This is a genomic window from Streptomyces sp. NPDC006610 (genome assembly GCF_040611575.1).
Lineage (GTDB): Bacteria > Actinomycetota > Actinomycetes > Streptomycetales > Streptomycetaceae > Streptomyces.
The window spans coordinates 56,203-171,545 of sequence record NZ_JBEXOP010000009.1; the positions used below are offsets into that span (position 1 = coordinate 56,203).

A 115,343-nucleotide genomic window follows, 5' to 3' on the forward strand; every position below is an offset into this window, starting at 1 on the left:
GGGATCGGTCCGCTTCACCGGCTGACGGCCGACGGCTGGGCCGCACAGCGCCGGGCGGCGGTCCGGGCGCGCACGCGGTCCGGTCCCGGACGAACACCTGGCCCACGTGGATGCGCCCACGACAGCCGGACCCAGTGCCCGCGACCGGCTTCAGCGGTCGGCTCCGGCCTCGTCGAGGTGAGGAGGCCGGAGCGACGGCCTCTCCCGCGCACACCGGGACCCGCCCACGCCCCGACCGCAGGCCGACGGGGCGCTCAGCCGGTGGTGGCGATGCGGTCCAGCCACTCGGTGAGCAGGGCGCGTTCGGCGCTCGTCAGGGCACTGGTTCGCGGGAGGGCGGCGCGCAGGGCGACCGCGGGTCCGACCGGGCCGCCGTCCGGGAGCACGTGTCGCGGGGAGTCGGTGGTGACAGCGGCGATGACCGACTCCCGGGCGATGGTCGACAGGGACATGTCGCGTTCGTTCTCGGGCTGGGAGATCAGGGCGAGGGTCACACCGCGGCCGGTGGAGTGGATGAGGAAGGCGGCGCGGTCCTCGCTCATCCGCAGACGCCCCGCCTCGGCGATGCGGCGCACCATGCCGGCCAGGATCTCGGACGCCTCACGCGCGGCCGGGGGCTCCACGCCCGGCCGCTGATCTCCGTAGATCAGTGTGTAGAACGCGGGGTTGGCGAGGCCGAAGCCGATGTGGAGGTCCCATCCGCGGCGCAGGTCCGCCACCGGGTCGTCGGTCGGCCGGTTCGCGGTCTTGCTGCGCAGGTAGGTCGCGAAGCCGTGGCTCGCGACGGCGTCCAGCAGGCCCTGCTTGTCCCCGAAGACGCGGTAGATCGCCGGCGCCTGCACGCCGGCCGCGGCGCTGACCGCCCGCGTCGACACGGCGTCCCGGCCGCCCTCGGTGAGCAGGGCGGCGGCCGCCTCGATGATCCGGTCCCGGTTGTTCTTGACGTCCACGTTTCCAACGTTAACAGAGTGACGATATCGATATGTCGCTCCGTGGCGCCGCTGCTGCGTCGGCGATGACGTCTGTCCCCGGGTGCAGCGCGCCGGCGGTGTCGGACAGGCGGAGACCGGGACGCCCGTGCCGGAGCAGGAGGATCTCGGCGGCGATGGACACCGCCGTCTCCGCCGGGTCGGCGCCGCCGAGGTCGAGCCCCACGGGCGAGCTGAGCCGTGCCAGCCGGCCGTCCGGGAGCCCCGCGGCCCGCAGCGACGCCCTGCGCTGCTCGACGGTGCGCCGGGAGCCCATGGCGCCGACGTAGGCCAGGTCCATCCGCAGGGCCGCCTCCAGCAACGGCAGCTCGAACTTCGGGTCGTGCGTCAGCGAGACGACCGCGGTGCGGGCGTCGACACGCCGTGCCGCCGCTGCGGCGGCGAGGTGGCGGTGCGGCCAGGCCACGACGACCTCGTCGGCGTCCGGGAATCGGTCGGGGGTGGTGAACACGGGGCGGGCGTCGCAGACCGTGGTCCGGAAGCCGAGCAGGGCGGCTTGGCGGACCAGGGCCGAGGCGAACTCGTTGGCGCCGTAGACCAGCATGCGGGGCGGGGACGCCAGGCAGTTGACGAACACGCGCGGGCCGCTGCCGGCGTCCGGGCCGGCCGACGACAGGCGGACGGTGCCGGAGCGGCCCTGGGCCAGCAGCCGCCGGGCCGCCGCGGCCGCCTCACGGTCGAGGGCGGGGCTGCCGGTGCTTCCGGCCGTGCCGTCGGCCCAGCAGACCAGGTGGGCGCCCTGCCCCGATCGGTCGGGCTCGACGACGGTGGCCACGGCGACGGCGGTTGCGGAACGCAGGTGCGAGAGGAGGATGCCCAGTTCGGGAAAGGATTGCCGGTCGACCCGCTCGACCAGGACCTCCATGGTGCCGCCGCAGGTCAGGCCGATGGCGCCGGCGTCGTCATCGCTGACGCCGAACCGTTCGAGCACGGTGGTGCCGTCCTGGACGGCCTGTTGGGCCAGTTCGTGGACGGCGCCCTCGACGCAGCCTCCGGAGACGCTGCCGCTGACCGTGCCGTCCGGGGCGCAGATCATGATCGCTCCCGTGCGCAGCGGGGCCGAGCCGAAGGTGGAGACGACCGTGGCCAGCCCGCAGGGCGCGCCGGACTCCCACAGCCGGTGCAGGTGCTCCCACAGGGCGTTCATGGCGTGTTGGTCCTTCGGATCAGTTTGTCCGGGGTGATGGGCAGGTCGCGGATCCGGATCCCGGTGGCGTGGTGGATCGCGTTGCCGATCGCCGCCGTCATTCCGGTGCCCGGGGTCTCTCCGAAGCCGCGTGCCCCGAGTGCCTCGCTGGTCGGGTCGGGTTCGTCGATGAAGACGGTCTCGATGCGGGGGATGTCGGCGTTGACGGGAAGCAGGTAGCCGGAGAGGTTCGGGTTGACGATCCGAGCCCGGTGGGGGTCGACCAGGGTGTGCTCGGTGAGGGCGAATCCGACCGCGCAGACGGCGCCGCCGATGGCCTGGCTGCGGATGGTTCTGCGGTTGAGGACCCGGCCGGCGTCGTACGCCCCGAGCATCCGGGTCACCCGCACGCGGCCGACGCGGGGGTCGACGCGCACCTCGGCGAACTCCGCGCCGACGGAGTAGCCGTGGGGAATGGGCACGGGGTCGGTGGTGGCCTCGACCGGTTCGGCGTGCCGGGCGAGGACCGCACGGACGGCTTCGCGGCGCCGGGGCCTGCCGGTCTCGTACAGGATCCCGCCCTCCGCGCTCACCTCCTCGGCCGAGGCGCCGTACAAGGGGGAGAGGGGGTCGGCGACCGCGATGTCGATCACCGCCCGACGGGCCGTCGTGCAGGCCCGGTTGACCGCGGCGCCGACGCCGGGAACGGTGGCGGACGCGACGGACATGAAGGCGAAGGGGTAGTCGGTGTCACCGAGCCGGAACTCGACGTCGTCCAGATCCAGCCCCAGGGTCTGCGCGGCTATCTGGGACATCACCGTGTACGTGCCGGTGCCGATGTCATGGGTGCCGACCCGGATCACCGCCTTGCCCGCGGTGGAGATCACCACGTGGGCGCCCGCGCCCGGCCGGCCGCCCGTAGTGTGCGCCGCGGTGGCCATGCCCCAGCCGATCAGAGTGTCGCCGTCGCGCATCGACCCCGGGCGGGGATCGCGTTCGCTCCAGCGGAACCTGGCCGCGCCCTGGCGGTAGCACTCGATCAGGTTCTTGCTGCCGAACACGGCGCCCGCGGGGTCGGGTTTGACGGCGGTGTGGTTGCGCAGCCGGAGTTCGACCGGGTCCAGGTCCAGTGCGTAGCTCAGTTCGTCGAGGGCCGACTCGAGCCCGAAGGAACCGACGGACTCCGGTGGCCTCATGAAGCTCGGCGTCGGCAGGTCGAGCCGTACCGCCTGCTGGGCGACGTGCACGTTGGGGCAGGCGTACAGCATGGTGGTGGAGTGGCTGTGGGAGAACACGCCCTGCTCGGTGCGGCTGACCTGGTGGGTGCCGACGTGGTCGATGGCGGTGAGGACGCCGTCCCGCCCGGCCCCGATCCGCAGGCGCTGGTGGGCCTCGCCGCGATGCCCGTTGGAGGTGAAGGTCTGGGCGCGGGAGAGCACCAGCCTGACCGGACGCCCCAACTCGCGGGCGACGGCGGCCGTGAGCAGGGTGTGCGGCCACACCGGGCCCTTGGCCCCGAAGCCCCCGCCGAGGAACGGCGACAGCACACGCACGTTGTCGAGGGGGACGCGGAGTGCCTGGGAGAGGCAGATCCTGGTGGCGTGGCCGCCCTGGGCGGATTCGTACACCGTCACCCGCCCGCCGTCCCAGTCGGCGGTCGTCGTGGACGGCTCCAGGGGATTGTGGTGGTGCATGGGTGTGGTGTACGTGACGTCGATGCGGACGTCGGCCCGCGCCAGCCCCGCCGCCACGTCCCCGCGGGTGCTCTCGTTGGGACCTGCCAGGCCCGCCGGAGGCACGAAGGCCTCGTCCATCGCGTCGGCGACGGCCGCCCGGGGCCGGCGGACGTCGTCGTAGGAGACGTCGACCAGCGCCGCCGCGTGCCGGGCCTGCTCCAGCGTCTCGGCGACGACGTAGGCCACGGGCTGTCCGCTGTGGTGGACGTCCGGATCCTGCAGGGGCAGGTAGCCCTTCAGGAAGCTGATGTGCTGGGGGCGCGCGAGGCGCGGCATGTTCCGGTGGGTGAAGACGGCGACCACACCGGGCGAGCGCTCGGCGTCGCGGGCGCCGATGCCGGTGACGCGTCCGGAGGCGACGGTGCTCATCACCAGGAAGCCGTGCAGCGTCCCGCGGACCTCGGCGTCCGCGGCGTAGGCGGCCGCACCGGTGACCTTGGCACGCCCGTCGATCCGCGGAACGGGGCTGCCCACGATCGGGCTCATCGGTTGCCTTCCAGGTCCTCGAGGATGTCGGCGAGGGCGCGCTGCACCAACTCGACCTTGAACGCGTTGTGCTCGCGCGGCTTCGCGCCGCGCACCAGGGCCCGGCCCGCCGCGGCGATGGCGGCGTCGGTCAGCGGCCGGCCGCGCAGGGCGTCCTCGGCCGCGGCCGGGCGCCACGGGCGGGGCGCGATACCGCCGAAGGCGAGCCGGACGTCGGTCACCACCGAACCGCGCAGGGTCAGGGCGGCTGCCACGGAGACCACGGCGAACTCGAACGACGCCCGGTCGCGCAGCTTCAGATAGCGCGAGGTGCGGGCCACCGGGGACTCGGGGACCTCGACCCCGGTGATCATCTCGCCGTGCCGCAGCGCGGTCTCCCGGTGCGGGGTGGCGCCGGGCAGGAGATGGAAGTCCCTGAGCGCGATCGAGCGCCGCCCGTCCGGACCGAGGGTGTGCACGACGGCGTCCAGGGCGCTCAGCGCGACCGCCAGATCGGAGGGATGCACGGCGATGCAGTGATCGCTTCCTCCCAGGATCGCGTGCCGGCGGTTCTGTCCGTCGATGGCCGCGCAACCGGTGCCGGGCTCACGGCGGTTGCACGGACTGCCGACGTCGCGGTAGTACCAGCAGCGGGTGCGCTGCATGAGATTGCCACCGATCGTCGCCCGGTTGCGCACCTGTGGGGACGCCGACATCAGGAGGGCCTCGGAGATCACCGGGAACCGCTGGCGGACCACCGGATGATCCGCCACCTCCCGCATGCGGGCCGTGGCCCCGATGTGCAGTCGGCCGTCGCGCAGTTCGACGCCGGAGAAGGGGAGTGCGGCCACGTCCACGACCAGGTCGGGGGCGAGGACGCCGTCCTTCATCAGGTTCGTCAGCTCGGTCCCCCCGGCGACGAACGCGGCTTCGTCACGGGATGCGACCAGGCTGACGGCCTCGGACGGACGTGAAGCGCGGGTGTACTCGAACGGCTTCATCGCCCGGCTCCCTTCGCGGCGTCCCGCACCGCATCGACGATGTTCGGATAACAGCCGCAGCGGCAGAGGTTGCCGCTCATCCACTCGCGGATCTCCTCGTCCGAACGAGTGTGGCCCTCATCGATGCAGGCGACGGCCGACATGATCTGCCCCGGGGTGCAGAATCCGCACTGGAAGGCGTCCCGGCGGATGAACGCGTCCTGCACGGGATGAAGGTCGTCGCCGCGGGCCAGGCCCTCCACCGTGGTGATCTCCCGGCCGTCCTCCATGACCGCCAGGGTCAGGCACGACTTCACGCGCTCACCCTCGACGAGCACCGTGCAGGCGCCGCACTCGCCGCGGTCGCAGCCCTTCTTCGTGCCCGTGAGACCGAGACGCTCGCGCAGCGCGTCCAGCAGGGTGACCCGGGCCTCGACCGTGAGCGGATGGTTGCGGCCATTGACGCGGAGCCTGACCGCGACAGCCGACGCCGGGGGCGCCACGCCGTCCGCGGCGGCGGGACGAGCCGTGGCGGCCGTCGCTCCCGCCATGGTGACCAGCATGCCGGTGGTGGCGCCACCGGCTTTGAGGACGTTGCGGCGGCTGTGTCCGGCCGGCGGCGCCTGCTCGTTCTCTGACATGCCTCGCTGCCTCCTCGGCGGTTGACGGCTGACGGGATGACGCAGGGGGCGTTATCGGTGTTAACGAAACCACGTTATCGGCGTTCGCGCAACAATGGAAACGCAGATTTGTTATCGCCGATACCGTTTCGGTGGCCGCCGCGCTCGCCGACACGGACGGCGGCCGGCGACGGGCCGGACCGGCGCCCGCATCCATGCGGGTATGGAGGCTCTGCGGAGACCGTGAGTAACACCTCCCTCACGCAGTAGATTCGTCCCAGGTGCGGGCCGCACGGCCGCGCGCCGTCCGGCCCGACGCGAGGGGGAGGAATACGGTGCGTCCCGGAGACGAACTGGCTGGCCGTTATGTCGTGAAAGAGGTCATCGGTGTGGGGCGGGGCGGCGAGGTGTGGCTCGCCCACGACACCGTGGTGGGGCAGGACGTCGCACTGAAACCCGAGCGGATCGAGGCAGACCGCGAGACCGCGCTGCGGCTGCTGGGCGAGGCGCGGGCACTGGCCAAGTTCCGCGGCCATCCCCATGTCGTGACGCTGTTCGACGTGGTGACCGAGGCGCCGGAGCAGAACGCCGCCACGACGTACTGGTTCGTCATGGAGCACGTGCCCGGCGGCGGCCTGGACGGGAAGCCGTCCGTGCCGCCCCGGCAGGCGGCCCGCATCGGCGCCCAGCTCGCCGACGCGCTGGCCACGCTGCACGCGGCCGGGGTCGTCCACTGCGACGTCAAGCCCGCCAACATCGGCCTCACCCGGCACGGCACCGCCAAGCTGCTGGACTTCGGCGCCGCATACCGCGTCGGCGGCGCCGAGACCATCACGGCCAACGGCCCGTACAGCTTCACCCCCGACTACGCCGCTCCCGAACTGGCCCGCGGGAACATCCCCCTGCCCGCCTCCGACGTGTTCTGCCTGGCCGCCACGCTCCACGCACTCGTCACCGGCGCCCCACCACGGGGAGACGCGGCGCGACGGGCCGGCGGAGAGGACAGCGCCCGACTGGCGTACTGGAAGGCGGAACAGGGTGTCGTGGAGATCGACGCCCATGCCGTGGGGCCCCTGTACCCCGTGCTCTCGGCCATGCTGCGGCGCGATCCACAAGAACGCCCCGAGGCCGCCGAGGCTCGGCGGCTCCTGGCGGCCGTCGCCGACGGCAAGGTCCGGCGCCCCCGCCGGTGGTTACCCATCGCGGCGCTCGGTGCGAGCGCCGCGGTGGCGGTCGCCCTGCTCGCCCTCTCCGGCGACCGGGACGACCGGGGCGACGACGCCGCGGGAGGGACCGGGAGCGGTTCCGCCCAGCGGCAGCTTCCCGGGGACTCCTTGCACGGCGCGGCGCGGTCCCTGATCGGCGATCCGCACACCGCGGACGTGTGCGCCCTGGCCGATCCCGCGGCCTTCGACCGGTTCGGCGACAGCCGCGTGGACGTGGACTACGGCAACTTCGACCGCTGTGACGTGCTCGTCCAGACCGACGACGAAAACCGCATCGACGTGTCGTTCCAGCTGCGCGACGGCTCGCCGCCGGAGTTGACGGTCCCCTCCCGGACCATCGGGGGCGTCGCCGTCCGGGAGGAACCCCCGGCCGAGGACGAGTGCGCCCTGCTGCTGTCCCACGGGAAGCCGGGCGAGGCGGGCGACGTCGTCCGGATCCGCGTCGACGTCGACGACGAGGGCACGGTGGACGGCGGCACGGCCACGTTGTGCGCGGTCGCCGAAGCCGCCGCCCGCAGCGCCGCCGAGGTGCTCAACCGGGGCCCGCTGCCACGCCGTACGCCCGCCTACCCCGCCGAGTCCCTGGCCTGGGCGGACGCCTGCGCGCTGCTCGACGCCAAGGCCCTGTCCGCCGTGCCGGGCATCAAAGCCGACGCGCCCGAGGCGGGCGTCGCCCACTGGAGCTGCGAGTGGTTCAGCGACGTCGACGACCTGGAGACGCGGATCGCCTTCTTCCGCGACCAGCCGAAGTCCGCGCGCGACGGCGACCCCGTCCGGCTCGGCGGCCACGACGCCGTCGTCGTGCCGAAGGGCGACGGCGACGGAACCTGCACGGTCTTCGTCGTCCACCGCGAGTACGGCGGCCACGACGCCGAGACGGCCGCCGAGATGCTGCGTCTGTACGTCGGCGGCAGGCGGCCCCTCGGCGACCTCTGCGACATGGCCACCGACCTCGCGGCCTCCGCCGCCGCGAACCTGCCCGCCCTCTGAGAATGGTGCCCAGCACGTTCGGGAGGGGTCCCGAACAGGTTGGCGCAAACTGGCGGGCACGTCCGGCGGAGCCGGTCGCCCCGAGGCCCCGCCGTGTCGAACCACAGGCGTCCTCCGCCCTCCGCACCGAGGAGACCCGCGATGTCCTTCTCCACCAGCCTCGCGCGCGGTGTCGCGCCCACCGCGCCCGGCACCCTGCACGCGCGCACGGTCACCGGCGACCTCTGCGTCCCGCCCAGCCCCGGACGGACCGTCCGCTTCGGGCGGGGCGAGCGCCCCGACGTGGACCTGGAGGTCGGTATCGACGATCTCCGGGTGAGCCGCCGGCACGGGGAGCTGACGTTCCGCCAGGGCCACTGGTGGCTGCGCAACACCGGGCTTCAGCTCGTGCGGCTGCCGCGCGGCCGGATGATGCACAGCGCCACCGAGCCCCTGCCCCTGAGCACCGGATACACCCCTCTGTTCGTCAAGGGCTCCGGCTACCGCGAGCACCTGGTCGAGCTGTACGTCGCCGACCACGACGACCAGGGCCCCGTCTCCCGCCGGCGGGCCGACACCCTGCGGCCGCAGACCTGGGCCCTCAACGACGACGAACGGCTGCTTCTGGTCGTGCTCGGCCAGCGGTACCTGCTCTACGAGGAGGATCCGCGGCCCCTGACGTACTCCATGGCCGCCCGGCAGCTCGCCCATCTGCGCCCGGACGGCAACTGGAACGAGCGCAGGATCGAGCACCGGATAGAGGCCGTACGACGCCGGCTGCACGGCACCGGCTTCCGCTACGCGCTGATGCACGACAGGTCCGGGGAGCGGCCCTCCGACAACAGCCTGCTGCACAACCTGCTCAAGGGCCTGGTCGAGTCGACGACCCTCGTCCCGCCGGACCTGGACCTGATGGACGACGTCCCCGGCGGCCCGGACGGCGCGCCCGGGGGACAGCCGTAGTCACGCGCTCGACGCGCAGCCGGCGCCGCCCGGGCCCGCCGGGAGCGCCGGACCGCAGTACCCCGCGCGACGGTCAGGACCGGTGACGGGGGTCGGCCCGTCACCGGTCCTTTCGCCTGTCCTACGCGGCCCCGGGGCCGACGTCCACCGCGGTGAGCGGGGCCCGTGCGACCGTGGACGCCGACCGCTCGTCGGCGCCGACGTCGACGCCGCCGGAGCGGGCCTGGCCGTCCATGTCGTCGGTCACGAAGACGTGGCCGCCGGTGCCGGAGTCGATCGCCGGGCTTCCCGCGCCGATCCGGTAGAGCGAACCGTCCAGGGCGAGCAGCGGGTCGACCGCCCTGACGGAGCCGGCGGGCACGGACACGCCGAGGGTCGCCGATCCGGTCGGCCAGGCCACGTTCCCGGAGTAGGTCATGTTCAGGGGCTTCCTGACTTCGTTGATCAGCTTGCCCCGGCTGCCGGTGACGACGTTGTCGGCGATGACGGAGTCGACCGGGGGAAGGCTGTAGTTGGCGCCGATCTCGATGTTCGACACGTTGTTCACGAAGGTGTTGTTCACGACGGTCGCCCGGTAGACGCGCCAGTGTGCGTTCAGCGCGCCCGAGGTGTCCACGTCGCCGCCGTCGATCTGCAGCGCGGCGTCGTGGCCGGTGCCGGTCAGGCCCTCGAAGTAGTTGTTGTAGACCTTGTGGTCCTGGCCGTAGAGACGGATCCCGCCGGTCTCCGCCTTGCCCTCGCCGAGGAAGAAGTTGCCGTGGAAGACGCCCCGGTTCCCGTGCCGCTGGGACAGGACGCCCTGGGAGGCGCGGAAGGTGTTGTAGCGGACGACGTTGTCGTTGCTCTTCACGGAGACGATCTCCGGGTCACCGTCGCAGTTCTCGAAGAGGTTCGACTCGACGACGGTGAATCCGCTCGACCGGGAGATTCCGCTCCAGCCGACCCGGATGGCCTCCATCTCGTTGTCCGCGCGGGGGCCGATGTCGCGGAAGTGGTTGTGGTCGATGCGGTCGTGCTGTGACTGCTGGGTCTCGGATCCGTCGATGGTGATGAAGTTCCCGAGCTGGTGCTTCTCCTCGAACAGGTTGTGATCGATCCGGTTGTGGTGGCTGCCCGCACCCTGGATGATCACCCACTTCAGTGAGGACTCCTCGGTCAGCCGGAAGTGGTTGCGGGTCAGCCGCACATGGTTCGACCTGGTGATCTTCAGGGTGTCGCTGTTCGTGAACTTCAGGCCCTGGAAGGTGACGTAGGAGGAGTCCGCGACTTCCAGCTGCCCGTCGCCGATCACCGCCCTGCCGCGGTTCTCGGCGACCACGGTGATGGGTGCGGCGGCCGTTCCGTTCTTGCCGGTCATGCCGCCGATCGCGTACGTGCCGTCCGCGAGGACGATGCGGTCACCGGCCCGCGCGTCCCCGAACGCGCTCTCCAACGCGTCCGAGTCCGCCACACGGACCGTGCGGACAGGGGTCGGCTCCCCGTCGTCCCCGCCGCCGTCGTCTCCGCCGCCGTCGTCTCCGCCGCTGCTGTCGGCTCCGTAGATGTCCGTCTCGGTGATGCTGGTCCAGTCGTTGGTCGTGTTTCCGTGGCCGACGATCCGCACGTAGCGGGCCGGGGCGTCGGCGAAGTCGTACTTCTCCTGCTGAAGTGTGGCGCCGCTGCTGGTGGTTCGTGCCAGGACGGTCCTCCACGAGGCCCCGTCCTCGGACAGCTGGACGTCGAACGTGTTCGTTCTGCCGACTCCCTGGTGCCAGGCGACCGACGCCGACCCGACGGTCCGCGTCGAGCCCAGGTCATAGCGGATCCACGCCCCGTCGCCCTCGGACGACCAGCGGGTACTCAGGTCGTTGTCCAGGGTGTTGGCGGGGACGTTGCCGTCATCGGGACTCGCCGAGACGCCGACCACCCGGACCGGCAGGTCCTCGCCGGGATCGCCGGGATCGCCGCCGGCGGGCTCGATGTCGTACGTCCGGACCCAGTCGACCTCGAGCACGGCCGGGCGCAGCCCGCTGTCGCCGGTGAAGTTGTCGAGCTGGATGTTCAGATGCCCCGAGGGCATCGTCTGGATGTCCCCCCGGTCGGCGTCCGCGCCGCCCGACTCCCGGAACCACTCGACGCCGTCGACGTAGCCCACCAATGCGTCCGGCGTCCACTCGAAAGCGAAGTTGTGCCACTGCGTCATGTCCACCGGGCAGTGGTCGTTGCGTTCCTTCTTGTCCGTCGGGCTCTTCGGATAGTGCAGGAAAGCGGTGAGGCACTGGGCTTCGGGGTCGGACGTCTCGACCCAGTCGTACTCCCCGTTCTCGAGCCGGTTGCCCGCGGTGGGCCAGATCAGGTGCAGCACGTGGTAGAGCCCGCCGGCCGAGCCGGTGTTCCGTGAGCGCGAACGGATCTCCCACCGGCCGTACTGGGCGTCACGCCGCTGCCGCAGCCAGCCCGTGTCGCCGTTCGCCTCGCCGCGCATGGTGAGCATGCCGTTGGCGACGGTGCTGTTCTCGGCGCAGCGGCGGCCGTTCCCGGCGTGTCCTTCCCAGCATCCTTGCGTGCCGCCGACCTCGCCCGTCGGCACGGCCCATTTGGCGGGGTCGACCGCGCCGGTGTAGTCGAACTCGTCGGAGACCGGCAGCGGGGCGCCCCAGCCGTACCGCTCGGCGGCCTCGGTCGAGTCCCCGGAACCTCCGCCCGCGCCGTCGCCGTGTGTGACGTCGAGGCCGTAGATCTTGACCTCGCCGTAGTTGTCCGCGCTGCACGGATCCGCGTTGCCGCAGTTGGCCTGCGTGTACGCGCCGGCCTTGAAGTAGGCGCCGGAGTAGTCCCTCGACAGCGTGGTCTGCAACGCGCCGTTGTAGTAGACCCTCGTCTCGCCGTCCCTGACCTCGAACTTCGCCTGGAACCTCGTGCCCAGCCGGTAGGTGTCCGTCACCAGATGGTGATGCGACGTGTCGCCGTCGGTGATGTAGAGCCTGCTGCCTTCGAGGCGGAAGACGGTGACGTCGTCGGAGGCGTCGTGGATCTGCCCGGCGACGACGTACGGCCTCTCCTCGGGAACGGCCGTGATGGCCTGGTCGATCACCATGGTGTGGGTGCCGGACGTGGACGACCAACTTGCCTTGGCCGTACCGGAGTCCGTCATCTCCCGCAGCTCCGAGCGAGGGTAGCTGGAGCCGCTGGTGGTGACCCCGTTGACCGGTGCCCGGAACCGGACGGCCGAGCAGTCGTCGGCCGTGACGAACCACGGGTCGTGCCGGTACGTGGCGAGTTGCGGCTGGTAGACGTTGGTGGGGGACTCCTCGTCGCCCACCGGCAGCCCGATGTACCAGTTCGTCAGGTCCAGCACGTCCGCCGGGTACGCGCAGGAGCCGCCACCGTCGCCTCCGCCTCCGTCGGCTCCGTGGATGTCCGTCTCGGTGATGCTGGTCCAGTCGTTGGTCGTGTTCCCGTGGCCGACGATCCGCAGGTAGCGGGCCGGGGCGTCGGCGAAGTCGTGGCTCTGCTGCTCAAGAGTGCTGCCACCGCCGGCTTTCCGGTTCACGACGGTGGTCCACGACGATCCGTCCGCGGACAGTTGGACGTCGAAGGTGCTCTGCCTGCGGTCGCCCTGGTGCCAGGCGACCGACACCGACCCGACGGTCTGCACCGAGCCGAGGTCGTAGCGGATGGACACCCCGTCGCCCTCGGCGGACCAGCGGGTACTCAGGTCGTCGTCGAGGGTGTTGGCGGCGACGTTGCCGTCATCGGCGCTCGCCGTGACGCTCTTGACCTCCAGCGGAGGGGTGGCGGCGGCCGACGCGGCCGGGTGGAACCCACCCGGGACTCCGACGGCGACCGCACCCACTAGCAGCGCATGAATCATGCGTCTCATTGGGCCTCGCTTCCCTTGACAGCCCCGGTCGACCGAGACGGCCGTTTCGGGGCCGGACGGTTGTGGTCGATAACCGTGAAGGGGCGCACCCGAGGTGATGCCCCACATGCGGGGGCACGGTGTCAGAGGCATGACGGGACCCGTCCCGCGTCCTGTGGGACCGGGCCGAGGACCGCGTTCGGGCGACGAACGGGCCATGCGTTCACGCGAGGCGACACTCGGGCTCCCACCTGCCCGGCCATGGCCACCGACGACAAGACGGTCCGCCGACGTCGTCGGCGGACCGTCTCGAAAGACCGAGGCTGGAGCGGGACCCGAGTGACACTCGACCGGAGAACTCACACGGCGGGGGCGATCCGGGCGTGACGGCCCCAAGCCGCGCACAGCCCATGCCCGCTTCGCCCACGGCCCGCCGCGCTCCTGGCGGCGTACCCGTTCCCGCGGGCGGGAGCATCCTCCGGGGCGCGGGTCAGCCCTGGAGCCGGCGGTGGGCGCGGATGATGTCGGCGTAGCGGTGGCCGCTGGACTTGACGGTGCGGGCCTGCGTCGCGTAGTCGACGTGGACGAGGCCGAAGCGCTTGTCGTAGCCGTAGGCCCATTCGAAGTTGTCGAGAAGGGACCAGGCGTAGTAGCCGGCGAGGGGGGCGCCCTTGCGGACGGCGCGGGCGCAGGCGCTCACGTGCTGTTCCAGGTAGCGGGCCCGGTCGGGGTCGTCGACGGTGCCGTCGGGTGCGACGGTGTCGGGGAAGGCGGAGCCGTTCTCGGTGACGTACAGCTTGCGGACGCCGTAGTCGTCGGTCAGCCGCATCAGGAACGCCTCCAGGCCGTCGGCGTCGATCTGCCAGTCCATGCCGGTGCGGGGCACGCCGGGCAGGCGGATCTCGCGGGCGTACGGGACGGGGCCGGCCGGGTCGTCGGCGACCGTGACCGGGAAGTAGTAGTTGAGGCCGTGCCAGTCGAGCGGGACGGCGATCGTCTCCAGGTCGCCCGGGCGTTCCGGCAGTTCGACGCCGTAGAGCTCGCGCATGTCGGCGGGGAAGCCCCGGCCGTAGACGGGGTCGAGCCACCAGCGGTTGGTGTGGCCGTCCATGCGGGTGGCCGCGGCGATGTCCTCGGGCCGGGTGGAGGCGGCCTCCACGGTCGAGTGGTTGGTCACGAGCCCGACCTGGGCGCCCGGCACAGCCGCGCGGATCGCCTGCGCGGCCAGTCCGTGGCCGAGGAGCAGGTGGTACGAGGCGTGCACGGCGGCGGTCAGGTCGGTGAGGCCGGGGGCCATCCGGCCTTCGAGGTGACCGATCCATCCGGAGCACAGCGGCTCGTTGAGGGTGGCCCAGCGGGTGACCCGGTCGCCGAGCCGCCCGGCGACCGCGGAGGCGTAGGCGGCGAGGTGCTCGGCGGTCTCGCGGCTGGTCCAGCCGCCCCGGTCCTGGAGCGCCTGGGGAAGGTCCCAGTGGTAGAGGGTGATGTTGGGCGTGATGCCGGCGTCGAGGAGGCCGTCGACGAGGCGGTCGTAGAAGTCGAGGCCGGCCGCGTTGACGGGGCCGTCGCCGCCGGGGACGACGCGGGGCCAGGCGATGGACATCCGGTAGGCGCCGGCGCCCAGCTCCTTCATGAGGGCGATGTCCTCGGGCCAGCGGTGGTAGTGGTCGCAGGCCACGTCGCCGTGGTCGTCGTTGTCGATCTTCCCCGGGGTGTGGGAGAAGGTGTCCCAGATCGACGGGGCCCGGCCGTCCTCGGCGACGGCGCCCTCGATCTGGTAGGCGGATGTGGCCGTGCCCCACACGAAGTCGGGGGGGAAGGCGGCGAGGTCTATCGCTTCGGACACGGAGGGTGCCTCTCTGGGGTGACTGGGATGATCGGAGGGTCGGTGGGCGCAGGGAGCGCGGGCCGCTACTTGACGGCGCCGGCGGTCAGCCCGGTGACGAGGTAGCGCTGGAGGAGCAGGAAGCCGGCGACGACCGGAAGGCTTACGACCAGGGACGCGGCCATGATCTGATTCCAGTACACGTCGTTCTGGGTGGAGTAGCCCTGGAGGCCGACGGCGAGGGTGCGGGTGGTGTCGTTGGTCATCACGGAGGCGAAGAGGACCTCGCCCCATGCGGTCATGAACGCGTAGACGGCGACGGCGACGATGCCCGGGACCGCGGCGGGCACGATGACCCGGAAGAGGGCCCCGAGCGGTCCGCACCCGTCCACCTTGGCCGCCTCGTCGAGGTCTCTGGGGACCGAGTCGAAGTACCCGATCAGCATCCAGATGGAGAAGGGCAGCGAGAAGGTGAGATAGGTGAGGATCAGGCCGCCGCGGGAGCCGAAGAGGGCGATGCCGGTGACGTTGCCGATGTTGACGTAGATGAGGAACAGCGGCAGCAGGAAGAGGATGCCGGGGAACATCTGCGTCGAGAGCACCGTGACCGTGAAGACCCGCTTGCCGCGGAAGGTGTAGCGGCTGACCGCGTAGGCCGCGAACACGGCGATGGTGACGGAGCAGACGGTCGCCGCGCCGGCCACGATCAGCGAGTTCACGAAGTAGTCGGCCAGCGGGACGGTTTCCCAGATGTCGAAGTACGGGCGGACGGTGAGGCCCGTGGGGAACCACTGGAACTTGCCGGACACGTCCTCCAGCGGCTTGAGCGAGCTGGAGATCATCACGTACACCGGCAGCAGGACGAAGCCGGCGAGGAGCGTCAGGAAGATCCGCCGGCTCCACAGGAAGGACTGCGGGGCGGCCATGGGGGAGCGGGCCTGACGCCGGGACTGGCTAGGCATCGGAGGCCTTCCTTCCTCGGGACGTGAGCAGGAGGTAGACGCCTGTCACCACGAGCAGGAACAGCAGCAGCAGGACCGACATGGCGGAGCCGGCGCCGAAGTTCCAGGTCTGGAACGAGGACTGGTAGATGTGCAGGGAGATGAGGTCCGCGGCCTCGGGCGCCGCCTCGCCGAAGAGGACGAAGGGGGTGTTGAAGTCGTTGAACGTCCACAGGAACAGCACGAGGACGAGGACCTGGTTGACCGGACGCAGCGACGGCAGCGTGATGCGGCGGACCTGCTGCCAGACGCCGGCTCCGTCGAGGGCGGCGGCCTCGTAGATCTCCCGGGGGATGTTCTGCAGTCCGGCCATGATGATGAGGAAGGCGAAGGGCCAGCCCTTCCACACCGACACGACGAGCAGGGCGACGAAGCTGTTGTCGCCGATCAGCCAGAACGGCGGGCTGTCGGTGAGGCCGAGCTGGTCGTGCACGACGTGGTTGATCAGGCCGTTGTCCCGCTGGAACATGAACGCCCAGGTGATGACGGCGGCGTAGACGGGCAGCGCGTACGGGACGAGGAAGAGCGTGCGCAGGAAGCCGCGGCCGCGGAAGCTCTCCTGCATGAAGATGGCGGCGGCCGCCCCGAGCAGCCAGCACAGGCCGACCGACAGGACGGTGAACAGGCAGGTGGTGACGAAGGAGTTGAGCAGCGCCTCGCCCACGGGGGCGTCGAAGTCGACCGCGAGGGAGTAGTTGTCGAAGCCGGCCCAGGGCGCGGTGGTCCAGTCGCGGATGTAGAACTGGGTCAGCTCCTTGAAGCTGACGGCGATGCCGATCACCATCGGCACGAGGTGGACCAGCAGTTCGAGCAGGAGCGCGGGCAGGAGCAGGAGGTACGGCAGGCTGATGCGCCGCAGCCGCCCGGAGCGGCGCTTGCGCGGCGCTCCGGGGGAACTCTTGCGTGCCTTCCGCTCGCCTGTGTCAGGGGCAGCGGTGAGAGTCATCGTGGTGGTCCGCCACTCAGTTCTTGGGCATCTGCTGCTGGGCCTTCTCGAGCTTGGCCCGCACCGACTCGGTGGTCACCGGCCGTCCCGCGGCGGCGTCGGCGAACAGCTCCTTGACCGCGGTGCCGACGACGGTCTCGAACTGGGACTCCTCGGGCACCTGCGGGAGCGCGGTGGCGCTGCTCGCCAGGGTCTCGCGCAGCACGGCGAGCGCGGGGGTGTTGAAGGCCGGGTCCTCCTGCGCGGCCTTGACCGGCGGGATGGAGCCGTAGGCCTTGTTGAGGACGACCTGCTCTTCCTCGCTGGTCATGAAGTTGACGAACTTCTTGGCGCCGTCGATGTTCTTGGTGTTCTTGAAGACGGCCAGGTTGATGCCGGCGACCATGGAGTTGGTGGCCTCGCCCGGGCCGGGCTCGCCGGACAGCACGGGGGCGGGCGCCACTCCCCACTCGTCGTCGTTCATGCCCTGGGTCTTGAAGGTGGCGGACGCGGTCTGCCACAGCACCATGCCCGTCTTGTCCTTCGCGAAGTCGCTCAGGGACTGGTTCTGGGCGTACTCGGCGTTGCCCGGGGCGACGATCTTGTCCTTGGCCATCAGGTCGACGTAGTGCTTGACCGCGGCCACCGCGCCGGCGGAGGTGAAGTCCGGCTTGCCGTCGGCGGTGAAGAAGTCGGCGCCGTGCTGCTTGCCGAGGACGAACACCTGGTGGATGTTGTTCGACAGGTTGGAGCCCTCGGCGCCCAGACCGTTGTAACCCTTCGCGGTGAGCTTCTTGCCGGCCGCGACCAGCTCGGCCCAGGTGGCCGGCGGCTTCTCTATCCCGGCCTCGGCGAACAGCTTCTTGTTGTAGTAGAGCGCGTAGGCCATGGAGTACAGCGGCACGGCGGCGGGGTCCTGGCCCTGGGCGCCGGTGGAGCCGAGCGCGGACTCCACGAAGCGGTCCCGGCCGCCGATCGCCTTGAAGTTCTCGGCGTCCCAGGGCAGCAGGGCGCCGGTGGCCTGGAGGGAGGCGGACCAGGTGTTGCCGATGTTGAGGACGTCGGGGCCCTGGCCGGAGGTGGTGGCGGTGAGGATCCGGTTGAGCAGGTCGGACCAGGGCACGACCTCCAGCTTCACCTTGATGCCGGTCTGCTTCTCGAACTTGTCGAGTTCCGGCTGGAGGACCTTCTTGTCGACCTCCAGGTTGGCGCCCTGGTTCGAAGCCCAGTAGGTGAGCGTCTTCGGCTGGTCGTTGGAGCCCTCCGAGCCGGAGGAGCCCCCACCGCAGGCGGCCGCGGTGAGAACGAGGGAGAGGGTGACGACGCCGACGGCTGCGGCTCTGATTCTGCGCATGTCTTCAGGGGCCCTTCCGGGAGGGTTGACGGATTTCGTCTGCGGGGAGGGTGCGACACGAGTGACGTCCCGCGTTCGAGCCCTGAAGCACCCCGCCGCTTAATTCACGGTGTGAGTTAAACCTCAAGTGAAGGTCGCGTCAAGGCCCCGGCCCCATGTAAGTTGCGTGCAGGACATTGAGGACGAGGGGGCAGGGTGAAGATGCGCAGCGGCCGGACGGTGCGTGACCTGCGGCGCGAGAATCGCACTGCGGTGTTGCAACGGTTGTATTTCGACGGGCCCCTCAGCCGCTTCTCGCTCGGCCCGGTCACCGGGCTCAGCTCGGGCTCGGTGAGCAACGTGGTGTCCGAGCTGGTCGCCGAGGGCCTGGTGGAGGAGGCCGGCAGCGTGGACTCGGCCGGGGGCCGGCCCCGGACGCTCCTGCGCATCAGCGCGCACAGCGGCTACATGATCGGCGTGGACGTCGGCGAGACGCGGGTGCGGATCGAGCTGTTCGACCTGGCTCTGACCGAGCTCGCCCGCGTGGAGCGGCCGTTGGCCACCGACGCGGTGCGGCGCGTCGACCGCTACGACGTCGGTGTCGTGGTCGGTCACCTTCGCGAAGGCATCCCCGAGGTCCTGGACCGGGCCGGCATCCCGGCGGAGCGGCTGCTGGGCGTCGGCATCGGAGTGCCGGGCATCGTCGCCCGGAGCGCGCAGGACGGCGCCGTCGTGCACGGCCAGACCATCGGCTGGGACGCCGTCCCGCTGGAACGCCTGCTGCGCGAGTCCCGGCTGCTGCCCGAGGCCGTGCCGTACTACATCGACAACGGCGCCAAGACGCTCGGTCAGGCCGAGATGTGGTTCGGCGCCGGGCGCGGGGCGCAGAACGCGGTGGTGGTCCTCTTCGGCTCCGGCGTCGGCGCCTGCGTCGTCACCGACGACATGCGGTCCGGCCGGGCCCTGGAGTGGGGACATCTGACCGTACGGGTGCGGGGCCGGAACTGCCGCTGCGGCGCGACGGGCTGCCTGGAGGCGTACGCCGGCGCGGAGGCGCTGCTGGAACGGTGGGCGGAGGCGGGCGGGCGGCCACCGGCGGGCGCGGACGAGGAGACCGCGCTGACCGCGATGCTCGCCGCCGCGTACCCCGTCCCCGACGCCGAGGGCGCCACGGCGCCTGCCGACGCGACCGCCCTGGCCGTCCTGGAGGAGACCGCCGAGTTCCTCGGTGCGGGCTTCTCCGACCTGATCAACCTGTTCCAGCCCGAACGCATCCTCGTCGGCGGCTGGGCCGGGCTCCAGCTCGGCCGGCGCTTCCTCGACACCGTGCGGACGTACACCGCGTCGTACTCGCTGAAGTACCCCGGCGGGCGCGTCAGCATCGACCTGGGCACCCTCGGACCGGACGCCGTCACCGTCGGAGCCGCGATCCTGCCGCTCGCCGACTTCTTCGCCCGCGGTGGCCGCCGCGCCGAGTCGGCCCCGGAGCAGCAGGGCCCCGTGTGGCAGACGAGCCTGCGCGAACGGGCGGCGCAGTGAAGGGCCTCAGCCGCTGAACGCCCGCCGCTCGACCGTCAGGTCACCCTCCCAGCGCAGGTCCCCCGCCGACCTGCCCACCATGAGCCGGTACGGACCGGGCTCGGTGGACCAGGCGCGCTCCTCCGGCGACCAGTGACGCAGGGCGCGGGGCGCCACCTCCACCTCGGCGGTCACCGTCCGGCCCGGCTCCGCGCGGACCGCCGCGTATCCGGCGAACCAGCGTACGGGCCGCTCCACGGCCGACTCCGGCCGCGCGGCGTAGACCTGGACGACCTCCCGTCCGGCGCGGGCCCCCGTGTTGCGCAGGTGCACCCGCACGGTGAACGCCTCGCCCGCCGTGACCTTCGCCGGCGCCTCGACGGCCTCGTACTCCCAGCTGGTGTAGCCGAGCCCGTGGCCGAACCAGAAGGCGGGCGCTCGGCCGGCCCGCAGCCAGGCCCGGTGGCCGATGTGCAGACCCTCGGCGTAGTCGAGACGGCCCTGTGCGGGTCGCGTGCGCGTCACCGGCGTGTCCCTGAGAGACGCGCCCCAGGTCGTGGGGAGCCGCCCGCCGGGCTCTTCGAGGCCGAACAGTACGTCGGCGAGCCCCGCGCCGGCCTCCTGCCCGGGGAACCACGCGAGCAGCAGCGCGCCCACGTCCTGGCGCCACGGCATCTCGACCGGACCGCCGCTGTTGACGACGACGACCGTGCGCGGGTTGACCGCGGCCACGGCCCGCACGAGATCGTCCTGGTGCCCGCCGAGGGACAGGTGGCCTCGGTCGTACCCCTCGGTCTCGTCGTCTTCGGTGGTGCCGACGACCACGATCGCGGCGTCCGCCTGCCCGGCCGCCTCCACCGCGGCGGCCCTCGTGCGCTCGGCGTCGGGCTGCGGCGGCGTCGCGGTGACCACGGTGGCGCGACCGCTGCCGGGGACCAGTTCGCGCCGCGCCGTCACGAGCACGGGCCGCTTCGACGTCAGCTCCGTCGAGGCCTGCTGAACGGGCGGGTTGACGTGGACGACCGCCGGGTCGTCCGTCCCGCGGGGGAACACGCCGTCCAGGACGGTGTGTCCGTCGACGGTGAGCGTCATCCGGCCGAAGCCGCCGACGCCGAACGTCCACGTTCCCTGCTGCCGCGGTCGCAGCAGCGCGCTGATCTCCACCGTGCGGGCGCCCGGCGGCAGGTCCGGCTCCAGCTGCCGGCCCGAGAGGCGGTGCTCGGCGTGCAGTTCACGCCCCGTCCCGTCCAGGACGCGCAGCAGCACGCCGGGGGCGCCCGAGCGCGGGTCGCTGCACTCGTCGGCGCCGAGCGGCGCCGCGCCGCCGCCCGGGAGCGGGCCGGGGACGTGCACCACCCGGGCCCGGCCGCGCAGCCGCGTCCGGATGCCGGCCAGTGGGGTCACCACGTCCGAGGGAAAGACGCCGGCGCTGCCGCCGCCCTGGGTGCGGGGTGACGCGGCGTGCGCGCCGATGACCGCGACGTTGGACAGCTCCGCCGGATCGAGCGGCAGCACCCCCCGGTTGGCCAGCAGGACGGAACCGGCCGCGACCGCCCGGCGCAACAGCGCCCTGCCCTGCTGCGGACGCCGCACCGGTGCGCGGTGCCGGAGGTACGGGGTGAAGGCGCCCACCCGGCCGGCGAGCCGCAGCAGCCGTCCGACCTTCTCGTCGACGGCGTCCTGCGCCACCCGTCCGTCCTTCACGGCCTGGACCAGCTCCGCGCCCCAAGGGCTCTGCGGGCCGGGCATCGCCAGGTCGAGGGCGGCGCGGGCCGGCTCCTCGGCCGACCGCACGGCGCCCCAGTCGGACACCACGACCCCGTCGAACCCCCATTCCTCCTTGAGGGGGTCCGCCAGGAGGGGGTGGGCCGTCATCGTCGCGCCGTTGACGGAGTTGTAGCCCGCCATCACGAGCCACACGCCCGCCTCGACGGCCGCCTCGAAGGGCGCCAGGTACACCTCGCGCAGGGCCCGCTCGGACACGCGCACGTCGACGGTCAGCCGGTCGGTCTCGGAGTCGTTGGCGACGTAGTGCTTGGCCGTGGCGGCCACGCCATGGGCCTGGATGCCGCGGATCAGCGCGGCGCCGGTACGGCCCGTCAGCTCGGGGTCCTCGGAGAAGCACTCGAAGTGCCGGCCCCCGAGCGGGGTCCGGTGGAGGTTGAGCGTCGGGGCCAGCACCACGTCGACGCCCTTGCGGACGGCCTCCGCGGCCAGCAGCCCGCCGAGTTCCTCCACCAGTTCCTCGTCCCACAGGGCCCCCAGGGCCGACGCGGAGGGCAGCAGCGCGGAGGGGCATCGTTCGTCCCACGCCTCGCCCCGGACGCCGGCCGGACCGTCCGACATCGCCATCTCCCGCAGTCCGATGCCGGGTTCCCCCGCCGTGCGCCAGGTCGTCGCGCCGGTGAGCAGACGTACCTTCTGTTCAAGGGTCAGCTTGCCGATGTGCCGGTCGAGCGTGCTGTCGTCCACGTCCCGCCCTTCTCTCACAGTTGGCCGGTCATGGCCCTCGCCGGATGCCGCAGGCTGCCGGACAGGGCGGAGGGCCCGGCCGCCCTCGCGTGAGCGGGAGCGGCCGGGCCCCGGGGAATCTTGTCGGTCAGGGCAGCCGGTAGTCCTCGTTCAGGATCGGGCCCCGCTCCGGGTGGTACAGGTCGTAGCCGCGCGCGTCGCACTGGAAGCCGCCCCTGATGCACCCGTCGACCAGTGCCTTGAGGGTGCGCTCCTCCCACGCGTTGAAGAAGTCGTAGTGGAAGGAGTAGCCGCGCCCGCTGGCCAGGCGGACCTGGCTCATGTCGCCGTTGACCGGGAAGGCCATCTTGAACTCGATCATCGGCACGGCGACCGGGTGGGAGGCCGGGCACATGTTGTCGTTGGTGCCGGGTTTGACGACCGGGTAGGCCATGTGGCTCTTGTGGTCGGGGGTGTCGAGGTACTTGCCGTCCCAGCAACTGGGGGCCTGCATACGGATGTTGAGCTGGACGTCGGGCCGGCTCGGGCAGCTCGCGGGGATGTCGGTGTTGAAGAAGCTGTCACCGCATTCCCAGCCTTCGACGAAGCCGCGGTGGCGGCGGAACTCGTCGGCGCTCTGCATCGGATCGCCCACGACGAACCGCAGCCCCTTGGGGAACGGCCGCACGCTGGTGTAGTCGGTGACACCGGCCTTGTAGTAGATGACCTGCGGGCCCACCGGGAGGATCTTCCTGTCCCCGTTGTACAGGGACGGCATCCAGTACGCGGACGCGTCGGCCGGCGCCAGGCAGGTCGTCCTGCCGCCGTAGAGGCTCGCGGTGGTGCTGCCGGCGTGCGTCGACGTGTTGCCCATGAAGGTGTGGTCGTGGGACCTGCCCGGCTGCCCCGGGTACACGATCGGGTCGTCCGCAGCGGTGTGCGTGACGGAGCAGTTGGCCTGGAACTCCTTGTGGTAGCGCGGCGGTGGGGTGTGCGTGGACGGTGTGACGCCGGTGACCTGGGGGACGGCCGGTATGTAGCCGTCCCCGTCGGGGTCGTCGGCGGACGCCCGGGCCGACACCGCCGTCGTGTGCCCGGTGTGGCCGCCGGCCGGGGCGGGACTTCCCGCACCGGCCGCGGTGGCGACCGTGCCGAGACCGAGGACCGATGCGACGAGAGCGCTGCCGAGAAGGAGCGCGGAGAGCTGTTTCGAACGCCATCTCATGGAGGGCCTCCAGCCCGTGGGTGGGGGGACGGTGACCCGGCAGGGGGCTGAGCGCCGCCCCCTGCCGGGGGCCTGGTGGGGTGCGTGCGTCAGCTGTGGACGCCGAACTCGTGCAGCGAGTAGCCCCAGCCGGTGCCACGCGCCGTCAGGTGCAGTCGTACGTGCCGTGCGGTCGCCGCGACGTCGATGGTGTCGACGTCACCGTTGCCGGTCGTCGTGGTGTGCACCGTGCGCCAGGTGTTTCCGTCGTCGGACACCTGGACCTCGTAGGACTTCGCGTAGGCGGGGTCCCATACGAGCTGCAGCTTGCGGATGGCGGTGGCGGCGCCGAGGTCGACGCGGATCCACTGCGGGTCGCTCCAGTCACTCGCCCAGCGGGTGTCGGCCCTGCCGTCCGTCGCCTTGGTGGGCTCGCACGGGCAGTCGCCGTAGGAGGCCTGGAAGGAGGAGGCGGTGGTGGGCTTGTTCAGCGCCACGTTCGTGCCGCTGACCGGCGGGGCGACGACCTTGACCGACTTGGTCTCGATGCCGGCGTTGCCGCGGCCGTCCTGGGCCTGGACGTACACCTTCCACACGCCGAGCTTCTCGGGCGCCGTCACGGCGAAGGTCCCGTTGCCCGTGGACCGCCACTTGGCCTCGACCAGGCGCTTGTCGCCGTTGGCGTAGTTCCCGCTGAGGAAGACCTTGTACGTGATCGGGTCGCCGTCGGGGTCGCGGACATCGGCGCGGACGGTGAACTCGCCGCCCGCCGGGGCGGACGAGGCGGGGCCGACGCTCATGTCGGAGATGACGGGCGGGGTGTTGTCGCTGCCGGTCGTCCCGGTGTAGGCCCGCTTGACGGCGTAGTAGGAGAGCCTCTTCAGCCCGTCGGGCACCAGGTTGAACCAGACGCCGCCGAAGTCGTGCTCGATGCCGTAGTGGAAGAGGGTGGCGCCGAGGGCGACGCCCCGGTGGCCGGTGACGCAGTTCCACGCCTGGGTGTAGCCCGCGGCCTTCTGCACGTCGGTGGGCTCGTCGGGGACGCCGTTGGCGTCGTCCGGCACCTCCCACTCACCGGCCGGGCCGCCCTCGGTGATGATGTACGGCTTGGTGTAGCCGCCCGCCTCCCAGTCCTTCTGCACGTTGCAGATGTCGCCGTAGGAGTTCATCGAGTACAGGTCGAGGTCGGGCGCGTTGCGCTTGTAGTACGGCCAGGCGCCGGTCCAGGCGTCGGTCGAGGTGACCGGGTGGTCCGGGTCGATCGAGTGGATCTTCTTGGCGACGTCGTTGACGAAGGAGGTGTAGGCGTTGCGCTGGGTCTCCAGCTCGGCGCCGTTGTAGCAGTTCTGCAGACCGAGCACCGACTCGTTGCCGACGTTCCACATCAGCGTGGCGGGGTGCGACTTGTAGGTCTCCACCCACTTGGCGAACTCGGCCAGCATGTTGTTCTTGTACGTCGTGTCGGTCACGTAGTTCACGCAGCCGCCGCTGCCCGGACCGCCGCCCGGCTGGAGCCAGAAGCCGTTGATCACGCGGATGCCGTGGGCCGCCGCGGAGTCCAGCAGCGGCTTGGTGCCGCCGTCGGTGCCCCACGTGCGGATCGTGTTGACGCCCATCGACTTCACGTCGGGCATGTACCGCGGGGCGTCGGCGATGGCCGGGCCCCAGGTCAGCCCCTTGACGGTGTACGGCTGCCCGCCGACGGTGAGCTGCCAGTTCCCCTGGGAGCCCGCCACCCGGACCGCGCCCGTGGGGGGCGGGGTGTCGTCCGTGTTCCCGTAGACCTGGAACTCCCACAGGGAGTAGCCGTAACCACCGGACCGTTCCGTCCCCAGCATCCGCACATAGCGGCCGGTGCCCGACAGCGCGAGGTCGTCGGTGCCACCGTCCCCGCCGGTCACGGTCCTCAGGGTCCGCCAGTCCGTGCCGTTGTCGGACGCCTGGATCTGGTAGCTCCTGCCGTACGCGGCTTCCCACGTCAGGACGGCGCGGCTGAGGGTCGCACTGCGGCCCAGATCGACCTGGAGCCACTGAGGATCGCTCCACTTGCTGGACCAGCGGGTGCCGGTGAGATTGCCGTCGACGGCCGCCGACGCGGCGTACGCGTCACCCTCCTGCGACGAGGCGGTGGCGGGTCTGCCCTGCGACAGCAGGGTGTCGGCCGCCTGCGCGGTCGGGGCGGTGAGGGTGAGCGACGACGCCATCAGCGCGCCGAGGGCCAGCAGGGAGAGGCCGGCGCGGCGACGGGTGGGGGGTGAGAGGGGTCTGGACACATCTGCTCCTGGCGGGTCGGGTGCCGGGTGGGGAGCGCTCACCAGGGGGGTCCCCGGTCCCCGTACGGCGCGTGGCCGCGGCGTGCCGTCCGGTGCGGAACGGCACGGTCGCAGGGGGGCTTGCGGGGGTGCGGGCCGGGGCGCCCGGTTCGGGCGCGCCGCGGGTCCCTCCGGACCGGGGCGCGGGATGTCACCCGGTCCGGAGGGGAGTGGCCGCCGGCCGCCGCGGATCATCGGGGCGGCCGGCGGGCGGGGTGTCAGGGGAACGACACCAGGGTGGACGGCACGGTCGTGGTTCCCGCGGGAACCGTGGACGCGCCCGTGTCGTTGATGACGTGGTTGTAGTGGCCCATGCCGCCGAGCGACACCACCAGCAGGCTGTGGAACTTGATGCCCGGCTTGACCGGGGTCTTGAAGCCGTGGTGCTGGCGGATGGACGGGTCGACGTTGTAGTTGCAGTAGCTGCCCAGGCCCCACGCCTCGTGCGTGTCGACGGAGTCGTCGACGCGGTAGGCGGCGTAGCCCTGGGTGGAGCCGTTCTGGATGGCGGCCTGGTTGGGCGCGTCGTACGCCTTCTCGTTCTGGTAGAAGATCGTGCGTCCGCGCTCGCCGTACCACTCGACGTCGTACTTGTTGAAGTGCTCGACGAACAGGCCGGTGGCCAGCACGTCGTCGCCGTTGACGCGGACCCCGTAGTCGGCGCGGTTGGTCTCCCAGCCGACGCCGTCGCCGTGGTCGGCCCGCCACACCCAGGTGTGGTCGATGATCGTGTCGTCGCTGTTGACGACCATGCTGGTGGTCGCCTTGCCCGCGTGCGCGCCGCCGATCCGGATGTAGACGTCCTGGACGGTGGTGGGGTTGGCAGCGTGGTCGGCGGAGGCTGCCTGCGGGCCGACCTCCAGCAGGGTCGGGGAGTTGACGGTGCCGGCGTCGATGAGGAAGCCGGCCAGCCGCACGCCGTCGACGTCGGCGACCCGCATCGCGGTCACCCCGTTGTCGGGGATGATCGTGGCCAGGCCGAGGCCCAGCACGATGGTGTTGGCCCGGTCGACGTTGATGGTCCGGTCGACGTGGTAGACGCCCGGGGTGAACAGCAGGTGCAGGCCCTGGGCGAGCGCCTGGTTGATGGTGGCGGCGGTGGCGCCGGGCTTGACGACGTAGAACTTGCTCAGCGGGATCGACTCGCCCTGCGGGGTGCCGCTCGCCCAGGTGGTGCCGCGGGCGTTGGTGCGCTTCGCCGGCGCGAACACCTTGTACTCGCTGCCGTCCAGGTAGAGGAACGGCTTCTCGCGGGAGATGGGGGTGGTGTTCAGGGTGGTGTAGCGGGGCTCGGGGAAGCTGTTCGCCGGGGCGCCCTCGACACCCGAGAAGACCTGGTTCCACACGGAGTTGGACCAGCCGCCGATGGCGCTGTCGCGGGTGTACCACTGCTGCTGCGAGTAGTTGCCGACCTGGCCGTCGATCTTCGAGTCGGCGATGTAGCCGCCGCTGGCCCAGCCGTAGCCGTTCGGCGCGAGGTTCAGCCCGCCCTTGACGTGCATACGACGGAACGACGCCGCCTGGGAGACCGCCCACCGGTTGGTGCCGTTCACCGGGTTCAGCGCCAGGTTCTCGGCCGCCCGCCAGAAGTTCTGGGTGGCGTTGCCGTTGAACCAGCCGGCGTCGACCGTCACGTCACCGTTGATGGTCGTGTCGCCGGGCTTCAGGCCGAGGCCCGCGATCTGGGTGTAGAAGCCGATCTGGGCGTTGAGGTTGTTGTACGTGCCCGGCTTGAACAGGAACGCGTGCCGGCCACTGCCGAACTGCGCCGACTCCTGCTGGCGGAACACCTCGTCCAGCTTGGCCTGGATGCCCGGCGTCGACGGGTCGAAGACGTGCACGTTCGGGCCGAGGTCGCCGCCGCCCGGCAGCTGCGGGCCTCCGGTGCCGCTCTCGCCGTACACCTTGAACTCCCAGAGCGAGTAGCCCCACTGGGTGGCGCGGGCGGTGCCGTACATCCGCACGTAACGGGCCTCGCCCGTCACGTTGACGGTGTCCGTGCCGCCGTCGCCCGTGGTGGTCTGGTAGGCCGTCGACCAGTCCGTGCCGTTGGTGGACAGCTCGATGCGGTAGCCCTTGCCGTACGCCGCCTCCCAGTCCAGGACGACCTGGCTCACCTGGGTGGTCGCGCCGAGATCGACGCGGATCCACTGCGGGTCGGAGTGGGCACTGGACCAGCGGGTGCCGGAGTTGCCGTCGACGGCGTCGACGGCCGGCGTGCCGCCGTGCTCCTGGCTGGAGGCGGTGACCGGCTTGCCCTGGGACAGCAGCACGGGCGCGGCCTCGGCCTCCTGGGCCGGGGCGAAGGTGAGAAGGGTGGCGGCGAGGGCCGTGACCACCGCGCCGACGACGCCTCGGCGTGCGGATCTGCGGGGTGGCGGGGGCGCCACTGACGGTATGCCAACCAGGGGCATGTGGGGACTCCTTGGAAACGAGAACGACATGGGGAGAGCGCTCCCGGGAACCTTGCCCGTAACGAGACGGAGCGGTCAAGGATCTGTCATCACTTATCTTTCATCTTTCATTAAGTAGCAGTTGAGCGCTGGTGCGCCCAGGGCCCGGTCCGGTCGCGGCGTCGGTGAGAACCCGGCCGTTCGCCGATCCGCCGCACTGCGCCGCGACCGGGAAGGTTTCGCGAAGGCTGCCGCCGACAGGCGCGGCACATGGCGAACCCTGCGTCCACGCAAGGCGGGTTGACCCTCCGTCAGGTCCGCATCACATGTTTTCTCAAGGTGAACGAAAAATCTTGACACCTCTTCCCGGCGGCAGCAGGCTCCCCCTCCAGAGAGCGCTCCCTGTCGTTCTCGCCCCACTCGATTGCTTCGAGGAGCCGCCGTGAGTCCGATGCGTCGCCGCCTGGGCCTGCTCATAGCCCTGGCGGTCACCTTGCTGTCGTTCGCCGGTGTACCGGGTCCACCGCCCGCGCACGCCGCCGATCCCCTGCTCTCCCAGGGCAGACCGGTGACGGTCTCGTCCACGGAGAACCCGTTCGCCGGCGCCAACGCCGTGGACGGCGATCCGGGCACCCGCTGGTCCAGCGCCTTCGCCGACCCCCAGTGGATCCAGGTCGACCTGGGCGCTTCCGCCAGGATCAGCGAGGTCGCCCTCAACTGGGAAACCGCCCACGCCAAGGCGTTCCAGATCCAGGTGTCCGCCGACGCCCGCACCTGGTCCACGGTCCACGAGACCGCCTCGGGCACCGGCGGCCATCAGCGGCTGACCGTCTCGGGAACCGGCCGGTACGTCCGCATGTACGGCACCCAGCGCGCCACCCAGTACGGCTACTCCCTGTGGGAGTTCCAGGTGTTCGGCGCCAAGGACACCGGCACCGGCCCGGACCCCGGCGAGAAGCTCCTGTCCTACGGCAGGACCGGCGCGGCGTCCAGCTCGCAGCACGACGGCCACTGCTGGGAGTGCTCCCCGGCCCGGGCCTTCGACCGCGACCCCGCCACCCGCTGGGCGACCAGCCCCACCAACGGCTGGACCGATCCCGGCTGGATCTCCGTCGACCTGGGCGCGACGGCGCAGATCAGCAAGGTGGTGCTGCAGTGGGACCCGGCCTACGCCAGGTCGTTCCAGATCCAGGTCTCACCCGACAACGCGAACTGGACCCCGATCTACTCGACCACGACCGGCACCGGCTTCAAGCAGACCCTGACCGTCTCCGGCACCGGCCGGTACGTCCGCCTCTACGGCACCCAGCGCGCCACCCAGTACGGCTACTCCCTGTGGGAGTTCCAGGTGTACGGCACCGGCGGAGCGCCGATCACCCCGCCCCCGTCGCCGCCCGACCCCGCCGACCCGCCCCGGATCGTCTGGCAGGACGAGTTCAACTCCCCGGCGGGCACCAAGCCCGACCCGGCCAAGTGGAGCGCGGACCCCGGCACCGGCCCCAACAACGAGCTGGAGTACTACACCGACAACGACAACGTGAGCATGGACGGGGCGGGCCACCTCGTCCTCGAGGCACGCAAGCAGGCGACCCCCGGCTCCTCGTGCCCGACCGACCCGCTCACCGGAAGCGGCACCTGCCAGTACACGTCCGCCCGGATCAACACCGGTAACAAGTTCGAGTTCACGTACGGCCGGGTCGAGGCCCGGATCAAGGTGCCCAAGGGCAACGGTCTGTGGCCCGCCTTCTGGATGATGGGCGCCGACTTCCTCGACGGCCGTCCTTGGCCGTACAACGGCGAGATCGACATCCTGGAGGTCCTCGGCAAGGACGTGAAGACCTCGTACTCGACCGTCCACGCGCCGGCGTACAACGGCGCCGGCGGGATCGGGGCCCCCTACAAGCTTCCGGGGGACGCCGATTACTCGGACGACTTCCATGTGTGGGCCGCCCAGTGGGACAGCAAGGGCATCGTCTACAGTCTCGACGGCCGGACCGTCCTCACACTCGACAAGGCCCAGATCGAGCAGACCCGCGGTCCGTGGGTCTTCGACCATCCCTTCTACCTGATCCTCAACCTCGCCGTCGGCGGCGACTGGCCGGGACCGCCCGACGCGTCCACGCCGTTCCCGGCGCGGATGCTCGTCGACTACGTGCGGGTCTACCAGTGACGCTCCGGCAGTGGTGAACCGCGTGGCCGGGTTCCGCGGACCCCGGCCACGCGCCTCTGCCGGGAGGCGCGGCGCCCGGGCGGACGTCCGTGTGAGCGGACCGGAGTGCGCACCGTGTTCGCCGCTGATGCGAGCGGCTGCGCCGTCCTCCTCGCCGTCGACACCGGGCCGTACGCGCGCAGCTCGGCCGGACTGGTCACAGACGGCCCGCCTCCACGATCCGGCGCAGAAAGCGCCGGGTGCGTTCCTGCCGTGGGGCGCCGAACACCTGCTGCGCCGTGCCGCGTTCCAGGATCACCCCGTCCGCCAGGAAGCACACCTGGTCGGCGACGTCCCGGGCGAAGCCCATCTCGTGCGTGGCCAACACCATGGTCATGCCCTGGTCCTTGAGGTCGCGGACCACCGCGAGGACCTCGCCGACCAGCTCCGGATCGAGCGCGGCGGTGATCTCGTCGAGGAGGAGCAACCGGGGACGGACCGCCAACGCCCGCACGATCGCCGCGCGTTGCTGCTGACCGCCGCTGAGGCGATCGGGGAACTCGCCGGCCTTGGCGCCGAGTCCGAGCCGGTCGAGCAGCTCGCGGGCGTGCGCCTCGGCCTCGGCGCGGTCCACCTTGTGCACCCGCCGCGGGGCCAGGGTGACGTTGTCGAGGACCGTCATGTGCGGGAAGAGGTTGTACGCCTGGAAGACCACCCCGATCCGGCGGCGCACGGCGTCCCGGTCCACGCGTGGATCGGTGATCTCCCGGCCGTCCAGCCAGATTGCGCCGTCGTCGATCTCCTCCAGCAGGTTCGCGCACCGCAGCAGCGTCGACTTGCCGGACCCGGACGCCCCGACGAGGGCGGTCACGGTGTGCGGGGCGACCTCCAGGCCGACGTCGCGCAGGACGACCGTGTCGCCGAAGGACTTGCGGACGGACTCCATGCGCAGGACGGGCGCGGTGGGGGAGTCCGGCCGAGAGGGGGTGCCGCTCACAGTGCGCCTCCCTGGGCCCGGCGGCGGTCCATCCGAGCGGTGACCCAGTCCGTGCAGCGGGTCATCGGGATCGTCAGCGCCACGAAGACGAGCCCGGCGACGACGTAGGGGGTGTAGTTGAGGCTGCGGCCCGCGATGACGTCGGCGGCGCGCACGGCGTCCACCGCCCCGCCGATCGACACCAGCCCCGTGTCCTTCTGGAGCGAGACCAGATCGTTCAGCAGCGGCGGCACCTGCCGGCGTACCGCCTGAGGGAGCACCACATGGCGCAGCGCCTGCCGGTTGGTCAGCCCCAGCGAGCGGGCCGCCGCGCGCTGGGAAGGATGGACGGACTCGATGCCGGCGCGGAACACCTCGGCCACGTAGGCCGAGTACGTCAGTGTCAGCGCCGTACCCCCGAGCAGGACCGGGTCCACGGTCACGCCCTGCAGGCGGAGCGCCGGCACACCCAGGACCACGATCATCAGGTTGATGATCAGCGGCAGACCGCGGAAGAAGTCGGTGTACGCGGCGGCCAGCACCCGCAGCGGAAAGAACACCGGGCCCTTCAGCGTGCGGGCGACGGCGATCAGCATGCCGAGGACGACGACGGCTGCGCCGCACACGAGCAGCAGCCGGACGTTCAGCCACAGCCCTTCGAGCACCTTCGGCAACGCCTCGCGCGCGTACTGACCGGAGAAGAAGGTCTGCCGGGTGCGCGGCCAGCCGGGCGCGTTGACGACGACCAGATAGAGCACGACCCCGGTGACGAGGGTGGACAGCGCCGCGATCGCCGTCGCGCGACGGGCGCGGGCGCGTCGGTACGCCTCGCGCTCGACGCGCCGCCGCGAGGGAACATACGCGTCGGCCCCGCCCGGCGCGGTTTCGCCGTCGTCCGCGCCCTCGTGGCCGGAGTTCTCCTTGACGACCGTCACTTGAGCACCGGAACGTCCACCGCGTCGGACAGCCACCGCTGCTCGATCGCCGCGAGCGTGCCGTCCTCACGCAGCCGGTCGACGGCCCGTGTCACACAGGGGGTCAGCGCACTGCCCTTGTCGAGGACCAGGCCGAACTGCTCGCGTCCCGCGCCCCCGTCCGCGAACTGGCCGACGATCTCGGCGTCGGTCACCTCGGCGGAGGTGATGTAGAAGGCGGTCGGCAGGTCGACCACGACGGCGTCGACCTGACCGTTCCTCAGCGCGGACTTGGCCTGGTCGTTCTTGCCGTACACGGCCGGATCCCGCTTCGGCCGCACGATGTCCTGGATGTGGTCGAGACTGGTGGTGCCGACCTGGGCGCCCAGCTTCACCTCCCGCAGATCGGCGATGCTCGTCGCCTTCGCCGCCTCGGAGCCCTTGAGCGCGACGACGGCCTGTCGGACGTCGTAGTAGCCGGAGGAGAAGTCCACCGCCTTCTAGCGCTCGTCGCTGATCGACACCTGGTTGACGTCGAAATCGAAGGTCTTCTCGCCCGGGGCGAACGCCTTGTTGAAGGGCACCGACTGCCAGACGACCTCTTTCCGGTCGTAGCCGAGCTGCCGCGCCACCGCATAGGCGACCGCCGATTCAAAGCCCTCGCCGTTGGCGGGATCGTCGTCCTTGAACCACGGCTCGTAGGCGGGCGAGTCGGTGGCGATCGTCAGCCGGCCGGCGGTCTTGGTGGCCAACTCGCCCTCGGTACACGGTGTCCCGGACGGCCCGGAGCCGGAGGGAGCGCCGGCCGGCTGCTCCTCGGGCTGCGGAGCGCAACCCGCGGCGAGAGCGAGAACGGCGGCGGAGGCGACGGTTGCGGCGCGGAACGACGCGCACGAGGCTAAGCGCATGGCGGGAGAGTGGCAGTGCACGCCCGCGTCTGTCGAGTCGTCACGGGAACTGTTCGCATCATGAGAACGCGTGTTGCGATCCTGTGAACAGCCACCTCCACCCGCCCCCCACCGGTCGTCATCCCCGACGCCCGCGCGAGGAGCGACCATGGCTTCAATGATCGTTGCCCCTCCGGCGGGCGCACGGCTAGCATGCCCGGACCCGACCACCGCACCTGGCCGCACCACCCCCGGCCGAGCGCCTTCGCCGATACCGCTCGGCCGCAACTCGGCGGGCTCTCCTGGACTTGGCGACGACGAAGAGGATTCAGTGAGTAGGGGAACCAAAGCAATGCGCAGGCTGAGCGCGCACCTCGCCGGTCGGGTGCGGTCGCTCGCGGAGGACGAGGACGTCACCGCGGCACTCGAACGGGCGCTCAGCGAGGTACGCGGCAGACCGGTGCGATTACGCGCGGCCCCCTTTCCGCCGATGACCGCCAGCGGATTCTGGCTGGACCGGGCCGGTCACGATCTCATCGTCTTCGAGGAGAACACCGACCCCGGGCACCAACTCGTCATCATCGGCCATGAGGCCTGGCACATGTTCAACGACCACTGCGGCCACGTCACCGCCTACGGCTCCGCGGCATCACGGGCCGACGACGCCGACGCGCTCGGTGCTCTCACGGACGTCGTGGCCGAACTCTCGGAAGCCCTCGACGTGCCTGTCGACGAGCCCTTCGACGGGCGGACGGACGCGACCCTGCACTTCGCCGCACGAACCGACTCCCGCAGCCTCGACGCGGAAGTCGAGGCGGAACTCTTCGGTTTCCGGTTCGCCACCGACGTACAAGCGGTCCTCGACGACGCCGCCCACCGCGTCACCGCACGCGGCGTGGCCGGCCGCATCCAGGTCACCATGACGCACCGGCTGCGCGAGACCTGACACCCACCGGTGCGGCCCCGCAGTCGCCGCCCGCGCCGAGAAGAGAACGAGGACCGTGGACACCCCATCCGGCAGCGCCGTCTTCTACCTGAGCGGGCTCATCCTGTTACTGGTGTGCGCCCTGAAGATCCCGGCACTGGTGCGCAGACCGCACGACCCCATGCTGCGCGCCGCCTGCCTGCTGCTCTTCGCCGGCGGCTGCGTCATGATCCTCGCCGCGCCCCGGTCCATCGTCGAACTCAACCGGCTCAGCGGCGTCACCAACTTCGCCGCCCCCGTGGTCTACGCGGCGACCACCGCGTACTCGGCGGCCAGCCTTCTGCTGATCATCAACTGGCGGCCGGCGCCCCCCGAGCAGACCCGCAGGGTGTCCCGCATCTGCGTCGGCGCGTACGGCGTGGCCATCCTGGCGATCTTCCTCCTGTTCGGGGCCGGCAGCACGCCGGTGGAGCAACTCGTCCTTTTCGACGCCTACTACGCCGAGACGCCGTACATCCGGGAGATGATCGTCACGTATCTGATCGCGCACGGCGTGGCCACGACGGCGACGACCACGCTGTGCTGGCAATGGTCCAAGAAGGTCCACGGGTCACTCCGCGCGGGCCTGCGCTTCCTGGTCCCCGCCTATGCGCTGCACGTGCTCTACGACGTCATCAAACTCGTCGCGGTGGGCGCCCGCTGGACGGGGCACGACCTCGACTTCCTCGTGTATCCGGTGGCCCCGCAACTCGCCGCTCCCTCCGCCGTCCTCGGCGCCATCGGCTTCACGCTTCCGCTGATCGGCCCGCGCCTGGCGGCCCTCACCGGCATCGTCCGGCAGCTGTGGCGCCTCACCCCGCTCTGGCGGGCCCTGCGGGACGTACCCACGCCCGGAGCCGTCCGCACGGTGATGCCGTGGTGGCGCACCCCACCGGCCGTACTCCTGACCTGGCGACGCACCGCCCTCTACGACGCCCTCCTCGCCCTGGGCCCGTACTGCGACCCCGCGGTACGGGACGCGGCCCACCGCGCCGCACGCCGGCACGGAGCGGAGGAACCCCGGGCCGCGGCCATCGCGGACGCGGCGATGATCCTCGCCGCGCGCGAGAAGCAGCGCGCCCGGCCCGATCAGGTCCACGACCCGGCACAGCCCTTCGTGTGGCGTGCGCAGGACCTGGCCCCGCTGTCCCTGGCGCTTTCCTCGCCCGTTGTCCACGACGTACTCGAGCACTTCGTGCCCCTGCCGAAAGCAGCCCACCGTGAGTAGAGTTCCACGCCGGCATCCCGCCCGCGTCGTCGTCATCGGCGGCAGCGTCGCCGGCATGCTCGCCGCGGCCGCCGTCAAGGACCACGCGGCGTCCGTCGAGATCGTCGAGGCGCACGAACTGCCCGACGGCCCCGAGCGGCGCACCGGCGTTCCGCAGGCCGTGCACATCCATCTCCTGCCGAGCGGCGGCGCCCGCGCTCTGGACGAACTCCTGCCGGGCAGCGTCGACGCGTTGCTGGAGGCGGGCGCCCATCGCATCCCGATGACCACCAACATGGTCATCCACTCGCCCGAGGGCTGGTACCGCCGCTGGCAGCGGGCCACGCACTTCCTGATCGCCGCGAGCCGGGACCTGACCGACTCCGTCGTGCGCCGGCACGTACTCGCCGACGCGCGGATCGGGCTGCGGACGCACACGAAGGCCGTCGGGTTCCTCGGAGACCGGCACGCCCTCACCGGTGTGCGTGTGCGCGACGCCCACGGAACGGAGTCGGAGCTCCAGGCCGACCTCGTCATCGACGCCTCCGGCCGCTCCTCCCGCACGCCTCAATGGCTCGGCGACCTGGGCGTCCCGGGGCCGCGGGTGGAGCGCGTGGACTCGGGGCTGGTCTACGCCAGCCGCATCTACCGTGCCCCGGTCCCCACCCGTGACTGGCCCATGGTCTCGGTCAACGCCGACCCGCGCCTGCCGCAGCCCCCCACCGCGGGCGCGATCCTGCCGATCGAGGGCGATCGCTGGCACGTGAGCGTGATGGGCGGCCCCGGCAGCCACCCCACCCGCAGCGCCGACGCGTTCGAACCCTTCGCCCGCACACTGCGGCACCCCATCGTGGCCGACCTGCTGCGGCACGCCGAACCCCTCACCGACGTGAGCGTCACCCACAGCACCGCCAACACGCGGTACCACTACGAACGGCTCGGCGGGCGGCCGGACGGCCTCGTCGTCCTCGGCGACGCCGTCGCGGCCTTCAACCCCGTGTACGGCCACGGCATGTCCGTGGCCGCGCAGGGCGCGGTGGCCCTGCGCCGCATTCTGGCGAGCGGGCCCGCTCCCGGACCGGCGCACCGGGCGCAACGCGCCATCGGCCGCTCCGTGAACGCCGCATGGGCCCTCGCCACCGGACAGGACATCCACTTCGCCACCACTCGGGGCAGGAAACCCGACCTCGTCGACCGCCTCCTGCACCGCTACGTCGGCCGGCTGTCCCGCACCGCCACCGGTTCCTTCCACGCCGCCACGGCCCTGACCGACGTACTGACCCTCCAGGCGCCGCCCGCGTCACTGTTCAGGCCCCGAGTCCTGCTCACGGCCCTCGTCGGCCCCGTGCGCCCGCCCGTGTCCGAGCCGCAGTTCACCCCGGCCGAACGCCTCCTGCTCGACTCCCTGGACAGGACGTCCGCGACCCGTGAGTGACACGAGGGACCACATGACCACGACGTCGTACCTCGACCTGCACCGCCGCATGGCCGCCGGCATCGCGGCGGAGCGACGGGCCGCACTCGACACGCTCGGCGCCTCGGCGCCGTCGGTCCGCGCGGCGGTCGCCCGGTTCCTGGAGCGCCGCACCTTCCGCTACCCCCTGTCGGTCCTGCCGCTGATCGTCCACGCCGTGGAGACGGGAGATCCCCGACCGGCGCTGCCCCTGACCGTCGTCCACGACCTCTGGTGGGCTTCGGCCTGCTGGCTGGACGACCTGGCCGACGCGCACGGCGACCACGGCCGCGGCCGCCCGGGCGACGACGGCGACGCACTGCTCGCCACGGTCGTCGCCGCGGCCCCCCTGCCCCTTCTCGTCCTCCGTTCCGACCGTATCCCGGAACCCGTGCGGGGCGCGCTCTCCACCGAGGTCGTCACCTGTTGGATCAAGGCGACGGAGGGCCAGCTCAGGGACCTCCACGCGGAGCCGACCACCGCCACGCGGGACTCGGTCACCGCGGCCTACCTGGGCAAGTCCGGCGCACCGTTCAGCATGATCACGGCCATGGCCGCGCGGCTGGCCGGCGCCGCGGAGCCACGGGTGGGACGGTGGCGCCGGTTCGGCGAGGTGTTCGGCATTCTGTGGCAGCTCCTGAACGACCAGGAGGACATCGACTCCGGCCGCCACGAGGACCTCCTCAACGGCACCCCCACCTACCTGCTCGCCTGCGCTCTGGAGACGGGCGCCCCCGCCGCCGTCCGGCGGATCACGGCCCTGCACGCCGCCGCCAGGACCTCGGCGGCCGCCCGCGCCGACCTCACCGACCTGCTGCTCGGCCCCGAGGTTCTCGCGGTCTACGAGAAGGACGTCGGCGCCTTCCGCGACCAGGCCCGGCACCTGCTGGACGAGCTGCCCGGCGACACGGCCCACCTCGCGGTCATGCGGGACCTGGTCGACCGGTCCTCCCGCATGCTCCTGCGCCCCCGTACCACGACCCCTTCGACCCTGTGACGAAAAACCGCCGCCCGCCCCCGCCCGCCCCCGCCGGCATCCGCCCGGCCGCCCTCACCGGCCGACCACCGGCATCCTCCGCGGGCCGCCCCCGGACCCGCCCCGGTTGCCCCGGACCGCCGGAGGCCGCTTCCTGGACCCGGCGGAGAAAACAGTCCGGACGCGATGTCGCGAACCCGCGTCCGGCTCCGTCCCTGGGGTGAACGCCGGCCACAAGGGGCCGCGCCGGGACAAGAGGAGAGACACCATGGCCAAGTACCTGTTGCTCAAGCACTACCGCGGCGCCCCGCCGGCGGTGAACGACGTACCGATGGACCAGTGGACGCCCCAGGAGATCACGGCGCACCTGCAGTACATGCAGGACTTCGCGGCCCGGCTCGAGAAGACCGGCGAGTTCGTCGACGGCCAGGCGCTCGCGCCCGAGGGCATGTGGGTCCGCTACGACGGCGAGGGGCGCCCACCGGTCACCGACGGCCCGTTCGCCGGGACCAAGGACCTCATCGCCGGCTGGATGGTGATCGACGTCGACAGCGAGGAGCGGGCCGTGGAGCTGGCCGGGGAACTGTCGGCCGCGCCCGGAGCGGGCGGGAGGCCGATCCACGAGTGGCTGGAGGTGCGCCCGTTCCTGGCCGCGCCGCCCAACGCGCTCACCTGACGCGCCAGGCCGCCCGCCTCAGCGCCCGCCCGCACCGCAGCCGACGCCGTCGCACGGCGCCGTGGGGGAGACAGGACGGTGCCGCGCCTCAGCGGGCCATGCCGGTGTGGTCCCGAACGATCCGCTCGGCGAGGGCACGCTTGGCGGGTTCCAGCTCACGGTCCACCAGTTCGGCCGCCGCACTGTCCAGCGTCATCCTGCTCCCGCGCCCCGAAGCCCCGAGGTCGCTGAGGTCGCCAAGGTTCTCGGGGCCGCCGCCGATGTCGCGGACGTCGCGAAGTGCTCCGCGGGGGCGTCCGGCACCGGCCGCGGCGGGGGTCGGGAGGGCTCCGCGGGACACCGGGGCGACGGTCGTCTCAGCCGGTGAGGTAGCCCCCGGACGCGTCGACGTCGGTGCCGATCAGCGGCGCCGCGTCGGGCGAGCCGAGCCACATCATGACCCGGGCCATCTCCTGAGCCCCGACGATGCGGCCGATCGGATAGTCCCGCGCGATCTCCTCGTAGGTCATCCCGAACGCCTCCGCCGCCCGGCGCAGCATCGGCGTGTCGACCGCACCCGGGGCGAACGCGATCACCCGGATGCCCTGGCGGGCGTATTCGAGGGCGGCCACCTTGGTCAGCGAGGCCACCGCGTGCTTGCTCGCGTTGTACGGGGCGAGGGTGGCGAATCCGACCTCCGCCGAGATCGAGGCCGTGTTGACGATGACGCCGCCGCCGTCCTGTTCCAGCATGTGCGGGATCTCGTACTTCATCGCGAGGAAGACCCCGGCGGCGTTCGTCCGCCACACGGCCGTCATGTCGTCCAGCGTCTGCTCGTGCAGGCGGACCGCGCGCGGGCTCTCGACGCCGGCGTTGTTGAAGGCCACGTCGAGCCGCCCGTGACGCTCGGCGCAGGCAGTGACGAACCGGCGTACCTGGTCCTCGTCGCGCACGTCCGCACGGACGTAGGTGGCCTCGCCGCCGGCCGCGCGGATCGCGGACTCCAGCCGCCGGCCCAGTTGTTCGCGCCGACCGCAGAACCAGACCCGCGCACCCGCGTCGGCCAGCAGCCGGGCCGCCGCCGCACCGATGCCCGAGGTGGCGCCGGTGATCAGGACGACCTTGCCGTGGTAGGGCCCAGGAGTTCGGCCGGCGTGCGTCGCCTCCGCGCTCGTTCCGGCCGCGGCGGCCGTCCCCGCTCCGGACACCGCCACCGTCCCGGTCGCGAGACCGGCCGCCCCGGCGCGCAGCACGCCCCGCCGGGACGCCCCGTCCGGCCGCACGCGTCCCCGCCCCGACGGCCTGTTCCCGTCCGCCGGCAACCCGTTCGTCGTCTTCACGTCATGCCCTCCCGTCGATGGCCCGCACACGTGCGCCGTGCGCCGCGCCGTGTGCCGCAGGGCGTGGGCCCCCGGCGCCACGTGTCTCGCGCGTCACCACCGAATCAGCCCGGTCCCGTCCGGTCCAATGCCTGCTTCCATACGTGGAAGGCATGACCGGACGCGCTCCGGCGGGGGGCTCAGTCGAGACAGAACTCGTTGCCCTCGACGTCCTGCATCACGATGCACGACTCGTTGTCCTCGTCGGCGGTCAGCAGCCGCACCCGGACCGCGCCGAGCGCGACCAGCCGGGCGCATTCGGTCTCCAGCGTCGCCAGACGCTCCTCGCCCACGAGGCCGGTGCCGACCCGCACGTCGAGATGCACCCGGTTCTTGGCGACCTTCCCTTCGGGAACGCGCTGGAAGTACAGGCGGGGACCCACGCCCGAGGGATCGGCGCAGGCGAACCAGGCACCGCGCTCCTCGGGCGGCAGCGAGCGGTGGTACGCCTCCCAGGAGGCGAACCCCTTCGGTGGAGACGGTACGACGTACCCCAGCACCTCGCACCAAAAGCGCGCCACGCGCTCGGGATCCGCGCAGTCGAAGGTGACCTGAACCTGTCTCACCGATGCCATCGGCTCACCGTAGCAGGGGAGACCCGGTCGCTCGGACGGGATTTCTTCCTTCGCGCAACCGGGCCACCGGGCCGTCGTCGCGGTCCTGGCGGGCCGGGTCCCCGGCGCAGGACCCCGCCACCCGAGCACGGCCGGGAGTGCGCGCGCCGCGCGTGGCACGGCCGGCGGGTGCGGCCGTGCCACGCGCGGTCGGAGCCGGCGTGCGGTCGGTCAGCTCAGGGGCTCGACCCACACGTTGCGGTAGCGGACCTTGTTGCCGTGGTCCTGGAGCTTGATCGGCCCGGTGGCCCGGCCTTCGGCGATGCCGCCGCCGGTCGGTCCGTCGAGGGCCACGTCGTCGTGGACGGTTTCCCCGTTCCACACCACCGTGACCCGCGCCTTCTCGGTCAGCTGCCCGGCGCTGTCGTAGCGCGCGGCCCGGAAGACGATGTCGTACGACTGCCAGGTCCCCGGCGGCGTCGAGGCGTTGGTGTCGGCGGCCTTCTGCTGGTAGATGGCGCCTGCCTCGTTGTCGGCGAGGGCGGCCACGCCGTAGGAGTCGAGGATTTGGATCTCGTAGCGGTTCTGGAGGTAGACGCCGCTGTTGCCGCGGTCCTGGCCGGTGACGTCGTCGGGGAGCTGTGGGACCCGGAACTCGACGTGCAGCCGGTGGTCGCCGAAGTTCCGCTTGGTGCGGATGTCCCCGCAGCACACCTCGACGGAGTCGCCCTCGGCGCGGGGCCATTCGACCGCACGGCCGTCGGTGTGCTGCCACTGCGACAGGCTGCCGCCGTCGAACAGGCTGATGCGCTCTCCGGGACGGTCGACGTGGATCATGTCGAGGTTGACATGGCCGTCGTCCCCGTCGTCGTACCGGTAGGCGATGGTGTTGACGCCCTTGCGCAGCGTCAGCCTCTCGCTCTGCGTGGCCCAGGTGTCCCAGTCGGCGGTCGGCGGGAGCACTGTCCGGCGGACCTTCTCCCCGTTGACGTAGAGGCTGATCCTCTTGTCGCCGTGGAAGGGATGGGGGCCGTTGGCGTAGCGCAGGCCCACGTCGTACGCGCCCTTCCTGGCGACGTCGACGCGGAACGTGGTGGTGGCGCCGGGGGTGCCGTAGCGGTCGACGAAGCCGCCGCCCGAGAAGCCGGGATGGTCCTTGTTGACGCCGGCGCCGCCGCCGAGCCCGGCCTCCTCCGCCTCGTAGTCGGTGACGGGCGTCTTCCTGCCGGGGATCGCGTTGAGGGTGTACCAGGCCTCGGTGCTCCACAGCGCCTCGCCGTTGTCCGCGGCGAAGGGGCGCGGGGAGCGGATGTGCACCACGCGGTCGGTCCTGAGGCCGGGGATGTCCAGCCGGACCTGCTTGCGGTCGTCCGAGACGACGGCGCGGGACACGGTCAGCGGCTCCTCGTCGATCTTGGGGCCGCCGTACTCGGGCGTGGGGGAGTAACGCCACTGGCGGACCTGGTAGCTCTGGGCGAGCTTGTCGACGGTCTCCTGGGAGAGGGGCCGGGTGTAGGTGAGGACGAAGCCGTCGCGCGTGGCGCGCATCGAGTGGATGTCGAAGGCGTTGGCGCCGTTCGGCGTCAGTTTCTGCAGGCCGAAGCGGAGCTTGCCCTCCTGGCCCCAGTTGCCGTCGGCGCCGAGGCCGCCGGCGTAGATCGCCCCGTCGGGGCCGACGCTGATGCGGTTGACGCCCGCCTCCAGGCCCTGGGTGTGCCGGAAGACGGCTCCCTGGTACTCGCCGTCGACCTTCTCCAGGCTGGCGCGCTGGATCCCGCCGTACGTGACGTCGCCGAAGAGCATCTGCCCGGCGAAGGGTCCCTTCTTCAACAGCAGCGGAGTGCTGGGCGAGTTGGCGATCTCGTTCTGCGGCAGCCACAGGACCGGCTTGGTCACCGGGCGGTCGTCGAACGGGCCGGGGCGGAAGGAGGCGTCCTCGCCCGTGCCGTCCCGGTAGCGCGTGTAGTGGTTGAAGAATCGGTCCTGCTTGATGTGCAGCAGCTTCGACGACGGCAGCCAGCCGCCCTGGTTGTCGGTGACGAAGATGCCCTTGTCCGGGCCCCAGCCGATGCCGTTGGGCGTGCGCAGGCCTCCGGCGACGTAGGAGACCTTGCCGGTCGCCCTGTCGACCTTGATGGTCGTGCCGCGGCCGCCCTCGGCCGGCTGCGGATCGGTCGTGGCGCCGCCGTAGTTGATGGAGACGGACAGGTTCAGGTAGAAGCTGCCCTTGTCGTGGAGCAGGCCGAAGGCGAACTCGTGGAAGTTGCCGCCGTAGGGCCAGGAGGCGATCTTCTTCTTCTCGTCGGTGACGTCGTCGCCGTCGTGGTCGTTCAGCTCGGTCAGCTGGTGCTTCTCCGAGACGTACAGCCTGCCGTCGACGTACGTGATGCCCATGGGCTCCTTGAGCCCCGTGGCGACCTTCTTGACCGTGACCTTCTCCGGTCCGGTGTCGCCGGTGACGTTGTCCAGGAGGTAGACCTCGCCGTCAGAGGTGTCGCTCTCTCCCCAGGTGGACACGGCCAGTCTGCCGTCCGGCAGCCAGTCCATGGCGGAGACCTTGGGTTCGAAACCGGCGGGGCGCAGGTCGGTGAGGGTGTAGTTCGGGTGGACGCCGGCCAGCGGCAGGCCGTCGCCCGGGCTGTCCTGACCGCCGATGCACTCCTTGCGACCGGGTGCGGTGACGCGCACGACGCCGGCGTCGGTGCTCAGCGCCGAGTTGGGCACGAGGGTGAAGTCCGCGGCGCCGGGCGGCTTCCACTGGAGGGTGAGCTGCTGGCCGCCGCCCGCCTCGAAGTGCTCGATGCGCAACGGGTGCAGGCCCGCCGTCAGTTCGACGGTGCCGTCCTTGGGTTCGGCGCCGTGCAGACCGTCGTGGTCGACGACCGTCCGGTCCCCGACGTACAGGCGTGAGCCGTCGTCACTGATCAGCCGGAAGGCGTACGTACCGTCCTGCGGGACCCGGAGGTTGGCGACGACGTGGGAGACGAAGTTGGCGGCCATGCCGAAGTCGGCGTCCGACGTCCAGTCGACGGTGGGCATCAGCTTGTCGATGTTGGGCGTCTGACCGCCCTTCAGCTCGCAGAGCTTCTTGAGGGGCACCTGCATGTCGAAGACGCGCAGGGTCACTCCGGGTTCCTGCGGGGGGACGTCCGCGGCGGAGGTCCGAACGGGCTGGGCGGCGACGGGGGTCCAGCTTCCGACGACGACTGCGGCGAGTGCCAGCCCCACAGCATGTCTGCGAAGCCGGCGGTACGGCCGATGACTCACTCTTCCTCCTGGCGCTCGAGGGCATGGACCGCGGACACGGGGTCAGGGGTGAGCCGGCCTCCGGACCGGGACGAACGGCGAAGGCGGGCGGGCACGGTCCGGCGAAGTACGGGGCGCGCTGTGCGGTTGCGCTGTGCATGGGGGAGTGGTTGCGTCCAAGACGGTAAGGACTTCCCCTCTCGCCGTCCATACTTTGTCCTCAGAAAGTTGAAAGAGGTGGGGAGGTCGAACCAAGCCGCCCGAACCGCGCTGCAACAGGGAGATGACGAGGCGCGGCCTCAACAGAGGCGCAGGTGAGGGGTGTTGAGGCGGCGGCGTCGGTCCCGGGGCGCGGATCGGTCACCCGCTCGCCGCAACGACGGACCGGCGCCGAGGGACCCGCCCCCGCACCCGAAAACGCCGACGGGCGGCCGGTGGGAACTCACGGCCGCCCGACTCGGCCACGCGCGCCCTCACGAGCGGGGCTCCTCACCCCTGACGGCGTCCCCGGCGCCGCGTCCCCGCTCCCGGACGCTCAGATGCCGCTGCCCAGGGCCTTCGTTTCGTAAGCGCATTCCGTGTAGACGTAACCGGGCTCCAGCTTCGCGGTGTCCGAGGCCGGGGTGGAGACGCCGCCGCTCTGCGGCTTGTGCAGGAAGTACGTCGTTCCCGGCGGCAGGGTGATCGTCTTCTGCGGGTAGCTCTTGCCGCTGTCGCTGCAGGGCTCGAAGGCCGGCCCGAGCGTGCTCCCCAGGTCGTAGCTCTTGCAGTTCCCGCACGCAGGGAGGGTGAGGCTGCCGGTCACCGGACCGGTGTAGAGGACGCGTATGGCGTCCGGGCTGTCGTTCTTGACGGTGACGGAGATGCTGCCGCCCGAGGCGGTCGTCGGCAACCGCTTGCCGGCTTCCGGGACGGTCTGCGCGATCTCCGCGGCGATGGCGATCTTGCGGGCGCGGGCGCTGTCGCGGTGGTCGCCGTGGTCGGCGACGAACGCGTTCATCGTCTCCTGGGCCGCCGTGAACTCGCCGTCCCGGTACTGGTCCACGCCGCACGCGTACGCGCCCGTGCCGGCGCGCGCCTCGGCCCGGTCGGCGTGCGCCGCCAGGCCCTCCGCGCCGGCGTCCCCGCCGGCCAGGCCGGAGATCTGCGTGCCGAGGGCCCGCAGTTCCTCGACGGCGGCACACGGGTCGTCGCCCTTCACGCCTCGTGCCGCGCCGTCCACCGCGGAGCCGACGGCGGAATCGACCTTCCCCGCCTGCTCGGAGTCGGGGAAGGCGCCCAGCAGCTTGCCGAACTCCGCCGCCCAGCCGCCGTCGCCGCCCGCCAGCTTGGCCGAGGCGCACTCGTAGAGCGAGGTGGCCAGCCGGTCGTCGGGCCAGGTCCGCAGAGCGCCGAGGTCCTCGTCGGCCATGCGGTCCGGAACGGTGCGCAGGAACTCGAGGGGTTCCACCGCGGCGCAGTACTGGTCGTCCGCGTAGGGCGCCGCGACCGTCGTGTAGTACGTCTTCATCCGCGCGGGGACGCGTTGCGCCGCCCGCGAGCCGGGATGGTCGTCGCTGAGACCGCGGTAGACGGCGAGCGCCCTGCGGTAGTCCGGCTCTGCGTCGGCGAAGTCCTGCTTCCCGGCCGCCGCCACCAGGCGGTCCGCCCGCTCCAGCCGGTCCAGCAGCATCTGCTCGACGGCCTCCTCCCGGGCGTCGTCGTACAGCACGACGGCACCCGCCGGAACGAGCAGCAGTGCCAGGCCCAGCACCAGCGCGACGGGGGCCCGCCCCGGCCACGCCAACGGCCTGCGCAATCCCCCGGCCGCACCGTGTACGGCCGCGAGCGCGAGGAAGGCGAGGTACAGGACGAGCGCGACGACCGGCACCCCGTCCGCGTCGGCCGGCAGCGCCACGAAGAGCAGCACCGCGGTGACCGCCCAGCACACGGCCGTCGCGAGCCACCGGCGCAGGAGGGCGTAGCCGAGCCCGAGGCCGCTGAGGTTGAGCACGGCGACGGCGACGGCCCGCGCACCGTCCGGCGCGACGGGCGGCGGACCCGGTGGCATCGGGGGCGCCGCGAATTCCGGTCCCGGAGCGTACGGATTACCGGACATGGCGGCTCCCCCTGGTCAACTACGACCACCCGTCTGTGAGTTGACAGTCTAGGGCGCGGCGGCGCGGGGTCGACAGAGCAACGCGGACACCGTCGTCCGGCGGTCCTCCCACGGACGTGGCGAGCGCGTGATCCCGTCCGGGGGTTCCTCGGCCATCTCCCGGTGCCGGGACGGCCGTCGAGCGCCGGCCGGTTCGGCGACCGGCGCGCGGCCATGGACCTGTGCATCACTCGCGCGGGCGCCGGTCGAGCCCGGGCAGGGCCCCGGATATCCTGCCCCGTCCGGACCAGGCCAGGAGGTTTCCCCGCATGAGCGGCACCATGTCGTCCTTCCCCGAGCGGATCGAGCTGGCGGGGGAGGGGCTCGTCCTGCGCGACTGGGCGGAGGCGGATTTGGCCGCGATGCCGGATCTGTTCGACCACCCCGACATCGCGTACTGGACGCCGATCGTCTCGCCCTTCGATCAGGCGGCCGCCCGCGCCCGGCTGGCCCGGGACCGGCAGTTGCGGGCGTCGGGTACGGCCGTCCTGCTGGCCATCACCGTCGACGGCGGCGCACCGCTCGGCGAGGTGATGCTGCGGCGCGCCCCCGAGGGCGCCGAACTCGGCTACGCGGTCGGCCCGGCCCACCGCGGCCGGGGGCTGGCGGTGCGGGCGGTGCGGGTGATGGCCGCGTACGCCTTCGACCACCTCGGCGTGGACCGGGTGATCCTGGAGCTGGAGGCCGAGAACGCCGCAAGCGTCGCCGTGGCCACCAAGGCGGGCTTCACCCTGCTCGACGTGCCGCTGATCCGGGGTGAGGAGAAGGGGCGCCCCTATGCCCTGCAGACCTGGGGTCTGTCCCGCTGACCGGCGGCCGGGAGCCCCGGAGCCCGGGGCGGGCTGTACGAGTCCCCGGAGGGCGCCGGGGCAATGGCAGGCACTCACTGCTCCGCCACCGACGAACCGACCTCGCCCCGCCAATTGACCGGTCAATTCCCTGAATGTACGGTCCACATGTGACCGTGCCGCTGTACGTACGGATCAGGCGAGGGATCGAAGCCAGGATCCGGTCCGGGGAGCTCCTCCCCGGCGCTCGGCTGCCGACCGAGAAGGATCTGGCCGCCGAGCACGGCGTGAGCCGGGCCACGGCACAGCGCGTCCTCAACGACCTCGCCGAAGCCGGACTGGCGATCCGCCGGCGACGCCACGGAACGTTCGTCGCCGACGTGACACGGCAGATCAACCTGCTCAACTTCGTCACCCCCGCGGCCGCCGCGAAGGGCGTACCGGGCAGGCACGACGTCGTCTCGGCCCGGATCGTCAGGGCCGCCGACGCCGTGCTGCCCCTCCCCGGCGCCGCCGCCGACACCGCCGTCGTCGAACTGGTCCGCCGCAAGCTCGACGTGCGCGAGGAGCCGCAGTCCGTCGAGCGGCACGTCGTGCTCTTCGCGGTGGCCCCCGACCTGCTGAACGAGAACCTCGAAGACCTCGTCACCCTCCCGTACCTCCGGCGCAACGGCGTGCCGATCGACGCGATCCGCGTCTACCTCGACCCGGTGGTCCTCGACGAGCACGACGCCGCCCTCCTGAACAGCGAGGCCGGAACGCCCGCGCTCAGCAGGCGCAGGGAACTGCGCGCCGACGACGGAACCACCGTCGAAGTGGTCACGACCCTGGTCCGGCCGGGAACCGCCGAGTTCTTCCTGGAACTGCCCGTCCCGCCCGTGTGAGCAGCCTGTCGCTGCCGGAAAGGAGATGTGCGCACCATGAAGGTCATCGTCATCGGCGCCGGAGCGCTCGGCGTGAGCGTCGCGCGGCACCTCGCCCTCCTCGGGCAGGACGTCCTCCTGCTCGACCGGAGCGAACCCGGCACGGGTACGACCGCGACCACGTTCGCCTGGATCAACTCCAGCCGGAAGACCGACCCGCACTACCACCGCCTCAACCTGGCCGGGATGGAGGAGCACGCCAGGCTCGCCCGGCAGCTGCGCGGCGCCCCCGCCTATTTCCCCAGCGGGGCCCTGCAGTGGGCGGACGCCGCGAACGGGCAGTGGCTCGCGGACAACGTCGAACGGCTGCGGTCCCTCGGCTACCCGGCGCACTGGGTCACGCCCGCGGAGGCGACGCGGATCGCGGGCGACCTCCGCGTCCCGGCGGCCGTCACGACCGTCGCCCACTTCCCCGGCGAGGGATACGTCCTGCCGGACCGCTTCGTGGCCGCCCTGCTGGCCGACGCCGAGCGGCACGGCGCCGAGCGCGCGACCGGCGAGGCCGTGGCCGTCGACGACACGCCCGCGGGAGTGGCGGTGACCCTCGCCGGAGGGGAGGTCCGCACGGCCGACCGGGTCGTCCTGGCGGCGGGCCGGTGGACGCAGCGGCTGGCGGCCCGGGCGGGAATCGACATTCCCATGGTGACGGACGTCGGCCGCGGAGCGCAGACCGTCGGCCTGCTCGGATACGCGCGATCACCGCGACTCGACCTGCGCTGCGTCGTCCACAGCCCCGGTCTGAACCTCCGCCCCGCCGCCGGCGGACGGACCGTCCTCCAGGCCCTCGATCTGAACGCCCACGTCGATCCCGCGGACCCTCCGTCCGCGCACGGGGACATCGGGCGCACCCTCGCCCGGCGGTTCTCCGCACTGCTGACCCGCCCCGGCCCGGAGCCGGAGATCGACCTGCGCGTCGGCCTGCGGTCCCTGCCCGCGGACGGCCACACCGTCGCCGGCTACGCCTCACCGCGGTCCCGCGTCTACTGCCTCGTCTCGCACAGCGGGATCACCCTCGCGCCCGTCCTGGCACGGCTGGTCGCCGCCGAGATCACGACCGACCGGGAAGAGGACCTCCTGCGGACCTTCCGGCCGACCCGCTTCACCGGCGTGCGGCGCTCGGACGTCGAGGTGGATCAGCGGGCCGCGCGTCTCGGTGAGCAGTAGGCGAGCAGGGGTCGACAGGGAGGGCGGCGGGCGCCGCCTCCCGTCCCCGGCGCTCCGCTCCCGTCTCAGCGCAGGAGCTGGATGATGGCGGAGATCCCGACGACGATGATGAAGGCGCGCAGCGCCGTGGGCGGCAGCCGGCGCCCGATCTTCGCGCCGAGCTGCCCGCCGATGGCCGAGCCCACGGCGATGAGGAGCACGGCCGTCCAGTCGAAGTCGGCGACGAAGAGGAAGAAGAGCGCCGCGATGCTGTTCACGATCGCCGCGAGGACGTTCTTGACGGCGTTCAGACGCTGCAGGGTGTCCTGGAGCAGCATGCCCATCAGGGAGAGGTAGATGATTCCCTGGGCCGCCGTGAAGTAGCCGCCGTACACGCTGGCGAGCAGCAGGCCGCCGAAGAGGACGGGGCCGCCGTGCGCCCGCTCGGCGGTTCCGGCGCGGGCGCGGCGTCGCTGGACGGCCGCCGAGATGCGCGGCTGGAGCACGACGAGGACCAGCGCGAGGGCCACGAGGACCGGGACGATCGTCTCGAAGGCCGTCTCCGGGAGCATGAGCAGCAGCACCGCTCCCGCCAGCCCGCCGATGGCCGAGGCGACGCCCAGCCGCAGGACCAGTGCGCGCTGCCCCCTCAGTTCCTTCCGGTAGCCGATGGCGCCGCTGACGGATCCGGGAATCAGGCCCAGTGCGTTGGACACGGTCGCCGTCACCGGCGGCAGTCCCGTGGCGAGCAGCACCGGGAAGGTGATCAGCGTTCCCGAGCCGACGATGGTGTTGATCGTGCCGGCCCCCATGCCGGCGACGAAGACCGCCAGCGACTCCCAGATGGTCAAGGCCATCTCCTTTGCGTTCGGCAGACGCCTCCCCGCCCTGGAGGTCGAGGGGCCTCACCGATCATGCACCAGGCGCCCCGGCGCCACGGGATCAGGGGTGGTCGGCCGGGGCCTGTTCGCAGGTGATCTCGTCGCGCGGGGTGTAGCGGGTGCGGAACGGTTCGCGCCGCACTTCCCGGCCGCCGTCGCGGAAGACCCGTTCCACGGTGACGTCGAAGCCCTCGAGCGGGGTCTGCGGCACGCACTTCTCGTCGGTGCTCACCCGCGTCTCGGGCTCCTGCACGTTGGTGCGCGGCCCCTTGACCGAGGCGACCTCGTCGTACTTCTTCGTACCGAGGAAGGTGACGGTCACCGAGGTGTCCGTGGACTCCGCCTGGATGTAGAGGGCCTTGCCGGAGTCGTTGGCGAACCGCAGATCGAGGCTTCCCCAGGCGACCGTGGCCTCGCGGCCCTCGGGATAGCGCTCGATGTAGAAGGAGTGGGCGCCGTACTCGACCGGTTTCACCCCGGCGAAGAACATCGCGTTGAACACCGTCGTGGCCACGGCGGAGACACCGCCGCCGGGCGCCTTGGTGTACTTGCCGCCGAGGATCATGATGCCCTCGACGAAGCCGTTGGCCTCGGTGCGCTCACCGACGGTCCGGTTGAAGCTCCAGGTCTCGTCCGGCATCACGAGGGAGCCGTTGATCAGCTCCACGGCCCGGCCGATGTTCGTCGTGCGGTACGGGGCCGGTTCGAAGTGGACGGTGAAGGAGGACATCTTCTCCGTCAGCCCCAGCCGGGCCGCGTTGTCACGGGTGATCTCCGGCTGGATCCGCCGTACGGGCACCTCGCCGGCGCGGGCGGCCCCCGACTTGGTGAGCAGGGGCAGGACGGCCTTGCCCAGGGCCTTGTCGGTGACCTCGATGCCGGGCTGCTCGTCGGCGGTCACGACGACCTTGTCGCCCTCCAGGCCGAGCCGGGCGTCGCGGGGGGTGGCGGGGAGGTCGTTCAGGGCGTCCGCCACCGCGGGGGCGGCGCGCAGGCCCTTGGCGTCGAGCCGCGGTGTGAGCCTGCCGGAGCCGTCCGGCCGCAGGGTCAGGTGCTCGCCGAGCGCGGCCGGGGTGAGCGTGAACCGTCTGCCGCCCGCGGTGAGCGTGACCGGCGCCGACATCGCGGGCCGCGCGAACTCGCGCACCGCCCGCCGCACCTCCTCCGCCGTGACCTTCGGTCCGGTCTCGCGGGCCGGCAGCACCGTGACCGACCCGGTCGCGCCGCGCAGGAAGGGGTCGCGCAGGGCGTCGGCGGCGGCGTCCACGTCCAGCGCGTATCCGGTGCGCGCGGCGGTCTGCACGATGCGGCCGTCGTCGAAGGAGACGGCGCCGTCGCGGGCCTTCTGGTCGAGCGTCCTCGCCAGCTTTCCGAGGGCGGCCCGGGCCCTGTCCTCGTCCATCCGTACGACCGGTTCGACGGCGCCGCCCGAACGGAACAGCCCGCCGATCACACTGACCGGATCGACGCCGGTGGACTCCGCCCGGTCGAGGGTTTCCGGGATGTCGAAGCCGAGCCCGGCCTGCCGGGGATCGATCACGCCCGTGCGGTCGCCGACCTGCACCGGCAGCTGCCGCGGGCCGGCCGCCACCAGGCGCTCCTCCAGCTTCCTGGCGGCTTCCGCACGGCTCAGGCCCCCGATGTCCACCCCGCGCACCGTCGTCCCCGCCTCGATCTCACCGCCGGTGACCAGCAGCCCGGCGAGATAGAGCCCGCCGATGCCGACGGTCAGCGCACCGCCCGCCAGGGCGACGGGCGGGAGGGAGGCTATCCGGGAGGCGGAGGGAATTCGGGGGCGCATGGATCTCCTGGGCGATCGGGGTGACGTGCACCCGATGCCGCGGGCTGTGAGCGAGAGCTGTCGCTCAAGCTAGGCACATCGGGTGCCAAAAGGGTATGTCCCAGGTCACGCCGGGCGCTGGGGATCAAGAGAAATCCGAGAACCTCACAGGCGTCCGCGACCGCCCGGTCGGTGTTTCGTCGTGCGGGTCGCGGTCACCGGTCTGCGGAGCGCGGCCGGGGAAGACGGAACGGGGGATATGTACGGCATCTGCGCCAAAGTGGCGCAAACCTGGCGTTGCGCTTCCGATCTCGCGGTGCCTAGCCTGCCGACGGAGCGATCCCCCGGATCACCACACCATCGGGCGTGGCACCTCCCCGACCCTTCCCTCCAGACCCTCCGATGCCCAGCACTTCCACGCGCTGATGCTGTGACAGTTGTGGACAGACGAAGGAGAGTTCTCAGGATGTGCGGCATAGCGGGAGCCCTTTCCCTCTTACCTCGATTACCTGGACCACCCGGCTCACCTGATTCGGCGGTGTCGGCCGGACCCTCCGAACTGTTTGCGCCGTCCGGGCTCCCCGGCCGGACCCGCCGCCCGCTGAGCGGCCATGTACTCGATCTGCTCAGGGGGCAGCAGCACCGCGGCCCGGACGAGACCCGCCTGAGGTCGTACGACGGGATCAGCGTGGGCGTCTGTCGCCTCAGCATCGTGGGCGGAGAGTCGGGCAGTCAGCCCGTGAGCGTCGACTGCCGGGGACCGCGCCGGATCGTCGCCTTCAACGGCGAGATCTACAACTACCGTGACGTCCGCGCAGACCTGCCCGGCCACCACCGCTTCACCGGTTCCTCGGACTCCGAGGTGCTGGCCCACGCCTTCGAGGAGTGGGGCATCACCTGTCTCGGCAGGTTCAACGGCATGTTCGCCATCTGCGCCCGGGACGACACGGCGACCTATCTGATCCGGGACCGCTTCGGCGTGAAGCCCCTGTACTACACCCGCGACGACGACCTGCTCCGCTTCTCCTCCGAGGCCCGCTGCCTGGCCTCCGTACCGGCGCGGCTCGTCCTCGAACCCACCTATCCGGACTTCGAGACCGGCGTCGGTTTCCAGACGCCCTTCGAGGGCGTCCTCGAAGTCCCGCCGGGCCACTATCTGCGGGTGGACCACCGTACCGGCGCCGTCGTCCTGCACCGCTACTACTGTCTGGAGGACTTCCCCGTCGAACCGATCGACGAGGCGGAGGCCGTGCACACCTTCAGGGAACTGGCCGAGGACGCCGTACGCGTCCGCACGCACACCGATCTCGGCTACGGCGTCTACGTCAGCGGCGGCCTCGACTCGTCCGTGATCGCCTGCCTCGCGCGGCCCGACGCGCTGTTCTCCGCCGTCGTCACCGACCGGACCTACACCGACGAGCGGCCCTATCTCAGGTCCCTGTGCGACCACTTGGGCATCGCCTGCCAGACGGTCACCCCGGACCCGACGGCCTTCGTCACCCAACTCGTGGACCTGGTCGCCACCCTTGACTTCCCGGTCACCACGCTGGCGGCGTTCTCCCAGTACCTGCTCAGCAAGGAGGCGTCGGCCCAGGGGCTGCGGATCATGCTGAGCGGGCTGGGACTCGACGAGTACCTCGGCGGGTACACGCGGCACGCCGCCTTCCTCGCCCGCGACCGGCCCTCCCTGCTCCGGGCCCAGTACCCCTCGTACGCCCCGCTCCTGGACCGGCTCGGGACGGCGGGGCCGTCGGAGAGTTCCGTCTACTACGCGTTGATCAACCGCTCCCCCCGCCCCGGCGCCGAGGGACTGGCGGTGGTGGACAAGCTGTTCTCCACGCAGAGGTCCCCGCTGAACCGCCTCGCCGCCACCGACATGGCCATCAGCCTCCCGCCCCTGCTGCGCGCCGACGACCGGCTCAACATGCGCTTCGGCGTGGAGAGCAGGGCGCCGTTCATGGACTACCGGCTGGTCGAGTTCGCGTACCGCCTGCCCGACGCGCTGAAGGTGCGGCGCACACCGGACGGGCGCGTCCTGACCAAGTACGTCATGCGGCGGGCGTTCGCCGACCTGCTGCCCGAGCGGATCGGCCGCCGCACGGACAAGGTCGGCTTCCCCTCCGCGGTCGCCGTCTGGCTGGCCGGCCCGCTCAGCCCCGTGGTGCGACGGGCCCGGGAGATCGTCGAGGACATGCCGCAGCCGCAGCCGGCGCCATGGTCCACGGCGGCCCGGCAGGCGTCGTCCCACGACGAGTTCTCGCGCACCTCCTGGCAAGTGGTCCAGTGGGCCGTGTGGAGCCTGCTGTTCCAGCACGGGCTCGACCCGGCCGAGGCCGGCGGCGAACTGACGGGAAACGGACGTGGCCGCAGCGCCGTCCGAGAACCGCCTCCGCCTCCCCGCTCCACCCACCTCCCGTCTCCGTCCGGCATCCGGAGCTGACATGACCGATTTCCTGCTCGCCCGCGGCCCCCGCGCCGTCGAGGCGAGCCAAGAGAAGGACCATCACGTCATCGAACTCGGCCCAGGCCGCGGAGCGTTGCTCCTCCACACGGGCGCCGGGCCGGCCGAGCACGCCGCCACGCCCGACGGCACCCGCATCGCCCTGCCGGTGACCTCCGCCAACCACCGCCTGGAGGTGGACGTGGAGCACGGGCCGCACGGCACGGTGACCGTGCGGCCCGATCCCGCCGGAGTACCGGCGGTCCACTACTGCCGGATCGGCGAGGACGTCCTCGTGGGCACCGACCTGGCGTGGCTCGCCCGGGCCCGCGCCCGGCTCACCGGGGCCGCGCCGTCACCCGACCCGGAGGCGCTCGCCCTGTACCTGGCCTTCCAGTACGTGCCCGCGCCCTGGACGATCTGGAGCGGCATCCGCCAACTGCGCGCCGGGGCACACCTGGAGATCGGCCCCCAGGGCCCGCCCGGGGAAGTGCCGGGCACCCCGCTGCCCGCCGCGGACGGCAGCCCGTCCGAGCCCGCCACCGACGACCCCCGGGTCCTCGCCGAGATCGGCGCCGTCTGCCTCGACCGCGTCGAGGCCGCCCTGCGCACGGGCCTGCGCGACGCCGGCTCGGTGGCCTGCCTGCTGAGCGGGGGCATGGACACCAGCACCAACGTGGCCGTCCTCGCACGGCGCCTCGGCATCCGGGCGACCGCGTACACGGCGTCCTTCGAGGACCCGGAGTTCGACGAGTCCCGCTACGCGGCCACGGTGGCCCGCCACTTCGGCCTGGACCACCACCTCCTGCGGATCCGGCCCGCGGACGCCGGCACCGTGGCCGGGATCGCCGCCCGCTTCGAGTCCCCGCACGGCGACCGGGCGATCTTCGCCCAGCACTTCCTGTACGACCGGGTGGCCGCCGACGGGCACGACGTCCTCGTCACCGGCGAGGGCGGGGACGAGATCATGGGCTTCCCCCGCACCCGGGACGGCGACGAGGAACTGGTCCTGCCCGCCGAACCCGCCGCGCTGGCCCGGACGTACCTGGGCAAGACGTGCCTCGCGCCCGCCCCCCTGCGCGCCGAGTTCTTCCGCGGCCTGGGCGTCGACCCGGATCTGCCGTACGGCGTGCTGGAGGAGTGCTATCGCGCGCAGGCCGCACGGGACCCCTTCGAGCGGGTGCACGTGGGCCAGTGGCGCACCTGGATGGTGCACGGCGTGTACGTCAAGGACACCCGGCTGGCCCGCGGAGCCGGACTGCGCGTCGTGCTGCCCTTCATGGACGGCGAGCTGATGCGGGAGATGGCGCGCGTCCCCGCCGGACGCAAACGCGGCGGACTCGCCGACAAGGCGTTCGTCAAGGCGGCGCTCGCGGGAGTCCTGCCGCAGGAGACCCTCGTCAAGAAGAAGCAGAAGTTCTGGCTGCCCTTCGCCGACTGGTTCCGCGGCCCCTGGCACGATCTGCTGCACGACGCGCTGCTCGGCGGCGACAGCTGGGCGGGGCGCACCCTGGACCGCGAGGTGACGCGCCGGCTCGTCGCCGAGCACGAACGCGGCGTGGACCACAGCCGACTGCTGTGGGCGCTGCTCTTCCTGGACCTGTGGGGCCGGGAGGCGCACCGGTGATCCGTGACAGCGACGCCCTGCTCGACGCCCTGCGCGCGGTCCACGCCGAGCTGCGCGCCGCCGTCCTCGCGGCCAGCGACAGCGCCCCGGTCGAGGAGCTGAGCGCGGTCGTGGCGGACGGCGAGGGGGACACCGTCTTCGCCCTCGACCGGATCGGCGAGGAACGACTGGCCCGTCTGTTCGCGCCGATCGCCGAGCGCTGGCCGCTGCGCCTGATCGCCGAGGGCGTCCCCGAACCCGGGATCGAACTCCCCGCGGGCGGCTCACGGCCGCCCGAGGTGGTGGTCGTCGTCGACCCCGTCGACGGCACCCGTGGGCTCATGTACCACAAGCGCAGCGCCTGGATCCTGACCGGAGTCGCCCCCGTCCGGGGCCGGACGCCCACCCTCGCCGACATCGAACTGGCCGTCCAGACGGAGATCCCCCTGCCCAAGCAGCACCTCGGCGACGTCCTGTGGGCGCGCCGCGGCCACGGCTGCCGGGCCGAGCGCTTCGACCGGCTCACCGGCCGGAGCGCACCCCTGCGGCTGCGGCCCTCGCGCGCCACCACCGTCGCCCAGGGCTTCGGCGGCCTGGCCCGCTTCGTCCCCGGCGGCCGGCAACGGCTCGCCGCCATCGACGACTTCGTGTACGAGCGACTCCTGGGCCTTCCCCGGCCGGGCAAGGCCCAGGCGTTCGAGGACCAGTACATCTCCAGCGGCGGCCAGTTGTACGAGCTGATGGCCGGACACGACCGCTGGGTGGCCGATCTCAGGCCGCTGGTCTCCGCCGGCCCCGGCGGACACGGCCTGTGCGCCCGCCCCTACGACCTGTGCACCGAGCTGATCGCCCGCGAGGCCGGAGTGATCGTCACCGACGCCGCCGGCGGCCCGCTGGACGCCCCCCTGGACACCGTGACCGACGTGGCCTGGGTGGCGTACGCGAACGCCGCCCTGCGGGCCCAGGTCGAACCCGTGCTGCGTCAGGCACTGTCCCACGACACCGGCGCCGGTCCCGGCATCGACCCCACCATCGGCGAAGTCAAGGAGTCGTACCCGTCATGACCGGCGGTGAAGAGATGCGCCTGACCGTCATCGGCACCGGCTACCTCGGCGCCACCCACGCCGCCTGCATGGCGGAGCTGGGCCGGTCCTTCCTCGACGCCGGCGCCGGCTTCGGCGGCGGCTGTCTGCCCAAGGACCTGCGGGCGCTGGCCGCCGTCGCCGACGAGAGCGGCAGCCACGGCTGCGCCGGTCTGCTGCGCCAGGTCGACGACATCAACCTGCGGTGCCGCACCCGGGTCGCCGACCGGGTGAAGCGCGCGGTCGGCGGCACGCTGGTCGGGATCCGGGTGGCCGTCCTGGGCGCCGCGTTCAAGCCCGGCTCCGACGACGTGCGCGACTCGCCGTCGCTGGCCATCGCCCAGCGCCTGTCCGACGACGGCGCCGACGTCGTCGTCTGCGACCCCGTCGCCGCCGACAACGCGCGGCGCGCCCGGCCGGACCTCACCCGTCCGTCCGGCCTCGCCGAGGCGGTCAAGGGCGCGGACGCCGTGGTCCTCGCCACGCCGTGGCCGCAGTTCCGGTCCCTGGCGCCGCGGTCGTTGGAAGGGCTTGTGGCCCGGCGCATACTGATCGACGCCCGCAACACGCTGGACCCCGCCGTCTGGCGGTCCGCGGGCTGGACGTTCCACGCGATGGGGAGGGTATGAAACCGGTCGCCCACGACTCGCCGGCCCGCGACGCGGCCCCGCACGAGCCACGCGTGCGCCGCGCGCGAGCGGGGCTCATCGCCGTCTTCTTCGTCAACGGGCTGGTCTACGCGAGCTGGATGCCGCAGATCCCCACGCTGCGCGCGGATCTGGGCCTGTCCGACGCGATGCTGGGCCTGGCCCTGCTCGGGCCGCCGGTGGGCTTCCTGGCCGGCACCAATCTCACCGGCCGCCTCGTCTCCCGGTTCGGCAGCTCGGCCGTCACCCGAGGCTGGGCTGCGCTGTATTGCCTGTGCCTGCTGCCGCCGGCCTTCGCGGCCGGCGCGGGAACGCTGTTCGCGCTGCTGATCCCGCTGGGTCTCTCCCAGGGCAGCCTCGTCGTCGCGTCCAACGCCCACGGGGCCGTGCTGCAACGCCGTTACGGGCGCCCCATCATGGCCATGTTCCACGCCTTCTACAGCATGGGCGGCATGGCGGGCGCCGGCCTGGGCGGGCTGGCGGCACACCGGGACGTGGACCCGCGGTGGCACTTCGCGGCCGTGAGCCTGGCGGGGACCCTGTGCGCGCTCGTCGCCACCCGCTTCCTGCTGCCCCGGCCGGCCGACGGCCACGGCGACCACGACGGCGCGCGGCACGGCGCGGCGGCGCCCCGCCGCCGGACCGGTGGACCCGTCCTGCTGCTGAGCGTGCTCGGCTTCTTCGTCCTCATGGCCGAGGGCGAGACCGCCAACTGGAGCGCCATCTACCTCAAGGACGTGACCGGCGCCGGGGACGGCCTGGCCGCGGCCGGGTACGTGGCCTTCGCGGCCATGATGACCGCCGGGCGACTGACCGGAGACCGCCTCGTGGCCCGCTTCGGGCCCGTGCGCGTGGTGCGGGTCTCCGCCGGTCTGGGCGCGGCCGGCATGGCCCTCGCCCTGCTCGCGGGCACCACGGCGGCGGGCATCGCGGGCTTCGCCGTGCTCGGCCTGGGGTTGTCCGGCCTGATCCCGATCCTCTTCAGCGCGGCCGCCAACGTGCCGGGCACCGACCCCGACCGGGCGCTCGCCCAGGTCGTCGCCCTCAGCTTCCTCGGCTTCCTGGCGGGACCGCCGCTGATGGGCGTCATCGCCGAAGTCGCCAGCCCCACCGTCGGCTTCGCTCTGCTGGCCGCGCTCATCGCGGCCGTCTCGCTCGCGGCCCGCGCGGCGGCGCCCGCCGCCCGGGGCGCGAAGGAGGACCGCGCATGACGGAGAACCGCGGGACGGCGCAGGAGACGCAGCGGCCCGAACCCCACCGGGTGCGGACGGTGTACGAGAGCCGATGGCTGCGCGTGCGCGAGGAGCACTACACCGTCGACGGCGAGCCGAAGACCTACGGCGTGGTGGACCGGGACCACAGCGTGGTGATCGTCCCGGTGTCCCCGGCCCGGCGCACCCTGCTGCTGCAGCAGTACCGGTTCCCGACCCGCGAGCTGTCCTGGGAACTGCCGATGGGCGGCATCGACGCCGGCGAGACCCCCGACCGGGCCGCCGGGCGGGAACTGCTGGAGGAGACCGGCATGACCGCCTCGCGCCTCGAACCGTGCGGCGCGTACCGGGCGGTGCCGGGCCTCAGCCCGCAGCGGGTGCACGTGTTCCTCGCGCACGTGAGCGACGAACAGCTCACGGCGGCCGAGGACCATCGTCCCGCCGACGACATCCGCGCCCGCCGCGTGGCCGACCTGGACCGCCTTCTCCTGCTGCGCGGCCCGTTCCCCGTCACCGACGGCTTCACGCTCGCGTCCCTGTCCCTGCTCCGCGCGCATCTGAGCCGGTGACCGGGGCACCCACGCCTGCGTGCCGGTCGTCGCCCCGTCGGCAGCAGACCGCGTCGTCATCAGGGGGGACATCCCGGAGCCACCGCAATATTCCGGTCATAGTGCCGAAGTCGCTTCCGGCCCTCGTTCGTACCGTGCTCAACTGGACGCGAGCCCAAGGCCGTCCGACCGTGCCGACCCCGGGCTCGCGCGACGCATCGCGCCTCTTCCGGCATCCGGAGGGAGTTCCCCTGTGCGTGTGACGAGGATCGCAGTCGCTGTGATCTTCATCGTCAACGGATTCGTCTACGGCTCCTGGGTGGGCCGCCTGCCCGCCCTCGCGGACCAGGTCGGCGCCGGAACCGGCCTCCTCGGGCTCGCACTGGTCGGCGTCACGATCGGCCTGACCACGGGAGCGCAGCTCTCCGGCCGCTTCTGCGCCCGATGGGGAGCACGCCGCGTCACGCTGCTCTCCGCCGCGCTGGTCTGCTGTCTGCTGCCCCTGCTGTCCCTGACACGAAACGCGGCCGAACTGGCGGCGAGCCTGTTCCTCATCGGATTCGTGGTAGGGCACCTCGACGTCTCCCAGAACGTCCTGGCCGTGCACGTCGTGGAGATGCTGCGGCGCCCGGTCATGCCGTCCTTCCACGCGGCGTTCAGCATCGGCGGCCTGCTGGGCTCGGGCAGCGCCGCCGTGGCGGCCGGACTGGACCGGGGGCCGGGCCCGCACTTCGTCCTGGTGTCCCTCCTCGGGCTCGGGGCGATCGCCGCGGTGGCCCGCCCCCTGCCCGACTCCCTGAAGACGGCCGACCCGCAGGCGCCCGACGCGTCCGCCCCCAAGCGGTCCCCGGCCCGCGACCGCGCCCTGTGGCTGCTGGCGGCGATCGCCTTCTGCTCGGCGGTCGGAGAGGGCGCCGCGGCGAACTGGACGGCGATCTTCCTGGTCACCGAGCACCGGCTGGCCGAGTCCACGGCCGCGATCGGCTACTCCGCGTTCTCCATCGCCATGGCGGTGGCCCGCCTGGCCGGCGACCGGATCGAACGCCGGGCCGGCGCGCACACCCTGCTGGCCGCGAGCGGCCTGCTGGCGGGCTCCGGGTACCTGATCGCCGCCGCGGCCCCCCGGGCCGGTCTCAGTTTCGCGGGCTTCGTCCTCGCCGGTCTCGGCCTCGCCCTGGTCTTCCCGATCGCCCTCGGACAGGCCGGGGCGCTGGGCCGCGCCGCGCACGGCTCCGGCGGTGAGCGGGAGATCGCCTTCGTCTCGGGAATCGCGTACGTCGGCTTCGTCGTGGGACCGCCGGCCGTGGGCGCACTGGCCGAACGGACCTCGCTCGCCGTCGCGCTGGCGGTGGTGGCCGCGGCGGTCATGCAGATGACGCCGACCGCGCGGCTGTTCCACAGACTCACGCGGCAGCGGTCCGCCCACGCCGAAACGCCGACCGACACCGCCGCCCGCTGACGCTTCACGGCTCCGGCCCGATCACGGGCGGCACACGCACGCCCATCGACGAAGACATGGAGACGTACCCCTATGTGCCCCTTGTCGACAAGCCCGCGCCCGTCCGGGAGGGAGCCGTCCCCCACCGGCCGCCTCTCGGTGGGCGTCGTGCACCTCGCCTTCGAGGGAATACAGGTCTTCTACGGCGGAATCGGCACGGTGATCCGCGGCCAGATCTCCACCCTCCCGGCCGTGGCATCCGCCCTCGCCGACCACGGCGTCGACCTCGTGCCGCACTTCGTGGAACTGGCGTACGGGCCCGATCATCCCCGCTACGACCCGGTGGCGGCGGCCGAGTGGTCCGGCCGCATCACGGCGGCCGGCGGAACCTTCCACCGCGTGCCCAACTACACCACGGGCCGCGAGGCGCGCGGCTCCTGGGGCGTGCCTCCCCTCGGCGACTACCACAACTGGCAGGTGTCCTCGGCCGCCGCCGCGGGAGTGCTCCTCGACCTGGCGGCGCGCCACGACGTCACCGTGGCCTTCTGCCACGAAACCCCCTTCGTCCTCACCCCCGTCTACTCCCTCCTGCAGGCCGAGGCCGCCGGTGTAAACCTGACCGCGGTGTACGTGGCGCATTCCAGCGCGCTGCTGCACGAACTGCCGCTGCCCAACCCGGAGCGCCTGATGGCCGAGTCGCTCGCCGTCCACTGGCCGAAGGTGTGCGGCAGAGCACGCGTCGGGGTGATCAGCGACTACATGGGCGCCCATCTCAGGGCCGAGTACGGCGCCCGCGACGACACCCTGACCCCGGTCGGCAACGGCGTCGACCCGGCCGACCCCTGGTACGGACGCCGCCCCGAGGGTCGGCTGCGCGAGGTCCTCGCGCGGCACGGCGTCCCCCTCGACCGCGATCTCGTCGTCACCTTCGGCCGGGCGGTTCCGTACAAGCGGCACGATCTGCTGCTGCGGGCGGCGGCGCTGCTCGACGGGCGGGTGCACGCGGTGGCCATGAGCCACCCGGACAACTCCGCGCTGACCGCCCTCGCGGAACGCACCGGCGTGCCCTGCACCCTCCCCGTCTCCCACGACCGGGAACTGATGGCCTCCCTGCTGCAGTGGCCGCGCACGCGGGCCTGTGTGCTCTCGGCCGAGAACGAACCGTGCGGCATCATCCCGATGGAGGCCCGGCTGCTGGCCCGGGACGCCGGAGCACTGCTCGTCGTCTCGGACTCCGGAGGCTTCGTCGAACAGGTCTGCGACGGCGTCGACGCGTTCGTGCACCGCTCCGGCGACGCGGAGCATCTCGCGGACGTTCTGCGGGCCGTCCTCGCCCTGCCCGCGAAGGACGCGGCCGAGATCCGCCGCCGGGGCACGGAGCGCGTGCTGGAGAACCACCTGTGGCCCGCGCAGATCGTTCGCTCGCTGGCAGCGGTCGTGCCCCGGATCGCGACGGTGGCCGACACCCTGGTGGACGGGCTCACCGCACGGGCGCGGACCCGGCTGTCGGCGCGGTCCACGACCGTCTAGCCCCGTCACCGCGAGCCGACCTCGGCTGCGCCGCCTTGCGGACCTACCGTGCGACGGCGAGGACGAGCGACGCGACGGCCAGCCCCAGGTAGGCGCCGGGGAACGCGATGTTGTGGTGGACGCGAGCCCGGGCGTGCACGGCGACCGCGCCGACGAAGAACAGGACGAGACCGGCCGCGGCGGCGACGCCGACGACCGTGGCGCCCATCAGCCCCAGCGCGAGCCCGACGGCTCCCGCGGCCTTGAGGGCGGCGAGCCACGGCAGCCAGGACTGCGGCAGCCCCACCTCCGCGGAGTTGGCGAGGACGAACTCGGCCCGCGCGAGATCCGCGAGGGCGATCCCGGCATTGGCCAGCATCGTGACGGCGGTGACGGCGACGTAGACGGCGTACACGGAAGGGGACTCGCTTTCGGTGGAGTGCTCGGTGCCGGGCGATCGGCGAGGAGGGTGAGCGAGGGCGGGGCCCGCCTCCCGCTCACCGTGGCAAGCCTTCCGGGCCCCTCTGGCGGCGTCCAATACCTGCGGCCATAACCTGACGGCATGGACGTGGACACGCGCCTCCTGCGCTACTTCGTCGCCGTGGCCGAGGAAGGAACCCTCACCCGTGCCGCGGAGCGGCTGTACGTGTCCCAGCCGGCGCTGACCAAACAGATCAAGCAGTTGGAAACCCGGTTGGGAGTACGCCTGTTCACGCGCTCGCGCACCGGCATGGCGCTCACCGAGGCGGGCCGGGCCCTGCGGGAGCGGACCCCCGCCCTGCTGGCCGACTGGGACCTGGCACTGCGCGAGACCCGGCGCGCGGACGGGCGCGCGGCCCGTGTGCTGCGGGTCGGCTTCCTGGCCAGCGCCGCCAACGAGGCGACGGTGCGCATCGTCGAGGACTTCACCCGGCGCCGGCCCGACTGGCGGGTGGAGATGCGGCAAGGACCCTGGTCGGATCCGAGTGCCGGGCTCGCCGAGGGGGTCGTCGACGTGGCCCTGCTGCGGCTGCCCTTCCCCGGCCAGGACACGCTGCGCACGGTGACCCTGTTCACCGAGCCCCGCTGGGTCGCCCTCCCCGCCGGACACCGCCTGGCCGCGGCAGAGGTGATCCCCTTCCGGGACCTGTGGGACGAGCCGTTCGTGGCCGCCCCGCCGGAGTCGGGCCGGTGGCGCGACCACTGGCTGGCCGCCGACGAACGCGAGGGCCGCCCGGTGCGCGTCGGCGCCGTCGCCGACCGGCCGGACGACTGGCTCAGCGCCGTCGCCAACGGCTACGGCGTGGCCCTGGCCCCCGCGTCCGCCGCCCGCTTCCACGCCCGCCCCGGCATCGTCTACCGCCCCGTCAGCGGCGTCAGCCCCAGCCGGGCCGGCGTCGCATGGGCCCCCTCCGACGACGCCAGTCCCGTGGTCCAGGACTTCGTCCGCTGCTGCGTGGACAACGCACCGCAGGTGGAGCAAGAGGCCACGTGATCCGCCGGGCGGATGCCGCTGTCCCTCCGTGCGTGGCTCTGCGTCGAGCTTCACGGCATCGCACATCGGGGCCTCGCACCCACACCATTTCGAGCAGGACCGAAAAGGTTGCCCGGTCGGGACCACGACAGCGAGCATCAGGGGTGAACGGCGGGCCCGGGACGGACCACACCGCGCAGACCACGCGGACCGCGGGCCGCGCACATCCAGCACACCGACACCGGGGAGAGACCCATGCCCGTGCCCGTGCGCAGCAGGCTCGCCCACGTCATGGGGTGGCTGATCCTGCTGGCCACCCTCGTCGGCGCAGCCGCGGCCGACGTGCACGCCGACGACTCGCGGTCCGCGACCGTGCAGGCGCCGCCCGGAGTGACGGCGGGAGTCGCCGTCTACGACCGCCGGACGAACACCTTCACCGAACAGCACAACGCGCACCTGCAGTTCAGGTCCGCCTCCGTGGTCAAAGTGCTCATCGCGCTCGACCACCTGTGGAACAGGGGCCCGCAGTACACCCTCACGGCAACCGACCGGGCACGGTTCGACGCGATGCTGCGCAGCAGTGACGACGCCGCGGCCGGCCACTACTGGTCGGCGAACGGCGGCTCGGCGATCGTCCACCGGATGATCGCGCGTCTGGGACTCGTGGACACCGCGGGACCGCCCGCCGGCCACCCCGACGTCTGGGGCTACACCGCGCTGTCGGCGGCCGACACCGTGCGGATCTACCGCTGGATCCTCGACAGCGCTCCGGCCCCCGTCCGTGACCTCGTCATGGGGAACCTGCGGCGGTCCACACGGTGCGGCACGGACGGCTTCGACCAACGTTTCGGGATTCCGGCGACGTTCGAGGCGCCGTGGGCCGTGAAGCAGGGCTGGGCCGGTTTCGGGACCGCCGGAGACTGCACCGACACGTCCGCGACCGTGGCGGGGACGACGAAGAACGCGGCCCGGTCGGCCGACGTGGACCTCACGCAGAGGGCGCTGCACACCACCGGCACCGTCGGCGCCGACGACCGCTCGATCGTCGCCGTCTACACCCTGCAACCGCAGACCACGACGTTCGGCGCAGCGTACACGAACGTGAACCGGCTGGTGCGTTCCCTCGATGTCACCGCAGGCGTCGAGCGGACGGGGACCTGGTTCGGCACCTGGGGTTCGGAGGTCCGTGTCCGCGCCGACGCGACGACCGGCTCCACCACGCTCACCCGGCTCCCCGCGGGGGTGGAGGTGCTGGTCGGCTGCCAGAAGCAGGGCCAGCGGGTCGAGGTGCCGCCCTACTCCAACGACTGGTGGGCCTATCTGCCCCTGTACGGCGGCTACGTCACCAACATCTACATGAGCTCACCGGACAACGAGCTCCCCGGCGTTCCCGTCTGCTGACGCCAGGGCCGGGGGCGTCGAGGTCAGGAGTCGGCAACGGTCATGTGACTCGTCGAACCGCCCTCCTCGGTGGGACCGCCCGTGGCGATCGATGTGCCGAACTCCACGGATCGGGTCAGCCACGATGAGTTCACCGTCCTCGAACGGTCTACCCGCTGACACGACCGTTCTCGACAGGAGTGCCATGTCCACCATCCAGCCCGTGATCCTGACCGCCGACCAGGACGTCCTGGTCGGCTTCTACACGGAACTGTTCGGCGCCGAGGAGATCTTCCGGGTACCGGCGCAGGGCCCGGCCTTCTACCTCGGCCTGCGCATCGGCGACACCGACCTCGGGCTGGTGGCCAAGGAGGACGCGGCGGCCGGGGCGGCGCCGCGGATCCTGCTCAGCATCGGCGTCGACGACGTCGACGCGACGCTCGGCCGGGTGGAGGCCCTGGGCGGCTCGGTCAGCGGCGGCCCCAACGACATGCCGTGGGGACAGCGAGTCGCCCACATCAAGGACCCCGACGGCAACCCGGTCAACCTCACCCAGCCCATTCCGGCCCGGTGAGGCTGCTGCGGGGGCGTGTGCCGATCGCGGGCTGCCTGCGGTAGGGAAGGGGATGCCGTCGAGCGGGACGGCGTCCCCGCCACGCGAGGAAGAGGCGTGCCGGGACGTCGGCCCGACCGGACGGAGTGGCTTCCTGCCCGTCGAACACCCGGATCAGGCGAACGCCGGCATGATCCGCTCGCTGATCAGCCGCAACTGGGTGTCGACGTCGGCGGCTTCCGCGAGGTCGCGGCCGGTGAACGCCTTGACCAGGGCGCGATCGGTGACCGCGCAGATCATGTGGTTCACGCCGCTGGGCGCGATGTCCTGCTGGATCTTCTCCAGGCACTCCTCGGGCGTGCCCGAGACCGACAGCCGCTCGGCGACCTCCGGGGAGGTCAGTTCGATGCCCCGGGCCAGATCTCCCGCGCCGATCGCGTCGATGACCGGCTTCAGCTCGGCCGGGTCCACGCCGTTGCGGCGCAGCTGCTCCTCCGGCATGGACGACGCGTAGATGCCGACCATGCTGCGCGCCGCCTCCTTGGCCACCGCGGAGTCCGGGCCGGTCGCGAAGACCACCCACGCGCCGATGTCCAGCGTCCGCCAGTCCTTGCCCGCGCGTTCCGCGCCCACCCGGATGTGCCGTACGGCGTAGTCGTACGCCTCACGGGTGTAGCTCAGGGCATGGTGGCAGCCGTCCGACAACTCACCCGCCGCCTCGAAGGACTTGGGGCCGCGCATCGCGCCCAGCTTGAGCGGCAGACGCTCCTGCACCGGGCGGGCGAACGTGAACAGGCCGTCGTAGGAGAAGAACTCACCGTCGTGCGTGATGGCCCCCTCGTCGAGGAAGGTGCGCATCACGTGCAGCGCCTCCTTGACGCGGGACAAGGGCTTGGTACGAGCCCAGTCGATGCGGTACTGGGCGAGCAGACCGAAGTTGCCGCTGGACAGGACGCCTTCCGCGCGTCCGCCGGTCAGCTCGTCCAGCGTGGCGAGGGCCTGCGCGATCAGCGTCGGTTCGCGCAGCGTCACGGGGGAGACGCTCGGACCGAGCCGGATCCGGCTGGTCTGTCCGGCCGCCGCGGCGAACAGCAGCCACAGGTCCTTGTGCCAGGTCTCGTCCGCGGCGTAGCAGGCGTGGAAGCCGAGTTCGTCGGCGAGCCGGATGGACTCCAGGGACTCGGCGAGCGGGTAGTCGGGGAGCATGGCATAACTGAACTTCACGGGCACCGCCTTCTGTGGAGGAACAGGATGTCGAGCGCCGTGATCGGGCAACCTCGATCATGTGAGGCCCGGACCTCACTGTCCAGCCGTTTCGCGCCGTATCGGGGGCGCACGCGGAAGCACCCCGTCGCCTTCGCGCGCGACGTGCACGCCCCCTGCTCCAGACGTCGCACGGAGGGCCGCCAGGGCGGTCGCCCACCCGCCCGGCACCCCCCTGGCGGAAGAGGCGACCGTGCCGCGGCGGCTCGAAGGGCGGCTCGAAGGGCGGCACGGGGGCGGACTCGCCCTCGCCCCGTGGCACCGGTGACCGGGCAGGTGAGGAGGCCCGCGAGAGCCCGGCCCACGGGTGAGCGGCCGGCCGAGGGGTACTCCGCAGAGGACCGGGGCCACCGGGTCCGAACGAGGTCATGACCGCTTCGGAGGGGATCACGTCCATGGATCCGTCCCTCGACGACTCCCTGCACATCCACTTCATCGGCAACGCCACCCTGCTGCTGCGGTACCGTGAACTGACTCTGCTCACCGACCCGAACTTCCTCCACCGCGGGCAGTACGCCCACCTCGGCTACGGACTGGTCAGCCGGCGTCTCACCGAGCCCGCCCTCGACCCGCGCGACCTGCCTTCACTCGACGCCGTGCTCCTGTCCCACCTGCACGGCGACCACTGGGACCGGCGTGCCAGGCGCCATCTGCCCCGCTCGTTGCCCGTTCTCACCACCCCGCACGCCTCCCGGCGGCTGCAGGGCGTGCACGGGTTCCACCGGGCCGTGGGGTTGCGCACCTGGCAGGAGGAGACCGTCCGGCGCACGGGCACACAGGTCCGGGTCACCGCACTGCCGGGTCGCCACGCCGGCCACCCGGCCCTCCGGCGGCTCCTGCCACCGGTGATGGGCAGCCTGCTGGAGTTCGGCCCGGTCGACGGACCCCCGCGGCACCGCCTCTACATCTCCGGAGACACCCTGCTCTTCGACGGCCTGGAGGAGATCGCCCGCCGCTGCCCCGTGCCGGACCTGGCCGTGCTGCACCTGGGCGGCACGAGGTTGCCCGGCGGCTTCGTCGTGACCATGGACGGGCGCCAGGGGGCGGACCTCGCCCGCCGTCTGGACCCGCGGCTGATCCTGCCGGTGCACTACGGCGACTACACCGTCTTCCGCTCGCCGCTCGACGACTTCCTCGCCGAGGCCGACCGGGCCGGACTCGCCGACCGGATCGTGCACTGCCGCCACGGTCAGCGGGCGGTGGTCCCGCCAGGGGGCGGCCCGCCCGTCGTGACGGGAGGCGCAGACCGTCCCGTCGGACAGGGCGAGGGATGACCCGGAACACCATGGTGCGGGTGGGACGAGCGGCTCGTCGACGTCCGTGGCGCGGCCTCCGCCGTGGGCGTCACCGTCGAAGCCCTTCCGGTCGTGATGGTGACCATCAGTACGGGGACCCCCGAGACCGCGCCCGTGAAGCGGCCCGGCGCGGTCTCGGCCGACCGGACGGCACGGCATGCGTCGCGTCGGCCGTCGAGTGACGGCGCTCCGGCGAGCGGTCAGGACACGGCGGCGATGACGGCGTGGGCCGTCGCCCGCTCGTCTGCCGCATGGGGGCGGAAGGGTGCGGCGGCGCTCGTGAGGAGCGGCCCCGTCCACCGGGTGCCCCGCGATGTGCGGACGTGGTGGCCGGCCGCAGGCTCCCCGTCGTCCAGGGGAGACGTCCCCAGGCTGCGCACCGCGACGGGGCCGACGCGGTCGTGCACGACGTGAAGGGGGGACGTGCGGAGCCGGCGCGCCGGTCCAGTACCCAGCCGGCCGTCAGTCCCTCCCGCGCAATTCACACGGCGTTACCGGGACCCGCCGCGCACGGCGGGACTGCGGATCGCCGGGCGTCGCCTCAACCCGACGCCGCGGGTTCGCCGCCGGGGCCGTCCGGCGCGTCCTCGGCGGCCCGGACGGCCAGAGCGTCGGCCACCGTGGCATGGACGGGCAGCAACTCGGAGACGCCGGTCATGGTCACCATGCGCGCCAGCCGGTCCGGGACACCGGCGAGACGGATCGAACCGCCCGCCGCCTGCGTCGCGTGCAGCAGGGCGATGAGCGTGCTCAGACCGGACGAGTCGACGAAGTCCACTCCCGCCAGATCCAGGACGAGGTGCGGGGCGTCCCGTCCCACGGCGTTCGTGGCGTACGCGCGCAGGGAGCGCGCCGTGTGCAGGTCCACGTCACCGATGACGCCGACGACCGCGGTGCGGTCCTCGTGGTACCGGACGGACAGCCCGAGCAGACCGGTCACGCGCTCACCCTTCCCCGTGCGGTTGTCCGGGCCTCGCGCGTGGTCGTCTCCACGGCGGCGGTCACGGTCCCGGCACCTCGTCGACGCCGTGGACGGCGACCAGCCCGGCGAGACCGGAAATGGCGAGAACGGGCTCCAGCAGCGGCGGGACGACGAGTTCCAGCCGGTCGGCGTGGGAGAACAGCACGCTCAGTCCGGCGCTGTCCAGGTACTCCACGGCGGTCAGGTCCAGGAGGAGGGGACCGGGAACGCCGTCGAGGGCCTCGGCGAGCAGGGCGGCGTTGCTCATGTCGATCTCGCCGCTGACCGCGAGCCGGGCGGTGCCGTCGGGCCGCCGTCCTGGCGCGAGGGTGAGCGAAGTGGTCATCCAGCGATCCTCATCTGCATGTCGACGGTGGTTCCGCACGGGCCGGGAGTGATGGCGACCTGCTGCATCAGCGCCCGCATGATGGCCACGCCCCGGCCGCGATGGGGGGCGAGGCCGGGCTGCGGGTCCTTCCATCGTCCGCTGTCGGCGACCGTCAGGCGCAAAGTGTCCACGGTCGCCTCGGCACGCAGGCGCACGGCATCCCCAGGAGTGTGCCGGTGGCCGTGCTCGATCGCGTTGGCGCACGCCTCCCCGGCCGCGACGAGGACGTTCTGCACGGTTTCCGTGGGCAGGTCGCACTGGGCGAGCCAGCCGCGCAGCGCCTTGCGGACCGGTGCGAGCTGGGCGGACTCGGCGGGGAAGGACACCTCCAACGGCGCCGGATGACGGTAGAGCAGCAGCGCCACGTCGTCGTCGTAGCCGCCCGCGGGCGCGAGCCGCGACATCACCTTGGTGGCGAGGTCGTCGACGGACGCGTCGCGGCCCTCCTGCACGGCCTCGCCGGCCCGGTCGATCCCGACGTGCAACGGGAGCCGACGCCGCTCGACGAGCCCGTCGGTGTACAGCAGGAGTGTGGCCCGCGCGGGCAGGACGCACGCGGCCTCCGGGCGCTGGACGCCCGGCCGCACCGCCAGGGGCAGCGAACGCCCCCCGTCCAGCAGCCTGTTGGCGCCGTCGGGGAGCGCGAGGACGCCCGGCGGATGACCTGCGCTGGAATAGGTCAGCTCGCCCGTCGAGGGATCGAGGACACCGCAGAACACGGTCGTGCACAGCGCGCCCGGCACGCTCGCGGCGAACTGGTCGAGCGCCATCAGCGTCCGCGCCGGGCTGCGGTCCTGCAGCATCAGCGCTCGGCAGGCGCTGCGCAGCTGTCCCATGACACTGGCCGCTTCCAAGCCCCGTCCGACGCAGTCGCCCACCACGATGCCGATCCGCCCGTCCGGAAGCGCGACGGTGTCGTACCAGTCGCCCCCCACCTCCAGCGGGCGGGTGGCCGGCTCGTACCGCACCGCGAACCCCTCGGGGAGCCGGGCCGGACCCAGGATGGCCCGCTGCAGCGCGATCGCGGTCTCGCGCTGCTGGTCGATCTGGTGCGCCCGCACCAGCCCCTGCGCGAGGTGGCCGGCCAGCAGCGAGAGCAGTACTCGGTCCTCGGAGGTGAAGGGCCGGCGCTCGCCCAGATCGATCCACAGGGCCAACGGGCCGTCGGGGTGTTCCAGCAGGACCCCGGCGCCGGTTCCGTCGGCCACCGGGGTCAGCAGCGTCCGGCCGCGCAGATCCGCCAGTGCCTCCCGGCGCTCCGCCGGCAGCTCCTCCCACCGCAGGTCCGCGTCCGTGGACGTGAGGACCGGTACGCCGCCGTGGGCGAAGACGGCCGCCACCACGCGCCGCGCGTGCCACAGGGTCTTCAGCTCGGCGAGGGCGCCGGACAGCGCCTCGGACACACTGGCCGACCTCGACAGGGCTGTGCTCAGTGCGCCCAGCGCCGTCTCCCGCTGGACGGCGTAGTGCTCGGCGGTCACGTCGCGGAAGGTGCCGACGGCGACCCGGCGCCCGGTGTCGGGGTCCTGCGCCCAGGTGTGGGTGACGGCCACCCAGAGACGATGCCCGTCGCGGTGGGTGACGGGCACGGTGGCCGAGCCCCGCGGACGCTCCATCAGCCCGGCGAAGGCGTCGTCGGCAAGGCGGCGCGCCTCGGGGTCGTCGGCCGCGTCCGGCCACCACGGGTGGACCGGCGCGTACGGCAGGTCCTCGGGGCCGTAGCCGAGGATGTCGGTGAAGGCGGAGTTGACCTCCACGACGGACCCCGACTCGTCGCAGACGAAGAACGCCTCCTGGAGGGAGTCGATCAGCGCCGTCCGCCAGCGGAGGTGATGGGTGCGCAGCCTTGCCAGTTCGACGTTCACCCGCACCCGTGCCAGGAACTCGGCGGCGGCGAAGGGTTTGACCAGGTAGTCGTCGGCGCCCGCGTGCAAGCCCTCGATCGACGCCTCCTGCCCGGCCCGGGCCGACAGCAGCAGCACCGGCACCGACGCGGTACGCGCATCGCCGCGCAGCCGTGCCACCAGTTCCAGTCCGTCCAGCCCCGGCATCATCACGTCGCTGACGACCAGGTCGGGAGTCTCACGGCGGATCGAGCGGAGGGCCGCGACTCCGTCGGTGACGGCGGTGACCTCGTATCCCGAGGACGTCAGGAGGCGGGCGAGGTACTCGCGCATGTCGGCGTTGTCGTCGGCCACCAGCACCCGGGTGCCGGCGGCGGGTCCCGGACCGGACACGGCGGCGTGCACGTCGGTGCGTGCCGGGGCGCCCGCCTCGGCGTCACCCGCCGGCAGCCAGCGCAGGGCCTCCTCCACGTAGGGCTCTACGGTGACGGAGGCCGCGGTGCCGCCCGTCCGGGACACCACGTACTCCGGAGGCAGATGAGAGGTTCCGAACGGCAGCCGGACGGTGAAGACGCTGCCTTCCCCTTCCTTGCTCGCGGCGGTGATCACCCCGCCGTGCAGACCCACCAGCTCCCGCACCAGGGCCAGCCCGATGCCGCTGCCCTCGTTGGAGCGGGAGCGGGCGTCGGCGATGCGGTGGAACCGCTCGAACAGCCGCGGCATCTCCGCCTCCGGCACACCGACCCCGCTGTCGGCGACGACGACCTCGGCGTAGGAACCCTCCCGGCGCACACCGACGCGGATCGAACCGTCGAAGGTGAACTTCAGCGCGTTGCTCAGCAGATTGAGGATCACCTTCTCCCACATGCCGCGGTCGACGTACACCGGCTCGTCCAGAGGCTCGCAGTCCACGTCGAAGGCCAGCCCGGCACGTTCCACGGCGGACCGGAAGACGCTGGCCAGCTCCGCGGTGACCACCGCGAGATCCACCGGCTCGTAGCGGGCCTGCATGCGCCCCGCCTCGATGCGGGAGAAGTCCAGCAGCGTGTTGACCAGCTTGCCCAGGCGCAACCCGTTGCGGTGGATGGTGTCGAGTTCCCGCCGCACGGGCTCCGGTCCGTCGGCGAACCGGCCGCGCAGCTCCTCCACGGGCCCCATGATCAACGTCAGCGGGGTGCGGAACTCGTGACTGATGTTGGAGAAGAAGGCGGTCTTGGCCCGGTCCAGTTCCGTCAGCTCCTCGGCCCGCCGCTGCTGCGCCTGGTAGCTCCGGGCGCTGCCGAGGCCGGAGGCGATGTGTCCCGCCGTGAGCTCGACGAACCCCCGGTAACTGTCGTCCAGGACCCGGTACCGGTTGAGCGCCGCGACGAGGAAGCCATAGGGGGCGCTGCCCTGCTGCAGCAGGGGGACCACCAGGGCCTGCTCGGGCGGCCGGGGCCAGTCCCCACAGGGCAGACCGGTGAAGCGGTCAGCAGTCAGGGGCACGAGGGCCGTCTCGCCCCCGGCCAGGGCCGCGGCCGGCCACAGTGAGCCGGGGTCGCCGAGTTCCAGCTCGGCCGGTGCGGCCGGATGGCCCGGCGTGATACCGGCCGCACCGGACAGCCGGGCGACGTCGCCGTCGAACAGGTAGGTGAGGGTGAACGGCAGGTCCTGCCGGTTACCGGCCAGCTGCCGGTCGGCGAAGGCCAGCACCTCCTCCTCCGTGCGGATCACGCTCGGGTCCGACCCCAGGTCCCGCAGCGTGGCCATCCGCCGCTCGCCGATCACCCGTTCGGTGTCCTCGCTGACCACGCACAGCATGCCCACGACGTCACCGGTGTCGTCCCGCAGCGGGCTGTAGGAGAAGGTGTGGTACGTCTCCTCGCTGTAGCCGGACCGCTCCAGGAACAGCAGCAGGCCCTCGTCCCAGGTGGCCTCGCCCGTGCCGAGGACCGCTTCGATGCGCGGGCCGATGTCGTCCCAGATCTCCGCCCACACCTCGTTCGCCGGGCGTCCCAGCGCCCACGGGTACTTGCGGCCGAGGGTGTCGCGCCGGTAGGCGGCGTTGCAGAAGAACGTCAGCTGCTCGCCCCAGGCCATCCACATGGGAAACCGGGAGGACAGCAGGATGCTGACGGCCGTCTGCAGGCTCTGCGGCCACTCCCGCGGTCGGCCGAGGGGAGTGGCGGCCCAGTCCACGCGCGCGAGATCACGGCCCACCTCCCGGTCGGCGGCGAACACGTCACCGTCGGCCGAAGCGGGCAGCGGCCCTCGCTCATCCCCGCCCGAACACTCCACGCGACACCTGTCCCCTCGTTCCGGCCCACCCCGGTGGCCGTCCCCGTGCCCAGCGAGCCGCACGGCCGTCCCGCGGCCATGCGCCTTTGCCTGTCTCTGCCCCGGATCCGCCGTCCGACGCCGGAAACCGCCCCGGCATTTCACCGTCCCCGGCGACGCCGCCGACGACCCTGGGCGCCGGGCGTCCCGCTTCCCCGGACGCCGCCCGGCACGCCCGGGTCCGTGCCTGCTCCAGCGTACTGACCAGGCACTACGGCCGTCGGGGTGATGCTGCCGAGACTCGGGGAAGAAGGTGCGCCAGTCGATGGGAGGTCGCTGTGCAGGGTGGAGATCTGGAACTGGGTCAGCTGCTGGCCGCCGCGGAGGCGGCGCCGCCGGGTGAGTCCGTCGACGTGGTGGCACGGGACCTGCAGAAGCGGTTCGGTGCGGCGCGCGTGTCCTTCCTGTTCGCCGACCTCATCGGCCGGCGGCTGGTGCGCCTCGCCGCGGTCAGCGGCGACGCCGCGGACGACTCCGGGCCGATCGAGCTGCGGGACAGCGTCTACGACAGCGTTCTGCGCAGTCAGCGCCAGCACGTGGAACCTGAAGAGCAGGGCGGATGGCGCGTCATCACGCCGGTCACCAACCGGGGCGACTGCATCGGCGTTCTGGAGGTGTCCCTGCAGTCCCTCGACGACACCGTGCTCCGTCAGGTGCGCGAGGCCGCACACGCTCTGGCGTACATCATCGTCACGGACCGCCGCTTCACCGACCTGTACCACCTGGGCCGGCGCACCACCGAGACCAGCCTGGCCGCCGAGATCCAGCACCAGCTGCTTCCCTCGTCCCCCTGCTGCGAGGCGGCCCAGTTCACCCTCGCGGCCGGCCTGATCCCGGCCGACGACATCGGCGGCGACACCTACGACTACACCCTCGACCGCGACACGCTGCACCTGTCCATCACCGACGCCATGGGCCATGACACGAACTCGGCTCTGCTGGCCACCCTGCTCGTCGGTGCGTTGCGCAGGGCGCGCCGCAGCGGGTGCGACGCGCTCAAGCAGGCTCACCACGCCCACCAGGCCCTGTTGGCGCACAGCCGGGGCCTGGCCACCGGGCAACTGCTGTGCGTCAAGCTCGGAACAGGGCTCTGCGAACTGGTCAACGCCGGACATCCGCGGCCCCTTCGGCTGCGCGACGGCTCGGTCGAGGAGATAAGACTCGCGGTCAATCTGCCCTTCGGCGTGGCGGCGCCCACCTCCTACCGCGTACAACAACTGCACCTGCTTCCCGGAGACCGCCTGATCCTGCTCACCGACGGGATGCAGGAGCGCGGCGCCGCGGCCGTCGACCTGGCCTCGATCGCCCTGGACACCCGCTCGCTGCACCCGAGAGAGGCCGTCCGCAGTCTGACCACCGCTGTGCTCGACGCGTGCCATGGCAACCTCAGCGACGACGCCACGGTGCTGATACTCGACTGGCACGGCAATGGCCGGGACGCGGACGAGCCGGATGCACCCCACTGAGCCGGCGGCCGTTCGCCGCTGGAGGCATGCCTCGCGCCTCACGTGTGGTTGACGGGGGTTTGCTCCAGGTAGCGCTGGGGGTGGTCGTAGGCATGAGTGAGCGTGGCCAGGTGAGGCGCCAGATGGTGGGTGAGGGTGTCGGTGGTGTGGGGGAGCCGGTGGACGTGGTGGGGGGCGAGGTGCTGGTCGGCGAGGAGATCGCCGGTGTGCGGTGTGAGTTGCGTGAGGAGATAGAGGGCGGTCAGGCGGCTGAGGAGCGTGCGGGTGGGGGCGTGCGCCGTGCGGTGGAGGCCGGCGAGGAGGGCGTCCGCGGCGCGGAGGGAGGCCGTGAGGTGGGTGAGGGTGAGGGCGGCCGTGGTGGTGGCGTTCCAGCGGGCGGTGGGGTTGCGGTGGTGGGGGGTGGTCCGGAGGGCGGTGTGGGCGCGCCGGTGCCAGATGGCGGTGAGGTGGTGGAGGAGGTCGCGGAGGTGATGGGGGTTGGTGAGGTCGAGGGCGGCGGGGTCGGTGGGGGGCGGGAGCGTGGGGGCGTGGTGGGTGAGGAGTTGGGCGGCGGCTTTCGTGTAGATGAGCTGGTTGTCGCCTTCGGCGGTGATGGTGCCCTCGATGTAGGCGGTGAAGTGGGCGAGGGGGTGGTCGGGGAGAAGGGCGTGGGCGCCGCAGCGTTCGCGGCATTCGAGGGCGATGGTGCGGGCGTTCCAGGTGGTGAAGCCCTTGGTGAGGGCGACGAGGTGTTCGGCGTGGTCGCGGGTGTCAGGGGTGTGGGCTTGCCATTGGGCGAGGGCGTGGCGGTGGAGGAGGGTCATCGCGTACGCCGTGGCGGTGGCGGTGATGAGGGGCGCGTGGTGGGCGCGGTGGGCGTTGAGGGGTGTGGGCCGGCCTTTGACGCCGGTGGTGTGGCGGGTTTGGCCGTGGCGGACGGCGACGGCGAGGGCGGCGCGGGTGGCGCCGGTGGCGGCGGCGCTCATGCAGAGCTTGCCGGTGGTGACGCGCTGGATGGAGGTGAGGAAGCGCTTACGGCGGTTGCCGAGGGTGCTGGTCAGCAAGTGCTGCTCGGTGAGGCGGCCGTGGTCCGCCTGGAGGAGGGCGTCGTGGGGGAGACGCACATGGTCGAAGCGGGTGAGGCAGTGGTCGACGGGGGCGTCGGGGCGTAGGGGGAGAGGGGTGACATGGATGCCGGGGAGGTAGCCGTTCTCGTCGCTGAGGGGCGTGAGGAAGAGGTAGATGCCGTGGTCGTGGTCGTCGATGTGGAGACGGGCCGCGACGACGGCGGTTTTGGGACCCCCTGCGAGGCTGGTGTTGGGCATGAACTTCTGTGCGCCGGGGTGGGGGGTGTGGAGGACGAAGTCGCCGGTGCGGCGGTCGAGGCGGGCGGTGGTTTCCAGGTGGGCGGCATCGTTGCCGTGGTCGGCCTCGGTGCACAGGAACGTGCCGATGCGGCGCAGGGTGGTGTAGTCGGAGAGGTCGCGGTGGGCGTGGTCGTGATCGAGGAGGCTGCCGAGGAAGAGGTTGTAGTGGATGGAGGCGACGGTGCACAGGGCGCCGCCGCCGTTGAGGATGGCGGTCCATTCGTGGAGTGAGGCGAGCAGGGCGGGGTCGCGGGCGAGGTCTTCGGGGTCGTCGAGGGTGTCGTTGATCAGGCGGAGCCGCTGGTAGGCGTGGGCGGTGTGCTCGGCGGGGGTGAGGCGGGGGTCGTGCCGGAACGCTTCCTCGGCGATGAGGTTCTGCCAGGGGGTGTGCAGGCGTTCGCGTTCGGCGTCGTCGCCGAAGAGGACGCGGGTGAGTTCACCGGCGATGCTCAGGTCGGGGCCCGGCAGTGGGTCGCCTTCCCGCCAGTCCTCCGCACGGGCGGGGGCCGGCGAGGGGCGGGCGGGGCCGGCCGGGCGGGTGGCACCCGTGCTGTCGGCCGTGCCCGCGGTGTGCGTGTCGGTCCGGCCGGGCGTCCGTGTCCGGCCTGCTGCCGTGGCTCTGTCCGCCGTGCTCGCCCGCACGGCCGAGTCCGCTGCGCCTGCGGGCCCGGCGCTGCTCGTCTTGTACGCGGTGGCGGCTGTGTCCGCCGGGGCGGTCGTGGCGGCGCCGGGCTGTGGCCCCGGGGGCGGCCCGTCGGATGAGGGATGCGTGCCGTGCTGGGTCGTCAGAAGGGTCATGAACCCTCTCCCCGTTGTCGCAGATCCAGTGGATGTGCAAAGACCGGCCAGAAGATACGGACGTACCGGTTTTCTTATCAAGCCCATTAAAAGCAGGTCCGTATTGGCGGTCGGCCTGATTCTCGAGGAGTTTCCGAGCGGTTCGCGAGCGGAATCCTGCCTTCCCTCCGGTGTCCGCCCGTCGGACCGCGAGGTGGCGGTCGGCCGGGGCGGGCCGGCGGACACGGGCTCGACGCCGAGCGCGTCACCGCCGTGCCGGGTGGCCACCCGAACCACCGCCTCGGCCGCCCGTGCGCACAACGACCATCTGCTCGACGGGATTCGGGGCGGTCGTGGGCCTGTGCGTGAGGGCGGCTCGGTGGGGTGGGGTGGGGGTGGTTGATCGTTGGAGGGTGGGATGACAGGATTCGGACCTGTCGGTTTATTTTTCAGGGCGTTCCGGGGCAAGCGTGGAGGTGTGGGCCGTGGCACTGCAGGAACGGGCCATCAGAACGAGGAGGGCGATCCTTGTAGCTGCTGCCGCGGTGTTTGCTGAGGTGGGGTATGAGGCGGCGACGATTTCGGAGATTTTGCACCGGGCCGATGTGACGAAGGGTGCGTTGTATTTCCATTTTGCGTCGAAGGAGGAGTTGGCGCAGGCGGTGCTGGCGGGGCAGCTTGCGGCGATTCCGGCGCCGCCGCCGCAGGAACTGGTCTTGCAGGAAGGGCTCGACGAGGCGTTTTTGATTGCGCACCTGTTGTCGGTGGGGGACCCGGTGGTGCGGGGGAGTATCCGTCTGACGGTGGATCAGGGCGCGCCGAACGACGGGTTGGACCGCCGGGTGCCGATGAGTGGGTGGATCGAGCACAACGTGGATGTGCTGCGGCGTGCGAAGGCGCGGGGTGAGTTGCTGCCGCATGTCGATGTGGAAGCGGCGGCGCGGTTGTTCGTGGGGGCGTTCACGGGGGTCCAGGTTCTGTCGCAGATCATGGCGGGTCATGCGGACCTGCCGGAGCGGGTGTCGGATCTGCAGCGGCATTTGATGGCGAGCATCGCGGTGCCGGCGGTGCTGATGCAGTTGGACACGGCGGCGGACCGGGGGGCGCGGGTGTACGAGGCGGCGCTGAAGCTGCGCCAGGCCCGCGCGGAGGTGCAGGGGGAGGAGCGGGGCGCGCCGCAGGGGTCGGGCATGTTCCCGGCCGGGGGGAAGGTCCGCGCTGCGGACTGAACCGGCTCGCCGGTGGCCAGGCGCAGGAGAGTGGCGCCGGTGATGACCGGGGGTCGAGGGCTGTGCCGGCCCCGCGATGGCCGGTGAGCTGACCCTCGCCTACGAGGGTCTGGATATGGCGGCCGAGCCCGGTCTCGACCTCGGCATCTGCACCGCCGATCCCGGCTCGCCTTCCGACGAAGGGCTGTGCCTGCTCGCCTCCTGGACGGCCACCCGAGAGGCCGGCACCTCCGCCACGGAGGAGACGGCGCTCTGAAGGGGGCGCGGCAGGCGGTGCGGTGTGCATCCGTCCGGCCAGAACGGCCGGACGGATGCACACCGCCGGGACCGGCCTTGCGGCAGCCGTTCGGCTTCGGTCGTAGGGGTCGACGGCCATCCGGCTCCGCCCAAGTCGGGCGCCCGGCTGTCGCCGGCCCTCGAAACGGTCGAGCGGATGCGCGCCGGCATCGGCCGACGGGCTGGCGAGGTCGCCCCTCCGGGCGGTGTTGACATGTCCGGGCACCTCTTTAGGATCCGTGGAGCGCGCTCTGAGATTCCGAATGGTGCACGAAATTTCGAACCACTCCCTTCTCCTGATTCCGTGCCGAAGGAGCCCCTGGTGCCCATACGATCCGGCGGACGACTGCTCCGCCTCCTCGCGGCCGCCGCGCTGACCGTGACCGCGTCCGTGGCGGCCTCGGCCCAGTCCGGCGCCGCGGCCGCGCCGGGCAGTCCGGCGCTCACCCCGCCCCTGGGGTGGAACAGCTGGAACAGCTTCGGGTGCGGGATCACCGAGGCCCAGGTCCGCCAGGCTGCCGACGCGATGGTGTCCTCGGGCATGCGGGACGCCGGCTACCAGTACGTCGTGGTCGACGACTGCTGGTTCCACCCGCAGCGTGACGCCCAGGGCAACCTCCGGGCCGACCCGGCCAAGTTCCCGAGCGGGATGAAGGCGCTCGGGGACTACATCCACGGCAAGGGCCTCAAGTTCGGCATCTACCAGGCGCCCGGCGAGCGCACCTGCGCGCAGGCCGTGGGAACCTACCCGGGAGCCACGGGCAGCAGGGGCCACGAAGCCCAGGACGCCGCGACCTTCGCGTCGTGGGGCGTCGACTACCTCAAGTACGACTGGTGCTCCCCGAGCGGCACCCGCGACGAGCAGGTCGCGCGGTTCACCCTCATGCGCGACGCCCTGCGCGCCACCGGCCGACCCATCGTCTACAGCATCAACCCCAACAGCCTGCACGCCCCCACCGGCGCCACGTACAACTGGGGCGAGGTCGCCGACCTGTGGCGCACGACCGAGGACCTGCTCGACATCTGGCAGAACGGCAACACCAACAGCTACCCGATGGGCGTCGGCAACGTCCTGGACGTCACCGCGCCGCTGGCCGCGCAGTCGGGCCCGGGACACTGGAACGACCCCGACATGCTGGTCGTCGGCCGTCCCGGGCTGTCGCTGACCGAGTCCCGCTCCCACTTCTCCCTCTGGGCGCTGCTGGGCGCCCCGCTCATGGCCGGCAACGACATCCGCACCATGTCCGCCGACGTCAGCGCGATCCTGCGCAACCCGCGTCTGCTGGCGGTGAACCAGGATCCGCTGGGCGCGGGCGGGCGCAGGGTGCGCGACGACGGCGCCACCGAGGTGTTCGCCAAGCCGCTGTCGGACGGTTCCGTCGCGGTGGGCCTGTTCAACCGCGGCGCCGCGACGGCGACGGTCACCACGACGGCCGCCCAGGTCGGCCTGTCGGGCGGGCCCTTCACCCTCACCGATCTGTGGACCGGCGCCACGTCGGGCACGTCAGGGCAGATCTCCGCGAGCGTCCCCGCGCACGGCGTCACCGTGTTCCGGGTGAGTGGCGGCAGCCCGCTGACCGTCACCACGTCACGCCTGCGGGGCAGCGCGTCCGGCCGCTGCGTGGACGTGGACGACGCCTCCACCGCCGCGGGCGCCACCGTGCTGATCTGGGACTGCCACACGGCCGCCAACCAGCTGTGGACCACATGGGCCGGCGGCGAGATCCGCGTCTACGGCGACAAGTGCCTGGACGCCGACAACCAGGGCACCGCGAACGGCACCCGTGTCATCACCTGGCCATGCAACGGCCAGAACAACCAGAAGTGGACCATCGGCGCCGACGGATCGGTCCGCAACGTCCACGCCGGGCTCTGCCTCGATGCCAACGGCGCCAACACCGCCAACGGAACCCCACTGATCCTGTGGACCTGCAACGGCCAGGCCAACCAGAAGTGGACCCGCGCGTGACGCACCGCACCCCGGGCTCCGTCCGGCACCACCGGACGGAGCCCGGCCTCCTCGCGTCCTGGTGCGTCCCCGGCCGACGGCGGTCACCGACTGCGGTCTGAACCCACGCAGGCATCCCCGCCGTCCTCGACCGTGGGCCCGGGTGTTCGCACGGTGGCCTGACATGAAGGAGAAGACGTTGCCCACGACGGCGCTTCGGTGGTGGTGAGGTCGCCGCGCAAGGCAGTGCGGGGCCAGTTGTGGTCGGTACGGCGGTCGCGGAGTCGGCCCGCTTCCCGTGTTGCGACGCGCGGTGTCCGTCAGTCCTTCGCCGTCGGTCCGGTGCGGACGACGGCCTGGTCGCCGTGAGGGCCGAACAGGTGCAGGATCTCCACTGCTTCGGCGCCGGCGGGGCCGAACCAGTGCGGTTCGCCGGTGTCGAACTCGGCGACCTCGCCGGGGCGGAGGACGACTTCGCGTTCCCCGAGGATGAGGCGCAGTTCGCCGGCGAGCACGTAGAGCCATTCGTAGCCGGAGTGGGTCACCAGTCTGGGTTCCCGGTACTTGAGCACCTGCTTGAAGACCTGGATCCGGCCCGGGTACTGGGTCAGGGGCACCAGGACGCTCCCGCGTCCCCGGCTCTGCGGCTTCAGATGGACCCGTGGATCACCGGTGGCCGGAGCCGCCACCAGCTGGTCCAGGGCGACACGGTGGGCGCGGGCGAGCGGGATGAGCAGGTCGAGCGTCGGGCGCCGTCGCCCCGACTCCAGGCGCGACAAGGTGCTGATGGAGATGCCGGTGTCCTCCGCGAGGCTGTCCAGGGTGAGCCCGCGGTCGCGGCGCAGGGTCCGCAGCCGGGGCCCGATGCCGTTGAGGAGTTCTTCGAGTTCGCCTTCCATGGAAGCATTTTGCGGTCTCCGCAAAGTTCCTGGTCACGGTGTCTGCCTCGGCCCGAGTCTGGGCGGCAGCAGATCCCGTACCGAAGGGGAACCTCCCGTGACCACGACATCCTTGACTGCCCCGTCCTCTCCGCCGGGCAGGCGCCGGCGCTGGACGGTGCTGGCCGTCTGCGCGCTGAGCATGTTCCTGGTGGGGGTGGACACCACCATCGTCAACGTGGCCCTGCCCGAAATGGGGCGGAGCCTCGACGTGGACACCCGCGGTCTGGAGTGGGTCGTCGACGCCTACACCGTGGTCCTGGCCGCCCTCCTCATCGTCTCCGGAGCCCTCGCCGACCGCTTCGGACGCCGCCGTGTCTTCCGGTGCGGACTGCTCGTCTTCGGCCTGGCCTCGCTCGCGTGCGCCCTCGCCCCGTCGCTCGGCCTGCTGGTCGCGGCCCGGGCCGTCCAGGGGGTCGGGGCCTCGATGCTGAGCCCCGTCGCCCTGGCGATCGTGGTGAACGCGATGCCCGATCCACGGGAACGCGCCCGGGCGATCGGCGTGTGGGCGTCGGTCTTCGGTCTCAGCATGGCGGTGGGCCCGGTCACCGGCGGGGCGCTGATCGCCGCGTTCGGATGGCGTGCGGTGTTCTGGATCAACGTGCCGCTCGTCCTTGCCGTCCTCGTGCTGGTCGCGGTGTTCGTGCCGGAGTCGCGGGCAGAGCGTGCTCGACGACTCGATCTGCCCGGGCAGGTGCTCCTCACCGTGGTCCTCGGCCTGGTCGTCGGCCTTCTCATCGAGGGCCCCCGCATCGGCTGGGCCTCGCCCGCGGCCGTCACGGGCTACGCCCTGACCACGGCGGCGGCGGCCGCATTCGTCCGAATCGAACTGCGCAGGAGCGAACCCTTGATGGACCTCGCGCTCTTTCGCCGGCCGCCGTTCGCGACGGCGGTGCTCGGCGCCATGGCGGTGTTCGTCGCGCTGAACGTGAGCCTGCTGCTCAACACCCTCTACCTCCAGCACTCCCGCGGCTGGACGCCGCTCGAAAGCGGTGCTGCGACCCTCCCCATGGCGCTCGGGGCCATCCTGTGCGCGCCCTGGTCCGGCGCCCTGACAGGACGCCACGGTCCGCGGCGTCCGCTGATCCTCGCGGGCGGGTTCACCACGGCCGGCGGTCTGTGCCTGGCCGGCCCGGGCCAGGACGCGAGCGTGTCGCTGATCCTCCTTGCCCACCTGCTGATCGGCGTCGGGTTCGGCTTCGCCAACGCCCCCCTCACCAACACCGCGGTCGGCGGCCTGCCGCCGTCACGGGCCGGTGTGGCAGGTGCGATCACCTCCACCGCGCGCCAGGTCGGCGCGGCGGTCGGCATCGCCGTCGCCGGAGGACTGGTCGCGGGCGCCGGTCCCGCCACCCTCGCCGCCGCGGCGCAGCCCGGATGGCTTCTCGTCGCAGGCTGCGGACTGTTCCTTCTCGTCGTGGCGCGCGCCGCACGACCGGCGGCCTGATCGACGACTTGCGCGCCGTCCCGACTCGGCTCGCGCGCAAGCAGCAGAGCCGTGGCGGACCGCTCGGCGGGCAGGACGGCGGCGGCATCGACGATGTCGCCGCCTCCGGCGTGGCGGGCGGACGGCGGCCACGACCGCCCTCGGAACGGCATGTGCACGGACGATCGACCAGGTCTGACCGGGACGGAACGGTGCCACGCCGCGGCGGGTCGCCGCCCGACGGGCAGCCTGCCCGCACCGCAGTGCGGGCAGGCTGCCCGTGCCCCCTGGCGGTGGCCGTGCCACCGCTCGCCGTGGTGGTCGCCTGATCGCTCCGTTGACCGCCGCTGGGGCACAGAGCCGTCCAGTGCAAATCCGCGAAGCGCGGAGGGAGTCCCGTGAGCGTCCCTGGCCGCGGGGCGGGTCGGGGCGAGCGGCGGGCCGCGATAGGCTGACAGGTCGGGAAGGACTTCCCGTGCTGCGCCGAGGGCGGCCGGCAGTCGGCGGCCGCCGGATGGTGAAGGAGACCGAGCGTGGACGGGCCACATGCGGTGGGTGAGACCGGGTCGGCAATGCCCGGGAGGGCCGCGTTGGAGGTGAGGCCGTTGTCCGGTCGTTCAGGGATACGTGCCCATGGTGAGATCAGTGCGCTCACGCGCCCGTCCTGGGAGCACGCCCTTGGCGAGCTGGCCCGGCGGCATGCGGGCGTGTCCTACGTGGAGCTGTCGGACGTGGCCTTCGTCGACGTGGCCGGGGTGACCGCGCTGGCGCTCACTGCCATGAACCTGCCCGACGGACGGGTCGTGGTCGAACATCCCCCGCCCCAGTTGCCACGCCTGCTGGACATGTTCTGGCCGGGACAGAACCGGATCGAGGTGGCGCCGCGATGAGCACGCTGGACGCCTCGAACACGTTCGTGCACCCCGCCCTCTTCTACCGCACCGCGGACGAGTACACGCAGCGGACGGTCGCCTTCCTGGAGGAAGGTCTGGCGAACGGCGAGCCGATGGCCGTCGCGGTGCCCGGCCCCAATCTGGAACTGATCCGGAGCGGACTCGGCGCGGACGCCGACGGCATCGTGTTCCTGGACATGACCGAGGTCGGCCGCAACCCGGGACGGATCATCCCCAAGGTGCTGCGCGGCTTCGCCGACGCCCATCGAGGGGGGCGGGTACGGATCATCGGTGAGCCGATCTGGGCCGGGCGCAGCGCCGTGGAGTACCCGGCGTGTGCGCAGCACGAGGCGCTGATCAACGCCGCCTTCGAAGACCGCGCGGTGACGATCCTGTGTCCGTACGACGAGACGCGGCTGGATCCGCAGGTGATCGCGGACGCGCGCATCACCCACCCCACCGTCATCGACGGCGAGGGCCGTGAGGAGCCCAGCGACGTCTACGACTGGGAAGCCGTCGTCTCCCGCTACAACCAGGCACTGCCGCCCGCCGCCGCGGATGCCGCGGTCTTCCGCTACGAAGCTGCGGACTTGCCGGAGGTCCGCGGTTTCGCCGTCGGCAGCGCCACGCGGCTGGGGCTGGCGGGGGAGCGGCTCATGGACGCGGAACTGGCGGTCGCGGAGCTGACGACCAACAGCGTGGTGCACGGCGGCGGCCGGGGCACGCTGGCCGTCTGGGCGGAGCACGGTCAGGTGGTCATCGAGGTCCGAGACGCGGGCCGGCTGACCGATCCCCTGGCCGGGCGCCGCCCTCCGGAACCCGGCCAGCTCGGCGGCCGTGGCCTGATGCTGGTCCACTACGTGGCCGATCTGGTGCGCGTACACACCGGCGACGACGGCACGACCGTCCGTCTCTACCTCAGTACGTGACGGGCACCGACCGGCACCAGTCGCCGACCGCAGCGATACGCCCCCCGGCAAGGCCGACGAGCCTCCGTCCTCGTTTGGCATGATGAGGGGCTGCGGAATTCCACCGGTTCCGCGTCGCGCATGGGGGGCGAGAGGCGTTGCCGCATCACAGTTCAGCCGACGATCATCTGCGTGCCCTGTACCAGCAGGGCTGGGAGGCCGTCTGTTCCCTGCACCGGCACCTGAGCAACGGAGGAGAACTGGTCCCGGTGCCCACGCCGGGCGTCCTGCTGGAAGCGGGTGAGATCGCGTACGGCGACGTGTCGGCGCACTACGCGCGCTTCTACGGCACGAACGTCACCTACACCGAGCGCTCGGGTTTCTACTTCGGATCCCCTCTGTTCGTCGCCGCCGGACTGGTCGGCGACGCGGTCGCCAACAGCAGCGCCCGCAACCGGGCCCAGGCGATGGCTCAGCCGCAGTGGCGCGACCTCTCCCCCTGCCGCGCGATCCTCACCGACCGTCGCATGCTGCTGCACGTGGCGGCCGAGAATCGCTGGGTGTCGCTGCGGCACCACGAGGTCGTCGGTTTCCTTCCCGTGCTCGAACAGTGGGCGCTGTTCACCGAATACGCGCAGTGGGAGCCGATGCGGCTGGCCGGTCCGAGCGTGCCCTGGATGACCGCCGCTGCGATCTCCGTGCTCAACCGGGGCCGGTCCGCGTACCAGCGGCTTCCTGCCCTGCCGATACCGCACTGACGACCCGGCCCGCGGGCTCCACCGGTCAGCGATCGGGGCACGGGACGGGGTGAGGGGTCCGTCATGGCGCCCGGAGACGGCCGAACCGGGCAGGGCGCTGTTGCGCACCGCACCGCCCCGCGCCTGCGCACGCAGCCCGGCCCGCACCGGAGGCCGGCAGGCACCGGAGCCCGGCCGGTCGGACTGCCGAGCGCGTTGGCGACCAGATCGTTCACGCCGGCCGATCTGCCGGCGTTGAACAGGGGGGCGACGGCATCCGCACTCTCGATCGCCACCCCGTTCACGCCCTGACGACTTCCGCCTCGACCGGGGTGTTCGGTCCCTTCCCGGGTACCTGGCTTCCGGCGGGCGCTTCGATCACGCTCGCGATGAGCACACGCACCTCGATACAACAGTGGGAGAGGGAATGAGGCTTCGTGAGGCGGCTCGGGCCATGGCCTCCCGGTGTTCCGCCGAGGTGCTGAGCGGTCGGTACCGTCTGGACGCTCTCCTCGGCTCGGGCGGCGCCGCGGATGTCTACCGGGGTTTCGACCTGAGACTGAGGCGACCCGTGGCGGTCAAGGTCTTCCGGCCCGACACCGGCATCGGCAATGAGGGGGACGTGCACAACGAAGCGGTGATCCTCGCCCGGTTGCACCACCCCGGCCTGGTCGCCGCCTACGACGCCGGACAGCACGACGGACATGTCTTCCTGGTCATGCAACTGGTCGAAGGCATCACACTGAGGAAACGCATCGCCGAGGGCCCGCTGTCTCCCGCGGAAACCGCCGAGCTCGGCGCCGACCTGGCCCACGCCCTGGCTCACGCACACGATGCGGACATCGTCCACCGGGACGTCAAACCGTCCAACATCCTCCTGGACGCTTCCCACCGCCCCTACCTGACCGACTTCGGCATCTCTCGACTGCTGGACGCCACCACCCGCACCGCCACCGGCACGCTCATCGGCACCGCCGCCTACCTTTCCCCCGAACAGGTCCTCGGCCGGCCCGTCGGCCGGCCCGCGGACGTCTACGCCCTCGGCCTGGTACTCCTCGAATGCCTCACGGGCAGGCTCGAGTACGACGGCGGTCCTCTCGAGGCCGCGATCGCACGACTGCACCGACCACCTGCCCTGCCCCATGGCCTGCCGGAACAACTGGCCTGCCTATTGCGGGACATGACGGCCCTGGACGGGCAGGACCGCCCAACAGCCCGGGACTGCGCCCGCACGCTGGAAGCGTTGGCCGACACCGCACCCGTCGAGACCGTGCCGGCAGCGCACGCCACCAGCCTCGTCGCCGGCCACGAACCCTCGCAAGCGGCCGACCGCACGCATGTGAATCCGCTGCCCGACCGGAAGAGGACCGCTCCACGCACCGCGCCCGCGCGTGGGCGCACCCTCGTGGCGGGCGCGACCGTCGCGCTCGCCGCAGTCATGGCGACCGCCTTCGCCGTCACCGACGACTCGGCGCCATCGGACGACGACCGAAGCGCGACCAAGGCCACGAGCGCCCCCGTGGCGAAGCCCGAGCCGTCCGGCAGAGGGCAGAACGACGCGGCCACGACGCCTGCGGCGACGCCGCCTTCGGACGGCAGCGCCTCCGTCCGCACGCGCACCGACGACGTACCCGGGCAAGGCGGCGTCCCCGCTTCCCGAGGTGCGAACGACCGGTCCGCTGCCGACGGCACCGCGGACGACTCCGCAACCGCGACAACACGCTCCGGAGCAGGCGACACGGACACGTTCGTGGGGGCACCCCAGGGGGGATCGGCCACCAAGTCCCCTCGCGGACTGCCCGACCAGGCGAAGAAGACCGATCGGCACGAGGGCCCGGCGCAGCGGAAGCAGGTCAAAAAGGCGGTCGGGAAACGCTGACGGCACGAGCGGAACGCCGGCGGACTTCGCCGCCTCTCCAGCGGCAGTGACGGACAGGCACCGACACGTCGGCAGTCACCGCAGGCGCCCTCGGGCCGGACGGGCGGCTGACCGGCCGCGCGGGGGAACCGGATCGGCAGTCGGCACACCGCGTGACCCGGGCGCACGGAGGACGACGCGACGCCGACGCGCGGGCCCCGTCCGACAGCGGGGTCGGAGGGGGAGGCCGAGGCCGTGTACGCGAGAGTACTGTGCCGCAGCCCGCACCCGGACTTGTCTCCGCCCGGGCGGGACGCTCAGTCGGGGACGGATTCGACGGTGGGACAACTGTGCAGGACCTGGTCTGCGCCGGTCAGCGCCAGCATGGTGCGTACGCGTTCGCTGGGTGCGATGAGCACCAGGCGGGCGCCGGTGCTCCTGGCCGTGCGGTAGGCCGCGATCAGACAGGTGAGCCCGGTGGAGTCCATGAACATGACACCGGACAGGTCCAGGAGCACGGTGTGGCCGCCGGTCAGCAGGAGTGGCTGTGCGGCGTCGGCGAGGTGCTGGGCGGTGTGCAGGTCGAGGGCGCCGACGGCCGTGACGAGGTGACGGCCGTCGGCGCCCAGAGGGCGGACGTCCACTCGCAGGTCGTCCTGCCGGTCGGGGCAGGCGGGCTGGTCGGGGCTCATCACGGTTCCTTCCGTGCGGGCCGGAGTTCACGGAGTCAGCTCCTGCTGATGGCCGCAGCGCCACTCGGTGAGCAGGACGGTGGCGTCGTCGTCGAGCCCGCCGCCGTGGTGCTCCAGCAGGGCGGACATCAGCCGGCGCAGGGTCTCGTGCAGAATGTGCCCGCCTGAGTGGTGACGCAGGATGAAGTCGACGAATCGCTTCCGGCCGAACTCGGTGCCCAGGGCGTCGCGGGCCTCGACGATCCCGTCGGTGTAGAGCAGCAGGCGGTCGCCGGGCTCGAGCTGCACGGCGGCCATGGTGACCGGCAGGCCCAGGTCGGTGCCCATGGGGCCGGCCGGAGGGCAGGCCAGCTCGGTGGTCCAGCGGTTGCCGCGGATCAGGATCGGCAGATGGTGGCCGCGGTTGATCCAGGTCAGCCGCCCGGTCGCCATGTCGAGGTCGGCCAGGATCGCGGTGACGTACCGGCTGGTGCTGAACTGCTCGATCAGGGTCTGCTCCACCAGCTCGCTGGTCTCGGTCAGCGAGGCGCCCTGACGGCGGGCGTTGCGGCAGGCGGAGACGGCGACGTTCGCGGTGATGCCGGCGGTGGTGTCGTGGCCCATGGCATCGAAGACGCCCATATGGAGCGTGCTGCCGGCCACTGCGTAGTCGAAGGCGTCTCCGCCGATCTGGTAGGCGGGTTCCATCACCGCGCCCACGGTGACGTCGTGTCCGGCGTAAGCGGGCGGAGGGGTGAGATTCCACTGCATCTCGGCCGCCACGTTCATCGGCTCGGTGCGCACCAGACGCGCGTAGGAATCGCTGAAGGAACGCTTGCTGAGCAGCAGAAGGGCCGTCATCGACGCCAGGTCGCGCAGGGCCTGCCGGACGGGTTCGGTGTCGGTATCGGTGTCGGCCCGCAGCACGCCCAGGCGCTCGACGCCGTCGGTGACGGCCACCCACCAGCGACGCCCGCCCGGACGGCGGCCTCCCGTGGGCCGTTCCGGCTCGGGAAGCAGTTCGACGCGCTGGTATGCCTGGCCGGGCAGACTGCCCGATACGCTGAACTCCTGCCCGCCGCTCCAGGCGGCAGGCCCTCGGCCGGTGAGCCGGCGCAGCACCGTCTCGCGGATGTCCACGACGAAGACGGCCGCGTCGTGCATGCCCGCCGCGGCGGCGTGCTCGGCGATCAGCTCCGGGAGCTGCTCGAGCGTGGCCGTATGGCTGGCCTGCATCAGTCGCACCAGCGACCGTGCGCTGATGTCGATCACACTGCTCCCCCTCGCAAACGGACCACGCGGGCGGGGCACCGGTCTCGCGGCTGCGCCGTCTTGGCCGGCGTGCCACGTCGCAGCTTCTCGTCGGCCGCTCAGGGCCCGAGTACCCCCTCCCGGGGAGCGCAGACGGCCGACGGTGGCCGACTCGCCCGTCCTCTGCCCGCGGGTCCGCGGGCGCCCGGCGCTGAGGCGCCCGCCCGAATCAGCGGCATGATCCCGCGCCGCCTGCTTAGCGGCTTCTCACGGGCGCCGTAGACCTGAACGGCGCCCCACGTGGCCGCGCTGCCATGGACTGGCGACAGGCCCGCGACGCAGGCCCGCTCGGACGGCAGGACCGCCCCTGCACGCCTGCCGCGCGCGTCGCTGCGCCCACCGCCGGTCCAGCCCCGAAAAGACGGCTGAAGAGATCATCGAGAGCCCTCGGTCTCCAGCCGGGCCAGGATGTCAGCGCGCAGCCGTGCCTTGTCCGTCTTGCCGAGCGCGGTCATGGGCAGTTCCGGCACCCGGACGAGCCGCTCGGGCAGCTTGAACCCGGCCAGTCCTCTGCCGGTCAGATACCCGCGGAGCTCACGCAGGGAAGGCGCTTGCCCGTCGAGGCCCACGACGTACAGGCAGACGACCTCTCCCAGCACACGGTGGGGCATGGCGACGGCCGCGGCGGCTCGCACACCGGGGTGCGTCAGCACCAACGCCTCCAGCTCGTCCGCCGGGATCTTCTCTCCTCCGCGGTTGATCACGTCTTTGAGGCGTCCGGTGACCACGAGGTTCCCGGACTCTAGGCGGCGCACGAGGTCGCCGGTGCGGTAGAAACCATCAGGGGTGAACGACGCGGCTGCCACGCCACCGTGGTACTCCGTGATGACACCCGGCCCCCTGACCAGGAGTTCGCCGACCTCACCGTCGGCGACCGGCCGGCCCTCGCCGTCCACCACCAGGCTTTCGTCTCCGGGCGAGGAAGGGCGTCCCTGCGTGGTGAACGCGATCTCGGGGGGATCGTCGAGCCGGGTGAAGTGCAGTCGCCCTTCGCTCATGCCGTACACCTGCTGAATCCGGCAGCCGAAGGCGTCGGCCAGCCGGGCGGCGGTGGACTCGTCCAGGCGCGCCCCACCGACCTGGAGGACTTGCAGACTCGACAGGTCCGGTCCGCCGGAGGCGGCGCGTGCGACGAGCCACTGCCGGGCGAGCGCGGGGGTGAGCGCGCAGTGCGTGACGCGTTCGCGTTCGATCAGTGCCATGGTGGCGGACGCATCGTCCGGGGAGGCGAGGACCGCCTTCCCGCCGCAGGAGAGCGTGCCGAGCACCCCCGGAGCGGACAGGGCGAAGGCATGCGTGACGGGCAGGACGGCGAGGAACACGGACTCGGGTGTCATCCCCGAGGCCGCCGACGCGCAGCGGATCACATGGCCCAGCGCCTCGTGGGTTCGGGCGATGGGTTTGGGGGCGCCCGTGGTGCCGCTCGACAGCAGGAAGAGGGCCGTGTCGGAGGGCCGCCGGTCCGGACGGGCGGGAGCCGGGGCGCCGGCGTCGATCGGACCGTCGATGTCCTCGTGGCCGTCGGCCCGGTCGCCGGCGCCCGGGACGAGCAGGGTGCGGACCGATGGGTGCCGTTCGCGGAGCTTCTCGGCGAACCGCAGGTGGTCGAAGCGCCGGTGCCGTCCCGGCACGGCCAGTGCGGACGGCGCCAACGCGGTGATCACCACGTCGAGTTCGTGCTCGCGCAGGGCGGGAAGGGCGAGTGCCGGGCGCGCGCCGAGCCTGATCAGCGCGAGCGTGAGAACGACGGTGCGGGCCTGATTGGGGAGTTGCACGAGTACGGTGTCGCCGGGCCGGATCCCGTGGTGCGCGAGGCGGGCGGCGCAGCCGGACACCGCCGTGCCGAGTTCGGCTCTGGTGAGAGTGTGGTCGGCGTCGACCAGTGCCGCGCGGTGGCCTGCGTGGACGCGGGTGCTCAGCACGGTGTCGTCCAGGAACTCGGGGCGCCACCAGCCGCGGTCCCGGTACTCCACGCAGGCGCCCACGCCCGGCCGGCGGTCGCCGACGATCTCGCCGAGCTGCCGCACGGTGAGGTCGTGCTCCGCCCACAGGTCGACGCGGGCGTCGAAGCGCTCGGCCAGGTCCACCTGAATCTGCGTGAGGTCGACGGAATCGAGGCCGATGTGCGCGCGCAACAGCGCGTCCTCGCGCAGCAGCTCTTCCCCGACTCCCAGATCACGAAGGATCTTCCGCACTTCTTCGATGCCCGTCACCCGGGACTCCTTGCCTGAGGACGCGTTGCGTGAACTGGCCGACGTGACCGGTATGCCCCGTACGTCTGGCCGTGAGACCGGCGCGTGGGAGCAGTGGGAGGCACATGCGACCGCGACGGACGCGTGCAGTCGGCAGTCCCACTCCCGTGCGCCCTGCACGGTTCGAGCCGATTGTGCGACGCTCTGTCATCACACCGGTTTCGTCCCTGGAGGCGCAATGGATCCGGCGAACAGCGGGACGCTCGCGGTACCGGGCGCGTCGATCTATTACGAAGCGCGGGGCGAGGGGCCTTTCCTGCTGCTCATCGGGGGAGGGAACTCCGACGCGGCGGTGTACAAGCGCCTGGCCGCCGTCCTGGCCGGGAGCCACCGCGTCGTCACCTACGATCCACGCGGGAACTCACGCAGCGTGCTCGGCGGTCCCCCGGTGGAGCAGAGCGTCGAGGAACACGCCGACGACGCCCACCGCCTGATCGACCACCTCGCCGGTTCGCGTGAGCCCGTGGACGTCTTCGGGAGTTGCTCGGGCGGGCTCATCGCGCTCGAACTCGCCGTCCGTCACCCGGGCAGGGTCCGACTGGTCGTCGTCCACGAGCCGCCCGTCCTGAGCATCCTCCCCGATGCCGAGCGGCACTTGGCGCTCGTGGACGACGTCCGCGCGACGTACCTCCGTGAGGGAATGGCGCCGGCCCTCGCCAAACTGCAAGCCCTCCACGGCGGGAGGCCCGCCCCGGCGCTCCCCGAAGTGCACAACAACACCGACTTCTTCCTGACCCACTTCATCCGGCCGTTCACGCGCTTCGTACCCGACCTCACTGGGCTGGAGGCAGTGGCCGACAAAGTGGTGTGGGCGGGCGGCCATGCCTCACGCGAGGACCTCGTGCACCGCCCGACGCTCGTCCTCGCCGGCCGGCTCGGCCGTGCCGTGGAACTGTTCCCCGGCGGGCATGTCGGCTACGCCAGGTACCCCGCCGATTTCGCCGAACGGCTCGTCGAGGTGCTCACCCACGCGAACGAGCCTGCGGGAACGCAGCCGGGAGCCGTCGGCGGAAGGCAGTGACGTGCGCATCGTGATGGGGGCGCAGAACTGCGGCTTCGGTCCGGTGTCCGAACTCGTCGCGGTGTCCCGTCCGCTCCACGAGCACGAGCGGGTGTTCGTCGGGGACGGAGTCGCCGCCGTCTTCGCCAGGCGCAACCCCGACGCGTTCGACACCGTCCACGACGTCGGCGCGCTGTCGGGGGACGCCAGGTCCGCAGCGATCGACGACCTGCTGCGGGGCTGCGACCACGTGATCTCGGTCATGGACGCCGAGTTGGTCTTCCGGTCCGTCGTGGCATCGCGGCCCGTCACGATGGTGGACAGCCTGTTCAGTTTCTGGAAGCCCACCCGGCCACCGGCCATCCTTCGCGACGCGTGCAGGGCGCTGCCCCGCTCCGGCTACGAGGCCGCCGACCGGCACCTGTCAGGTCTGTCACCTCACGAACGAGTCATCGCCGCGCACCTGCTCGCCACGCACAGCGTCGTGCAGAACTTCCCCGGCGTCACCGAACGCGCCGCCTGGTTCGCCGCCTGCGGAGAGGGGCCCGAGGTCCACGTGACCGGCCCCATCATCGACGTCGAGGGCCTGCGGAACGTCGCGCGCACCGCCGATCCGCCGTACGACCTGCTCATCAACATCGGCGGATTCAAGAATTTCCACCTCGACTTCGACGTCCACAACGACTACGTCCGCCTGCTGCACCGGTGGATCCCCGATCTGCTGCAAGACTGGCCCCGGTTCCGACGCGTCCTCGTCTGCGGCGGCCCCTTCGGCGACGGCCGGGAGCGGACTGTCCGGACCGCGGGCGGCCGGGCCGACTGCCGCCTGTTGCGCCAGCGAGAACTGCTGCAGGCAGCGGCGAACACGGAGCACTACCTGCTGGCCCCCGGGCTCACGGCGCTCCACGAAGCGATCGCCCTGGGACGGCTGCCCCTGGCCATCCACGAGCAGCACTACGCCCACGTCTTCACCATGCGCGCGCTCGGCGGCACGTTGTTCGGTCGTGCCGGGAGCCGGTTCGCCGACGTGGTGCCGTGTCACCCGCTGCCGGAGGACGACTTCGCCGGGACGGCCGCCCTGGCCGAGCTGGCCGGTCGTGTCCGGGAGGATCGCGAGCTGTACGCGACGTACCGCCGGACGTTCAACGAACGCATCGAGCAGTACCTCTTCCTCACCCCGCCACAACGACGACACGGCGTCGAGGAACTCGACAACCTGCTGAACGGCGCCCCGGTCCACTCGGTGATGAACGAAATCCTCGACGTGTCTCATGCCTCATGCCGCGCAGCGCGAGGACGGTCCTGATCGCGGCGGAGACGGTCGAGACGTCTCGGGCGATCCCACAACAGGCTGCACGGGCTGCGATTGCCGACCCATCACACCCGCGTTCCGCCGGTTGCCCCCTGGCGGTGACGGTCCACTGCCCGCAGCGACCGCCCCCCCCGATCGCTTCATCGGCATCCGGTGGGGTAACTGACGAGAGCAGGGCGCGCGTTGCCTCTGCGAGCTGTAAAGTCCAGCGCGCGCCATGTATTGTCCGCGGATCGCGCCTGCGCCGATTCGACCTCTGCCCGAAAACGGAATGTCCTCACATTTGCGACTCGTTACTGTGGCCGCGTGTCGGATCCGTCCGGCGGCTCCCTCCTCCTTCGCGATCCCTCGGTGCTCCCGCACGCCCTCCGCGCGCACCTGGTCGTTCAGCCGGCCGCCGTCGCGCGGGGGTGCGCGATGATGCCCGAGCCGCTGTCGGCCCGGGAGATCTCGCTGGTGCGTACGAGTTCGGCCACGGTCGGGGCCGTGGGCGTCGGATCCGACGGTCTCCGTCTGCGCCCTTCTCTTCTCGCGTTACCCGCGGGTGCGGGAACCGGGGCCCCTGGGACCGGCACGCAGCTCTCTTGTGCGGCCCGCTCGCCATGGTCACCACAGCCGTGACCAGGCCCCGACGCCACGTCATGCCGTCGGCCCGCACCCACCACGACCCGATCGACACCCCCGTCCTCACCGCCCCCCTCGTCGCGGCCCGATACGAAGAGGAAGACACCCTTCTGTGACACACCACGGCACGACCCCCTCGCACGGCGAGCGTCGACTCCAGGCCCAGCTGGGCACCAGCGAACGCGCCGACGACTTCTACGACCTGCAAGTGCGCCCTCATCTCACCGAGGCCATGCGCGACTTCATCCGGCGCCAATCCATGGTCTTCCTCTCCACCGCCGACGCGCGGGGCCACTGCGACGCCACCTTCCGCGCCGGTCCCCCCGGTTTCGTCGTCGTCCTCGACGACCTCACCCTCGCCTACCCCGAGTACCGGGGCAACGGCGTCATGGCCAGCGCCGGCAACATCACCGAGAACCCGCACGTGGGCCTGCTCTTCGTGGACTTCACCCACGACCACATCGGACTGCACGTCAACGGCGCCGCCCGGCTCGTCACCGACGCCGGCCTGCGTAGCGCCCATGCCGGGATACCCGAGGACACCGCCCCCGGGCGCAAACCCGTACTGTGGACGCTGATCACCGTCCATGAGGCCTACGTGCACTGCTCCAAGCACATCCCGCATCTCGAACCCGCGCCCCGCACACTGAGGCTCGCGCGCAGGCGCCCCAAGGACGCCGACTACTTCACCGGAGCACTCAGGAACACCGCGGAGGAAGAGAAGGCACGAGCCTGGTCAGGATCGCAGACGCCCTAGGCAGCGGGCACCGGGGACCGTCGCTTCCGCGCACGGCGCGGAAGCGCAGACCTGGGCCGATCCTGACGGCACACGGGGACGGACTCGCAGACCGGCCTCGACGGCGCCCAGGGCGGCGACCAGCAGGGAGACACCGCCTGAGCCGCCGGCGGCCCCGCCCGTCCGTCCTCGTCGTCACCCGCCCGGACGACGCGACGGCCGACCGTCACCCCTTCTCGCGGCCACGGTCCCGTGCCCCACAGCGACCCACGGCCCGGCTCGTCGGCACCGCCGACATGTGCTCGCACCGGTCGGCGGGTGGCGCGAGCTCGCGCGCCGGGGCGTGAGCGGCGTTCCACCAGATCCTCGGGCTGAGTGAGGAGGCCGATCGCGAGCCGCGACCCGATCAGGCTCTCGGTCGCCGGCGAGCCTGCACACAGCTGGGCCGACAGACGGCAGATCCGGTACGCGCCGTCGAGGGGGATGTCCTCGCCGGTGTTTCGTCCGGAACCGCATCCGTGACCACGGTGAGGGCTCACGGCGCTTTCCGCTGCTGTCCCCTGACAGCTGTCCAAGCGGACGACGTGCCGACGGACGCCTGAGCAGGTGGTCCGAACCGCGCGGCTACGGCGTGCCCGGCGGGTCGCGCAGGATGTCCGTGGTGATGTCCGGCAATGACCTGCCGGTGCGGAAGGACTCGGCGCGCATGAGGGCGAGGGCGTCCTCCGGGCTGATTCTCCGGAGGGCCGCCAAGGCCCCGACGGCGCGCCAGGTGTCGAACCAGTGGGCGCGGATCACCGGCTTCGGTTCCCACTCCGGGACGTTGTTCCCCGTGAGAAGCATCTCGCGGGTCGGCAGGAGCGCTGCCGTCACCGCGTCGGCCACGTGGGACGCCTGCTCCAGGGCATCCTCCCCGAGGGCGCGCGGACGCGTCGCCAGCAGGTCGACCGACCCGAGGACGTAGTCGCCGAAGAACAGGGGGAGTGCGTACACCGAGGCCACCTCTGGCAGCCTCTCGCGAGTCATCGCCCCGAACAGAGGCCAGGGCGTCAGCTCGTGCCGCAGGTCGTCCACGGCCAGCGGGTCGCCGGTCTGCGCGGCAGTGATGCAGGGCCCCTCCAGCACAGTGAACTGGATCTCCTCCAGCACAAGGGCGGCCTCGCCCGACGCGGCGAGCAACTGGCGGGAAGGGGTGTCGGTGAGCAACGACAAGGTGGCTCCGTCCACGCCGAACCCTTCGCACACCGCCGCGCACACCCGCAGCGGAACGTCTTCGTCAGGCGCGTCCGCTGAGGCTTCGGCGATCAGCCGTACCGCCTTCATCACCTCGGCCGTCATCGGGGCCACCGCCGCTCCGATGCGTACCGTACGGTCGGTGCGGGGCGCCCGCTCTCCCCGTGCGGCTTGCGAGAGGCGTTCCCCGCCCTGATGCGCACAGTCACCATGCTCCCTTGCCGTCCCGAGCGACCGTCCCCGCCGACTCGGGAACCGGCCCCCGGAGCGGAGTCCGATCAATGCGTCTCGAGTGCCCCGCTTCCGTCGTGCGCACGCCCGTCGGGGTTCCCGAGGGGGTCCGAGGAAGCCTCCGGCTCTTGTCGAGGGCCGGGGCCATACGCGGCGGTGCGAGGGGCAGCCGCCTCTCGGTCAGCGGATTCGACGGGTGCAGGCGAGCGAGAGCCCTCGACCGCGGGGGACGCCGGGATCCGGGCCTAGACGTACGCGGGCGTGCCCAGGGCGGTCGGGCCGCGGTCGCCCTGGGCACCGGTCCCCGCGCCAGGATGCCGTCCTCGCCTCCAAGGCGGGTGACAACCGTCGGGGGACCGAGGCCGTCACGTCGAGTCCTCTTCCGGGGGTGTTTCCTCGGCGCCCGAGTCGGTCTGCCCTTCCGGGTGCATGTCCGCAACCGTGTGAAGATCGCGACGTGGGCGTGGGAGTCGGGGCTGGTGCGCTGAGCTGCTCACCAGTCCTTGTTCGGGCGTGTGTACTACTGCCGTGGACTCCGTCCGACAGCCGCCCGGCCTCTGCAGTGGCGCCTCGTCGGTCGACGGCGGTCCCTGTGTCCGGGCCCGGCTCACCATGAGCGGCGCCGAGCGGCACCGGTGCCGACGGCCCCGCCTGCACGACGGCCGACCCCTGTGGACCGGGCGTGCACACGGGTCGGTCGTCGGCCGGCGGGGCTGGCGGTCAGAAGCGTTTCTGCGCGGTCACGGAGTCCGTGCCGTGCTGCGACCGCGGGTGAGCAGGACGCCCAGTGCGATCATGCCGAGGCCGAGCAGCAGGTGGAGCCAGTTGTCGGCGGTGTTGACGGGGACGAAGTTCGCGGCGCTGTCGTGGTCGATGACCAGCCCGTACAGCCACAGCACCAGGTAGACGGCGCCGCCGGCGAGGAGGTAGAGCCGCGCGTGCGCTGCGGTGCGTGACAGTGCCAGTCCGGCGAGGCCGAAGGCCAGGTGGACGAGGTTGTGAAGGATGGAGACCTGGAAGATCCCCAGGAGCTTGGCCTCGGAGTGGTGGGCGGCGAACTCCATGGTGTCGTAGTGGGTGGTGATCCCCGGGATGAAGCCGAGAACGCCGACCAGGAGGAAGACGACCCCCACGATCAGTGCGGCCTGCTGGACCGGAGTCCGTGCGGGGCGGGGGGCGCGTGCGTGCGTGGACATGGGAACTCCCTGTTCTGGCCTGGAGGGCGGCCGGCTGCCCGGTCCGTCATGCGGTTCCCGAGTGCCCCCGGCCATCGTGGAGATGCGGGGGAGCGCGACCGTGCGTCCCGCAACGGCCGCTGGCGCCGACCGGTTCGTTGCCGCGGACTTCTTACGACGTGAGGTGGGTCGCGGAGCGGACCCGCTCCCACATGCCGGGAACCTGCTCGACGGGGCGCTGCTGTTCGCCGTGCAGGGCGTTGAGGACGACCAGGCATCCGGTCAGCGCCGGCACCGCCCACTGCGCGCAGGCCAGCTGACGGCGTGCCTTGTCCAGGTCGACAGGGTGCTTCTGTGCCTTCTCGGCGTCGACCGGGTCGGAGGAGGAAGCCAGCTCGACCTTCTTGCCCAGGACCCGGGCGTAGGCGGTGGCGGCCAGAGCCGCGGCGGTGACGACGGTCTTGGCCACGGTGGACGCCGCCACGCCCTGCTGGGTGGCGACGCGGTGCGCGTTCACCGCGAGCAGCCCGCCGCCACCGAAGAGGTGCGCGCCGATTGCGGCCGCGTTGACGGGCGTCCACTTGGCCCAACCCGCGGAAGAGATGCGGTCCCTGGTGGCCTCGGTTCCGCCCTCCTCCCTGGCGGCGCCGTTGAGGCCCACCGCGCCCATCAGCGAACCGCCGAACCAGGCTGCCAGACCCACGTCGTGCAGGCTGCGGATGAGCGTGTTGCGTTCGGACATGACGGTGCTCCTTCGGAAGGGGGCGGGCAGGGCGGCAGGAATGGTGGACACATCCCACCGTTGCCGAGCACGGGCGGCTCTGCCATCAGGGTTGGGCCGGACGAGCGTCCCGGGTTGCCGCGCGCGGGCGGGCCGGCGAACGCATCACCGCACCGCCCTGCCCTGCCGGACGACCTCGGCGGCGGCCCGGCCGTCCGCCCCGACGACGCCCTGCCGTGCCACGTGACGGTCGTCCTGCCTCCGCAGCCCCGGTGTCCGGACTGCCGACGCGGAGGGACCGCGGTTGTGCCCCGGCCGTCGAAAGCCGCGGTGACATGGGCTTTCGCGACGGCTCGATGCCGACCGTCGGCCAGGGATGCCTCTCGCGGCGCTGAACCGCGGAAGGGCCCTCCCGCTCGGAAGGGCCCTTTCCAGAAAAAAGCAGAGAAGCGACGTCAGCGCTTGAAAGCGTCCTTGGTCTTTTCCTTCGCTGCTCGGGCATCACCCGTGCTCTTCTCGACCTGCCCTTCCGCAAGCATGCGGTCATCGCCGGTCGTCCTGCCCAACGTCTTCTTGGCCTTGCCCTTCGCCTGCTCGGCCATGGCCTTGGCCTTCTCACCGGCAGTCATGGAACACGCCTCCTGTAGGGTTCTGTCCCGCTTTCGCGGTGACTGTGACCGACGACTGCCCTCAGTTTTCCTCGACAAACAACGCGCTGTCGAAGAATGCGCGGTCGAATCGTGGGACACAAGAGCGCCCAGGAGGTTGACACCTATGATTCCCCTGCTTCTTGTTCTGCTCCTCGCTGTGATCCTTTTCGGCGCCGGTTTCGCCGTCAAAATCCTGTGGTGGATCGCACTCGCCGTCCTGGTGCTGTGGCTGCTCGGCTTCGTCGCCCGCTCCACCTCCGCCGGAGGGGGACGAAGCCGCTGGTACCGATGGTGACGTGACCCGCACGCACGCTTCGTCGTGGGGCCCGGCCTGCAGAGGCCGGGCCCCCACGGGCGGACGGGCTGTCCGCAGCAGGGCGGAGCGGAGTGGGGCGCTGCTGCCGGGGACTCGGCAGGCTGGGGCGGCGCGCCCCGGGGCGGCTCAATGGGTACGGTCGGCGGGGCTTCGCGGGTTGTGCGCAGTCCGCGGTGGCAGTGTTGCCTTCATGGCCTCACGCTCTGCCGGGGCGGGCCGGGTGCGCCCATGGCGGTGGCCTCCGGAACGGGGGCGGGGACAGCTCCGGAGTCCAGACCGGGCCGGCTGGTAAGGGTGCCCGTCGCCTTGTCAGGGCATGCGGCTCCAGAACCCGAGATTGTGTTCACGGAAGTAGTCGACGGGCCCGATCCGCTGCGGCGCGAGCGACTGCGTGTACGGCGGGCCGGCCCGTTCCGGGCGGTAGGCGCGCCAGGCGGGAAGTCCGGCGCCCCGCGGCGCGCCGGTGCGGGCGAACGCGGCCCAGTAGCCGGTCATCGTGGCCGACAGGCGGCGCTGCGCCGGGGTGAACAGCGGCTCGGCCACCGGGTCCTCGAAGAGGTACGGGATGTCGCCGGAGTGGAAGGCGCCGAAGTCGAAGGCGCCCGGCAACGGCAGGAACATCGGCGCGTCGCGGTCGGCGAACTCGTACGCGTACACCGGTACGTGACGTGCGAGTGCCTGGTGCTGCGCGTGGGTGCCGCGCGCCCACATCCGGTCGGTGATCACCGCGGACCAGGCCAGGGCGGGGGAGCCGAAGGCGGACACGGGGTATTCGGCCCGTACCCGCGGGGCGGCCTCCTCGCCGAACGCGGTGCGAAGGGCGCGGCCGTAGTCGGCCTCGGTGAAGGGTTTGCCCACGGCGTCGTAGAGCATCCCGACGATCACGCGGTGCTCGTCCCGGGTCGCGCCCGACAGCATGGGCACGGTATGGAACCGTCCGGCGCGCAGGGCGTCGGGCGGCAGTTCGGGCAGGGTGGCGTTGCCGTATCCGAAGAACTGGAAGGCGTTCATGATGTGGGGCACTTCCAGGATCTTCTTCACCGGCAGCGCACGCAGACAGGCGAGCGTGCGCCGGGGGTCGCGGTGACGGCAGCCGAGCGGCGAGATCATTTCCGTCGTGATGGCCTCCGCCTCCCGCCCGCTGCGCCAGACGTACCACGGGTATCCCGGCACGTCCGGTCCCATGGCACCGGCGGGCATGTCCATCACGGCCTCGCCGCTGGCCATGACGGCCCGGTGGAACAGGCCCTTGGACGCGGGTGACGTCAGATGCGCGGCGATCGCGGACGCACCGAACGACACCCCGGCGACAGTGACGTTGCCCGGGTCGCCGCCGAAGGCCCTCACGTTTTTCCGCACCCATGTCAGGGCCGCCCGCTGGTCCTGCAGACCGAAGGTGCCGGCCCCGTCGAGGCCCGGCAGGGCGAGACCGCCGAAGACGCCGAGACGGTAGTTGAGGGTGACGACCACCAGGCCCTGCCCGGCCAGGCGGCGCCCGTCGAACAGGGAGCCGCCGCCCACGGAGCCGTCGCCGTGGATCCACACGAGCACGGGCAGGTGCCGGCGGCGGTCCGTGGCGGGCGGCGTCGTGACGTTCAGGACCAGGCAGTCCTCCTCGGTGCTGGAGATCGGCGCGTACTGCGAGGGCACCTGTGGGCACAGCGGACCCGGCTTGGTCGCGTCCCTGATCCCCTTCCACGGCGTGACCGGGCGGGGCGGGGCCCACCGGTGGCGTCCCTTGGGGGCTCCCGCGTAGGGGATGCCCCGGAAGATGCGGTAAGGGCCCGAGCGGGCGCCGCGGACCAGGCCCGCGTCCGTGCGTACCGTCTCACCGGCGGCGGCCACGGCTGCGGCGGCGCCCGCGGACCCGGCCGCTGCGCGTCCGGTTCCCGCGGTGGACGGGCGGGCGGTGCACGCCGCGGCGAGGGCCACGACCGAGATCGCCGTCACGGCCGCCCGGCGGAGCATTGCGCGATGGGTCATGCCGGAAGCATTCCTCGCGTGCCCCGTCCCGGCGCACGAGTGCGCCGAAGGCGACCTGTTCGGACGCGGGTCCCGGGCCGATCCGACGTCCGCGCCGCACCGTTCCCCGCGCGAGCACCGCGGGCAGGCGGGGCCTCGCTTCCCGGGCCGTCCTGCCGCCGCCGCGCGTCCGACCTGCTCGGGGTCACCGGACGGGCGCCTCGCAGCGGCGCGCGGGCGTCCGGGCCCGCGACTGCGGCGTCGTCGGGCGGTCGGCGGGAGGCCCCGCGGCGCGTACCCACCGCGTGCGTGCCCAAGGGCCCGCGAGAGCGGTGCGGCGCACGCCGGGCAGGTGGCGGCGCGTGCGTGCTCCGGGAGGCGTGCCCCGGTGCGTCGACGCACAGTGAAAGCATGACGGAGCGCCACGACAGGCCGGGCGCCGCGTCGGCGATGCGCGGCCTCGATCCCCTGGTGTCACTCGCCATGGGCGTGCACAGCGGGCCCGGAGTGTACGCGCTGCTGCTCGGTGCGGGCATGTCGCGGGATGTCGGTGTGCCCACGGGATGGGGGATCGTCACGGATCTGGTGCGCCGGGCCGCCGTCGCGCGAGGCGCGGACGAGGAACTGGCCGCCGCCGACCCGGAGTCCTGGTGGGCCCGCCACGGCGACGGCGGGCCACTCGGCTACTCCGCCCTGCTGGAGGCGCTGGGTGACACTCCCGCCGCCCGGCACAAGCTGCTGCGCGGCTACTTCGAGCCCGGCGACGAGGACCGGCAGCACGGGCTGAAGCAGCCGGGAGCGGCGCATCGGGCGGTGGCCCGGCTGGTGGCGCGCGGTTGGGTACGCGTGGTGCTCACCACGAACTTCGACCGTCTCGTCGAGCAGGCGCTGGAAGCGGAGGGAGTCCAGCCGCAGGTCGTCCACGGGCCTCCCGGTCTCCTCGGGATGACGCCGCTGGCGCACGCCCGTGCCACGGTCGTCAAACTGCACGGCGACCTGAACGACCTGGAGGCCCGCAACACCGAACGTGAGCTGGAGAGGTACCCGGACGCCTGGGCCGGGCTGGTGGATCAGGTGCTGGACGAGTACGGGCTGATCGTGTGCGGCTGGTCCGCCGAGTGGGACCACGCGCTGGTCTCCTGTTTCCAGCGCCGCGCCACGCGCCGCTACCCCGTCTTCTGGTGCGCGCGGCGAGGGCCGACGGGCCGTGCCGCGGAACTCGTCGCCCGGCACGGCGCCGTGGTGATCCGGGGGCTGACGGCCAAGCAGCTCTTTCCCGGTCTGCTGGCACGGGTCGAGGCCCTGGAACGCCTGGCGGAGCCCGCGCCGGCCCGCGAGCTGTCGGTGGCCCGCCTCAAACGGGCGCTGCCGGACCCGGTGCGCCGCATCGAACTGCACGAACTCGTGGACGCCGAGGCGATGCGGGTGGTGGAACGGCTCTCCGACGGCGGCCGGTACCGGCCCGGCGAGCAGGCCGGGGAGGCGGGGACGACGTACCGGGAGCGGCTCGACCGCTGCCGGCGGGACTGCGACACGCTGCTGCATCTGCTGAGCGTGGGAGCCTTCCACGACGAGGAGGGGGCCCACACCCGGGTATGGGTGCGTGCGCTGCAACGGCTGCTGAACGTACGGCGCGGCGGCGGAGACGAGCAGGCCGGCGATGCGCCGCACCTCTACCCCGCCCTGCTCGCCCTGGCCGCCGCCGGCACCGCCGCCGTACTGGCCGGCCGGGACGAACTGCTCGGCCGACTGCTGCTGGAGCCGGTCCTGGCGCACCCCGCTGCCCCCCGGCCCGGTTCCCGCCGGACCGCCGCCGAGCCAGAGCCCGCCGTACTGGCCCTGCGGACCGGCGACGTGCTCGGCGGGGGCGAACGCGTCAACGCGTACCTGAACGCCCCGTACCCGCCCTCACTCGTTCAGGCCGCGCACAGCACCTGGCTGCGTGCACAGGTGCGGGACGTGCTCGCCGAACCGGCCGCCGACAGCGACCACGCGATCTCCGACGCGTTCGACGCCTTCGAATACCTGACCGCGCTCCTGCAGGCCGACCTGTCGCAGCCCCCGGCGACGGAGGGCGAGTTCACGCTCGCGGACCGCTGGGACGCCGAAGGACGGCTCCGCGTCGCCACGCGGGTGCAGGCCCGTTTCGCCGAGAACTGGCCCATGCTGCGCAGCGGCGCGTTCGGCGCCGACGTCCAGCGGGCCCACACGGCCGCGGCGGTGGTGGACGTGCAGTGCGCGCAGCGTCGGACGGAGGCGGCCGGACGGGAGCCGTCCCCGTGACGCGGCGGTCGTGCGCGGGAACGGGGTTCCCCACGGCGGCATCCGTGGCACGGTGCGGGGCGCTCGGGTACCGCGCCAGGGGTCACACCCGTGCGGTGCGGGACCGCTCCGGCTCGTCCCGCGCGACCACGCCGCTGACGAGGTGGTCCCTGAACTCGGAGTGGCAGAACTGGTACACGGGACCGACCCGCCGGAGCACATGGAGCAGCCGCGCCTCCTCCATGAACGCCACCGGGTGACGCGGCAGCCGTCGTGTCGCGGCGAGCCGCAGGCTGCTCTCCCAGTAGGCGAAGTAGGCGGTGCTCGACACGGCCAGGAGCCCGGCCGCGAGTCCCAGGGACAGGTTCGCCTCCGGAGTGCGCAGCGAGTAGGCGAGGATCTGTACGGTCTGGTCGTCGCTCTCCGCCAGGTCCGTCAGGACCGTGATGATCCACTTGGCGAGGAAGGGCACGATCGTGAACGCCATGAGCGCGGCGGCGACGGTGCGGGCGCCCCGAAGAGTGGACTGCGGAGTCTCCTGCTCCAGGTCGGCGGGAACATGAGCCCAGCGCAGGACCGCCAGCCCGGCCCCGAACAGGACGCCGAAGAAGACCCCGAGGGTGGCGGTCATGACGAACCTCTCCCACAGGGACAGATCGACGCTCCAGGTCTCCACGAAGGACAGGAACCCTCCCAGGACGACGCCCAGGAGCATCCCCCTTCCCAGGCAGGCGGGAAGCATGGTCCACAGCAGACGCTTCGGGGCCCGGAAGTCCAGACGGGTCGGGCGGGAGGAGCCGGTGGTCGGATCGAGGCCCGCCATGATGGCCACGATCAGGAGGAAGATGCAGGAGTGGTACGCCGCGTCCTGGCAGACGACGGTCAGGTCCGTGGACAGGTCGATGAACGAGACGTTCATGACGGAGCGTCCGGCCTTCTGCCGGATGGCCAGCAACGACAGGGCGCCGGCGAGTGCGGCGCCCAGCCAGTGGAGCAGGACGAACGCGAGGATCCTGCGCAGGCGGGCGCCGCGGCGCCCGGCGCCCGGATACCGGGGGGCCCACCGGCGCAGCAGTGAGACGCCGAGCGCGCCGAGGGCCAGGAGCACCATGAACAGGGCCCAAGCGGCTCCCGCCCGCAGCCCGGTGTACGGCGCGACCTCCCACCTGCGCAGGGCCTTCGCCGCCGGTGCGATCGCCGCCGACCAGTGCTCGATCACCGCCCCCACCCCGGCGGACAGCGGCAGGACGACGAGGCACCCGGCCCCCAGGCGACGCGCGGCATCCGTGAGGCCGTGCCATCGTCCCCGGCCGCCCGTCGGGGATCCGGGCGGCGGCCGTGCGGGTTCCGTCCGGTCGGTGACCCAGGCGAGCCGGATCACCACCGTGGCGGCAACGGCCGTGGCGAGCGTGACGGTCAGGAAGCAGACCAGCCGCGCAAGCGGTGAGAACGCCCAGTGCAGGTACTCTCCCGTCACACCTCCCGCACCCAGCCCGACCATCGCTCCGGCCAGTGGTGCGGACAGCGGGCCCGCCGGGTTCGGGCGAAGCGCCCGGTGCAGGTTCCACCAGGCGATGTCATCGGTGCCCTCGCGTTTGATGTGACGGGCGAGGAAGGCCAGCGCCGTCCGGGCGTCCTCGGGGCTCCGGCGGGAGGCGGCGGTGCGGCGCGCCTCGGGGACCGAGGCGTCCGACCCGGTCGGTTCCACGGAGAACAGCGCGGGGACCAGCGCGTCGAGGAGCTGGCGCCTCAGGCGGTCCGCGTCGGTGCACCCGATGAGGTCGGCGGGGTCGCCGGCCGGCGAGGAGTACACGGTGACGGCGAGCCAGACGTTCAGCGGCACCGACAGCGTCCGGGCGACGGCACTGTGCGGGTGGTTCGTGAGTTCCTCGATCACGGGCTGCCACGAGGGAATGCGCCGGGGCGGGACGGCGCTGCGCAGGTAGTCCGCCACGTCTGCCGGTGCCACCGGCTCGGCGACGACGACGGCGGCGGCGGTGATCACGTCGGTCTCCGCGACCACTCGGTGGTACTCGGCCCTGCGTGACGTGAGGACCAGCGGGCCGTGGACGGCGACGGCGTGGTTGACGGCCACCAGCGCTCTGGCCCGCAGGTCGGCGGGGAGTTCGTCGAGGCCGTCCAGAACGGGCAGGACGCGCCCCTCGGCGACCAGTTTGCGTGGCGCGTCGCGGCCGTACGTCTCGTGGTTGCGAAGCGCCGGGTAGTCCTCGTGGATGCGGCGTGCCATCCAGTCCAGCAGCGGCTCCTTGCGCGGGTTCCACGGCACGAGGTCCAGCAGGACGGGGACGGCCTCTGCGGGTTCCGGCGCGCGCAGGAGTTCCCGCACCAGGAGCATGGCAAGGGTCGTCTTGCCGGCACCGGGGTCGCCGAGGACGACCAGCCGACGGTGCGGCAGTGCGCGGAACGCCGCGGCGAAGGCACGGATGTCGTCGCTGCGGCCGGCCACGGTGCGGCCGACGACCCGCGCGTGGTCGCCGGCCTCGGTCTGGCCGCTGCGCCAGCGCACGGCCAGCGGGTGCGGGTCCAGCAGTCCCTGCGCGGCGGCCTCCTCGGTCCACTGACGGCGCACCATGGCGGCGAGCGCCTCGGAGGCCTGGTCCAGTTCGGACCGGGTGGCCGGCGCGGCGGGACGCGAGCGGTGCCACGACCAGCTCAGCAGGCCGACGGTGGCCGAGAGCAGGACGCTCAGGGACGTCGCGGCCGCCTCGGCGTCCTCGCCGACCACCAGGACCACCACCGTGAGCAGGGCGGCCAGGGCGGCCGCTCCGACCGCCCAGGGCCACCACGCTCCGCCGCGTCTCATGGCCGGCCGGCGGCTTCCGCGATGTCGTTGCGGAACAGGCAGAGCTTGGCGTCCTCGGCGAGGAAGTACTTGTCGACCTTGTACGCGATGGTGGCGAAGTCGAGGCGGCCGTCGCCGTTGAAGTCGGCGATCGCGATGCGCGCCGTGCTGTCGGAGGAGATCCGCCACTTGGTGAACGTGCCGGAGGCGACGTCCAGGCACTTGTAGTAGAAGACCCCCTGCCAGGGGTGGGGGCCGCGCAGGGCGACCAGGAACTCGTCGTCGCCGTCGTTGTCGAAGTCGGCGCAGACGATCTGGTGGCCGGGGCCCTCGCCGAGTTCGTTGGGGTCGCCGAAGACGTCGAGCACGATCCGGCGCCAGACCGCCTCGGCCACGGGGGTGCCGGGGCGTTCCTTGACGTAGGCGGCCACGGTGTTGCCGTGGAAGGGCTCGGTGGCCACCACGTAGGCGTGCGGGTCGTCGCCGATCCGTCCGGCACCCACGTCGCCGCTGCCCTTGAACCCGGTCTGCTCGAACCGCTCGAGCTCGCCGGAGCCGATGTGGGTGGTGGTGAACCGCCGCTCGCGCTCGTCGTGGTGGAGCCAGGTCACGCCCTCCTCGGAGGCGAGCAGGACCGAGTCGAGGTGCTCGCTGCCGGGCAGCGGGTTCTTCTGCGTCTCCACGCCGTGGATCATGCGGAAGTGGCTGTCGTCGACGACGTGTTCGTCCCAGGGCCGGCGTACGTCGCTGCCGGGGCTGAACAGCACGACGGGGACCAGGGCGTGCACGTGCCGGGCCCCCACGGTCGGCAGGGCCATCAGTTCCGGCGTGCGGGTCTGGGTGAAGTGGCCGAGCCGCAGCCGGTGCATGGCTGTCTCGCGGCCGATGTAGTGGCGCTCCCAGCGCTTTTCGGAGTCGAACTTGCCGGTGTTCTCGATCCAGTCGATCTTCCCGCCCTCGGGGTCGGGGTCGTCGATGCGCCCGCCGGCGCCGTACAGCTCGTAGCTGACGACGATGTCGGGGTGGCCGTTTCCGGTGATGTCCCCGAAGTGGGCGCCGTTCGGCATGTGGAAGCCGTCGGCGACCAGCCGCCGTCGCCAGTCGGGGTTCTTGTACCAGTAGATCTCGCCGAGGCTCATCCCGTGCCCGAACAGATCGGGCAGGGAGTCGCCGTCGATGTCGGGGGCCTCCAGCCAGTAGCCCTCGTTCAGGTTGTCGTGCAGGACTTCCCGGGTGAACCTGGGGAGGCGGATGCCGAGGGGAGTGCTCGCGCCCATGTGAATGCCTTCCGGTGAGGAGGGGGCGGGGTGGGTCAGCCGATGACCCGGGCCAGGTAGGAACGGGCCAACTGGGCGTAGTGCAGCGGCGGATGGCCGGCGTGCGGATCCTGTTCGGCCTCCACCACCAGCCAGCCCCGGTAGGACTCGCCCGGACGGAGGGCCTTGAGGACGGCGTCGAAGTCGACGTCGCCGTCGCCGTCGCCGGGCACGGTGAAGATGCCCGCCTCGACGTACTCGCGGAAGCTGCCGTCGGCCAGGGCGCCGTCCGCGCGGACGCTGCCGCGGACATTCTTCAGGTGCAGGTGCGCGATCCGGTCCCGGTGACGTTCGATGACGTCGACCGGATCGACACCCGCCCAGGCGAGGTGGCCGGTGTCCAGCAGGAGGCCGACGTGGCGCGGGTCGGTGTGCCGCATGAGCCGGTCGATGTCGGCTCCGCTCTGGACACCGGTGCCCATGTGCGGGTGGTAGGCGAGTCGGAAGCCCTGGTTCGCGGTGATCTCGCCGATCTTGTTCAGCCCTTCGCACAGTTCGGTCCACTGCGCGTCGGTGAACTCCGGTTTGTTGGCGCGCAGGCTGACCGCCTGCAGATGAACGGCTCCGCCGAACTCGGCGACCCCGATGACGCCGGTCTTCACCGGAGGACCGGCCGCGTTGAGCCTCTTCAGGAACTCCAGCACCTTCAGCAGTTCGCGGGCGGTGCGCTCGCAGCCTTCGGGAACGGTGAAGTACGTGCTCATCCATGGTTCGCTCACGCTGAGACCGCGCAGGTGCATCGCGGCGGCCAACGCGTCGGCGTCGGTGGTGAAGGTGTGGCCGATGCTGCAGCCCTCGAAGCCGGCGAGCGCGATCTCGCTGAGGCACTGCTCCATGGGGATGTCGTTGCCGATGAGCGGGAAGTCGTCGTTGCTCCAGCAGGTGGGTGTGATACCCAGGTGGATGCCCTCCGGGCGCGGGGTGGTCGGTGCCTGCATGGTGAGGTCCAGGGATCGTGGAGTCAGTGTCCGGGGTGGCCCTTGACGATGGTGTCGGCCGCGTGCAGGGCCATGGCCACGCTGGTGAGCGTGGGGTTGGACGCGTTGCCGAAGGGGTGCAGACCGTTGCCGCCGAGGTACAGGTTGTCGATGTTCCACACCTTGGAGTACTCGTCGACGACGCTGTCCAGCGACCTGGTGCCCATGCGGGTGGTGCCCGCGATGTGCAGCGGCAGGCCCGGGGTGAGGAAGACGGGCTCGGAACCGGGCAGGAAACCGCCCAGCGCGGCGGCGGTGCGCAGCATGTGCTCGTTCATGCGGTCGGTCTCCTTGCGTTCGGCCCCGTCGAGGCGGAACTCGAAGGTGGGCTGCGGCATGTCGAAGGTGTCGCGGAGCCTGCGCGAGAAGGTGACCCTGTTCTCCGGGCGGGGCCGGGACATGCCGAACCAGCGCAGGTCGACGATGAGCCGGGGGTCGATGTTGGGCGGCACGGCGCCGTAGGTGAAGGCGTCCCGGTGGATCTGGCAGTGCCAGGGCCGTTTGTCGGTCACCAGCAGCGCCAGGTTCGGGTCCCGCTCCGTGCGCGGGAAGGGCACCGGGTCGGCGCACTTGTCGCCGGAGCGCAGACGGGCCAGCTCGGTGGCGCGGTAACGGGCGACCCGGTCGGCGGCGGCCCGGGCCGGTGCGTCGCCCCCCGGGGCGCCGCGCAGGATCTCCTCGACGTGGTCCACGTGCTCCTGTTGCAGCACCACCTGACAGAACGACATGGGCTGTTCGGTCATGTAGCGGCCGAGCGCGGGCAGGGTGACGCCGGAGTTGAACAGCAACTGCGGTGTGGGCACGGCACCGCACGCCACCACGTACGTCTCGGCGCGCAGCCGGATCTCCTCGCGTACGTCGCGCAGGTCGCGCACCACGGCGTACTGGACCTTCTGGTTCCTGCCCGAACCCGCGATCTCCAGCCGGACGCACTGGTGCTCCGGCAGGAGGGTGAACGAGCCGTGCGGGGGCGTGTGGGCGGGGTCCGCCAGCTCGCCGAGGACGGTGTCGGCGGCCGACCAGGTGACCGCCGAGGTCTGGGGCGAGTCGGCCCGCTCGCTGACCGCGAGGGGCAGTTCGGTGACGTCGGCGAACTCCTCCCCGGCCCGTTGCAGTACCCGCTTGACCAGCAGGTGCCGGGCGGACGAGGCGAAGACGCGGGTGTTGCGGGCCAGCAAGGGCTCCGCCGTGTCGTAGAGCTCGTCCATCTTCTTGTCGTCGATGGGGTAGCCCCGCCCGCCGTACCGCCGTTCCACCTCGGGGTGGAACCGGGGCACCGCGCAGGTCCAGTGGGTGGCCATGCCGCCGACCGCGTAGGTGGCCGCCGCCGCCGGCAGGTTGAGGTGCTTGCCCTGCTCCGGGTTCTGGTTGCGCATCGAGAAGCCGGCGTACGTGTCGGGGTCGTAGGAGAACGCCGACGGGTCGAGCGTGAGTTCCGGTTCCCGGTTGGTCGCCGTCGACAGCGGGAGCAGGTTGCCCTTGATGACGGAGACGAACAGGTCGATGTTCTTCTGGAAGAGGTAGCTGTTCTTGAGGTGTTCGCCGTAACGGCGGGAGAGCTGGGCCCCCGCGTCGATCATCAGGACGCTTCTGCCCGCGTCCACCAGTTTGCGGGCGAAGGCGCAGCCGACGGGGCCGCTGCCGATGATCAGCACGTCCGCCTCGCGGGGGCCGGGCGCGGAGATGTCCCTCGTGTCGTTCATGGATGTCCTTTCGGCCCGGCCGCGTCAGCGGCGCAGGTGACCGCGGTGCCCGGCCGGTTCGAGGACCCCGGTCCCGGAGCGGGCGCCGGAGTGCCGGCCGTCGACGGCGGTGATGTCCGTCGTACCGCTCAGCCACAGGGCGCTGTTGACGAGGCCGACCATGCTGAACGCCTGTGGTGTGTTGCCGAGGTGACGGCCCGTGGCCGGGTCGTACTCCTCCGCGAGCAGCCCCACGTCGTTGCGCAGGCCGAGCAGCCGCTCGTACAGCTCCTGGGCCTCCTGCCGGCGGCCGGTCCCGTGCAGCGCGTCGACGAGCCAGAAGGTGCACACCAGGAAGGTGGCCTCGGAACCCTGCAGGCCGTCCACGCCGCCGTCCGCCTCCGGAAGGTAGCGCCGCAGGAAGCCGTCCTGACCCAGTTCCCGGCACACGGTGTCGACGGTGCCCCGGACCCGTGGGTCGCGCCAGGGCAGGAAGCCGACGCGCGGCAGCAGCAGGAGTGCGGCGTCCACCCCCTTCGACCCGTAGAACTGGGTGAAGGTGTTCCGCTCGGCGTCATAGCCCTGTTCGCACACCTCCGCGTGGATGCGGTCGCGCAGTTGTGCCCAGTGTTGCGCCGGGCCCCGGCAGCCGTGGTGCAGCACCGAGCGCACCGCCCGGTCCACACCGGCCCACGCCATCACCTTCGAGTGCACGAAGTGGCGTGGCGCGCCCCTGAATTCCCACAGACTGAGGTCGGGTTCCCGCCAGTTGCCCTCCAGGAAGTCCAGCAGGGCCCGCTGCATGCTCCATGCCGTCTCGCTGGCGTCCATCCCGGCCTCGCGGCCCACGTAGAAGGACTCGAGGACCTCGCCCCACACGTCCAGCTGGAACTGGCGGGTGGCGGCGTTGCCGACCCGGACGGGCGAGGAGCCCTCGCACCCCGAGAGCCAGTCCAGTTCGTACTCGGGCAGCCGCCATGTGCCGTCGAGACCGTACATGATCTGCAGGTCGGCGGGGTTGCCGGCGACGGCGCGCAGCAGCCAGTCCCGCCACCGGGTCGCCTCCTCCAAGTAGCCGGTGCCGGTGAGCGCCTGGAGCGTGAACGTGGCGTCGCGCAGCCAGCAGTAGCGGTAGTCCCAGTTGCGCGAGCCGCCGAGTTCCTCGGGCAGCGACGTGGTGGCCGCGGCGAGGATGCCCCCGGTGGGCCGGTACGTCAGGGCTTTGAGGGTGATCAGGGAGCGCCGCACCGCGTCGTCCCACTGCCCGCGGTAGCTGCACCGGCCGGTCCAGGTCCGCCAGAATCGTTCGGTGGCCTCGACGGCGGACAGCGCGTCGACCGGCTTCACCGGGGTGACGAGGTGGGACGGCTTGTACGTCAGGACGAAGGGCACCTGTTGACCGGCCGTGACGGTGAACTCCGCCCGGGTGGTCATGTTCTCGCCGTGCACCTCCACCGGGGTGTGCAGCCAGAACGCGTCCGGGCCCGCCACGGCCCGCAGTCCGCCCCCGGCGCGGTGCACCCACGGGACGATACGGCCGTAGTCGGGGCGCAGCCGCAGGTCCATCCGCATCGGCACCCGCCCGGCGAGGCCCTCGACGAGACGTACGACGTCGGCGGATTCGCGGCGCAGTGGCAGGCAGTCCACGATGCGTACGCTGCCCTCCGCGGTGTGCCACTCGGTCTCCAGGACCAGGGTGTCGTCCCGGTACCTGCGTCGCGTGGCGGGGCCGCCCGCTGCCGGTGCCAGCAGCCACCGTCCGGCGCTCTCGTCGTGCAGCAGCGCGGCGAAGCACGCCGGTGAGTCGAATCTGGGCAGGCACAGCCAGTCGATGGACCCGTCGCGTCCCACCAGCGCACCGGATTGCAGATCGCCGAGGAACGCGTAGTCCTCGATGGCACTGACCATGGTGGCACTCCCTCACGCCGGCCGACGGCCCGTGCGTGACCGCCGGCATGTGCTGCCGAGCGGTTCGTGTGACGACGGGCATCGCCGGACATCCCGTGCCGCCCCCTCACGTGACGGTCCGCCGCAGGGCCGGGCCCGGACATACGAAGGGGCAGGTGAAGAGACGATTGCTTGATGTCTGGCCCGGGGCTGCGGTGCCGGGCGGGCGCCGAGCACTGATGGCCGGGGAAACAGCCCGAGCGAGTGCGTGGGCGCCTCATCCAGGGTGGCACAGCCCGGGTGCGAGCGCGATTCGCCGACGACCGTGCGAGTGCCGGGACCCGCCCGTGCTGCTCCAACCGGGAGCGAGTGCCCGCGCCTGCCCGCCCGGACTGCCGCGGAGTGCTGCGTTGCGGCGACGTGCCGGTGCCGCAGTACCGGGCGACCGTCACGCGGTGGCTTCCGGAGCCCTCTCGCTCATCACCTCGTCCCACGCTCGCCTCACGGTGCGGGCCGGGTCGGCGTCCTGCTGGAGGGAGGGCAGGGTCAGGTGCCACCAGTCGGTGAGCCGGTGGGTGATGCTCTGCGGGCCCTCCAGGGCTTCCGTGAGGGTGCAGACACCGAAGAAGGCGCGGACCAGGGTGCGGGCGGTGGGCGCGGGACGCACGCGATGCGTCAGCTGGCCGGCGGTGCGGGCCTGGGCCAGTAAACGCGTGGTGGCGGTGGTCCACACGGCGAAGGGATCGGGGAGCGGGGCGTCGATGGTGTCCCGTTCGGCCCACAGGCGTGCGCCGGCGCGCGTGAGCGTGTCCTCGGCGAGGGCGCGGCCGATCTCGTAGCTGAGGACGACGAGGCGTTCCAGGGGCGGCACGGCGGGGTTCGCGTACCGTGCGGCGAGGCCGGACCAGGTGGCGAAGCGGTCCCGGACGACCGCGAGGGCGAGCCCTTCCTTGCTGGCGTAGTGGAAGTAGACGGAGCCGCTGGTCCGACCGGACCTCGCGCTCACGTCGTTGACACTGGTCGCGGCGTAGCCCTGCTCGGCGAAGAGGCAGGCGGCTGCCTCCAGAAGGGATCTGCGAGTCGCCTTCGCCCGTTCCTGCAACGTGCCGTCCACCTTCGTTCAGCATTCCTCGGACGACCGAGAATGTATTGCGCCCGCGTACGCCGGAGGCAATTGGCGAGTTCTGCGCGCTGTAACTGCGCACTTTTTCGAAAGTGAACACCTACGGGTGTTTTCGGGGCCGATTCCGGTGTGGCTTCTGGTGCCGAACCGGCTGCCGGCCGACCGCGGCGACGTCAACGCCCCGCTTTCCGGAAGCCGCTCAACTCGCCAGGCCCCGCGCGCGATTGGCCGACCGCGGAACGGCGGCGGATTCGCCGGAGTTCGCTGCGACTTACACCCCGCGCTCGCCTGCGTCGATCACTCGAAGTAGTGATTGAGTTATAAGGCGCGGCGAAAATAACGTAGCCGTCGTGATGTTTCCCGTTTGAGGTGGATTGCCCGGAGCGTGGGCCGTCCCTTCGTGCGGACCCCGGAGGAGACAGCTGCCCTCCGCACGTCCGACGCGGGAGCCGCAGCCCTCAGCCGTGAGCAGTCCCGCCTCGAGCGTGACCGCCCCTCCCTCCACGAGGCCGCCATGACCATGCAGGCGCATTCCCTTCTCGACTGGTCTCCCGAAGCCGCCGTGTTCGACTGCGACGGCACACTGATGGACACCGAACGCCACTGGCAGGACGCCCGCAACCGGGCTTTCGCCGCCTTCGGGCTGACACCCCCGCGCGGGTTCGCGGAGCGCGCGAAGGGAGTGCACTACACCGATTGCGGTCGGCTGATGGCCGAGGAGACGCACAAACCGGAGCTGGCCGAGGAACTCGGCAGTGCGCTGCTCGAGCACTTCCTCGCGCTCGTCGCCGACGACCCGACGACGATGCCCGGGGCGGTGGAGCTGGTGCGGCTGCTCTCCGGCCGGCTGCCGCTCGCCGTGGCCAGCAACTGCCCCCTGGAGGTGGTGACGGGGTGCCTCGGCCGGGCGGGGCTGCTCCAGCACTTCGACCACATCGTCGTCCCCTCCGGCATGCCGCCGGACGCGGTCGGCGGCTGCCCGGGGGCGGCCGGCTCCCAGGTCGTGCGCCCCAAGCCGTGGCCGGACGTCTACGCGACGGCGGCACGGCTGTGCGGAGTCCGGCCTGAGCGGGCGTTCGCCGTCGAGGACTCGCTGACGGGGGTCGAGTCGGCCCGGCGGGCGGGACTGCGCGTGGTGGGAGTGGGCGCGCGACCGACCGGGGAGGACGCCGGGGCGGCCGACCTGTGGGTGACGACACTGCGGGCGCCGGAACTGCTCGCATGGGTCAGGGCGCGGGTGCTGAAGGGGACGCAGGCGCCCGGAGGGGACTGAGCGAAGGCGGTGGACGCGCTGCGGAGCGGGCCGACGGGCCGGGCCATCCGTCCGATACGGGTCGGGCAGGTGACCTGCCCGTTCCCGTCCCCGGTCAGCCGAGGTGCGGGGCCAGGTTCCGTACGACCCCGCCGGCCGAGGCGAACAGCAGGCCCACGCCGACCGCTCCCGGGTCGGGTATGCCCTCGGCCCGTTCGCCGAGGTAGCTGGAGCGGCCCATTCTCGCCCGCAGCAGGGCGGTGTCGCGCACGCCCTGCCAGGCGGCCGCCGCCGCGTCGTCCAACGCCCGGGCGGGCGGGGTGGCGGCGGGCGCGGAGCGCAGGGCGCCGGCGGCCGGGGCGAGGGCGTCGACGAGGGTCTTGTCGCCGGGGGCGGCGCCGCCGACGCGGCGGATGGCGGCGAGCCCGTCGGCGACTCCCTCCGCGAGGGCGGGCGTGGTGGCGCCGGACGCCTTCAGGGCCACGGCCAGCGACTGGAGCAGCAGTCCGAACAAGGGGCCGCTGGTGCCGCCGACCTCGTCGAGGAAGGCGCCGGCGGCGGCTTCCATGCAGGCGCTGTCGTCGGGGGAGGGGAGGGAGTCGAGGCGGGCCAGGGCGGCGGAGGCGCCGGCGGTGAGGTTGCTGCCGAAGTCGCCGTCGCCCACCTTCTGGTCGAGGGCGGTGAGCTGGTCCTCGACGGCGCGGACCGATTCGGCGAAGCGCCGCATCCAGGCGTCGGTGGACAGGGTGTCGTGGGCAGCGGTCGTCATGATGCGCCTCCCCATCTCGGTGGCCGGGCAGTGTCGGTGGCCGGGGCCGTGTCACCAGTGCAACGCGGCCGTGCGGACGGGCGCGTCGTAGTGGAGGACGTCCGCCGGGTCCGCGACGAGCAGGGTGAGCGAGAAGCCCCGCATGTCCAGGGCGGTCGCGTATTCGCCGACGAGCCGGCGCGCGACCGGGAAGCCGCGGGCTCGCAGGACCCGCGCGAGTTCCCCGTGGACCGCGTACAGCTCCAGGGGGGTGACGGCGCCGAGGCCGTTGACCAGGACGAGGAGCGCGCTGCCCGGTTCCGGGGCCAGTGCGGTGAGGAGTTCGTCGGTCATGCGCTCCACGAGACGGCCGACGGGGTCCTGTTTGGCGGTGCGCCGGGCGCGTTCCCCGTGGATGCCGACGCCGTACTCGATCTCGTCCGGCCCGAGCCGGAAGGCGGGTTCCCCGAGAGC

86 protein-coding genes and 1 pseudogene (2 of these 87 only partly in view) are annotated in these 115,343 nt (G+C 72.1%); 41 read left to right on the top strand and 46 right to left on the bottom strand.

The window, feature by feature from the left end; genetic code table 11:
- Window positions 1-25, top strand: the 3' portion of a protein-coding gene (locus tag ABZY13_RS09820; RefSeq protein ID WP_356628632.1) for a hypothetical protein. Its footprint begins 125 nt before the window's first position; only the last 25 of its 150 coding nucleotides appear in the window; its start codon lies beyond the left edge, outside the window; the stop codon is at window positions 23-25.
- A 229-nt stretch (window positions 26-254) separates the two neighbouring features.
- On the opposite strand, the gene ABZY13_RS09825 is transcribed toward ABZY13_RS09820, so the two are convergent.
- The 5 genes from ABZY13_RS09825 to ABZY13_RS09845 are packed head-to-tail and all read right to left on the bottom strand — an operon-like array spanning window position 255 to window position 5,847.
- Window positions 255-950, bottom strand: coding sequence for a TetR/AcrR family transcriptional regulator (locus ABZY13_RS09825; RefSeq protein WP_356628634.1), 696 nt, complete (start codon window positions 948-950; stop codon window positions 255-257).
- A 10-nt stretch (window positions 951-960) separates the two neighbouring features.
- Window positions 961-2,136, bottom strand: a complete 1,176-nt coding sequence (locus ABZY13_RS09830) for an XdhC/CoxI family protein (protein ID WP_356628636.1) — start codon at window positions 2,134-2,136, stop codon at window positions 961-963.
- On the bottom strand, window positions 2,133-4,337 hold the full coding sequence (locus ABZY13_RS09835; protein ID WP_356628638.1) for a xanthine dehydrogenase family protein molybdopterin-binding subunit: 2,205 nt from the start codon (window positions 4,335-4,337) through the stop codon (window positions 2,133-2,135). Before ABZY13_RS09835 ends, ABZY13_RS09830 begins: the two co-directional genes overlap by 4 nt.
- Window positions 4,334-5,317, bottom strand: a complete 984-nt coding sequence (locus ABZY13_RS09840) for a xanthine dehydrogenase family protein subunit M (RefSeq protein ID WP_356628640.1) — start codon at window positions 5,315-5,317, stop codon at window positions 4,334-4,336. The genes ABZY13_RS09835 and ABZY13_RS09840 overlap by 4 nt, the downstream gene beginning before the upstream one ends.
- A complete protein-coding gene (locus ABZY13_RS09845; protein ID WP_356628826.1) occupies window positions 5,314-5,847 on the bottom strand; it encodes a (2Fe-2S)-binding protein in 534 nt (177 codons plus the stop codon). The genes ABZY13_RS09840 and ABZY13_RS09845 overlap by 4 nt, the downstream gene beginning before the upstream one ends.
- A 404-nt stretch (window positions 5,848-6,251) precedes the next feature.
- On the opposite strand from ABZY13_RS09845, the gene ABZY13_RS09850 reads away from it, so the two are divergent.
- Window positions 6,252-8,132: a serine/threonine-protein kinase gene (locus ABZY13_RS09850; RefSeq protein ID WP_356628642.1), complete on the top strand. Its 1,881-nt coding sequence runs from the start codon at window positions 6,252-6,254 to the stop codon at window positions 8,130-8,132.
- 141 nt (window positions 8,133-8,273) lie between these two features.
- Window positions 8,274-9,074: an FHA domain-containing protein gene (locus ABZY13_RS09855; protein WP_356628644.1), complete on the top strand. Its 801-nt coding sequence runs from the start codon at window positions 8,274-8,276 to the stop codon at window positions 9,072-9,074.
- A gap of 121 nt (window positions 9,075-9,195) precedes the next feature.
- Here the strand turns inward: ABZY13_RS09855 and ABZY13_RS09860 are convergent, their stop codons facing one another.
- From ABZY13_RS09860 to ABZY13_RS09880, 5 genes are all read right to left on the bottom strand, one after another.
- Window positions 9,196-12,936, bottom strand: coding sequence for a chondroitinase-B domain-containing protein (locus tag ABZY13_RS09860; protein WP_356628646.1), 3,741 nt, complete (start codon window positions 12,934-12,936; stop codon window positions 9,196-9,198).
- 469 nt (window positions 12,937-13,405) lie between these two features.
- Window positions 13,406-14,761 (bottom strand): GH1 family beta-glucosidase, encoded by a 1,356-nt coding sequence (locus tag ABZY13_RS09865; RefSeq protein WP_356628648.1) that lies wholly within the window; start codon window positions 14,759-14,761, stop codon window positions 13,406-13,408.
- A 65-nt stretch (window positions 14,762-14,826) separates the two neighbouring features.
- Complete coding sequence (locus ABZY13_RS09870; RefSeq protein WP_356628828.1) at window positions 14,827-15,666, bottom strand: carbohydrate ABC transporter permease; 840 nt, start codon at window positions 15,664-15,666, stop codon at window positions 14,827-14,829.
- Window positions 15,667-15,694: 28 nt separating this feature from the next.
- On the bottom strand, window positions 15,695-16,687 hold the full coding sequence (locus ABZY13_RS09875; RefSeq protein ID WP_356628650.1) for a sugar ABC transporter permease: 993 nt from the start codon (window positions 16,685-16,687) through the stop codon (window positions 15,695-15,697).
- A gap of 16 nt (window positions 16,688-16,703) precedes the next feature.
- On the bottom strand, window positions 16,704-18,020 hold the full coding sequence (locus ABZY13_RS09880; protein WP_356628652.1) for an extracellular solute-binding protein: 1,317 nt from the start codon (window positions 18,018-18,020) through the stop codon (window positions 16,704-16,706).
- Between the two features lie 195 nt (window positions 18,021-18,215).
- Between ABZY13_RS09880 and ABZY13_RS09885 the strand changes: the two genes are divergently transcribed.
- Complete coding sequence (locus tag ABZY13_RS09885) at window positions 18,216-19,538, top strand: ROK family protein (protein WP_356628654.1); 1,323 nt, start codon at window positions 18,216-18,218, stop codon at window positions 19,536-19,538.
- A gap of 6 nt (window positions 19,539-19,544) precedes the next feature.
- Here ABZY13_RS09885 and ABZY13_RS09890 read toward each other — a convergent pair whose 3' ends face one another.
- The 4 genes from ABZY13_RS09890 to ABZY13_RS09905 all read right to left on the bottom strand — a co-directional run bounded on the left by ABZY13_RS09890 (window position 19,545) and on the right by ABZY13_RS09905 (window position 27,898).
- Window positions 19,545-21,989, bottom strand: a complete 2,445-nt coding sequence (locus tag ABZY13_RS09890; protein WP_356628656.1) for a glycoside hydrolase family 3 C-terminal domain-containing protein — start codon at window positions 21,987-21,989, stop codon at window positions 19,545-19,547.
- A gap of 127 nt (window positions 21,990-22,116) precedes the next feature.
- Window positions 22,117-23,193, bottom strand: a complete 1,077-nt coding sequence (locus ABZY13_RS09895) for a DUF1996 domain-containing protein (protein ID WP_356628658.1) — start codon at window positions 23,191-23,193, stop codon at window positions 22,117-22,119.
- Between the two features lie 89 nt (window positions 23,194-23,282).
- Window positions 23,283-25,376, bottom strand: a complete 2,094-nt coding sequence (locus tag ABZY13_RS09900; RefSeq protein WP_356628830.1) for a discoidin domain-containing protein — start codon at window positions 25,374-25,376, stop codon at window positions 23,283-23,285.
- 326 nt (window positions 25,377-25,702) lie between these two features.
- A complete protein-coding gene (locus ABZY13_RS09905; RefSeq protein ID WP_356628660.1) occupies window positions 25,703-27,898 on the bottom strand; it encodes a discoidin domain-containing protein in 2,196 nt (731 codons plus the stop codon).
- A gap of 430 nt (window positions 27,899-28,328) precedes the next feature.
- Here ABZY13_RS09905 and ABZY13_RS09910 point away from each other — a divergent pair, with 430 nt between their 5' ends.
- The gene (locus ABZY13_RS09910) at window positions 28,329-30,047 is read left to right on the top strand and encodes a discoidin domain-containing protein (protein ID WP_356628832.1); all 1,719 of its coding nucleotides are present in this window, start codon (window positions 28,329-28,331) and stop codon (window positions 30,045-30,047) included.
- 196 nt (window positions 30,048-30,243) lie between these two features.
- Here the strand turns inward: ABZY13_RS09910 and ABZY13_RS09915 are convergent, their stop codons facing one another.
- From ABZY13_RS09915 to ABZY13_RS09925, 3 genes and pseudogenes are all read right to left on the bottom strand, one after another.
- On the bottom strand, window positions 30,244-30,972 hold the full coding sequence (locus ABZY13_RS09915) for an amino acid ABC transporter ATP-binding protein (RefSeq protein WP_356628834.1): 729 nt from the start codon (window positions 30,970-30,972) through the stop codon (window positions 30,244-30,246).
- A gap of 47 nt (window positions 30,973-31,019) precedes the next feature.
- Window positions 31,020-31,937 (bottom strand): amino acid ABC transporter permease, encoded by a 918-nt coding sequence (locus ABZY13_RS09920; RefSeq protein WP_356628662.1) that lies wholly within the window; start codon window positions 31,935-31,937, stop codon window positions 31,020-31,022.
- Window positions 31,934-32,824: pseudogene (locus ABZY13_RS09925) on the bottom strand (ABC transporter substrate-binding protein). The gene ABZY13_RS09920 and the pseudogene ABZY13_RS09925 overlap by 4 nt, the downstream one beginning before the upstream one ends.
- Before the next feature lie 331 nt (window positions 32,825-33,155).
- Between ABZY13_RS09925 and ABZY13_RS09930 the strand changes: the two are divergent.
- The 5 genes from ABZY13_RS09930 (at window position 33,156) to ABZY13_RS09950 (ending at window position 38,079) form a co-directional block, all read left to right on the top strand.
- Window positions 33,156-33,749, top strand: coding sequence for a toxin-antitoxin system, toxin component (locus ABZY13_RS09930; protein WP_356628664.1), 594 nt, complete (start codon window positions 33,156-33,158; stop codon window positions 33,747-33,749).
- Window positions 33,750-33,804: 55 nt separating this feature from the next.
- Window positions 33,805-34,995: an MAB_1171c family putative transporter gene (locus ABZY13_RS09935; RefSeq protein ID WP_356628666.1), complete on the top strand. Its 1,191-nt coding sequence runs from the start codon at window positions 33,805-33,807 to the stop codon at window positions 34,993-34,995.
- On the top strand, window positions 34,988-36,409 hold the full coding sequence (locus ABZY13_RS09940) for an FAD-dependent monooxygenase (protein ID WP_356628668.1): 1,422 nt from the start codon (window positions 34,988-34,990) through the stop codon (window positions 36,407-36,409). Before ABZY13_RS09935 ends, ABZY13_RS09940 begins: the two co-directional genes overlap by 8 nt.
- The gene (locus tag ABZY13_RS09945) at window positions 36,402-37,424 is read left to right on the top strand and encodes a polyprenyl synthetase family protein (RefSeq protein WP_356628670.1); all 1,023 of its coding nucleotides are present in this window, start codon (window positions 36,402-36,404) and stop codon (window positions 37,422-37,424) included. The genes ABZY13_RS09940 and ABZY13_RS09945 overlap by 8 nt, the downstream gene beginning before the upstream one ends.
- Before the next feature lie 247 nt (window positions 37,425-37,671).
- Entirely contained in the window at window positions 37,672-38,079 is a 408-nt protein-coding gene (locus tag ABZY13_RS09950; protein WP_356628672.1) for a YciI family protein, read from the top strand.
- A 356-nt stretch (window positions 38,080-38,435) separates the two neighbouring features.
- Here ABZY13_RS09950 and ABZY13_RS09955 read toward each other — a convergent pair whose 3' ends face one another.
- The 4 genes from ABZY13_RS09955 to ABZY13_RS09970 all read right to left on the bottom strand — a co-directional run bounded on the left by ABZY13_RS09955 (window position 38,436) and on the right by ABZY13_RS09970 (window position 45,335).
- Window positions 38,436-39,398 carry an SDR family oxidoreductase gene (locus ABZY13_RS09955; protein WP_356628674.1) on the bottom strand — a complete coding sequence of 321 codons (963 nt, stop codon included), beginning with the start codon at window positions 39,396-39,398 and terminating at the stop codon, window positions 38,436-38,438.
- Window positions 39,399-39,577: 179 nt separating this feature from the next.
- A complete protein-coding gene (locus tag ABZY13_RS09960; RefSeq protein ID WP_356628676.1) occupies window positions 39,578-40,012 on the bottom strand; it encodes a VOC family protein in 435 nt (144 codons plus the stop codon).
- A gap of 210 nt (window positions 40,013-40,222) precedes the next feature.
- The gene (locus ABZY13_RS09965) at window positions 40,223-43,258 is read right to left on the bottom strand and encodes a family 16 glycoside hydrolase (RefSeq protein WP_356628678.1); all 3,036 of its coding nucleotides are present in this window, start codon (window positions 43,256-43,258) and stop codon (window positions 40,223-40,225) included.
- A gap of 514 nt (window positions 43,259-43,772) precedes the next feature.
- Entirely contained in the window at window positions 43,773-45,335 is a 1,563-nt protein-coding gene (locus ABZY13_RS09970) for a hypothetical protein (protein ID WP_356628680.1), read from the bottom strand.
- Window positions 45,336-45,643: 308 nt separating this feature from the next.
- Here ABZY13_RS09970 and ABZY13_RS09975 point away from each other — a divergent pair, with 308 nt between their 5' ends.
- From ABZY13_RS09975 to ABZY13_RS09985, 3 genes are all read left to right on the top strand, one after another.
- Entirely contained in the window at window positions 45,644-46,183 is a 540-nt protein-coding gene (locus ABZY13_RS09975) for a GNAT family N-acetyltransferase (protein WP_356628682.1), read from the top strand.
- Between the two features lie 149 nt (window positions 46,184-46,332).
- Complete coding sequence (locus tag ABZY13_RS09980) at window positions 46,333-47,046, top strand: GntR family transcriptional regulator (RefSeq protein ID WP_356628684.1); 714 nt, start codon at window positions 46,333-46,335, stop codon at window positions 47,044-47,046.
- A gap of 36 nt (window positions 47,047-47,082) precedes the next feature.
- Window positions 47,083-48,249: an FAD-binding oxidoreductase gene (locus tag ABZY13_RS09985; RefSeq protein ID WP_356628686.1), complete on the top strand. Its 1,167-nt coding sequence runs from the start codon at window positions 47,083-47,085 to the stop codon at window positions 48,247-48,249.
- Between the two features lie 65 nt (window positions 48,250-48,314).
- Here ABZY13_RS09985 and ABZY13_RS09990 read toward each other — a convergent pair whose 3' ends face one another.
- Both ABZY13_RS09990 and ABZY13_RS09995 read right to left on the bottom strand, forming a co-directional pair.
- Window positions 48,315-49,085, bottom strand: coding sequence for a sulfite exporter TauE/SafE family protein (locus tag ABZY13_RS09990; RefSeq protein ID WP_356628688.1), 771 nt, complete (start codon window positions 49,083-49,085; stop codon window positions 48,315-48,317).
- A gap of 85 nt (window positions 49,086-49,170) precedes the next feature.
- Window positions 49,171-50,910 carry a VanW family protein gene (locus tag ABZY13_RS09995; protein ID WP_356628690.1) on the bottom strand — a complete coding sequence of 580 codons (1,740 nt, stop codon included), beginning with the start codon at window positions 50,908-50,910 and terminating at the stop codon, window positions 49,171-49,173.
- Window positions 50,911-51,355: 445 nt separating this feature from the next.
- Between ABZY13_RS09995 and asnB the strand changes: the two genes are divergently transcribed.
- The 8 genes from asnB to ABZY13_RS10035 all read left to right on the top strand — a co-directional run bounded on the left by asnB (window position 51,356) and on the right by ABZY13_RS10035 (window position 61,391).
- Complete coding sequence (gene asnB / locus ABZY13_RS10000) at window positions 51,356-53,329, top strand: asparagine synthase (glutamine-hydrolyzing) (RefSeq protein WP_356628692.1); 1,974 nt, start codon at window positions 51,356-51,358, stop codon at window positions 53,327-53,329.
- Between the two features lies 1 nt (window position 53,330).
- Complete coding sequence (locus tag ABZY13_RS10005; RefSeq protein WP_356628694.1) at window positions 53,331-54,956, top strand: asparagine synthase C-terminal domain-containing protein; 1,626 nt, start codon at window positions 53,331-53,333, stop codon at window positions 54,954-54,956.
- A complete protein-coding gene (locus tag ABZY13_RS10010; protein WP_356628696.1) occupies window positions 54,953-55,999 on the top strand; it encodes a hypothetical protein in 1,047 nt (348 codons plus the stop codon). The genes ABZY13_RS10005 and ABZY13_RS10010 overlap by 4 nt, the downstream gene beginning before the upstream one ends.
- A complete protein-coding gene (locus ABZY13_RS10015; RefSeq protein ID WP_356628698.1) occupies window positions 55,996-56,646 on the top strand; it encodes a UDP binding domain-containing protein in 651 nt (216 codons plus the stop codon). Before ABZY13_RS10010 ends, ABZY13_RS10015 begins: the two co-directional genes overlap by 4 nt.
- Window positions 56,643-57,875: an MFS transporter gene (locus ABZY13_RS10020; protein WP_356628700.1), complete on the top strand. Its 1,233-nt coding sequence runs from the start codon at window positions 56,643-56,645 to the stop codon at window positions 57,873-57,875. Before ABZY13_RS10015 ends, ABZY13_RS10020 begins: the two co-directional genes overlap by 4 nt.
- The gene (locus ABZY13_RS10025; protein WP_356628702.1) at window positions 57,872-58,444 is read left to right on the top strand and encodes an NUDIX hydrolase; all 573 of its coding nucleotides are present in this window, start codon (window positions 57,872-57,874) and stop codon (window positions 58,442-58,444) included. Before ABZY13_RS10020 ends, ABZY13_RS10025 begins: the two co-directional genes overlap by 4 nt.
- Window positions 58,445-58,682: 238 nt before the next feature.
- A complete protein-coding gene (locus ABZY13_RS10030) occupies window positions 58,683-59,882 on the top strand; it encodes an MFS transporter (RefSeq protein WP_356628704.1) in 1,200 nt (399 codons plus the stop codon).
- Window positions 59,883-59,963: 81 nt separating this feature from the next.
- Window positions 59,964-61,391, top strand: a complete 1,428-nt coding sequence (locus tag ABZY13_RS10035; RefSeq protein WP_356628706.1) for a glycosyltransferase family 4 protein — start codon at window positions 59,964-59,966, stop codon at window positions 61,389-61,391.
- Window positions 61,392-61,434: 43 nt separating this feature from the next.
- Here ABZY13_RS10035 and ABZY13_RS10040 read toward each other — a convergent pair whose 3' ends face one another.
- A complete protein-coding gene (locus ABZY13_RS10040) occupies window positions 61,435-61,785 on the bottom strand; it encodes a DoxX family protein (protein ID WP_356628708.1) in 351 nt (116 codons plus the stop codon).
- 147 nt (window positions 61,786-61,932) lie between these two features.
- Between ABZY13_RS10040 and ABZY13_RS10045 the strand changes: the two genes are divergently transcribed.
- From ABZY13_RS10045 to ABZY13_RS10055, 3 genes are all read left to right on the top strand, one after another.
- Entirely contained in the window at window positions 61,933-62,844 is a 912-nt protein-coding gene (locus ABZY13_RS10045; RefSeq protein ID WP_356628710.1) for a LysR family transcriptional regulator, read from the top strand.
- 234 nt (window positions 62,845-63,078) lie between these two features.
- Complete coding sequence (locus ABZY13_RS10050) at window positions 63,079-64,224, top strand: hypothetical protein (RefSeq protein WP_356628712.1); 1,146 nt, start codon at window positions 63,079-63,081, stop codon at window positions 64,222-64,224.
- A 184-nt stretch (window positions 64,225-64,408) separates the two neighbouring features.
- Window positions 64,409-64,777, top strand: a complete 369-nt coding sequence (locus ABZY13_RS10055) for a VOC family protein (RefSeq protein ID WP_356628714.1) — start codon at window positions 64,409-64,411, stop codon at window positions 64,775-64,777.
- 153 nt (window positions 64,778-64,930) lie between these two features.
- Here the strand turns inward: ABZY13_RS10055 and ABZY13_RS10060 are convergent, their stop codons facing one another.
- Window positions 64,931-65,980, bottom strand: coding sequence for an LLM class flavin-dependent oxidoreductase (locus ABZY13_RS10060; protein WP_356628716.1), 1,050 nt, complete (start codon window positions 65,978-65,980; stop codon window positions 64,931-64,933).
- Between the two features lie 434 nt (window positions 65,981-66,414).
- Between ABZY13_RS10060 and ABZY13_RS10065 the strand changes: the two genes are divergently transcribed.
- The gene (locus ABZY13_RS10065; protein WP_356628836.1) at window positions 66,415-67,293 is read left to right on the top strand and encodes an MBL fold metallo-hydrolase; all 879 of its coding nucleotides are present in this window, start codon (window positions 66,415-66,417) and stop codon (window positions 67,291-67,293) included.
- Window positions 67,294-67,855: 562 nt separating this feature from the next.
- Here ABZY13_RS10065 and ABZY13_RS10070 read toward each other — a convergent pair.
- The 3 genes from ABZY13_RS10070 to ABZY13_RS10080 form a co-directional block, all read right to left on the bottom strand.
- Window positions 67,856-68,254, bottom strand: coding sequence for an STAS domain-containing protein (locus ABZY13_RS10070; RefSeq protein ID WP_356628718.1), 399 nt, complete (start codon window positions 68,252-68,254; stop codon window positions 67,856-67,858).
- Window positions 68,255-68,315: 61 nt separating this feature from the next.
- On the bottom strand, window positions 68,316-68,621 hold the full coding sequence (locus ABZY13_RS10075) for an STAS domain-containing protein (RefSeq protein WP_356628720.1): 306 nt from the start codon (window positions 68,619-68,621) through the stop codon (window positions 68,316-68,318).
- On the bottom strand, window positions 68,618-72,727 hold the full coding sequence (locus tag ABZY13_RS10080; protein WP_356628722.1) for a SpoIIE family protein phosphatase: 4,110 nt from the start codon (window positions 72,725-72,727) through the stop codon (window positions 68,618-68,620). The genes ABZY13_RS10075 and ABZY13_RS10080 overlap by 4 nt, the downstream gene beginning before the upstream one ends.
- Window positions 72,728-73,101: 374 nt before the next feature.
- Between ABZY13_RS10080 and ABZY13_RS10085 the strand changes: the two genes are divergently transcribed.
- A complete protein-coding gene (locus tag ABZY13_RS10085) occupies window positions 73,102-74,289 on the top strand; it encodes a PP2C family protein-serine/threonine phosphatase (RefSeq protein WP_356628724.1) in 1,188 nt (395 codons plus the stop codon).
- 38 nt (window positions 74,290-74,327) lie between these two features.
- On the opposite strand, the gene ABZY13_RS10090 is transcribed toward ABZY13_RS10085, so the two are convergent.
- Window positions 74,328-76,433, bottom strand: coding sequence for an acyl-CoA dehydrogenase (locus ABZY13_RS10090; RefSeq protein ID WP_356628726.1), 2,106 nt, complete (start codon window positions 76,431-76,433; stop codon window positions 74,328-74,330).
- Between the two features lie 464 nt (window positions 76,434-76,897).
- On the opposite strand from ABZY13_RS10090, the gene ABZY13_RS10095 reads away from it, so the two are divergent.
- The 3 genes from ABZY13_RS10095 (at window position 76,898) to ABZY13_RS10105 (ending at window position 79,886) form a co-directional block, all read left to right on the top strand.
- On the top strand, window positions 76,898-77,641 hold the full coding sequence (locus ABZY13_RS10095; protein ID WP_356628728.1) for a ScbR family autoregulator-binding transcription factor: 744 nt from the start codon (window positions 76,898-76,900) through the stop codon (window positions 77,639-77,641).
- A gap of 76 nt (window positions 77,642-77,717) precedes the next feature.
- A complete protein-coding gene (locus tag ABZY13_RS10100; RefSeq protein ID WP_356628730.1) occupies window positions 77,718-77,897 on the top strand; it encodes a hypothetical protein in 180 nt (59 codons plus the stop codon).
- A 342-nt stretch (window positions 77,898-78,239) separates the two neighbouring features.
- Window positions 78,240-79,886 (top strand): RICIN domain-containing protein, encoded by a 1,647-nt coding sequence (locus ABZY13_RS10105; protein ID WP_356628732.1) that lies wholly within the window; start codon window positions 78,240-78,242, stop codon window positions 79,884-79,886.
- 299 nt (window positions 79,887-80,185) lie between these two features.
- On the opposite strand, the gene ABZY13_RS10110 is transcribed toward ABZY13_RS10105, so the two are convergent.
- Window positions 80,186-80,764, bottom strand: a complete 579-nt coding sequence (locus ABZY13_RS10110) for a helix-turn-helix domain-containing protein (protein WP_356628734.1) — start codon at window positions 80,762-80,764, stop codon at window positions 80,186-80,188.
- A 97-nt stretch (window positions 80,765-80,861) separates the two neighbouring features.
- Here ABZY13_RS10110 and ABZY13_RS10115 point away from each other — a divergent pair, with 97 nt between their 5' ends.
- The 5 genes from ABZY13_RS10115 (at window position 80,862) to ABZY13_RS10135 (ending at window position 86,646) form a co-directional block, all read left to right on the top strand.
- Complete coding sequence (locus ABZY13_RS10115) at window positions 80,862-82,250, top strand: MFS transporter (RefSeq protein WP_356628736.1); 1,389 nt, start codon at window positions 80,862-80,864, stop codon at window positions 82,248-82,250.
- Window positions 82,251-82,801: 551 nt separating this feature from the next.
- Window positions 82,802-83,119, top strand: coding sequence for an STAS domain-containing protein (locus ABZY13_RS10120; RefSeq protein ID WP_356628838.1), 318 nt, complete (start codon window positions 82,802-82,804; stop codon window positions 83,117-83,119).
- Window positions 83,116-84,051, top strand: a complete 936-nt coding sequence (locus ABZY13_RS10125; protein ID WP_356628738.1) for an anti-sigma factor RsbA family regulatory protein — start codon at window positions 83,116-83,118, stop codon at window positions 84,049-84,051. Before ABZY13_RS10120 ends, ABZY13_RS10125 begins: the two co-directional genes overlap by 4 nt.
- Window positions 84,052-84,188: 137 nt before the next feature.
- Window positions 84,189-84,788, top strand: a complete 600-nt coding sequence (locus tag ABZY13_RS10130) for a hypothetical protein (RefSeq protein WP_356628740.1) — start codon at window positions 84,189-84,191, stop codon at window positions 84,786-84,788.
- 433 nt (window positions 84,789-85,221) lie between these two features.
- Window positions 85,222-86,646 (top strand): serine/threonine-protein kinase, encoded by a 1,425-nt coding sequence (locus ABZY13_RS10135; protein WP_356628742.1) that lies wholly within the window; start codon window positions 85,222-85,224, stop codon window positions 86,644-86,646.
- Between the two features lie 296 nt (window positions 86,647-86,942).
- Here the strand turns inward: ABZY13_RS10135 and ABZY13_RS10140 are convergent, their stop codons facing one another.
- The 3 genes from ABZY13_RS10140 to ABZY13_RS10150 form a co-directional block, all read right to left on the bottom strand.
- Entirely contained in the window at window positions 86,943-87,317 is a 375-nt protein-coding gene (locus ABZY13_RS10140) for an STAS domain-containing protein (RefSeq protein WP_356628744.1), read from the bottom strand.
- Window positions 87,318-87,344: 27 nt separating this feature from the next.
- On the bottom strand, window positions 87,345-88,568 hold the full coding sequence (locus ABZY13_RS10145; protein ID WP_356628746.1) for a PP2C family protein-serine/threonine phosphatase: 1,224 nt from the start codon (window positions 88,566-88,568) through the stop codon (window positions 87,345-87,347).
- Window positions 88,569-88,981: 413 nt separating this feature from the next.
- Complete coding sequence (locus ABZY13_RS10150; RefSeq protein ID WP_356628748.1) at window positions 88,982-90,820, bottom strand: AMP-binding protein; 1,839 nt, start codon at window positions 90,818-90,820, stop codon at window positions 88,982-88,984.
- Between the two features lie 217 nt (window positions 90,821-91,037).
- On the opposite strand from ABZY13_RS10150, the gene ABZY13_RS10155 reads away from it, so the two are divergent.
- From ABZY13_RS10155 to ABZY13_RS10170, 4 genes are all read left to right on the top strand, one after another.
- The gene (locus tag ABZY13_RS10155; protein WP_356628750.1) at window positions 91,038-91,880 is read left to right on the top strand and encodes an alpha/beta hydrolase; all 843 of its coding nucleotides are present in this window, start codon (window positions 91,038-91,040) and stop codon (window positions 91,878-91,880) included.
- A gap of 1 nt (window position 91,881) precedes the next feature.
- The gene (locus ABZY13_RS10160; protein ID WP_356628752.1) at window positions 91,882-93,165 is read left to right on the top strand and encodes a hypothetical protein; all 1,284 of its coding nucleotides are present in this window, start codon (window positions 91,882-91,884) and stop codon (window positions 93,163-93,165) included.
- Window positions 93,166-93,788: 623 nt separating this feature from the next.
- Window positions 93,789-93,911: a hypothetical protein gene (locus ABZY13_RS10165; protein ID WP_356628754.1), complete on the top strand. Its 123-nt coding sequence runs from the start codon at window positions 93,789-93,791 to the stop codon at window positions 93,909-93,911.
- Window positions 93,908-94,552 carry a pyridoxamine 5'-phosphate oxidase family protein gene (locus tag ABZY13_RS10170; protein WP_356628756.1) on the top strand — a complete coding sequence of 215 codons (645 nt, stop codon included), beginning with the start codon at window positions 93,908-93,910 and terminating at the stop codon, window positions 94,550-94,552. The genes ABZY13_RS10165 and ABZY13_RS10170 overlap by 4 nt, the downstream gene beginning before the upstream one ends.
- A gap of 603 nt (window positions 94,553-95,155) precedes the next feature.
- Here the strand turns inward: ABZY13_RS10170 and ABZY13_RS10175 are convergent.
- The 4 genes from ABZY13_RS10175 to ABZY13_RS10190 all read right to left on the bottom strand — a co-directional run bounded on the left by ABZY13_RS10175 (window position 95,156) and on the right by ABZY13_RS10190 (window position 98,520).
- Window positions 95,156-95,869, bottom strand: a complete 714-nt coding sequence (locus ABZY13_RS10175) for a GAF and ANTAR domain-containing protein (protein ID WP_356628840.1) — start codon at window positions 95,867-95,869, stop codon at window positions 95,156-95,158.
- An 866-nt stretch (window positions 95,870-96,735) separates the two neighbouring features.
- Entirely contained in the window at window positions 96,736-97,191 is a 456-nt protein-coding gene (locus ABZY13_RS10180) for a DUF4383 domain-containing protein (protein WP_356628758.1), read from the bottom strand.
- 151 nt (window positions 97,192-97,342) lie between these two features.
- Complete coding sequence (locus ABZY13_RS10185) at window positions 97,343-97,912, bottom strand: hypothetical protein (RefSeq protein ID WP_356628760.1); 570 nt, start codon at window positions 97,910-97,912, stop codon at window positions 97,343-97,345.
- 434 nt (window positions 97,913-98,346) lie between these two features.
- A complete protein-coding gene (locus tag ABZY13_RS10190; RefSeq protein ID WP_356628762.1) occupies window positions 98,347-98,520 on the bottom strand; it encodes a CsbD family protein in 174 nt (57 codons plus the stop codon).
- 145 nt (window positions 98,521-98,665) lie between these two features.
- Between ABZY13_RS10190 and ABZY13_RS10195 the strand changes: the two genes are divergently transcribed.
- On the top strand, window positions 98,666-98,836 hold the full coding sequence (locus ABZY13_RS10195) for a hydrophobic protein (protein ID WP_356628764.1): 171 nt from the start codon (window positions 98,666-98,668) through the stop codon (window positions 98,834-98,836).
- A gap of 330 nt (window positions 98,837-99,166) precedes the next feature.
- Here ABZY13_RS10195 and ABZY13_RS10200 read toward each other — a convergent pair whose 3' ends face one another.
- Window positions 99,167-100,840, bottom strand: a complete 1,674-nt coding sequence (locus ABZY13_RS10200) for a carboxylesterase family protein (protein WP_356628766.1) — start codon at window positions 100,838-100,840, stop codon at window positions 99,167-99,169.
- 390 nt (window positions 100,841-101,230) lie between these two features.
- On the opposite strand from ABZY13_RS10200, the gene ABZY13_RS10205 reads away from it, so the two are divergent.
- Entirely contained in the window at window positions 101,231-103,102 is a 1,872-nt protein-coding gene (locus tag ABZY13_RS10205; protein ID WP_356628768.1) for an SIR2 family protein, read from the top strand.
- An 82-nt stretch (window positions 103,103-103,184) separates the two neighbouring features.
- Here ABZY13_RS10205 and ABZY13_RS10210 read toward each other — a convergent pair whose 3' ends face one another.
- From ABZY13_RS10210 to ABZY13_RS10235, 6 genes are all read right to left on the bottom strand, one after another.
- Window positions 103,185-105,905: an NACHT domain-containing protein gene (locus ABZY13_RS10210; RefSeq protein ID WP_356628770.1), complete on the bottom strand. Its 2,721-nt coding sequence runs from the start codon at window positions 105,903-105,905 to the stop codon at window positions 103,185-103,187.
- Complete coding sequence (locus ABZY13_RS10215; RefSeq protein ID WP_356628772.1) at window positions 105,902-107,161, bottom strand: VCBS repeat-containing protein; 1,260 nt, start codon at window positions 107,159-107,161, stop codon at window positions 105,902-105,904. Before ABZY13_RS10215 ends, ABZY13_RS10210 begins: the two co-directional genes overlap by 4 nt.
- 35 nt (window positions 107,162-107,196) lie before the next feature.
- A complete protein-coding gene (gene iolE / locus ABZY13_RS10220; RefSeq protein ID WP_356628774.1) occupies window positions 107,197-108,138 on the bottom strand; it encodes a myo-inosose-2 dehydratase in 942 nt (313 codons plus the stop codon).
- 23 nt (window positions 108,139-108,161) lie between these two features.
- On the bottom strand, window positions 108,162-109,880 hold the full coding sequence (locus ABZY13_RS10225; RefSeq protein ID WP_356628776.1) for a pyranose oxidase: 1,719 nt from the start codon (window positions 109,878-109,880) through the stop codon (window positions 108,162-108,164).
- A gap of 24 nt (window positions 109,881-109,904) precedes the next feature.
- The gene (locus tag ABZY13_RS10230; protein ID WP_356628778.1) at window positions 109,905-111,767 is read right to left on the bottom strand and encodes a glycoside hydrolase family 15 protein; all 1,863 of its coding nucleotides are present in this window, start codon (window positions 111,765-111,767) and stop codon (window positions 109,905-109,907) included.
- Window positions 111,768-112,194: 427 nt separating this feature from the next.
- Complete coding sequence (locus tag ABZY13_RS10235; protein ID WP_356628780.1) at window positions 112,195-112,860, bottom strand: ScbR family autoregulator-binding transcription factor; 666 nt, start codon at window positions 112,858-112,860, stop codon at window positions 112,195-112,197.
- A 523-nt stretch (window positions 112,861-113,383) separates the two neighbouring features.
- On the opposite strand from ABZY13_RS10235, the gene ABZY13_RS10240 reads away from it, so the two are divergent.
- Window positions 113,384-114,142, top strand: a complete 759-nt coding sequence (locus tag ABZY13_RS10240; RefSeq protein WP_356628782.1) for an HAD family phosphatase — start codon at window positions 113,384-113,386, stop codon at window positions 114,140-114,142.
- A 94-nt stretch (window positions 114,143-114,236) separates the two neighbouring features.
- Here the strand turns inward: ABZY13_RS10240 and dhaL are convergent, their stop codons facing one another.
- Both dhaL and ABZY13_RS10250 read right to left on the bottom strand, forming a co-directional pair.
- Window positions 114,237-114,893 (bottom strand): dihydroxyacetone kinase subunit DhaL, encoded by a 657-nt coding sequence (gene dhaL, locus ABZY13_RS10245; RefSeq protein ID WP_356628842.1) that lies wholly within the window; start codon window positions 114,891-114,893, stop codon window positions 114,237-114,239.
- A 48-nt stretch (window positions 114,894-114,941) separates the two neighbouring features.
- Window positions 114,942-115,343, bottom strand: partial view of a dihydroxyacetone kinase subunit DhaK gene (locus ABZY13_RS10250; RefSeq protein ID WP_356628784.1) — the end only. Its footprint extends 597 nt past the window's final position; 402 of the gene's 999 nt are visible here — the last part of the coding sequence; its start codon lies off the right edge, out of view; it ends in the stop codon at window positions 114,942-114,944.

Bases quoted from the DNA above. Each gene is read 5' to 3' on its own strand.
- ABZY13_RS09840 (WP_356628640.1), bottom strand. From the start codon at position 5,317: ATGAAGCCGTTCGAGTACACCCGCGCTTCACGTCCGTCCGAGGCCGTC.
- ABZY13_RS09960 (WP_356628676.1), bottom strand. From the start codon at position 40,012: ATGGCATCGGTGAGACAGGTTCAGGTCACCTTCGACTGCGCGGATCCC.
- ABZY13_RS10065 (WP_356628836.1), top strand. From the start codon at position 66,415: ATGGATCCGTCCCTCGACGACTCCCTGCACATCCACTTCATCGGCAAC.
- ABZY13_RS10055 (WP_356628714.1), top strand. From the start codon at position 64,409: ATGTCCACCATCCAGCCCGTGATCCTGACCGCCGACCAGGACGTCCTG.
- ABZY13_RS09895 (WP_356628658.1), bottom strand. From the start codon at position 23,193: ATGAGATGGCGTTCGAAACAGCTCTCCGCGCTCCTTCTCGGCAGCGCT.
- ABZY13_RS09975 (WP_356628682.1), top strand. From the start codon at position 45,644: ATGAGCGGCACCATGTCGTCCTTCCCCGAGCGGATCGAGCTGGCGGGG.
- ABZY13_RS10225 (WP_356628776.1), bottom strand. From the start codon at position 109,880: ATGAACGACACGAGGGACATCTCCGCGCCCGGCCCCCGCGAGGCGGAC.
- ABZY13_RS10135 (WP_356628742.1), top strand. From the start codon at position 85,222: ATGGCCTCCCGGTGTTCCGCCGAGGTGCTGAGCGGTCGGTACCGTCTG.
- ABZY13_RS10200 (WP_356628766.1), bottom strand. From the start codon at position 100,840: ATGACCCATCGCGCAATGCTCCGCCGGGCGGCCGTGACGGCGATCTCG.
- ABZY13_RS10015 (WP_356628698.1), top strand. From the start codon at position 55,996: ATGACCGGCGGTGAAGAGATGCGCCTGACCGTCATCGGCACCGGCTAC.
- ABZY13_RS09875 (WP_356628650.1), bottom strand. From the start codon at position 16,687: ATGACTCTCACCGCTGCCCCTGACACAGGCGAGCGGAAGGCACGCAAG.
- ABZY13_RS10050 (WP_356628712.1), top strand. From the start codon at position 63,079: ATGCCCGTGCCCGTGCGCAGCAGGCTCGCCCACGTCATGGGGTGGCTG.
- ABZY13_RS10175 (WP_356628840.1), bottom strand. From the start codon at position 95,869: ATGACGGCCGAGGTGATGAAGGCGGTACGGCTGATCGCCGAAGCCTCA.
- ABZY13_RS10155 (WP_356628750.1), top strand. From the start codon at position 91,038: ATGGATCCGGCGAACAGCGGGACGCTCGCGGTACCGGGCGCGTCGATC.
- ABZY13_RS09870 (WP_356628828.1), bottom strand. From the start codon at position 15,666: ATGGCCGCCCCGCAGTCCTTCCTGTGGAGCCGGCGGATCTTCCTGACG.
- ABZY13_RS09970 (WP_356628680.1), bottom strand. From the start codon at position 45,335: ATGTCCGGTAATCCGTACGCTCCGGGACCGGAATTCGCGGCGCCCCCG.
- ABZY13_RS09990 (WP_356628688.1), bottom strand. From the start codon at position 49,085: ATGGCCTTGACCATCTGGGAGTCGCTGGCGGTCTTCGTCGCCGGCATG.
- iolE (WP_356628774.1), bottom strand. From the start codon at position 108,138: ATGCAGGCACCGACCACCCCGCGCCCGGAGGGCATCCACCTGGGTATC.
- ABZY13_RS10025 (WP_356628702.1), top strand. From the start codon at position 57,872: ATGACGGAGAACCGCGGGACGGCGCAGGAGACGCAGCGGCCCGAACCC.
- ABZY13_RS09880 (WP_356628652.1), bottom strand. From the start codon at position 18,020: ATGCGCAGAATCAGAGCCGCAGCCGTCGGCGTCGTCACCCTCTCCCTC.
- ABZY13_RS10100 (WP_356628730.1), top strand. From the start codon at position 77,718: ATGGCCGGTGAGCTGACCCTCGCCTACGAGGGTCTGGATATGGCGGCC.
- ABZY13_RS09900 (WP_356628830.1), bottom strand. From the start codon at position 25,376: ATGGCGTCGTCGCTCACCCTCACCGCCCCGACCGCGCAGGCGGCCGAC.
- ABZY13_RS09855 (WP_356628644.1), top strand. From the start codon at position 8,274: ATGTCCTTCTCCACCAGCCTCGCGCGCGGTGTCGCGCCCACCGCGCCC.
- ABZY13_RS10005 (WP_356628694.1), top strand. From the start codon at position 53,331: ATGACCGATTTCCTGCTCGCCCGCGGCCCCCGCGCCGTCGAGGCGAGC.
- asnB (WP_356628692.1), top strand. From the start codon at position 51,356: ATGTGCGGCATAGCGGGAGCCCTTTCCCTCTTACCTCGATTACCTGGA.
- ABZY13_RS10180 (WP_356628758.1), bottom strand. From the start codon at position 97,191: ATGTCCACGCACGCACGCGCCCCCCGCCCCGCACGGACTCCGGTCCAG.
- ABZY13_RS10045 (WP_356628710.1), top strand. From the start codon at position 61,933: ATGGACGTGGACACGCGCCTCCTGCGCTACTTCGTCGCCGTGGCCGAG.
- ABZY13_RS10090 (WP_356628726.1), bottom strand. From the start codon at position 76,433: ATGACCCTTCTGACGACCCAGCACGGCACGCATCCCTCATCCGACGGG.
- ABZY13_RS09860 (WP_356628646.1), bottom strand. From the start codon at position 12,936: ATGAGACGCATGATTCATGCGCTGCTAGTGGGTGCGGTCGCCGTCGGA.
- ABZY13_RS10190 (WP_356628762.1), bottom strand. From the start codon at position 98,520: ATGACTGCCGGTGAGAAGGCCAAGGCCATGGCCGAGCAGGCGAAGGGC.
- ABZY13_RS09915 (WP_356628834.1), bottom strand. From the start codon at position 30,972: ATGGAGTCCGTCCGCAAGTCCTTCGGCGACACGGTCGTCCTGCGCGAC.
- ABZY13_RS10020 (WP_356628700.1), top strand. From the start codon at position 56,643: ATGAAACCGGTCGCCCACGACTCGCCGGCCCGCGACGCGGCCCCGCAC.
- ABZY13_RS10185 (WP_356628760.1), bottom strand. From the start codon at position 97,912: ATGTCCGAACGCAACACGCTCATCCGCAGCCTGCACGACGTGGGTCTG.
- ABZY13_RS09830 (WP_356628636.1), bottom strand. From the start codon at position 2,136: ATGAACGCCCTGTGGGAGCACCTGCACCGGCTGTGGGAGTCCGGCGCG.
- ABZY13_RS10075 (WP_356628720.1), bottom strand. From the start codon at position 68,621: ATGACCACTTCGCTCACCCTCGCGCCAGGACGGCGGCCCGACGGCACC.
- ABZY13_RS10215 (WP_356628772.1), bottom strand. From the start codon at position 107,161: ATGGGCGCGAGCACTCCCCTCGGCATCCGCCTCCCCAGGTTCACCCGG.
- ABZY13_RS09905 (WP_356628660.1), bottom strand. From the start codon at position 27,898: ATGCCCCTGGTTGGCATACCGTCAGTGGCGCCCCCGCCACCCCGCAGA.
- ABZY13_RS09950 (WP_356628672.1), top strand. From the start codon at position 37,672: ATGGCCAAGTACCTGTTGCTCAAGCACTACCGCGGCGCCCCGCCGGCG.
- ABZY13_RS09930 (WP_356628664.1), top strand. From the start codon at position 33,156: ATGCGCAGGCTGAGCGCGCACCTCGCCGGTCGGGTGCGGTCGCTCGCG.
- ABZY13_RS10230 (WP_356628778.1), bottom strand. From the start codon at position 111,767: ATGGTCAGTGCCATCGAGGACTACGCGTTCCTCGGCGATCTGCAATCC.
- ABZY13_RS10140 (WP_356628744.1), bottom strand. From the start codon at position 87,317: ATGAGCCCCGACCAGCCCGCCTGCCCCGACCGGCAGGACGACCTGCGA.
- ABZY13_RS09910 (WP_356628832.1), top strand. From the start codon at position 28,329: ATGCGTCGCCGCCTGGGCCTGCTCATAGCCCTGGCGGTCACCTTGCTG.
- ABZY13_RS10195 (WP_356628764.1), top strand. From the start codon at position 98,666: ATGATTCCCCTGCTTCTTGTTCTGCTCCTCGCTGTGATCCTTTTCGGC.
- ABZY13_RS09995 (WP_356628690.1), bottom strand. From the start codon at position 50,910: ATGCGCCCCCGAATTCCCTCCGCCTCCCGGATAGCCTCCCTCCCGCCC.
- ABZY13_RS10205 (WP_356628768.1), top strand. From the start codon at position 101,231: ATGACGGAGCGCCACGACAGGCCGGGCGCCGCGTCGGCGATGCGCGGC.
- ABZY13_RS10125 (WP_356628738.1), top strand. From the start codon at position 83,116: ATGAGCACGCTGGACGCCTCGAACACGTTCGTGCACCCCGCCCTCTTC.
- ABZY13_RS10120 (WP_356628838.1), top strand. From the start codon at position 82,802: ATGCCCGGGAGGGCCGCGTTGGAGGTGAGGCCGTTGTCCGGTCGTTCA.
- ABZY13_RS10210 (WP_356628770.1), bottom strand. From the start codon at position 105,905: ATGAGACGCGGCGGAGCGTGGTGGCCCTGGGCGGTCGGAGCGGCCGCC.
- ABZY13_RS10110 (WP_356628734.1), bottom strand. From the start codon at position 80,764: ATGGAAGGCGAACTCGAAGAACTCCTCAACGGCATCGGGCCCCGGCTG.
- ABZY13_RS09835 (WP_356628638.1), bottom strand. From the start codon at position 4,337: ATGAGCCCGATCGTGGGCAGCCCCGTTCCGCGGATCGACGGGCGTGCC.
- ABZY13_RS10240 (WP_356628782.1), top strand. From the start codon at position 113,384: ATGACCATGCAGGCGCATTCCCTTCTCGACTGGTCTCCCGAAGCCGCC.
- ABZY13_RS09985 (WP_356628686.1), top strand. From the start codon at position 47,083: ATGAAGGTCATCGTCATCGGCGCCGGAGCGCTCGGCGTGAGCGTCGCG.
- ABZY13_RS09845 (WP_356628826.1), bottom strand. From the start codon at position 5,847: ATGGCGGGAGCGACGGCCGCCACGGCTCGTCCCGCCGCCGCGGACGGC.